We start from the raw sequence: 82,665 nt of genomic DNA, 5'->3' as shown, positions 1-82,665 counted from the left end.
CGAACTCGAGGAGCCGCTCGACGAGGGCAAGCACGACCTCGAGATCGTTGCGTCCGACAAGGCCGGGAACAGCTCCAAGCCGACGGACACCACGGTCGACGTGGACACGAAGGCACCGGAGGCGCCGAAGGTCACGAGCCCCTCGGACCTCGCGGACGGCTCCGGCCCCATCACCGGAACTGCCGAGCCCGGGACCGTCGTCGTCATCCGCGACGAGAACGGGGACGTCATCGGCAGCGACACCGCCGACGAGAACGGCAACTGGACCGTCGAACTCGACGAGCCACTCGACGAGGGCAAGCACGACCTCGAGGTCGTGGCGTCCGACAAGGCCGGCAACGCCTCGGACCCGACGAAGACGACCGTCGACATCGACACCAAGGCGCCCGACTCCCCCAAGGTCACGAGCCCCTCGGACCTCGCGGACGGCTCCGGCCCCATCACCGGGACTGCCGAACCGGGGACCGTCGTCGTCATCCGCGACGAGAACGGCGACGTCATCGGCAGCGACACCGCTGACGAGAACGGCAAGTGGTCCGTCGAACTCGACGCGCCCCTGAAGGACGGGTCCCACGACCTGGAGATCGTCGCGTCCGACAAGGCCGGCAACACCTCCAAGCCGACCGACACCACCGTCGACATCGACACCAAGGCACCCGACTCCCCCAAGGTCACCAGCCCCTCGGACCTGTCCGACGGCAACGGCCCCATCACCGGGACCGCCGAGCCCGGCACCGTCGTCATCATCCGCGACGAGGACGGCAACGAGCTCGGCCGTGACACCGCGAACGAGAACGGCGACTGGACCGTTGAACTCGACGAGCCACTCAAGGACGGGTCCCACGACCTCGAGATCATCGCCGAGGACACTGCCGGCAACACCTCCGACCCGACGAAGACCACGGTCGACGTCGACACCACTGCCCCGGCAGCCCCCAAGCTGGAGCACTTCGACGACATCGTCGACGGAACGGGCATCGTCCGCGGTACCGCTGAGCCAGGCTCGACCGTCATCGTCACCGACGAGGACGGGCGTGAGATCGGCCGCGGCGTGGCCGACGAGGACGGACGCTTCGCGTTCCGCACGACGGTACCGCTCGACCCCGGGGCGCACCTGCTCACCGTGGTCGCCGTCGACGAGACCGGCAACACCTCCGAGGCCAGCAGCATGCTCGTGACCCTGGTCCCCGAGCCTGTCGCCGAGGACGGAGACCACGAGAACGGGCCGGGTCTGGGTGACGGCTCGCAGACGATCCCCGGCTCCACCCCGTCGATCGGTCTGGTCGACGGAGCGCTCCCGAGCGGCGCCGCGACCGTCTCCCCCACGACGAACGCGTCGCGGATCGGCGCGCAGGACCGCGAGCTGGCGTTCACGGGCGCTGAGCTCGGAGGGTGGCTGTCCACCGCCCTCGCTGCGCTCGGACTCGGCTTCGTCCTGCGGCTGCTCGGCCGCCGTCGACGCGATCGCGTCAGCGAGCGCTGAGGCACGCACACGACCGGGAGGCCCGGATCGCGTTCCCCATGTCGGGTCGCGAGCCGGGCCTCCCGTCGTTCCGGAACGACCCGGTGTGTCCTCGAACGCAGCGTCTGGATCGCCCGCCAGCGCCGCGGGCGAGTCCGCTACGATCCCGGACGAGGGGGGACGTGCACACCAGGACCACCAGGATCGCTGCCGTCGCGGCGGCACTCGCACTCACCACGACCGTGAGCGGGTGCTCGCTGCTGCGGGGCGGCGAGGACGCACTGCCGGCACCGTCGCGGTCGACCAGCGCGACGCCCACGCCGACGCCGAGCGTGACCGCCGACACCGATGCGGCTGGTCAGACCGAAGCCGACCTGCTCCGGGAGTCCGCCTCGCCTCGACCGCCGACGGCCGCCCCGACCGAGGAACCGCGACCCGCTCCGACCATGTCGTCGATCGCGCCCGGGACCGTCGTCAGCGAGGGGGACGTCGCATCGCCGAAGGGCAGCGTGCACTTCCACTTCCGGGTGGTGGCCGACCAGGACGACCGGTTCGCCGTGCAGTACTCGGGCTTCACCTCGACGCTGCCCGTCCCGGTGTCGGCGTCGTTCCTCCGCGTCACGCCCGCGGTCGGGGACGGCATGAGCCACACGGGCGACGGCGACCACCAGCTCGGCGGCGCGACGACCATCCCCGGACCGACGGTCTCCGTGCCGATGGCGCAGGCCGGCCACGACCCGTCCTTCCTCGGCGCACTCGTGACGTACTCGTCCGCCACCACGGACGCCGCCGTGCCGGTCGAGATCGGCCCGGGCAAGGTGCTCGCCGTGACGCCGTTGTCGTGGTCGGTCCCGGCGAGGACGACGAACGTGCACCCGACGGACGGCGGCGCCGCGGCGAACGCCACGGGCACGGTGCCGTCGACGACCGACAGCGGGGCGCCGGCGTCCTACGTCGTCGCTCCGGATGACCTCATCGGTGACGTGGCCGCGCGGTTCGGCCTGTCCGTGCAGGACCTCGTCTGGCTGAACCCGTCACTGACGGTGTTCGGCGACCAGCAGTACCTCTACGAGGGCACGACGATGAACCTCGACCCGCTCCGCCGCTGACCCGGACGCGAACCCGGCCACGGGCCGCGGTGAGATCGCACTTCGTGTCGCCTCCGCGCGCCGCGACCCGACACAGAGTGCGATCTCAGCGGGGCGGTGCGCCGCGCACCCCCGCGGGCCGGGGCGGCGGCGCCGGGCGGTCGCGGCATTCCGCTCGCGTCCGCCGAACGGGCGCGACTCGTCGGTCGGGTGCCCCGCGCACGACGGGACGTCGCCTCTCGGCGCACCGCACACGGTGTGTCGCGACCACCCACCGGACGGGAGGCTCGGTGCCGGCCCGCACCGAACCTCCCGTCCGGCGGGACCCGGCCACAGGACCCGGTGAGATCGCAGTCCGTGTCGCGTCCGCGCGCCGCGACCCGACACGAAGTGCGATCTCACCGCGGGAGGATGGGCCATGCAGCCCGGCTGCGCCGGGCGGTCGCGACACCCCGCTCGCGTCGGCCGAGCGGGCGCGACTCGTCGGTCGGGCGCCCCGGACGACGGAAGGTGACCGCTCGGCGCATCGCACGCGGTGTGTCGCGACCACCCACCGGACGGGAGGCTCGGTGCCGGCCCGCACCGAGCCTCCCGTCCGGCACGACCGGCCACGGGACCCGGTGAGATCGCAGTCCGTGTCGCCTCCGCGCGCCGCGACCCGACACGGAGTGCGATCTCAGCGGGGGAACCGCACCGGCGGCGCCGGGCGGTCGCGACATCCCGTTCGCGTCCGCCGAGCGGTCGCGGCTCGTCGCTCGCGCGTCCGGCGCGCGACGGGACGTGGCCTCTCGGCGCACCGCACGCGGTGTGTCGCACCCACCCACCGGACGGGAGGCTCGGTGCCGGCCCGCACCGAGCCTCCCGTCCGGCGGGACCCGGCCGCAGGACCCGGTGAGGTCGCACTTCGTGTCGCGTCCGCGCGCCGGGACCCGACACGGAGTGCGATCTCAGCGCCGATCGGGAGGCGGGAAGCGGGACGGGGCAGGCGCCCGGACACGACGACACCCCGCCGCCAGAGGGCGACGGGGTGTCGAGGTGCGCCGGGTGCTACTTGCGGAGCTCCAGGTACTTGGCGATGAGCGCCTTGGTCGAGGAGTCCTGGGTCTCGAGGACCGACTGGTCGCCGTCGACCGCGGGGGCGATCTGCAGGGCGAGCTGCTTGCCGAGCTCCACACCCCACTGGTCGAAGGAGTCGATGCCCCAGATGGTGCCCTCGGTGAAGACGATGTGCTCGTACAACGCGATGAGCTGGCCGACGACGCTCGGGGTCAGGGCCGGCGCCAGGATCGACGTCGACGGCTTGTTGCCCGTGAAGGTGCGGGCAGCGATGATCGCCTCGTCGGTGGCGCCCTCGGCACGGACCTCGTCAGCGGTCTTGCCGAACGCCAGCGCCTTGGTCTGCGCGAAGAAGTTCGCGAGGAACAGGTTGTGGACGTCCTGGCCGGGCTCGACCGCCTTGCCGTCGCCGGTCTCGTCCTTGAGCGGACGGGCCGGGTTGGCGACGGCGATGAAGTCGGCCGGGATCAGGCGCGTGCCCTGGTGGATGAGCTGGTAGAACGCGTGCTGGCCGTTCGTGCCGGGCTCGCCCCAGAAGACCTCGCCGGTGTCCGTCGTGACGGGGGTGCCGTCCCAGCGGACGCGCTTGCCGTTCGACTCCATGGTGAGCTGCTGCAGGTACGCGGCGAAGCGGTGCAGGTACTGCGTGTACGGCAGCACCGCGTGGCTCTGGGCACCGAGGAAGTTCGAGTACCAGACGTTGAGCAGGCCCATCAGGACGGGGACGTTCGACGCGAGTGGGGTGGTGCGCATGTGCTCGTCGATGGTGTGGAAGCCGGCGAGGAAGTCCTGCCAGTTCTCCTTGCCGATCGCGACGATGACCGAGGTGCCGATGGCGGAGTCGACGGAGTAGCGGCCGCCCACCCAGTCCCAGAAGCCGAACGCGTTCTCGGGGTCGATGCCGAACGCTGCGACCTTGTCGAGCGCGGTGGAGACGGCGACGAAGTGCTTGGCCACCGCGGCGGTCTTGTCGTCGTCCGACGCGTCCGTCAGCTCGAGCCGCTCCCACAGCCACTGGCGGGCCAGGCGGGCGTTCGTCAGGGTCTCGAGGGTGCCGAAGGTCTTCGACGCGACGATGAACAGCGTGGTCTCGGGGTCGAGATCTGCCGTCTTCTCGTAGATGTCGGTCGGGTCGATGTTCGACACGAAGCGGGCTTCGATGCCGGCCTGCACGTAGGGCTTGAGGGCCTCGTACACCATGACCGGGCCGAGGTCCGAGCCACCGATGCCGATGTTCACGACGGTCTCGATGCGCTTGCCGGTGACGCCCTTCCAGGCGCCCGAGCGGACCTGCTCGGCGAACGCGTAGACCTTGTCGAGCGTGGCGTGCACGTCGGCGTCGACGTCCTGGCCGTCGACGACGAAGGGCTTGGCCGGGACGAGCTCGCCCGTGGCCGGACGGCGCAGTGCCGTGTGCAGGACGGCACGGTCCTCGGTCACGTTGATGTGCTCGCCGGAGATCATCGCCTGGTAGCGCTCGGCGACGCCGGTGTCCTCAGCGAGCTGCAGCAGCGCGTCGAGGATCTCCTTGGTCACCAGGCCCTTCGACAGGTCGACGGTGAGGTCACCTGCCTGGAAGGTGTACGACTCGGCACGGCCGGGGTCGGTGTCGAACCACCCTCGCAGGTCCGGGGAGAAGCCGTCGGCGATGCCGGCGAGCGTCTTCCAGCCTTCGGTCGTCGTGGGGTCGACGGGTGTGGATTCGGTCACGGGGTCCTCCTGAACGCCAGAACTGAGTGGTCCGCGGACCACCGCAACGCTGCGACGCGGGCCGCATCCGAGCGTAGTGCGCCGGGCGCGGGCGCGCGCACAGCCCGGTTGGCCTGTGGACAGCCGCTCGCCTGTGCACAGGGCCGGGCAACGGACGGGAGGCTCCGGTCAGGTGACCGGCGCAGGTCACGTGAGCAGGGCCTCCAGGGTGTCCGCCAGCGGACCGTCCGCCGCCGCCCGCCAGGACCGGCCGGCCCACAGGTGCAGGGCGTGCGCGTCGCCCTCGGCGGCGGCTGCGGTGCGGATCGGCCGGGTCAGGTGGTGCAGCGCCGGGTAGCCGAGCGGTGCGTCCTCGTGGTCGCGGACGAAGCGGTTGACGAGTGCGCGTGCCGGTCGTCCGGTGAAGGCGCGGGTGAGTGCCGTGCGGTCGAAGACCGGGTCGACGAGGGCTTCGCGGTGGGTGGTTCCGGTGCCGGCCTCGTCGGTGCGGAGGACGAGCGTGCCGACCATCGCGGCGGAGGCGCCGGCGAGCCGGACGGCCTCGACGTCGTCCGCGCCGCCGATGCCACCGGCGGCGACCACGGGCAGGTCGACCCGGGCCAGGACCGCGCGCACCAGGTCCGGCAGGGGCTCCCACACGGGTGACTGCTCGGGGTCGAGGACCGCGGAGTGTCCGCCGGCTGCCTCGCCCTGCGCGACCAGGACGTCGATCCCCCGGTCGGCTGCGGCTGCGGCGTCGACCGGGTTGGTGACCGACTGCACCGTCACCGTCCCCCGGCTGCGGAGGTCCGCGACGGTCTGGGCCGACGGCAGCCCGAACGTGAAGGACACGACGGGCACCGGGTCGTCGAGGAGGAGCGCGAGCTTGTCGGCCCAGGCGTCGTCGTCCTCGCGCTTGTCGGGCAGGTCGGGGACGCCGAGGGACGTGCGGTAGCGGTCGTAGTCGGCGTCGCTGATCGGGACCGGGTTCGGCACGAAGACGTTGACGCCGAACCGGTCGGTGCGCGTCCGGACCTCGGCGATCTCGGCGGCGAGCTCCTCGGCGGTGCGGTACCCGGCGGCCAGGGACGCGAACTGGCCGGACCGCGCCGCGGCGATCACGAGGGTCGGGGTCGACGGTCCGCCCGCCATCGGTGCGACGTGCAGGGGTGACCGGAGGACCTCGGGGAGTTGGTTCACCCCTCGATCCTGCCCTGGCGGACCGTGCTCCTGCCCTGGCGGACCCGTGCGACACGCCGACGGGTGTGACGGCTCGTCAGGATCGGGCCGTGCCGGACACTTCTGGTGTGAGAGGGGGCAACCGTGGATGACGACACCCAAGCCGACGCAGCACTGACGCGTCGGCTCGCGGACGGGGACCGCACGGCACTCGCCGACGCGTTCGACCGCTTCGCACCCACCCTGACCCGCTACGCATGGGCCCAGGCAGAACGCCGACAAGACGTCGAAGAACTCGTGCAGGACACCTTCCTCACGCTCTGGCAGAAAGCCGCCACCATCGACCTCGCCACCAGCGCACTGCTGCCCTGGCTCCTCGTCGTCTGCCGCAACCACGCCCGCAACCAAGCCCGCCGCCTCGCCAAGGGCGCCGGCGACGAACTCCCCGACGACCTCCCAGCACCCGCCGACGCGGACGAGGCCCGCGAACGCCTCCGCTGGGTCCGCGACGAGATCGCAGCCCTCGCACCCATCGACCGACGGATCTGCGAACTCTGCCTCCTCGAAGGCCACTCCTACGCCGAAGCCGCACAGATCCTCGGCCTCAGCGTCGGCGCCGTCACCCAACGCGTGTCCCGGTCCCGAGCCCGACTGAAGAAGGCGGTGATGCACGATGAACACTGAACCCCCCACCGGAGACGACCTGCACCGCATGCTCGTCACGATGAAACAGTCCGTGCTCGACCGCGCCGACGACCGGACACCCGCACCCCGCCGACGTGGACGTCGCGCCGGGATCGTCATCGGCGTCATCGCGCTGCTCGGCCTCGGCGCCACCGGCGGCGGCGTCGCACTCGGCATGATCCCGCAGCCCTTCGCAGCAGCACCAGCACCGGTCGCCACGCCCAGCCCCACCGAACCAGCAGCACCGAGCACACCCGCCGCGGCACCCGTCGAGGAGACACCAGACCCCACACCGTCCGCCACCGGCACACCCACGAAGGGCGCGTTCGCACTCGACGACCCCTCCACGTGGACCATCTCCGGCAGCGAGATGGGTCCGGTGGCGATCGGCGGGCCGACGGCGGGCGAGACGGACGACCTCGAGACGGCCTGGCGCCGTGCCGCTGATGCTGACGTCTGCTCCGACGAGTTCGGGAGTGGCTGGGCACGAGACGGCGCGCCGGCCCTGCTCGTCTGGTCACAGGGCGGCAAGGTCATCGGCGTGGACCTGAGCGTCCCGAGTGCGAACCCGGCCCTCGAGCCGATCGGTCCGACCACCAGCAAGGGGATCGGCGTCGGATCGACCCTCGACGAACTGCGTGCCGCCTACCCTGGCGCCGCCGAGGACACAGCCCGCAGCAACTACTACGACACTCCCCCAGCGCAGAACGCGGGGACGTCGTGGCAGATCGACACCGGATCCGGTCCGGCGTGGTTGAAGTTGAGTGCCGACGGAGTGCATGTCGAGTCCGTCGAGATCGGGGCCTACGCCCAGGCGTCGTGCGACTGAGACCCTCGGGTCAGCTCTCCGGCAGGTGCTCCTTCGGGAGCTTCCGGAGCTTCGCACGGCGCTTGCGGCGCTCGGGGATCATCGAGCGCATCTCCTCGAGCTTGCCGAAGCAGAGCAGCCGGTCGCCCGGTTCGAGGGTGACCGTGCCGCGGGGGTTCGGGATCACCGTCGAGCCGCGGTGCAGCGTGAGCACGGTGATGTCACGGTCGCCGAGCCCCGACTCGTGGATCGTCTTGCCGACCAGGTCCGCGTTCGTGTGCACGAGGAGCTCAGCGACGCCGTAGCCCGTCGACACCGACAGGCGCTGGCGGACGTCGATCTCGGGGAACGCGACCTGGTTCGCGATGAAGTCGATGACCGCCCCGGCGATGTCCAGACCGGTGGCGCGCTCGATGCCCTCGAGCCCCGGGGACGAGTTGACCTCCATCACCAGGGGGCCGTCGTTGCCCTCGAGCATGTCCACGCCGGCGACGCGGAGCCCCATGATCTGCGCGGAGCGGACCGCTGCCTCCTCGTACTCCGGGGTGAGCGTGACCTGCTCGACGGTCCCGCCGCGGTGCACGTTCGACCGGAACTCGTCGCCGCTCGCGCTCCGGCGCATGGCGGCCACGACCCGGTCGCCGACGACGAGCGCGCGGATGTCCTTCCCGCGGCTCTCCGCGATGAAACGCTGGATCAGCACGTTCTGCTTCGTCGAGTGCAACGTCTCGACGATCGACTCGGCGACCTTGGCCTCCGGCGCCAGGATCACGCCGATGCCCTGGGTGCCCTCGAGCAGCTTGATGACGACGGGCGCTCCCCCGACCCGCTCGATGGCGCCGCGGACGTCGGCCCGACCAGCGACGAACGTCGTCGCGGGCATGCCGATGTCGTGCCGCGAGAGGATCTGGTTCGCCCGGAGCTTGTCGCGCGAGTTCGTGATGCCGTTGGCGGTGTTCGGCGTGTACACGTCCATCTGCTCGAACTGCCGGACCACCGCGGTGCCGTAGTACGTGATCGAGTTGCCGATGCGCGGCAGGACGGCGTCGTAGTCGGACAGCAGCTTGCCGCGGTACTGCAAGTCGGGCGCGTCCCCGGTCAGGTCGATCGCGAAGCGCAGGGTGTTGAGCACCTTGACCTCGTGGCCGCGGTCGAGCGCCGCCGCACGGAGTCGCTGCGTCGAGTACGCCTGCGGGGCACGCGACAGGATGGCGAGTTTCATCGGGAGGCTCCGCGGGTTCGGGGGTGGCGACGGCGACGCTCCATGCTGGCAGACGATCCGCCTCGCGCGCGTGCCCGTCGGCCGCGAGAGACGCACAGCGGGTGTCGTCCTGCCAGGATGGGCGCATGGCCGACGACCCGAAGCCCCGACGGCGCACGCCGATCGTCTCGGGCTGGCGCGAGTGGGCCGCGCTGCCGGACCTCGACATCCAGTGGATCAAGGTCAAGCTCGACACGGGCGCGCGGACCTCGGCACTGCACGCGTTCGACCTCGAGGAGCTGCCGGGCGACCGGGTGCGGTTCTCGGTGCACCCGTGGCAGGACTCCGACGCCGACCAGGCGACCGTCGAGTGCGACGTCCATGACCGCCGCGTCGTCCGGAGCTCGTCCGGTCACGCGCAGGAGCGCATCGTCGTCCTGACCGCGATCGAGCTCGCCGGCCGCACGGTGGAGGCCGAGGTCACGCTCAGCAACCGCGACCAGATGGGCTTCCGGATGCTCGTCGGCCGCGAGGCCCTGCGGCAGGGCTTCGTCGTCGACCCGGCACGGTCGTTCCAGGCCGGCCGGGCGCCGAAGGAGATCCGCCGCCGCAACCGCGGACGCCTCTGACCGGCGACTGCGCACGGATCCGACACGTCGTGTCAGGATCGCGGCGCGCTCGACACTTCTGTAGTGAGAGGGGGCAACCGTGGATGACGACCCAACCGCTGACGCAGCACTGATGCGTCGGCTCGCGGACGGGGACCGTGCGGCACTGGCCGACGCGTTCGACCGCTTCGCACCCACCCTGACCCGCTCCGCGTGGGCACAGGCAGACACCCCTGACGACGCCCGAGCGCTGGTGCAGGACACGTTCCTGACCCTGTGGCAGCAAGCCGCCACGATCGGCCTCGTCACCGGCGCACTGCTGCCGTGGCTGCTGGTCGTGTGCCGGGACCACGCCAGGGGCCAGGCGCGACGAACGGCGGAGCACGAGAGCCTGCCGGGCGCTGACCCCCTGCACTGGGTCCGCGACGAGATCGCGGCCCTGGCGCCCACCGACCGGCAGCTCGTGGACCTGTGCCTGGTCGACGGGCACTCCTACGCCGAAGCCGCCCGCCTGCTCGGCCTGCGCGCACAACCGGTCACGAAGCGCTCGTCCCGAACCCGACAGGAGAAGGCGGTGATGCACGATGAACACTGAACCCCCCACCGGAGACGACCTGCAGCGCATGCTCGTCACGATGAAGCAGTCCGTGCTCGACCGCGCCGAGGAACGCCGTCCGGCGCCTCGTCGACGTGGCCGTCGTGCCGGGATCGTCATCGGCGTCATCGCCCTCCTCGGCCTCGGCGCCACCGGTGGCGGCGTCGCACTCGGGATGATCCCGCAGCCGTTCGCAGCCGCACCAGCACCGGTCTCCACGCCGAGCCCGACGGAGCCGGCCGCGCCGAGCACCCCCGCGGCCGCACCGGTCGAGGAGACCCCCGACCCGACCCGGACACCGACCACGCCCCCGACGCCGGCCCCGGTCGTGGCCAGGATCCCGTCTGACTGCACTGGGCTCGTCGCCCCGTCGGAGGCGGCGCGGCTCTTCGGACGGACTCCGCTGCAGGACCCGTCCGGCACGGCACACCTGCGCACCGCTGCTCCGCTCACGACGAGCCTGTCGTGCGTGTGGCGCGACCCTCGGGCCGACGTGTCCGGCCTGTCGATCGACGTCGGGACCGGGACTGCGGAGCAGGTCAGCGCCTACGAGGCGACCCTCGTCGGCCAGGGCTACGCGTGCACCGACCGCGGTGCAGCGCGCGTCTGCACGCAGACGCGGCGGGCGGACCCGTACCCGGTCGACACCACGGCCACGTGGTACCTCCGCGGCACGACCTGGTTCGAGATCGGCCAGACGAACTTCCCCACGACCAACTTGCTCGGCGCCGTCGAGCAGCAGATCTGGGGATGACCGACGACGGGCGGGAAGCGGCCATTGGGGGGCGCTTCCCGCCCGTCGACGATGCTGTCGCCGGGTTCGACACGCCGTTGGGGGCAGCCGCTCGTCAGGATCGCGCAGTGCCGGACACTTCTGGTGTGAGAGGGGGCAACCGTGGATGACGACACCCAAGCCGACGCAACACTGACGCGTCGGCTCGCGGACGGGGACCGCACGGCACTCGCCGACGCGTTCGACCGCTTCGCACCCACCCTGACCCGCTACGCATGGGCACAGGCAGAACGCCGACAAGACGTCGAAGAACTCGTGCAGGACACCTTCCTCACGCTCTGGCAGAAAGCCGCCACCATCGACCTCGCCACCAGCGCACTCCTGCCCTGGCTCCTCGTCGTCTGCCGCAACCACGCCCGCAACCAAGCCCGACGCCTCGCCAAGGGCGCCGGCGACGAACTCCCCGACGACCTCCCCGCCCGCGCCGACGCCGACGAGGCCCGCGAACGTCTCCGCTGGGTCCGCGACGAGATCGCAGCCCTCGCACCCATCGACCGACGGATCTGCGAACTCTGCCTCCTCGAAGGCCACTCCTACGCCGAAGCCGCACAGATCCTCGGCCTCAGCATCGGCGCCGTCACCCAACGCGTGTCCCGGTCCCGAGCCCGACTGAAGAAGGCGGTGATGCACGATGAACACTGAACCCCCCACCGGAGACGACCTGCACCGCATGCTCGTCACGATGAAACAGTCCGTGCTCGACCGCGCCGAAGACCGGCAGCCGGCACCCCGCCGACGTGGCCGCCGCACCGGGATCGTCATCGGCGTCATCGCGCTCCTCGGCCTCGGCGCCACCAGCGGCGGTGTCGCCCTCGGGATGATCCCGCAGCCCTTCGCCGCCGAACCCGCACCCACCACCTCACCGAGCCCGACCGAACCAGCAGCACCGAGCACACCCGCCGCGGCACCCGTCGAGGAGACACCCGACCCAACCCCGACGCCGTCAGCAACGTCGACGAAGCGCGCGTTCGCGCTGGACGACCCCTCCACGTGGACCATCTCCGGGGCAGAAGTGGGGCCCGTGGCCTTCGGCGGCGACGTCGCTGCCGAGACGGACGACCTCGGACCGCTCTACACCGCCGCCCCGCCGGAGACGTGCCCGAACCCGAACGTGACGTTCTTCGAGGCGCAGGACGAACCGACCATCACGATCAGTCAGGACGCCGGGAAGATCGTCGGCATCACCATCGATGGTCTGGCCGGGGGACGCTCCAGCGAGGACGCCCACGCGGCCTCACCGACGACCGCGGAGGGTGCCGGCATCGGGACCACCATCGACGAGCTGCGCGCGATGTACCCGCAACTCGAGGAGACCGGTACCTACGGCGATCCGGGCGGGACGTTCTCACTCTGGAGCGTCCAGCGCGACGGCCGGTACGTCACGTTCGAGCTCGGCAACGACGGGGTGCACGTCGGCTCCGTGTGGGTCGGTCCGAACGCCATGCCGCCGTACGAGTACTGCGGTTGAGGACGACTGCTCGGCGGCCAGGCCGCCGAGCAGTCACCGCCGACGGACCCTCAGCGCAGCCGCTCGACCATCGGGCACGCGAACGGGTCCGCCGCCGCCAGCCCGACCTCGTTGAGGTAGCGCACGACGATCGCGTACGACTGCACGAGCGTCGTCTCGGTGAACGGCACGCCCTGGGTCTTGCAGTAGTCGCGCACGATGACCCGCGCAGCACGCAGGTTCGGTCGGGCCATGTTCGGGAACAGGTGGTGCTCGACCTGGTGGTTGAGGCCGCCCATGAAGTACTCGACCCAGCGACCCCCGGTGATGTCACGGGAGGTCAGGACCTGGCGCGAGAAGAAGTCGACGCGGCGGCCCGGCTCGATGATCGGCATGCCCTTGTGGTTCGGCGCGAAGGCGATGCCCATGCAGAAGCCGAACACGGCGAGCTGCACGCCGAGGAACGCGAACGCCATGCCGAGCGGCAGGAACCAGAAGACGACGCCGAGGTAGAGCGCGAAGCGGAGCGCGAACACCGAGGCCTCGGACCAGCGGCCCTTGACCGGACCGCGGCTCGTGTAGGTGCGGATCGACTGCCAGTGCAGGTTGACGCCCTCGATGAGCAGCATCGGGAAGAACGCCCAGCCCTGCACCCGCACGAGGACACGCAGGAAGCCGGTGCGGCTGGCGGCGTCCTCGGGGCGGAAGGAGATCGCGTCGAAGGAGATGTCCGGGTCCTTGCCGACCGTGTTCGGGTTGGCGTGGTGCCTGGTGTGCTTGCCTGTCCACCAGGCGTAGCTGATCCCGGTCAGGAGCGTGCCGCCGTAGCGGGCGGCACGGTCGTTCCAGGTGTGTGACGCGAAGACCTGACGGTGGGCGGCCTCGTGTGCCAGGAACGCGAACTGGGTGAAGAGCAGGCCGAGCACGCCGGCGATGACGAGCTGCCACCAGGAGTCGCCGAGCACGGCGAACGCGGCTCCGGCGAGCGCCAGCAGGGCGACGAGGACGACGATGAGACCCCAGTACCAGCCGGTGCGTCGGCCGAGCAGGCCTTCGTCCTTGATCCGGGCGAGCAACGCCGTGTAGCTCGACGTGCCGCTGGTGCCGGGACGTGGTCCGGTCGTGATGATCTCGCTCATGTGGTCCTCCGGTTGGGCTGTCCCGTAGCCGGGGTCCTGGGCCACTGCGGTCGATCGTAGCGGAGCCACATGGCTTCAGGTCAGGACAGCGTCAAGCGGCGTTCGATGACCGCGCGGGCCACGTCGACGAGCGGTTCGCGGGTGGTCCGGGCGTGCTGCCGGAGCATCGTGAACGCCTCTCCCATGTCCACGTGGTGCGTGTGCGCGACGAAGCCCTTGGCCTGCTCGATGACGACGCGGCTGTCCAGCGCGCGCTGCAGCTGCGTCTGGGCGACGCTCGCCTGCTCGAGCGTCCGCTGCTGCAGGATGCTGATCGTCGCCACGTCGGTGAGGGCCTGGGCCGCGAGGGCGTCGTCCGGGCTGAGCGCCCCCTCGTGCTCGCGGAACAGGTTGAGTGAGCCGAGGACGGTGTCGCGCAGCCGCATCGGGACCGCGTGCACGGACGCGAACCCGGACTCCTCGGCAGCCGCGGCGAAGGCCGGCCAGCGGCGTCGCATCTCCGCCGGGTCCTCGGCGGAGACCGGTCGACCGGTCTCGAAGCACTCCACGCAGGGCCCCTCGCCGGCGTTCAGCTGGAGCAGCCCGACGAAGCTCGACTGCTCACTGGTCGACGCGAGCACCTCGAGTTCGTGGTCCTGGTTGAGCAGCAGGATGCCCGCGGCCGAGGCGTCGAAGATCTCCACCGCGCGGTCGACGAGGGTCTGCAGCAGGTCGACGACGTCGTAGTCGTCGACGAGTGTGTCCGTGAGTGCGACGAAGGTGTCGACGAGACGGTGCTCGCGGGTCGTTGTCACGATGCGTGCTCCCTGGCGGTCGGCGACGGACGTTCCATGCTGGACGGTACTCGGTCCCGGTGCCGGACCGACAGCGTGTCCCGTCCGCACCTGCCGGACTGGAGGCTCGGCTCGGCGCCGCCACGGGCCTCCAGTCAGGCAGGCGGTCCGGTCAGGAGCGCGCGCAGCGCGTCGTCCAGTGGGCCGGCGACGGCGTCCTCCGCGGCGGAGGCGAGGGGCTCGACCCGGGTCGCGGTCCGCATCATCGTCATGCCGAGCACGACCGACAGGGCGATCTCGGCGCGGATGAGCAGGTCGTCCGTGACCTGGTCCCCGACCGCCTCGGCCAGACGCTCGGCGTAGCGACGGAGGGTCTCCCGACGGATCGTGTCGACGCCCTCGTCGCCCGAGGTCCGCAGCAGCAGCATGAGCTGCATCGAGTCCTCGTCGGTGGGCGAGCGGAGGACGTGTCCGATGAGCCCGCGGAGCGCGCGGTCGAGGTGCCCGGTGGCGTCCTCCCCCGGGTCGAGGTCGCGCACGGCGCGGTCCAGGCAGGCGCGGAACAGCCCTTCCTTCGACACGAAGTAGCGGTTGATCAGCGCGACGTTGACCCCGGCGTCCGCGGCGATGTCCCGCACGGTCGTGGCGCGGTAGCCGTCGAACGCGAACCGGCGCCTGGCGGCCTGCACGAGGAGCAGCCGGGTGGCGGTGGCGTCCTTGCTCATGCTCGAAGCGTAGCGGTCCGCAGGCGGATGTAAGCGGTTGTTGACTTCGGGCGTGAACCGCGTACCCTCGTCGAGTCAGCAACTGTTTACATCGACCAGACGGAGCACGATGACCGAGACCATGGCGAGCCCCCGCACCGGCTCCCACCCGACCACGGACGGTCGCCGCCCGAACAGCACGGCGATCATCGTCTACCTGTCCCTCGGCGGCCTGTCGTTCGCGGTGCTGCAGTCCCTCGTCGCACCGGCACTGTCGACGATCGGCAAGGACCTCGGCGCCTCGACGAGCGCCACGAGCTGGGTGCTCACGGCGTACCTGCTGTCCGCGTCGGTGCTCACGCCGATCCTCGGTCGGCTCGGGGACATGATCGGCAAGCGCAAGGTGCTCATCGTGGTGCTCACGATCCTGCTCGTCGGCGCCGTGCTCGCCGCGCTCGCGCCGAACCTCGGCACCCTCATCGTCGGCCGGGCACTGCAGGGCGCCGCCGGAGCCGTGATGCCGCTCTCGATCGGCATCGTCCGCGACGAGCTGCCGAAGGAGAAGGTCAGCGTCACCATCGGCCTGCTGTCGGCGATCTTCGGCATCGGCGCTGGCGTAGGCATCGTCGCCGCCGGGCCGATCGTCGAGCACCTGTCGTGGCACTGGCTGTTCTGGCTGCCCGCCGTGCTCGTCGTGATCGCCCTGCTCGGCGCCGTCTTCGGCATGCCGGAGTCCCCGGTGCGCAAGCCCGGCCGGCTCGACATGCTCGGCACGGGCGTGCTCGCCGTGTCCCTCGTCGCGATCCTGCTCGCCGTCAGCGAGGGCGAGACCTGGGGCTGGGGCGACGCCAAGACCATCGGGCTGCTGGCCCTCGGCGCCGTGGCACTCGTGGCGTTCGTGCTCGTCGAGCTCCGCGTCGCCGAACCGCTGATCGACGTCCGGCTCTTCGCCGTGCGCGGGGTGTGGACCGCCCACGTGGTCGCCCTGGTGTTCGGCTTCGCGATGTTCGGCACGTTCGTGCTCGTCCCGACCCTGCTGCAGCTGCCGAGCGCCCTCGGCTACGGCTTCGGCAAGGACGTCACCCAGGCCGGGCTCTTCCTGCTGCCGACCGTCGTCATGATGGTCATCGCCGGACCGATCGCCGGCATCCTGGTGCGGCGTATCGGCCCGAAGCCGCCGATGCTGCTCGGCGGGATCTCGATCGTCGTCGCGTTCCTGCTGCCCGCGATCGCGCACGGCGAGCTCTGGCAGGTCGTCGTCTCCGGCGTCTTCACCGGCATCGGCATCGGTCTGGCCCTGGCCGCGTGCTCGAACGCCATCATCGAGAGCGTCCCCGCGAACCAGACCGGCGAGGCCATCAGCGCCAACACCGTCGTCCGGACGATCGGCTCGAGCGTCGGCACCGCCGTCATCGCCGCGCTCATCACCTCGCACAGCACCGCGCAGGGGCTCCCCACCGACGACGCCTTCACGATCGGCTTCTGGGCGTGCACCGGGGTGGCCGTGCTGGCGGTCCTCGCGGCCGTCGCGGCTCCGTCGCTGCGGGCCCGTCGTGCCGCGGCGGTCGCCGCCGGGGTCGACGACCTCGACGGCGTCACGCGGTAGCGGACGCGCGGCTCGGCGGCCGCTCGGCTCGAGCGCTCGTCCTGGTGCGAGCGGTCACGACACCCCGACGGGGTTCCGCGAACGGGCGGGAGCCGTCAGCTCCGCGTGCTCGGAATGACAGCCGGTGACCGCTCGGCGGATGGAAGCGGGGCGTCGTGACCGGTCGGCGACGCGCACGGGAGGCTCGTGGCGGAGTCGACCCGTGCCTCCCGTCCGGGGCCGGCCGGGGCGGACGTTCGTATGGGGCGATGACGGATGCGGTCGGCGGAACGCGAGTCGAGCCGACCAGATCCGTCAGCGCGCCGACCGGGAACCCGCATACAGAGCGGAGCGGCGACGGGGCGACGCAACCGGAACAGGGCGCTGACGGATCCGGTCCGCGGAACGCGGGGCGAGCCGACCAGATCCGCCAGCGCGCGGATCGGGAAACCGCCTACCGAGCGGAGCCGAGACGGGGCGGCGCAACCGGAACAGGGCGATGACGAATCCGGTCGGTGGAACGCGGGGCGAGCCGACCAGATCCGTCAGCGCGCCGATCGGGAACCCGCCTACCGAGCGGAGCCGAGACGGGGCGGGGCGGGGCGGTCAGGTCAGATCAGGCGCTGCGGCGGTCCCGGCCGAAGACGGTCGCGAGCGCCGTCGTCAGCGCGGCGACGAACCCGCCCGTGCCCTGCGGTCGTGCCGGACGCGTGGGCGCCTGGAACGCGACGTCGTGCAGGTTGTTGCGCTTGGAGCCGTCCCAGTTCGCGAACAGGTAGGCGCCGCCCAGCACGGAGAGGCTGCGGACCGGGGCTCGGCGCCACTCGCCCGCGCGGACGACGTAGCCGGAGTGCCCGGATCTGATGTTGTGGATCACGGTGTCCACGTCGATGACGCCGGTCGTGGTGATGACGGCGGTGATGCCCGTTCGGTCGCGGGCGACGTACTCGATGATGTGTTCTGTCATGTCGCTCGGGTCAGGAGGTTGCGTCTCGCGCCCGGACACGTCGGTTCGGTCCGCGCGAGGCTCGGCCGGAACCGTCGTCGCTTCCGTCGTCAGGATACGTCCGGCGCACCACGGTCGTGTGGCCAGTGTCCGCAGAACGGTGGTCGCTGCCCCTGGAACGGCGGTCGGGGTTCACGCGACCCAGACGACGGTGCCGTTGTAGCCGTGCAGCACTGCGGCGACACCCGCACGGAGTGCCCGGCCGGCCCGCTCCTCGGTGAAGCTGGCGGGGTCGTGGTGGCTCGCGGCGCCGAGTCCCTCACCGCGGTACCCGGCGCCGGTCCAGTCGGCGGCGGTCACGTTGGAGGTGGGCTCGGCGATCTCGGCCCCGAGGACCAGGAACTGCTGGTGCAGCGCGCTCGCGGACATGGCTGCCACGGGGTCGACCATGTCGTTGCCGACGCTGATGACCAGGTCGGGGTGCTTGCCGAGCGCGGTGGCGACGGCGTCGAGCACGTTCTCGCTCCCCCGGGGCTGCACGCGGGTGACGGTGACGCCCTCGGTGTCGGCCCAGGCGTCCACGGCTCCGATCAACGCCTGCGTCGGCGCGGACGCTGCGGTCTCACCGTCGCCGTCCGCGTCGACGTCACCCGCGGACAGCAGGACGACGCGGTAACCCGACGGCGGGTGCACGCCCTTCCACGAGCCGGGCGACGGACTGACGGTGGACTCGGGCGCCGGCGGGTGGCTCGCGTCCCAGAACCCGGCGTCGAGCGTGCCGGCGGTGGCGCTCGCGCGGGACTCGGACGTGCCATCGGACGCGGACGCGCACCCGGCGAGGAGCAGACCCCCGGCGCCGAGCACCGCGACGGCCGCCAGCAGGGACGTCGTGCGGGAAGCGAGGCTGGTCACGAGGGGCTCCAAGGGCGTTCGGCGGGCGGATCGCGACCATGGAACCACGGCCAGGGGACCGCTTCGCCCGCCGTGTGCACCTGTCCGAGCGCTGTCCAGCTGCTGGTCACCTGCCGTTTCCCTGCCGGTCGCCAGGGGTCGAGATCGTCTGGCCGGTGATCCCCGGTACCCCCAGCACGGCGTCCCGACGCCGCTCCCCCCGAACCACCCCGATCCTGGCCCGCGTGGCCGCCACCGTCGTCGGCGCACTCGTCCTGCTCGGCACCGTCCTGGTCGCGCTCGTCGGCGGTGCCGCACCCGCGTCGGCGCACGGCTTCAGCTCGGTCGTGTACGCCCACGTGACCTCGGAGGACAGCGGGGTCGTGCGGGCACGGCTGGGTCTGGAGTACGACCTGATGCTCGTCTCCGTCGGCACCAGCGAGCACGCCGACGCGTTCTACCGACAGGGCCAGGCGGCGTGGGACGACGGGGACTTCCCCGCCATGACCCGGGTCGCCGAACAACACCGGGACACGATGGCCGACTACGTCCTCGACCGGTTCTCCGTGACCTCCGGTGGGCGCGAGTGCCGCGGCACCCTGCAGCAGCCGATGCACGTCGACATGCAGGACGAGGTGCCGTACGCCGAGGTCGTCGCGGACTTCCGCTGCCCGACGTCGTCCCACACGGCGGCCGGGCACGTCGTGACGTCGAAGCTGTTCCCGGACTCCGAGACCTTCGTGAAGGACACGAAGACGATCGTCACCTACGCCGTCGACTCGCAGGAGGGCTCCGCGACGCTCGACGCCGACCGGCCCTCGTTCTCGACCGAGCAGTCCGCCGGTGCACGGTTCTGGGAGTTCTTCACCCTGGGGGCCGAGCACCTGCTGACCGGGATCGACCACATCCTGTTCCTCGTCGCGCTCATCGCGGGGTCGCGGCGCCTGCGCGAGGTGGTCTTCACCGCCTCGGCGTTCACGATCGCCCACTCGATCACGTTCATCCTGGCGGCCCTCGGGGTCGTCAGCCCGCCGTCGATCGTGGTCGAGCCGCTCATCGCCCTGTCGATCGCGGCCGTCGCCGGCTGGTACCTGTGGCGGCTGTTCCGGCGGCGGTCGCACGCGGACGAGCTGATCGTGCCCGACGGGGGCCGGTTCGCCCTCGACCGCGCCGGGTGGACGCGGCTGGCGGTCGTGTTCGCGTTCGGGCTCATCCACGGACTCGGGTTCGCCGGCGCACTCGGCATCCACGAGGCGTTCTCGTGGCAGCTGCTCGTGTCGTTGCTCATCTTCAACGTCGGCATCGAGGCGGTGCAGCTCGCGATCATCGTCATCGTGTTCCCACCGCTGTCGCTCCTGCGCCGCAAGGCCCACCGGGCGTCGCTCTGGGTCACCGGGATCGTGACCGCCGGGGTGTTCGTGATGGGGATGATCTGGTTCGTCGAGCGCCTCGCCGCGGGCTGACCAGCTGAGTCGATTCCAAGCCGGAACGAATGGTCACACAGCGTTCACCAAGGCGTTTCCTGGCGAATGCAGAGTCTTCCGTGAACGACACCCCTGTCCACGAGAACGGACCCTCATGAGTCTCCTGTCTGGCGCCAGCACCCGGCGCAGATCCACCACCCTCCGCGTCGGCGGCGCAGTCCTCGGGGCGGCGCTCCTCGCGGGTGCCTCCTTCATGGGCACCGGCACGGCCACAGCGGCCACGAACACGCCGACCACGAACATCTCGACCGGCGGCCCGATCCACATCCTGCTCGGCGTCGGCGCGACCGAGAGCCAGCGCATCGCGTCCTGGTACTTCCCGACCAACGTCGCCCAGTCGGTCGAGATCCAGAAGACCGACTCGATGACCGGCGGCGTCTTCACCGCCGCGAAGACCACCATCCCGGCGTCGGCGACCGCGAACACCGCGGCCGACAGCAGCACCGTCGACAGCAGCACGCGGTCGATCGCGGGCATCACCAACGAGGCCGGCTACGTCAACGCGCACGCGGTCATCGACGGTCTCGAGCCGAACCAGACGTACACGTACCACGTCGGTGCCGCGGACGGCTCCGCCTGGTCGACGCCGTACACGTTCACCACGAAGAGCTTCACCGGTGACTTCGACTTCCTGTTCTTCGGTGACCCGCAGATCGGGTCGTCGGGCTTCACCGACGACGACGGCGCCGGCTGGGCCGACACCCTGAAGTACGCCACGACCAAGGAGAAGAACGCCGAGCTCCTCGTCTCCGGCGGCGACCAGGTCGAGAACGCCAACAACGAGTACCAGTGGGGTGCGTTCGCCGACAGCAGCGACGTGCTGAAGCGCTACCCGTGGGCCTCGACCATCGGCAACCACGACGTGGGCGGCAAGTCGTACGAGCAGCACAACCAGCTGCCGAACTCGCTCAAGGTGCCGGACTTCTACCCGGGCGGCAACACCGCCGCGAACTCGGGTGGCGACTACTGGTACATGTACAAGGGCGTCCTGTTCATCGACATCAACTCGAACGCCTACGCCGGCGGTTCGGACGCAGCGCACGTCAACTACGTCCGCGACGTGATCACCCGCCACGGTGACGACGCGAAGTGGACCGCGCTGGTCTACCACCACTCGATCTACTCCCCGGCCGACCACGCGAACGACAAGGACAACCAGCAGCGCCGGTTCGACTTCACGCGGGCGTTCTCGGACATGGGCGTCGACATCGTCCTGCAGGGTCACGACCACTCGTACTCGCGCAGCTACGCGATCAAGAACGGCAAGAAGGCCAACCCGGCCGAGCAGCCGGGCGCTGACGAGGTCTTCGCCGGCCCCGGTGGCGTCATCTACCTGACCGCGAACTCGGCGTCGGGCTCGAAGTACTACGACCTGACCACCCCGGACTCGACGCAGGGCGGCTACGGAGCCGACCCGCTCGACCCGACCGGCAAGCGGCACTTCGCCAACTCGGTGGAGAACCAGGAGCACGTCCGCACCTACGTCAAGGTCGGCGTCACGGACGACAACCTCGCCGTCACCACGGTCCGCGCCAGCGACTGCACCACGCTGAACTCGGCCGTCCAGCACGGCAAGGTCGACGACTGCGGCGTCACGCTGAAGCCGACCGCGTCGGCCGACCCGGCACCCATCGGCTCGAACGTGGACCAGTTCACGCTCAAGGCGACCCTGCCGGCGACCACCACCGCGCTCGCCCTCTCCGCGCCGAAGCAGGCGTACGGCACGACCAAGCCGGTCACCGTCACCGCGACGATCGGCGGCGGCGTCGGCGACAAGAGCGGCACCGTGACCTTCTCGGAGGCCGGCAAGGCGCTCGGCACCGCTCCGGTGTCCAAGAGCACGGCGACGTTCGCGCTGCCGAAGACCCTCAAGGTCGGCTCGCACAGCATCACCGCGTCGTTCACCAGCGACTCGACCTACTCCGGCGGCAACTCGGCGACGACCCGTCCCGCCACCGTCACGGTCGACAAGGCCGCGTCGACGACGGCCCTCACCTACTCCGGCACCCGGGCGGACGTGCGGGTCACCTCGCGCGGCATCGTGGTGAACGGTGAGGTGCGGATCTACGACGGCACCAAGCACATCAAGACCGTGCAGGTCAGCCGCAACGTGGCCGCGACCCGGTTCACGCTGACGAAGGGCTCGCACGACCTGCGCGCCGTCTTCAGCGGCAACTCGATCATCGCCGGCAGCACCAGCCCGACCCTGACCGCCAAGGTCAAGTGAGCTGACACGCACACAGGAAGGCCCCGTGACCTCGGTCGCGGGGCCTTCCGCCGTTCCCCCACGCCGTGCGACCCTGGGACCCACCGCCCGAGGAGCCCGCATGGAGCACGTCGACACCATCGTGATCGGGGCCGGTATCGCCGGCCTCACCGCCGCGCGGCTGCTGGTGGGGGCTGGTCGCCGCGTCGTCGTGCTCGAGGCCCGCGACCGCGTCGGCGGCCGCGTGCACACCGACCGCTCGGACGGGCGCGTGACCGACCTCGGCGCGTCCTGGATCCACGGCGTCGAGGACAGCCGCGTCGCCGACGCCGTCACCGCGCTCGGCATGCCCGTCATCGAGTTCACCGTCGGCGGGTACCAGCCCGACGGTCGCCCCATCGCCTACTTCGGCGCCGACGGTCGACGCCTCGACGCGGACGCCACCGCGCGGTTCGTCGCGGACGTCCGCACTGTCGACGCCGCACTCGGACCGGTCGTCGCCGGGTCGGCCCCCGACGCCACCTACCGCGACGTCACCGAGGTCGCACTCGCCGCACAGGGCTGGCCGGACGGACGCACCGCCCGCGTCCGGGAGTACCTGGAGCACCGCAGCGAGGAGCAGTACGGCGTCCGGATCGAGGACCTCGCCGCGCACGGCCTCGACGACGACGTCGTCGCGGGTGACGAGGTCGTGTTCCCCGACGGCTACGACCGCCTGGCCTCGTCCCTGGCCGAGGGGCTCGACGTCCGGCTCGGCCACGTCGTCCGCCGCGTCACGTGGTCACCGGACGGGGTCACCGTGGCCGGGTTCGCCGCCGACCAGGTCGTCGTGACGGTGCCGGTCGGGGTGTTGCAGTCGGACGACTTCGTCATCGAGCCGCCGCTCCCCGACCGGCAGCGCGCGGCGCTCGGCCGGCTGCGCATGAACGCGTTCGAGAAGGTCGTGCTGCGGTTCCCGCACCGGTTCTGGGACGCCGACGTGCACGCCGTCCGGCAGCTCGGTCCCGAGGGAGCCTGGTGGCACTCCTGGTACGACCTCACCCGGCTCGACGGCGTCCCCGCCCTGCTGACGTTCGCCGCGGGTCCGGTCGCCCGGGCGATCCGGGGATGGGCACCGCACCGGGTGGCGGAGTCGGTCACGGCCCAGCTGCGGCGGCTGTACGGCCCGGAGGCCCCCGACCCGACCGACGTCATCGTGACGGCGTGGCAGGACGACCCCTTCGCGCGGGGCTCCTACGCCTACATGACGCCCGGCTCCACGACCCGGGACCACGACGACCTGGCCGAGCCCGTCGGCGGCGTCCTCCACCTGGCCGGCGAGGCGACCTGGACCGACGACCCCGCCACCGTCACCGCGGCCATGCACTCGGGTCACCGGGCGGCCTGCGCGGTGCTCGGCCGAGCCGTCCCGATCGAGTCGGCCTGGTCCTGAACCGGACCAGGTGACGGCCTGGAGGCTCGGTGCCGGCCCGCACCGAGCCTCCCGTCCGGCGCTCCGCCGGTCCCGTGGACCGGCTCCGACGCGAGAAGTTCACACAGGGGCCGCCCGTGTCACGTGCTCGAAACAGCCGGGCAACGGCGACGACACAGCCCCGCACGACACTTGGTCGCACTACCTGTCATCCGACAGGTACTCCGCGAAAGGTCTGCAGCCATGCGCTCTCCAGAAGCCCCGCTCCACGCACCGCGCGCCACCACGTCGACCGGCTCCGCCGCCCCCGGCACCCAGGGCACCGCCCACCTCGGCTACGAGCAGGAACTCCACCGCGGGGTCGGCTCGTTCTCGTCCTTCGCCGCCGGCTTCTCCTTCGTGTCCATCCTGACCACGGTGTTCCAGCTCTTCGGACTCGGCTTCGGACTCGGTGGTGCCGCGTTCTTCTGGGCCTGGCCGCTCGTCTTCGGCGGCCAGCTGCTGGTCGCGCTGAACTTCGCGCAGCTCGCCGCCCGGTGGCCGATCTCGGGGGCGATCTTCCAGTGGTCGAGCCGCCTGGCCGGGTCCCGGTTCGGCTGGTTCACCGGCTGGACGATGATCATCGGCCAGACCCTCACCGTCGCGGTCGCCGCCATCGCCGTGCAGGCCGTGCTGCCCGCGATCTGGAGCGGCTTCCAGATCGTCGGCGGGGCGGGCGCCGACCCCTCGCTCGCGTCAGCGACGGGTGCCGCGAACGCCGTGGTGCTCGGGCTCGTGATGCTCGTCGTGACGACCGTGGTGAACATCACGAGCGTCCGGCTGATGGCCCGCGTGACGAGCTTCGGCGTGCTCGTCGAGATCGTCGGCGTCGTCGTGCTCATCGGCGCGCTGTTCCTGCTCCCCCACCGCAGCGCGACCGTGGTGTTCTCCAGCGTCGGGTCCTCGAGCACCGAGCCGTACGTCTTCGCGTTCCTGGCGTCCTCGCTGATGGCCGCGTACGTGATGGTCGGCTTCGACTCCGCGGGCGAACTCGCCGAGGAGACCCACAACCCGCGCCGGACGACCCCGAAGACGATCGTCCGGGCGCTGACGGTGTCCGGGCTCGGTGGCGGGCTGCTCATCATCGGCGCACTCGTCGCCGCACCGAGCCTGACCGACGGCAAGCTCGCCACGCAGGGCCTGGCGTGGGTGATCACGTCGACGCTCGGCGAGGTGGCCGGTCGGCTCCTGCTCTGCACCGTCGCGGTCGCCGTGTTCGCGTGCACCCTGGCCGTGCAGACCGCCGGCGCCCGGATGGTCTTCTCGATGGCCCGCGAGGGGGCGCTGCCGTTCCACCGCACGCTCGCCAAGGTCTCCCCGCGCACCGGCACCCCGATCGCGGCATCGATCGTGGTCGGTGTCGGCGCCGGGCTGGCCCTCGCGGTCAACATCGGGCAGTCGGCGATCTTCACCGCCCTGTCGAGCCTGTGCATCGCGATGCTCTACCTGGCCTACCTCGGGGTGACCGGGCCCTTGCTGGTGCAGCGCATCCGGCTGCGGCGCGAAGGCTTCCCGACCGGGGTCGACGAGGACGGCAAGCCGCTCTTCACGCTGGGCCGGTGGGGCATCCCGCTGAACGCCCTGGCCGTCGCGTTCCAGATCGGCATGGCGGTCAACCTCATCTGGCCCCGCCCGGAGATCTACGACCTGACCGGGAACTCCTGGTGGCTGCAGTACAGCGCGCTGCTGTTCATCGGCGGCGTCCTGCTCGTCGGCTGGGCCTGGTCGTCCTGGCGGCACCGCGCGCACGGGCCGCTCACGCTCGCACACGTCCCGACCACGGCCGCCGTCGCGGTCACCGCAGAGGCCTGAACCGCCGACACCGTCCCGTCGGCGCCGGTGCCCGCACGGACCGGCGCCACACCGGAACCACCCCGCCCCACCCGCTCCACCACGAAGGACCCCCATGCGTGACCTCCACCAGACCGACAGCGTGACCGCCTCACGCTCCGACGCCCGCGCGCAGGCCGGGTCGCAGTCGGAGTACATGCCCTGGCTGCCGGCGTCGACGTCCCCGTTCGTCCCGGAGGGCGTCGACCCCGCCGACCTGGTCTGGGCCGAGACGGTGGCTCCCGGTGGGTACACGCACCGGGTCCTCGCCCGCGGCTCCCGCATCCGGCTCGACGACCCGACCGGGGACGCCTGCGCGAACCTCGTCGTGTACAACGCGCTCGAGCCGTGGGAACGCCTCAACGTCGCGGACACGCAGAAGATCCCGTGGCAGGCGTACCTCGGCGCCGGGTCGCCGCTGCTGAGCGGGGACGGGCGCGCCCTAGCCACGATCGTGGAGGACACCTCCGGCCGGCACGACGCGTTCTGCGGCACCTCGACCGACGCGTGGAACACCGCGAAGTACGGCGACGCGGCACCCGAGGGACCGTCCCCGAGCGGCCGGTCGCTGCTGGCGAAGGCCGCCGCCAAGCACGGGCTCACCAAGCGCGACCTGCCGCCGAGCATCTCGTTCTTCCAGGGCGTCCGCGTCGACCCCGAGGGCGCGCTGCAGCCGGTCGGGTCGGCGGGGCCCGGGCACCACGTCACGCTCGTCGCCGAGCTCCCGCTGCTGGTCCTCGTCGCGAACGTCGCGCACCCGCTCGACCCGCGACCGGACTACGTCGTGGGACCACTACGCGTGCACGCCTGGCGCGGCGCCCCGACCACGGCGGCGGACGCGCGCTTCACCGCGACGCCGGAGCTGACCCGCGCCTACCTGAACTCGATCGACCACGCGGAAGCACGAGGCTGAGCCATGACCGACACCCTGACCTCCACCGTCCCCGTGGGCGCCGTGCACGCGCCCGACGCCGTCCTCGACTGGAGCGAGTCGCTCGTGCCCGGCACCGTCGTCCGTGACGACCGGGTCGCGCCGCTCGCGCCGTGGTCCGCCGTCGTGCGGGCCGGCGAGGTGCTCACGATCGTCGACGTCGGCGGCAACCAGAGTGCCGACTGCCTGGTCTACGACGCACACGACCCCGACGAGCGGTACAGCGTCCCCGACACCCTCGTCGCGCAGGGCAACGCGTACGTCCGCACCGGCACGGTCCTGATGTCGAACGAGGGCCGACCGCTGATGACCGTCGTCGGCAACGAGATCGACCGCCAGGACACCATCGGCGGCGCGTGCTCGAAGGAGTCGAACACGCTCCGCTACGGGCACCACACCGCGTACCAGCACGGCTGCCGCGAGAACTTCCTCGCCGAGGCGGCCCGACACGGCCTCGGCGTCCGCGACCTCGTCTCGAACCTCAACTGGTTCATGAACGTGCCCGTCGAGCCGGACGGCGCCCTCGGCATCGTCGACGGCATGAGCGCCCCCGGCAAGCGGGTGGCGGTCCGGGCCGAGCGGGACGTGCTGGTGATCGTGTCGAACTGCCCGCAGATGAACAACCCCTGCAACGACTTCTCCTGCACGCCCCTGCGGATGATCGTGGTGCAGCCGTGACCGCCCTCGAGACCGGCGCGATGCCGACCCCGGTGCCCGTCGAGCGCCCCGCGCTCAGCACCGACACCGTCCTCGTCGCCAACCGCGGGGAGATCGCCCGCCGGGTGATCCGGTCCGCCAGGGCCCTTGGCATGCGAACGGTCGCCGTGTACTCGGACGCCGACCGCGCCGCCCCGCACGTCCGCGAGGCCGACGTCGCCGTCCGCCTCGGCCCGGCCCCCGCCCGCGAGTCGTACCTGCGCATCGACGCGGTCGTCCAGGCAGCGCTCGACACCGGCGCCGGCCTGGTGCACCCCGGCTACGGCTTCCTGTCCGAGAACACCGCGTTCGCGCAGGCCTGCGCCGCAGCCGGCATCCGGTTCGTCGGCCCGACCGCCGACCAGATCGTCGCGTTCGGCGCCAAGCACACCGCCCGCGAGCTCGCCGCGGCGGCCGGGGTCCCGATGCTCGCCGGCACCGGACTGCTCGCCTCGGCCGACGACGCCGTCACCGCGGCCGAGCGCATCGGCCTGCCCGTCATGCTCAAGGCCACCGGGGGCGGCGGTGGGATCGGCATGCAGGCCTGCGCCACTCTCGACGAGGTCCGCGAGGCCTACGCGAGCGTCGAACGCACCGCAGCCGCCGCCTTCGGCGCCGCCGGCATCTTCCTCGAACGCCTGGTCCGACCAGCACGGCACGTCGAGGTCCAGCTCTTCGGTGACGGCGAGGGCCGGGTCGCCGTCATCGGCGACCGCGACTGCTCGCTGCAGCGCCGGAACCAGAAGGTCATCGAGGAAGCGCCGGCCCCGGCACTGCCGGAGCACGTCCGGGAGGCTCTGCACGAGTCCGCCCGTCGGCTCGCGGCGAGCATCGGGTACCGCAGCGCGGGCACGGTCGAGTTCGTCTACGACCCGGTGCGCGAGGAAGCGTCGTTCCTCGAGGTGAACACGCGCCTGCAGGTCGAGCACCCGGTGACCGAGGAGGTCTACGGCGTCGACCTGGTCGAACTGATGCTCCGGCTGGCGCGTGACGGCGCCGCCGGCATCCCCGACGACGTCTTCGACCGCCGCTGGACCCCGACCGGACACGCCGTCGAGGCCCGCGTCTACGCCGAGGACCCGGCCAAGGGCTCGCTGCCCTCCAGCGGCCTGGTGACGCAGGCTGTCTTCCCCGCGTCCTCGACCGACGACGGCGCCGCGACCGGCATCCGCGTCGACGGCTGGGTCGAGACCGGCTCCGAGGTGTCGGCGTTCTACGACCCGATGCTCGCCAAGGTGATCGCCACCGGGGAGACCCGTGACGACGCCCTCGACCGGCTCCGGGACGCGCTCGCCACGACGCGCATCGACGGCATCGTCACGAACGCCGGACTGCTCCGCACGCTCACCGACGACCTCGAGCTCCGCACGGCGACGCACTCGACCTCCACGCTCGACACGACCGAGGACCCGGACCCGCGCATCGACGTCGTGGTGCCCGGCACGATGACGACCGTGCAGGACCTGCCCGGTCGGCTCGGGTACTGGCAGGTCGGGGTCCCGCCGAGCGGCCCGTTCGACGCCGCGTCCTTCGCCGAGGCGAACCGTGCGGTCGGCAACCCGGACGGCGCCCCCGCGCTCGAGGTCACCGCGACCGGCCCCACGCTGCAGTTCTCCGCCGCCGCGGTCGTCGCCGTCACCGGGGCGCCCGTGCCGCTGACCCTCGACGGCGAGCCCGTCGCGCTCTGGGCGCCGGTCGAGGTCGCCGCCGGACAGACCCTGTCCGTCGGGACCGCTCCCGGACCCGGCCTGCGGAGCTACCTCGCCGTGCGCGGGGGCTTCGACGTGCCGACCTACCTCGGCTCGGCCGCCACGTTCACGCTGGGCGGGTTCGGCGGCCACGCGGGTCGGGCCCTGCTCGCCGGCGACGTCCTGCGCCCGGGCTCCCCCGACTCCGACGCCCCGCACCCGGCCTTCCCCGTCGGCACCCGGCTCGGGCTCGTCGGCGGCCCGACCCCGGCCGAGCACCGCACGGCACTGACGGACACGTGGGAGATCGCCGTCACCGAGGGCCCGCACGCGGCGCCGGACTTCTTCACCCGCGCCGACCTCGACGTGTTCTACGCGACGGACTACGGCGTGCACCACAACTCCGCCCGCACCGGCGTCCGGCTCATCGGGCCCCGGCCGGGCTGGGCGCGGACGGACGGCGGCGAGGCCGGCCTGCACCCCTCGAACATCCACGACACCCCGTACGCGGTCGGCGCGATCGACTTCACCGGCGACACCCCGATCATCCTCGGACCGGACGGGCCGTCCCTCGGCGGGTTCGTCTGCCCCGCGGTGGTGGCCAGCGGGGACCTGTGGAAGCTGGGCCAGCTGCGCCCGGGCGACACCGTCCGCTTCGTCCCCGTCCGCGAGACCGACGCCGCCGCGCTCATCGCGAACCGAGCCTCCAGGACGGTCCCGCGCACCGGGCGTGACGGACGCACCGGCGGTGACGGCGACGACGGGGTGCTGGCGCGTCTGGACGCGACCCCCACCCGACCGAGCGTGGCGTACCGCCGCGACGGCGACGACAACGTGCTGGTCGAGTACGGCGACATGACGCTCGACATCGCGCTGCGGATGCGCGTGCACGCGCTCATGACGAAGCTGCAGGAGCACACGCCGAAGGGCGTCCTCGACATCACGCCGGGCATCCGCTCGCTGCAGGTGCACACCGACGCCTCCGTGCTCAAGGCGCGCGACGTGGCGGGGCTGCTCCGCGAGCTCGAGGACGAGATCCCGCCGACGGACCAGCTCGTCGTGCCGTCGCGCACCGTCAAGCTGCCGCTGTCGTGGGACGACCCCGCGACCCGGCTGGCGATCGAGCGCTACATGAACGGCGTCCGGAACGACGCCCCGTGGACGCCCTGGAACATCGAGTTCATCCGGCGGATCAACGGGCTCGACTCCGTGGACGACGTCTTCCGCACGGTGTTCGACGCGAGCTACCTGGTGCTCGGCCTCGGCGACGTGTACCTCGGCGCCCCGGTCGCCACCCCGCTCGACCCCCGGCACCGGCTCGTGACCACGAAGTACAACCCGGCGCGCACCTGGACGGCCGAGAACTCGGTCGGCATCGGCGGCGCGTACCTCTGCATCTACGGCATGGAGGGCCCCGGCGGCTACCAGTTCGTCGGCCGCACCGTGCAGATCTGGAACCGCTTCCGCCGCGGCGGGCTGTTCCAGCAGGACCCGTGGGCGCTCCGCTTCTTCGATCGGATCGAGTGGTACCCGGTCGGCGCCGAGGAGCTCCTCGAGCTGCGGGCAGAGACCGACGCGGGCCGCGGGGAGTTCGAGACCGTCGACGGCGAGTTCTCGATCGCGTCGTACAACCGGTTCCTCGGGGACAACGCCGACTCGATCGCGGCGTTCCGGGCGCAGCAGGCCCGGGCGTTCGGCGAGGAGAAGGACCGGTGGCGGGCCTCGGGCGAGTTCGACGTCCGCGACGAACCGGCCGTGGTCGTGCCCGACGCCGTGACCGTGCCCGAGGGGTCGACGGCGGTCACAGCGCCGTTCACCTCGACCGTGTGGCAGGTGGACGTCCGCCCGGGTGACCGGGTCGACGCCGGACAGAAGCTGTTGGCCGTGGAGGCGATGAAGATGGAGTCGATGGTGCACGCACCCGTGGACGGACACGTGCTCGAGGTCTACGTCACCCCGGGCGAGCAGGTCGCACCGGGCCAGGTCCTCGCCGCGATCGGAGCACCGGCATGAGCGCGAGCACCGCGGCCGTCCGCGTCGACGACGCCTTCGACCGCATCGCCACGGTCGACCGACCCGAGGTGTGGATCACCCTGCGCGACCGCGCGGACGTCCTCGCCGAGGTGTCCCGCGTCGACCCGGCCCTGCCCCTCGCCGGGCTGCTGTTCGCGGTGAAGGACAACATCGACGTCGCCGGCCTGCCCACGACCGCCGCCGCCCGGTCCTACACGTACGAGCCGGCGAGCGACGCCACCGCCGTCGCTCGACTGCGGGCCGCCGGCGCGGTCGTCGTCGGCAAGACGAACCTCGACCAGTTCGCCACCGGCCTGGTCGGCACACGATCGCCCTTCGGCGCCGTCCGGAACGCCTGGGACCCGATCAGGATCTCCGGTGGTTCGTCCAGCGGGTCCGCCACGGCCGTCGCGCTCGGGATCGTCGACTTCGCGCTCGGCACCGACACCGCAGGCTCCGGTCGGGTGCCGGCAGCGCTCGGCAACCTGGTCGGGGTCAAGCCGACGAAGGGGCTCGTGCCGAACACCGGCGTCGTGCCGGCCTGCCGGTCCCAGGACTGCGTGACTGTGTTCGCGCGGTCGCTCGGGCTCGCCAGGACCGCCGCCGAGCTGATGACCGGCCCCGACGGCATCGACCCGCTCGCCCGCGAGGACCGCGCCCACGCCGCACTCCCGACCGTTCCGCGCATCGCTGTCCCCCTGCCGTCGCAGCTCGAGGGGCTCGCAGACGGCTGGTCGGCCGCGTTCGCCGCTGCCGTCGACCGGTTCCGCGCACTCGGCCACGAGGTCGTCGAGGTCGACATCGCCCCGCTCCTCGACGCCGCGGCGCTGCTGTACGACGGGGCGTTCGTCGCCGAGCGGCACGCGGCCGTCGGCGCACACATCGAGGCCCACCGGGACCTGGTCGGCGAGGACCTCGACCCGTCCGTCGCCACGATCGTGCTCGGTGGGGCCCGACCCACCGCGTCGGAGCTGTTCGCCGACATGGCCCGGCTCGACGCCCTCGGGGCAGCGGGTCGCGCGGTGCTCGACGGTACGACCGCGCTCCTCACACCGACCACGACGTGGCACCCGACCCTCGCCGAGGTGGCCGCGGACCCCATCGGCGCGAACAGCCGGATGGGGCGGTACACGAACTTCGCGAACCTGCTCGACATGGCCTCGCTCGCGGTGCCCGCGGGCTTCGTCGACGGGCTGCCGTTCGGCGTCATGCTGACCGGTCCCGCCTTCACCGACCGACGGCTCGCGGCGCTCGCCTCCGCGTTCCTCGCACCCACCGTCGACCTGCTGGTCGTCGGAGCGCACCTCCGCGACCAACCGCTGAACGGCCAGCTGGTCGCGGCCGGCGGATCGTTCGTCCGGGAGGCCCGCACCGCCTCCGACTACCGGCTGTACGCCCTCGACACGGTGCCGCCCAAGCCCGGGCTGGTCCGCGCGGGACCGGTCGCGTCCGGCGGCGGTGGGCCGGCCACCGGTCCCGCCACCGGCTCGATCGCTGGTGAGGTCTGGCGCCTGCCCGCCGCCGGCTTCGCGACCTTCGTCGCCGCGCTGCCCGCACCGATGGCGATCGGCACCGTCACGCTCGAGGACGGCTCCGACGTCACGGGCTTCCTCGTCGAGCCCCGCGCGGTCGTCGGCGCCGAGGACATCACCCACCACGGCGGCTGGCGCGCCTACCGGGAGCAGGGGTGACCGCGATGGCCTGGGAGGATGGGGCCATGCCCTCCGACGACCGACCGTCTCGCGTCGGACGTCCCCGCGCCGTGCCGGACACGAGCCCGGAGCTCAGCCCCCGCGACCAGATCCTCGACGCCGCGGCGGCCCTGTTCGTCGAGAACGGGTTCAGCGCGACCTCGACCCGCGCGATCGCCGAGCGCGTCGGGGTCCGACAGGCGTCGCTGTACTACCACTTCGCGGGCAAGGACGACATGCTCGTCGAGCTGCTGACGACGTCCGTCCGTCCCTCGCTCGACGTCGTCCGTGACCTCGAGCAGCGCGTGCCGGGGTCGGCGAGCGCCGCGGGTGCCCTCGCTGCGCTGGTGCTCATCGACGTGGACACCCTCGTGCGCACCCCGCACAACATCGGGACGCTGTACCTGCTCCCCGAGGTGCAGGGCGAGCGCTACGACGGCTTCCGCGTCGAGCGTCAGGAGCTGCAGGACACCTACGGCCGGCTCGGCTCCCGCGCCGCCACCGCCGACGTGTCGCTGACCCCGACGCAGCTCGGCGCCGTGCTCATCCAGCTCGCCGAGACCGTCATCCAGCTCCGCCGTGCCGGTCGGGTCGAGGACGAGGACCGCGACGCCATCGTCACGACCTGTCTGCGCGCCTGCGGCCTCGACGCCGCTGCCGTCGCCGCTGCCCGCCGCGACGCGGAGTCCCTGCTCGCCGCCGCCGCCGTCTGACCCGCGGGCTCGCCGGCGCACCCGCGGGACCCGACTCCGAGTCCCGCAGGCTCGCCGGCGCACCCGCGGGACCCGACCCCGAGCGACACCATCGAGGTCGTACGACAGCGACGATGTCGTCCGGGGTCGAGTCCGTGCCGCTCGTGCCGCCGTGGCCGTTCCGCTCGCGCCGCGTGACGGATCCGGTTCGCGTTCCCCGAGGTCCGCCGACCAGATCCGTCACCGCGCAGATCGAACTCCCGGTTCCCGCGTCCCCGGTCCCCGGTCCGCACCCCCGCGTCCGCGTGTCGGAACATGCGACCGCATCCTTCGACACCGCACGAGTCGATCGACACCCATCACGTCGGAACATGCGGACGCATCCCAGCCGCACGCATGATTCGACACCGCACGAGTCGATCGACGCCCGCCGTGTCGGACCATGCGGACGCATACCCTCCGCGCGCATGGTTCGACACCGCACGAGTCGATCGACACCCGCCGTGTCGGAACATGCAGACGCACCACAGCCGCACGCGTGGAACGACAACCTCGAGGTCGTACGACACCGACGTTGTCGCGTCGTGCCCGCACATCGACGCGGACCACCCCGGGCACGACATCGTCGAGGTCGTACGACAACGATCTTGTCGCCCGGGCATCCCGCGCACGCGCCGCCGCCGCCTCCAGCGCCGAGCACCCGCGTCGCCCCCAGCGCCGAGCACCCGCCGCCCCCCGCCCCCGACCGCCGCCCTCGCACCCGCCGCCGCCAACCCCGCGAGCGACCCGACCTCGCCGACCGACCCGGCCGCGCCCCGGCTGGGACGGAACACCAGCGGGCCGGGCAGGGTTGGAGCGGAAGTGCGTCGTCCGACGTGCGTCCCCGAACAACAGGAACGGTGCAGCATGACCACGACGGTCCTCCTCGAAGTCCAACTCCGGAGCGACGTCTCCGCCGAGACGGTCCAGACGGCGATCCGCGACACGCTCGCACAGACGCGCGAGCGCCAGGGCTGCGAGTCGCTCGAGGTCCTCGTCGACGACGCCGACCCCACGCGACTCGTGGTCGTGGAGCGCTGGACCACCACCGCCGACCACGACGCCTACGCCGCGTGGCGCACCACCCCGGAGGGTGCCTCCGCACTCGGCGCCGTCCTGGCCGCACCCGGGACCAAGCGCATCTTCGGGCGCACGATCGAGCTCTCCTAGCGGGTCGCTGACCCGACCCCACATCGGACGGGAGGCTCCCCACCAGCTGGTGGGGAGCCTCCCGTCCGTTGTTGGGTCACCGGTCGGCGAAGCCGCCGAGCATGCCGGAGATGAACCGCTTCTGCAGGAAGAAGTACAGGACGACGATCGGCAGGGCGACGATCACCCCGGCCGCGGAAAGCAGCGAGTAGTCGGTCAGGTGCGCGCCCTTGAAGAAGGCGAGGCCGAGGGGTGCCGTGCGGTGGTCCTCGCTCGTGATGAGCACCAGGGGCAGCAGGAACTCGTTCCACGTCCACATCGTGATGAGCAGGGACATCGTCATGATCGGGGCGATCGCAGCGGGGACCATCACCTGCCAGAGCAGGCGGACGTCACGGGCGCCGTCGAGGCGGGCTGCCTCGATGACCTCACCGGGGAAGCTCCGGAACTGGCTGCGCATCCAGAAGATGCCGAACGCCAGGGACTGCGCGGTCTGCGGCAGGATCAGGCTCGAGTAGGTGTCGGTGAGGCCGACGGACCGCAGGTTGAAGTACAGCGGGATGATGAAGGCCTCGGCCGGGAGCATCAGGCCCGCGAGCATCACGAAGAACAGGACGTTGGAGCCGAAGAAGTCGAGCCGGCCGAACGCGAAGCCGGCGAACACGGCGAGGATCGTGGTCAGGACGACGACCGACACCGTGACCAGGACGCTGGAGAACATGTACGTGGCGAAGTGGCCCTGCGTCCATGCGGCGCCGAAGTTCCCGAGGTCGATCGTCGTCGGCAGGCTGAACCCGCCCGAGTTCTGCGCCGACGGCGTGACCGAGGACAGCAGCACCCCGACGAGCGGGATGATCGCGAACAGGGCGAAGAGCGACAGGATGACGTAGTTGACGGTCTTCTCGCGGACGGAGATCCTCATGCGACGTCCTTCGGCTGCAGACGGCTGATCAGGGCCGTGACGATCATGATGACGACGGTGAGCGAGACGGCCACGGCCGCGGCCGAGCCGACCTGCCCGGTCTGGAACGCCCGGTTGTAGGCCTCGAACGCCGGCACGGACGTCGAGTTGCCGGGGCCGCCGCTCGTGGTGACGTAGACCAGGTCGAAGGTCTTCAGCGCCGACACGACCGTGAGCGTCAGGGCCGCGGCGATCTGACCACGGAGTGACGGCAGCGTGATCGAGAAGAACTCGCGCGCCGCACCGGCCCCGTCGATGCGGGCGGCCTCGAACAGGCTCGGGTGGATGTTGCCGACGCCGGACAGGAACAGCACCAGGCACAGGCCGACGTTCAGCCACGTGCCGACGAAGCCGATCGCGGGCAGGGCCGTGTCGTACCCGCCGAGCCAGACCTGGGCGAACTGCCCGAGGCCGACCAGGCGCAGGCCGTCGTTGAGCAGCCCGTCGGCGGAGTAGATCGACACCCAGATCGTCCCGACGACGACCGAGGCGATGACCTGCGGCAGGAACAGCACCGTGCGGAAGAACGACATGCCGCGCAGGCCGTTCGCCCGCGAGATCAGCGCCGTGAGGAACAGCGCCACGACCACGGGGATGGCGGCGTAGAACACCATCAGCACGAGCGCGTGCCCGAACGACGCGCGGAGCTGCGGGTCCGTGAACACCCCGGCGTAGTTGGCGAAGCCCGCCCACGTCGCCGCCGACAGGCCGTCCCAGTCGTAGAAGGAGTACTGGATGCTCTGCAGGAACGGCACTCCGAGGAACACCGCGAACACGACGAACGCCGGCAGGACGTAGAGGTACGGCACCAGGCTGCGGCGGCGCCGTCGGGGGGCCGGGCGGGCGCTGCTCGCGGCAGCACCCGCCCGGGCCCCGGTCAACTGGGTCACGAGGCAGTCCTCACTTCTTGACGAAGCCGGTGTAGTCGCTCTGCAGCGTCTTCGTGTACTGCTCCGGCGTCGCCTTCCCCGCGACCAGGTCCTGCATGGCCGCGGTGATGGTGTCGTAGAACGTCGGGGTGGCGTAGTCGAGGTACGGCGTGAGGGCGTTCGCGCTCGAGATCGTCTTGTAGTTGCTCGTGATGTCGCCCGCGATGGTGCCCTCGGCGGGGGTGTCGGAGTCCGGCACCACGGTCGGCAGGTTGCCCTTGTCGACCAAGGTCGTGGCGGCCTTCGCGTTCGTGACGAAGTCGACGTACGCCGCGGCGGCGTCTGCGTTCTTGGACTTCGACGTGATCGCCCAGGCCAGGCCTTCGCCGCCCATCGTCACCGGGGTGGACGCACCCGCGGGGGTCAACGCCGTGAAGCCGATGTCCTTCGCCTTGCTCGCGGCCTCGAGGGTGGCCTGGTACCAGGTGCCCGTGATGAGGAAGGCCGACTTGCCGGAACCGAACGCGCTGACGGCGTCGTCGCGGGAGACACCGTTCGCGCCCTCGGTGACGTAGCCGTCCTTCACCCAGCCGCTGATCGTGCTGGCTGCCTTGACCTCGTCGTCACCGGTCCAGCTGCCGGACTTGCCGGCGACCAGGTCGTTGACGGACTCGCGACCGGCGAGGGCGGAGAGCACCAGGCCGTAGAGGTGGATGCCGGGGCTCTTCTCGACGTCGCCGTAGCTGAGCGGCAGCGTGCCCGCGGCCTTGACCTTCTGCATGTCCTCGGTGAGCTCGGCCACCGTGGTGGGTGGGCTGTCGATCCCGGCGGCCTTCAAGAGTTCCTTGTTGTAGTACAGGCCGACGAGCTCGCCCGTCTGCGAGACGCCGTACAGCTGGTCCCCCTGCCAGGTCGTCCCGTCCGAGGAGAACGAGTTGAGCTTCAGCAGGCTGGACGGGTAGTAGTCGTCCCAGCCGTAGAGCTTCGCGTAGTCGTCGACGGGTCGCAGGAACCCGGCCTTCACGAAGGCGCCCATGTCCGGGTAGCCCTGGTTCGCCTGCACGACGTCCGGCGGGTTGTCCCCGGAGAGCGCGAGCTTCAGCGTGGTCTTCAGGTCGGCGAAGGAGCGCGAGACCCGCTTGACCGTGATGTTCGGGTGGGCCTTCTCGAACGCGTCGTTGAGGACCTGCTGCGCGTCGTTGATGCCGGTGTCGGTGTTCTGGTCCCAGACGGTCAGCGTGGTCTTCGCCGAGCCCACGTCCTTCGACACCGGGCCGAGGCTCTGCGAGGCGGCGGGGGCGGCGGACCCGCCGGGCGTGCAGGCGGTCAGGCCGAGGGCGACCGCCGCTGCGACGCCGATGAGCATCGACGCCTTGCTGATGTGCTTCATGGTGGGTCCAGTTCTGCGAGGGGGTGGGTGGTCGGGTCAGTCGGGTGGTGCAGGTGCAGGTGCAGGTGCAGGTGCAGGTGCAGGTCAGTGGCCGTCGGTGCTGGGCACGTCGGCCAGGAAGGACCAGTCGCCGGGGGCGGCGTGCTGGTCGAGGAAGCTGCGGAGCTCGTCCGGGTGCGGCGCGCTCGCCGCTCCCCCGAGCCCGGTGACGGCGAAGGCCGCGCTGGCGGCAGCGAACCGCAGCCGGGTCTCGAGGTCCCAGCCGTGGTGCACGCCCGCCATGAACGACGCGACGAAGACGTCGCCGGCGCCGGTGGGGTCGACGGCCTCGACCCGGATCGTCTCCGCCGTGACGACCACGCCGTTCGCGGAGTCGACCGCCACGACGCCGTCGGGGCCGCGGGTGACGACCGCGAGCGGCACACGCTCGGCGAGCACCTTCGCCGCGGCGAGCGCCGAGTCCGTCCGCGTGTACCGCATGGCCTCGACGTCGTTCGGCACGAAGACGTCGATCTCGGCCAGGCGGTCGAGCACCCCGCCGGTCCACTCGCCGGTGTGGTCCCATCCGACACCACCGACCACCGTGGTGCCGGCGGCGCGGAGTCGGGCCACCCAGGCGGGCAGCGGCTTGGCGATCCCGACGTGCGTCGCCGCCACCCGGCCGAGGTCATCCGGCACGAGGGTCGGGCCGAGGTGCTCCTCGTAGGTGATGAAGCTGCGGTCGTCGGGCCCGGTCAGTGCCACCGACACGGCGCTCTGGTGGCCGGGCACCAGCTCGAGCAGCGAGGTGTCGAGGAACGGTTCGGCGGTCAGCACGTCGTACACGTGGCGGCCGAGGACGTCGTCGCCGAGGCGGCTCGCGAGCATCGTCGGGGCGCCGGCACGGGCAGCGGCCACCGCGCGGTTCGCGACACCGCCCGGGGTGATGGCGAACGCGTCGGCGAACACCTCGGCGCCCTGCTCGGGTGCCGTGACGCCGGAGAAGACGACGTCGCAGTAGACGTCCCCGGCGAACAGCAGGGTGCCGCGAGTGGTCTCGTCGGCCTGCCCGCCGGTGGTCCCGGTGGGGCGTGGCTCGGCATGCGCCTCGGTCACGGCAGTCTCCTCGTCATCGCGGATCAGTGCTGCGCAGGCTTGCTCGACCTGGGACGGATCCGGTGGTGGTGCTCAAGCCTGCGTGCTTCGTGTTGCGAGGACGTTACCTGGTTGCGCCAGATTTGTTAAGTCTGCTTGAGTCGGCCGATCGCATGCGCGATCTTGCTTGCTTCTGCTCGATCTGCGTTACTGTGGCGCCATGATCCTGCGCGACCGACAGAACCGCATCATCCGGGTGCTCCGGGCTGACGGTGCTGCCTCCGTGCAGGAACTCGCCGACGCCCTGGCGGTCAGCCCGGCGACGATCCGCCGCGACCTCGAGATGCTCGACCGCAACGGCGAGCTCGTCCGCACGTGGGGCGGTGCCGTCCTGCCACCGCGTGCCACCGCGCAGGAGGACACCGACCCGGACGAGGCCGTCGAGACCCCGTTCGAGGAGGCCGGCGACCTCGACCTCAAGCGCCGCATGGCCGAGGCCGCCGCAGCCATGGTCACCGACGGCCAGGTCGTCATCCTCGACATCGGCACGACCACACCGCAGATCGCCGAGCTGCTCCGCGGCCGGGACATCACCGTCATCACCACGAACCTCGCGGTGTTCGACGTGCTCCGCGACGACGAGGCCGTGCGGCTCGTGCTGCTCGGCGGTGTCGTCCGGCGCAACTACCGCACGCTCGTCGGCTCCCTCGCCGAGGCCGCGCTCGAGCAGGTCAGCGCGGACCTGCTGTTCCTGTCCTGCACCGGGGTCCGCGCGAACGGCCACGTCGTGGACAACATGGCGGTCGAGGCCCCCATCAAGCAGTCCATGATCGCGGCCGCCGACCGCGTGGTGCTGCTCGCGTCCGAGACCAAGTTCCCGGGGAGCGGGGCCCTCCGGCTCTGTTCCCTCACCGACGTCGACACGCTGATCACGACGACCGGCGCCCCCGACGAAACACTCGCACACAGCCGGAACGCCGGCGGAGAGGTCGTCATCACATGAAGCTCTGCATCCTCGGAGGCGGCGGGTTCCGCACCCCGTACGTCTACCAGGCACTCCTCCGCGACACCGGCTCCCCCCGGGTCGAGGAGGTCGCGCTGTACGACGTCGACGAGGTCCGTCTGCACGCGATGGTGGCGATCCTCACCGAGCTCGCGGCCGACTTCCCCGACGCCCCGGTCCTGAAGCCGACGACCGACCTGCACCGCGCGGTCGAGGGCAGCGACTACGTCTTCGCCGCACTCCGCGTCGGCGGGCTCGAAGGCCGCCGCTGCGACGAGCACGTGGCGCTCGACCTCGACGTCCTCGGGCAGGAGACCACCGGGCCCGGCGGGCTCGCGTACGCCATCCGCACCGTGCCGGTCATGGTCGAGGCCGCCAAGGTCATCCGCGACCTCGCACCGAACGCCTACGTGATGAACTTCACGAACCCCGCCGGCATCATCACCGAGGCCATGCAGACCGTCCTCGGTGACCGCGTGCTCGGCATCTGCGACACCCCGTCCGGCCTCGGGCGTCGGGTCGCCGGCATGCTCGGCCTCGACCACACCCGGGTCCAGATGGACTACGTCGGCCTGAACCACCTCGGGTGGATGCGCCGCGTGATGTACGACGGCCGCGACGTGCTCCCCGAGCTGATGGCGGACGACGAGCGCCTCGGTGCCATGGAGGAGGGCCACGTCTTCGGGCTCGACTGGATCCGCAGCCTCGGGGCGATCCCGAACGAGTACCTGTACTACTACTACTTCAACCGCGACGCCGTGCGCTCCATCATCGGCTCCGGCAAGACCCGCGGCGACTTCCTCGCGGAGAGCCAGTCGGCCTTCTACGACCGTGCCACCGCCGCGGGCGACGGCGTCGCCGACCTGTGGCGCGAGACCGTCGCCCGGCGCAGCGCGTCCTACATGGCCGAGGCCAAGGGCGGCACGCAGGACGAGCCGGTCGACTCCAAGGAGCGCGAGACCGACCCGTCGCACCAGGGCTACGCGGGCGTCGCGCTCGGGGTCATGGCAGCGATCAGCCGCAACGAGCGCCAGACGATGATCCTCAACGTCCGGAACAACGGCACGATCGCCGGGCTCCCCCGTGACGCCGTGGTCGAGGTCCCGACGATGGTCGACGCGAACGGCGTGCACCCGATGTCGACCGACCAGCCCGACCTGCACCAGATCGGGCTGATGTCCCAGGTCAAGGCCGTCGAACGCCACACGATCGCCGCCGCCATGACCGGGTCGAAGGACGAGGCCCTCAAGGCCTTCGCGCTCCACCCCCTCGTGGACAGCGTCACGATCGCCCGCGACCTGGTGCGCGGCTACATCGACCGCATCCCGGAGGTCGCGGCGGTGCTCACGAAGTAGGCACACACCGGACGGGAGGCTCGGTGCCAGCTGGCACCGAGCCTCCCGTCCGTGCGCGGTGCGGTTCCGGCACGGCGCTTCCGACGTGTTTCGCCCCCGCCCGAGGATGCGTCCGCATGTTTCGACGTCGCGCCAGTCGATCGACTCCTGCCATGTCGAAGCATACGCAGGAACGAGATGCGTCCGCATGGTCCGACACCGCACGCGTTGATTGACTCCTGCCATGTCGAAGCATGCGCACGGATGCGTCCTTCGCGACATCGTCGCTGTCGTACGACCTCGACGTTGTCGTTCCGAGTCCACCACGCGCCAGCATCGAACCGCCCCCACTGGCCTCCCCGCCCCCGCCGGACTAGATTGTTGAACAACCCGGCGACGACAGGGAGCCCCCGTGACGACGATCGACCTCAACAGCGACCTCGGCGAGGGCTACGGCGCCTGGAGCATGGGTGACGACGCCGCGATGCTCGACGTCGTCTCGAGCGCGAACATCGCCTGCGGCTTCCACGCCGGCGACCCGACGATCATGCTCGCCACCTGTCGCGCCGCTGCCGAGCGCGGCGTCGCCGTCGGGGCGCACGTCGCCTACCGCGACCTCGCGGGCTTCGGCCGGCGTCCCGTGCACGTCACGCCGGACGAGCTGTACGCCGACGTCGTGCACCAGCTCGGCGCGATGACGGCCACCGCTCACGTCGCCGGCACCGAGGTCACCTACGTCAAGCCGCACGGCGCGCTCTACAACACCGCCTGCGCCGACCCCGTCCAGGCCGAGGCCGTCGTCCGCGCGATCGCCGACGTCGCCCCCTCCCTCGCCGTGCTCGCCCTGCCTGACTCCGAACTCCTGCGAGCAGCCGAGCGCCACGGACTCCGTGCCGTCAGCGAGGCCTTCGCCGACCGCGCCTACGAACCCGACGGCTCCCTGGTGTCGCGGAGCACGCCGGGGTCCGTCCTGCACGATCCCGAGCAGGTGGCCCAGCGCGTCCTCCGCATGGTGACCGAGGGCGTCGCGACCGCGGTCGACGGCTCCGAGGTCTCCGTCCGCGCGGACTCTGTCTGCGTCCACGGCGACTCCCCCGACGCCGTCGCGATGGCGCAGGCGATCCGGCGGCTGCTGACCGAGCAGGGCATCGCGATCGCACCGTTCACCGGAGCCGCAACCGCGCCCGCGCCCGCCACCGGAGCGGCAACGGACCCGACTCCCGCATGACCCTCGACCTCCGCCCCGCCGGCAACAGCGCCCTGCTCGCCACCTTCGCCACCCTGCACGACACGGTCGCCTTCCGCGCCGGCCTCGCCGACCGACCACCCGGGGTCACCGAGGTCGTCTCCGGCGCTCGCACGCTCCTGTTCCGCTACGACCGCACGCACACCGACGCCACCCGCCTCCGCGCCGACCTGGCCCGCGTCACGCCGACACCGACCGCAGCAGCAGCAGCAACAGCAGCAACCGCCGACACGGCCACTGACGCAGACGCCACCACCGACACCGCACCCGTCGTCATCCCGGTCACCTACGACGGCGACGACCTCACCGCCGTGGCAGATCTCACCGGCAGGACCCCCGCCGACCTCGTCGCCTGGCACACCGGCCAGGTCTGGACGAGCGCCTTCTGCGGCTTCGCCCCCGGCTTCAGCTACCTGACCGGCACGGCGCCCTCGCTCGACCTGCCCCGCCGCAATACCTCGCGCACCGTCGTCCCGAGCGGCGCCGTCGCCCTCGCCGGGGAGTTCAGCGCCGTCTACCCGCGCACCTCCCCAGGCGGCTGGCAGCTCATCGGGCGCACCGACGTCCCGATGTGGTCACTCGACCGCGACCCGCCCGCCCTCGCCCCCGCCGGCACGCGCATCCGCTTCGTAGACACGAGCGGCACATGAGCTCGCTCACCGTCGAACGCATCGGCTTCGGCGTCACGACCCAGGACCTCGGCCGCCCGGGCTTCAGCGACATGGGACTCGGTGCGGCCGGTGCAGCCGACCGCGGATCTGCAGCACTGGCCAACCGGATGGTCGGCAACCGCCCCGGCGCAGCCGTCCTGGAGGCCCTGCTCGGCTCCGTCTCGCTCCGTTCCGACGCGCACGTGGTCGCCGCCGTCACCGGCGCGGCCTGCCCTGTCGAGGTCGAGCGGGCAGACGGCAGCCTCCGCGGCGCGGCCGCGTACGAGGTCCTGCTGCTCGGCCCCGGCGACACCGTGCACCTCGGCGTGCCCGACACCGGCCTGCGCTCGTACGTCGCCGTCCGCGGCGGGTTCGCCGTCGAGCCGGTCCTCGGCAGTCGGTCGTGGGACTCGCTCGCGCAGCTCGGACCGCCCCCACTGCAGACCGGGGATGCACTCCCGGTCGGCGACGAGGCCGACGGGTGGCCCGTGGTCGACGCCGTCGCACCGCCGCACGAGCCCTGGCGCGTGGAGGCCGTCGTGCTCGACGTCGTCCCGGGTCCGCGTGACGACTGGTTCACCCCGGACTGGCGCGAGACCCTCACGGGGCAGGACCACCAGGTGAGCTCGGACAGCGACCGCGTCGGCGTCCGCACGACCGGGGCGGAGCCCCTCGTCCGCGCGGTCACCCACGAGCTCCCGAGCGAGGGCGTCGAGACCGGCTCGCTCCAGGTCCCGCCGGACGGCTTCCCCGTGCTGTTCCTCGCCGACCACCCCGTGACCGGCGGATACCCGGTCGTCGCCGTCCTCACACCTGCGTCGGTGGACCGTGCCGCCCAGCTCAGGCCAGGCGACACGGTCCGCTTCCGGATCGTGTGACCCAGCTCAGCCGACGTAGTCGTACGTGCTGACCCAGTCGATGTCGAGGTGCCCGGAGCCGCCCCAGTTCCCGACCTGGAACATGTACCGGTGCGGGGTCGTCGGGACGTCCACCGTCACGGTCCTGATGGTCTTGCCGTCGACCAGGTAGGTCACGGACCTGCCCGGGATCCACTCGACCGAGTAGGTGTGCCACTGCCGCCAGGACACCCCGGTGCTGATGCTCGTCGCGGTGGCTTCCCGACCCGGCGTCATCGAGTGCTGGTACGCCATCGGCGTGCTCTCGAAGTTGCCCTCCGGGTAGTCGATCTCGCCGTCGGACCAGACGTTCGAGGACGGCCACAGCATGAAGGCCGCGCCGTTGCCCGTCCCGCCCTCGGCCTTCGCCCGCACCGAGAACTTGCCGCCGACGTGCGACCAGGCACCGTTCGGCGTGCCGAAGGTCCCTGCTGCCCCGCGCGCGCCGTCGAGCTTGACGTCCATGTAGCCGTCGCGGGCGCTGACCTGCGTGCTGGAGGAGTAGATCCCCGAGGTGCCGTCCGGGTAGGGCTGCCAGGCGTTCGCGTACGTCCTGGCGAACGCCCCGTTCGCCGCGGCCGCCGTGCTGAAGTCCTCGCGGAACGTCTGCTTGAAGGCGCCGACGTCACCGACGGGTGCCGAGGTCCCGGCCTCCGCGACGGACGCCGACCCGAGCGGCACGGCGACGAGTGCGGCACCGAGGACGACGGCGGCAAGTGTTGCTCTGGTGGTGGTTCGCTTCTGCATGGCTGTCACTCCCTGACGTGACGATCGACACCGGATCCCTGCGGTGTCGTGCCGGCTCTCGGCTGTCCACAGAACGTAGTTGTTCACGACAACTAGCGCAGGGGCTTGACAGCCGGTGTTGTCTCTGCGAACGCCAGAGGAACAGCCGTCACCGCAGGTCGGCGTCGAGCGACAGTGCCCACGCGAGTTGCGGGGACGAGAACGCGTCGCGGTAGCCCGCCCGTTGCCGCTCGTCGAGCCCGAGGCGCGTCGCGACCGTCTCCCAGTTCAACACCGCGACCCCCACGCGGGTGATGACCCGCCGCGCAGCAGCGTCGCTGAACTGGAAGACGCATTCGACTCGGCTTCACGTCGAAGGCCGGCGACAGCCGCCACGGTGGTGACACGAATTCGTGTCAGAAAGCGCTCGGATGGGCATGTTTTCGACCCACTTGGGTGTGGATCACCACCATCACGCTCCAGCGTGTTCGCGGGCCTCCATCGCGTCCCAGGCGAAGCTCGCCAACCAGTGCGTCGAGTAGTACTCCTCGCCGACACTCGCGGCGAGCCCGGACACGAGCAGCCGCTCGGCCGCGTCGTCGAGCAGGTCCGCCAGGCCGTCCGGAGACGAGCCCGCAGCGCGCAGGGCGTCCGCGACCCGACGGGCAGAGCCGGCACGGGACAGGTCGAGCCCGAACAGGTGGACCTGCTGCGGGTCGTTCTCGTCGCGGACCACCGTCGACTGCAGGACCTCGTCGCCAGCGCGCACCTCGGAGCAGAACTCACGGGCCCACGGGGCGAACTCCGCCGGGGGCAGGACCGAGCGCATCAGGTCGGCCTCGGCCAGGCCCGCCGACAGGAAGTCGTGCCCGCTGCGCTCCCACGCGAAGGGCCAGCCGCTGTCCGTGCCGAACCACTCGCGGGCAGCGCGCTCGCACGTCGCGGCGAGGTCGTCGCGCCCGAGCGACCGGGCGGCCTCGAGCACGAGCTGCAAGCCGAACGCCGAGTTCGAGTGCACGCCGTGCCGGACGGGGTGGGCAGCCCCGTCGACCCACCGGGTCACGAGGTCCTCGACGGCGTCGACCACGGGGACGAAGCCCGGCGCGAGCGCGCGGATGGCGGGCACTGGCGACGACGTGACCTCCGCCGCCAGGCGCATGACCCACGCCCAGCCGTAGGGGCGCTCGAAGTGCGCCGCGCTGCGGAGGTAGGCCGCCTCGGTCGCGAGGTGCTCCGCGGTCAGGTGGGCCTGCAGGACCGAGGTGATCGGAGCCTCCTGGCTGGCCGGCAGGCCGAACGCGACCAACCGGGCGGCGAGCCAGTGCATGTGCACCGACGAGTGCCAGTCGTACGAGGTCGCGAAGGCGGGGTGCAGCTCGACGGGCAGGGCGCGGTCATCCGGGCCCACCGTCGTGTGCTGCGATGCGTAGGGGTACTCGCGGGTGATGTTGTCCGCGGCGACGGCGGCGAAGTCCGCGGCCCAGGCGGCCCGGGTGAGCTCAGAAGGCGACAACGTACATGACTCCCATGTTGACGACGAGCAGGATGGCGGCGGTCGGGATCTGCGCCTTGATCGGGCCGTACTTGTCGGTCATCTCGAGCAGGGCCGCCGGGACGAGGTTGAAGTTCGCCGCCATCGGGGTGACGAGCGTGCCACAGAAGCCGGCGAGCATGCCGATCGCGAAGATCGCCGCCGGGTTGCCGTCGAAGCCCTGCACCAGGACCGGCCAGCCGATCGCGGCGGTCATGATCGGGAACGCGGCGAACGCGTTGCCCATGATGACGGTGAACAGCGCCATGCCGAGGCAGTAGACGACGACCGCGGCGAGCAGCGAGCCGCTCGGCAGGATCGTCTTGATGATCGTGCCGACCGCGTCGCCGACGCCGGCCTGGGTGAAGACGATGCCGAGCGTGGAGAGCATCTGCGGGAGCAGCGCTGCCCAGCCGATGGCCTGCAGGAGTCGGCCGCCCTCGCGGATCGGTGTGGCGATCTTCGGCGGGCGCAGCACGAACACGGCGACGACCACGGCCAGCACCGAACCGATGCCGAGCCCGGTGAGGGTCGCGCTGCCCTCGGCGAGCAACGGCTTGCCACCGATCGTGACGAGCGGGCCGAGCGTGGCGACCAGGACGGCGACGACCGGGACGACCAGTGCGGGGATGAAGAGCCGGTTGCCGAAGCGCGTGGCGAAGGACGCACGTTCCTCGGGTGAGGTCGTCGCGAGCACGCTCGTGCTGTCGCTCGACTGCCGGGCCATCGCGCCGGTGGGTTCCGCCGGGCCGGTCTCCGCCCCGACGCCCGCGCCCGGGATGCTCGCGACGCGGGTGCGACTCGGCCGGCCGCCCCTGGCCGTGGTGCCGGTGAAGCCGAGGCCGGCGAGCGCCACCATCACCAGGACCGCGATGCCGAGCACCCACGACGGAGCGGTCTTGGCGGCGACGAACGTGCCGTAGAAGAAGGAGACGCCGAGGATGCCCCAGAACGCCGCGTTGCCGAGGCGCTTGGCGTGCTCCCGGTCGGTGACGATGAGCACCGCGACCGCGATGAAGAACGCGCCGATGAGCCAGTAGAGCCATTCGCTGGTGATCACGCTGCCACCTCCGTGGTGGTCGAGGCGCCGCGCATGTCCGCCGCCATCCGGTCGAGCTTGCGGTCGAACAGCAGCAACCGGGTGCCGTGGACCAGCAGCGCGGCGATGCCCGTCGGGATCGCCCAGAGCGCGAGGTCGATCGGCTCGAGCGCCAGGTCGTACGTGGCGTCGACGAACGTCGTGATGAGCAGGATCGAGCCGACCGCGACGAACACGTCCTCACCGAAGAACACGCCGACGGTGTCGGAGGACGCGGAGAAGCCCTTGATCTTCTCGCGCATCGGGTCGTCCACGCGGCCGTACTTCTTGATGGCGGCGCCCTCGGCCATCGGGTACACGAGCGGGCGCACCGTCTGGGCCGGACCGCCGATGCTCGTCAGGCCCACGGCGGCGGTGACCTGCCGGATCGCGAGGTACCCGGCGAGCAGGCGCCCGGTGGTCAGCTTGTCGAGCTTCGCGATGAGCCGCTTGGCCTGGTCCTGCAGGCCGTAGCGCTCGATCAGGCCGATGACCGGCAGCACGAGCGCGAAGGTCGTGACGCTGCGGCTGGAGGCGAAGCCGTCGCCGAACGCGGTGAGGATGCCGACGGGACCGATCCCGCCGATGGCCGCGGTGACGATCCCCGCGACGGTGACGACGAGCAGCGCGTTGACGCGCAGTGCGAAGCCGACGATGACGACGGCGACGCCGATGAGGACGAACATGCGGGACAGTCTGGACTGCATTGTTCAACAATCACAAGGCCCTCCCGCGACTTGTAACACGTCGGTCACACACGCGGTCTGTGGAGGAGTCGTCCCCCGGCCGTGTCAGGATCGGGGCATGAGCCGAACCGTCAGCGGCGCCGAGTCCTCGGCTACCCGGCTGCGCACGATGATCGCGTCCGGCGACTTCGCCCCGGGGACGCAGCTGTCCGAGGAGCGGTTGAGCGACCAGCTCGGGGTCTCGCGGAACACCCTGCGTGAGGCCTTCCGGCTCCTCGCCCGCGACCGACTCGTCGAGCACGTCTTCAACCGCGGGGTGTTCGTGCGTCGCCTCTCGGCCGCCGACGTCGTCGACCTGTACGCAGCCCGCCGCGTGCTCGAAGCAGCGGCGGTGCACGCGTGCACCCCGTCCTCCCCCGCGCTCGCCGACGCGGCGTCGGCCGTGTCCGAAGCCCGCGCCGCTGCCGCCGCGGGCGACTGGCGGGCGGTGGGCACGGCCGACATCCGCTTCCACGCGGCACTCGTTCGAGCCGTCCCGAGCGAGCGGATCTGGGGCCTGATGGACGGGCTGCTCGCCGAGATGCGGCTCGCGTTCCTGACGACGGACGACCCCGGCTCCTTCCACGCTGCGTTCGTCGAGCGGAACGAGGCGATCGTCGACGCGCTGCGCGCCGACGACCGGTCCACGGCGTCCGTGCTGCTGGCCGACTACCTCGACGACGCCGAGCGGACCCTGCGGTCAGCTGCCGACGGAGCGCGCTGACGGGAGGCTCGCCCTCGGTCCGCCTCGGACCGTGCGCTTGTCACCGGGTCGCGAGACGCTTATGGTAACGATACCAACGCGAAGGAGAGCAACGATGCTCAGTTCGACTCGAAGCGCGACCGTCCGCGGCGCGCAGGTCACCGCGGCCGCGATCGTCCTCGGTGTCGCCGTGGCCGGCGTACCGCAGGCGGCACAGGCAGCGACGACGTCACCCGACGCCGTCTGGCAGCAGCGTGCCAGTGCGACGTACGACGCCATGCAGGACGCCCTGTACACCGGCTCCGCGGGACACGGCCTGTACCGCGAGAACACGGACACGACCACGGGCAACCCGTACTCGTACCTCTGGGAGTACCGCGAGGCGACCCAGGCGGCGCTCGACCTGCAGGGCATCGACGGTGTCGGCCCCGCCTACGCACACGCCGCGGCCGCACGGGTCGACGGCTTCGAGCGGTACCACGCGGTCGCTCCCGGCGGTCGGGCCGGGTACGAGTCGTACCTCCCCGCGCCGCTCGGCACCGGCGGCGACGTCTACTACGACGACAACGCCGTGGTCGGGCTGTCCTTCGTCAGCCAGTACCAGGCGACCGACGACCCGGCGTACCTCGACCACGCCGAGGCCGCGTTCGACGTCGCCGCGCGCAGCTGGAACACCGACACGACCCTGACCTGCCCGGGCGGCTCCGACTGGATCGACCGGCCCGACAACACGGTCCGGGCCGCGAACGTGACCGGGCTCACCGCACAGCTCGCGGCACACCTCTACGAGGAGACCGGCGAGGCGTCCTACCTCCGCACGAGCACGAAGCTCTACAACTGGAACAACCGCTGCCTGCGCGAGTCGGCGGGGCTGTACCGGAACAGCATCGGCGACGACGGCACGATCGACCCGACCCTGTGGACCTACAACTCGGGCGCCATGATCGGCACGGCCACGATCCTCTACCGCGCGACCGAGGACCCGAAGTACCTGCAGCAGGCGACGTCGGCGGCGAAGGCATCTCTGCGGTACTGGACCGCCGAGAACCGCCTGCAGCAGCAGCCCGCCGTGTTCAACGCGTTCTACGTGAAGGACCTCCTGCTGCTCGACTCCGTGCAGCACGACCCGTCGTACCGCGCGGCCGCCGAGCAGTGGGCCACCGCGACCTGGCGGGACGACCGCGACCCGGCCACCGGCCTGTTCCACTTCCAGCCGAGCGGAGGTGGCGACCCCGACTGGGACCGCCCCGCAGCGACGCTCGACCAGGCCGCGATGATCCAGGTCTTCGCCGTGCTCGGCTGGTCACCCGACCGACTCGGGAAGGTCAGTTGACCACCGACCAGACCGAACGGGCTCCCGTCGGCGTCATGGACGTCGGCGGGAGCCACGTCACTGCCGCGCTCGTCGACCCGGCGGCTCCCGGCGACGTGCTGGTCGAACGGGGCGCCGAGATCGACCCGCACGCCCCGCTCGACGTCCTGCTCGACCAGCTCACCGGCCCCGCACGCGCGCTCACGACGGCGCGTCCGGTGCCCGGTTGGACGGTCGCGATGCCCGGCCCGTTCGACTACCGCGCCGGCACCGGCACCTTCGCCGGGGTGGACAAGTTCCAGTCGCTGGCGGGCATCGACCTGCGGGGCGCCCTCGCCGAACGGCTCGCGGTCAGCCCGGACGCCGTGCGGTTCTGCAACGACGCCGTCGCGTACGGCATCGGTGAGTGGGCTGCCGGCGCCGGCACCCACGCACACCGGACGATCTGCATCACGCTCGGCACCGGCGTCGGCTCGGCGTTCCTCGTCGACGGCGTCGAGGTCAGCACCGGCAGCACCGTGCCCGAGGAGGGCGAGGTCCACCGCTTGACGATCGACGGCCGCCCGCTCGAGGACACGTTCTCCTCCCCCGCACTGCGACGCGACCAGCTGCGAAGGTCCGGTCGGACGAGCTCGGTGGAAGAGATCTGCGCGCTCGCCCGAGCCGTGGACGACATCGCCCGCGACGTGCTCGACACGGCGGCGTCCGCGCTCGGGGCAGCACTCCGGCCGTGGGTCGAACGCTTCCGCGCCGACCGCATCGTGGTCGGCGGGTCGATCGCGCGGTCCTGGGACGTCGTCGCTCCGCCGCTCCGCGACGGTCTCGGACGCTCGACCGAGCACGCCCTCGTCGTTCCCGCAGCACTGGGCGCGCGAGCACCGCTGTCGGGTGCCGCCGTCGTGTGGCAGCGGCACCCGGACGTCAGTCGCTGAGGCCGGTCCCCCGGACCGACGCCTTCACAGTGCCGAGCCGCTGCCCGACGCCGGCACCCCAGGGGCGGATCGTGTAGTTCCCGACGCTCGCGGGGACGATGAAGGTCTCGGCGTAGTGCACGACGAAGGGCTCGAAGGCGTCGTCCGGGCTCTCGACGACGGCCTCGGCGCCCTCGACGAGGTTGAGCACGTTGACGGTGCCGTCGGTGTCGTGCGGCACGACGTCGTCGAACCAGTGCCGACGGACCTCGATGAACTCGAGCTCGTGCAGGCCGGTGCGTTCCTCGACCCAGCCGTCGCCCCGTGCCACCTCGGTCACCTGGTTCACGAGTTCGTCGCGGGCGAAGTCGGTGCGGCGGTCCCACTGGATGTTCGCGAACGCGTGGTCGAGGTGGACCGGTCGCGGGACGCCGTCCATGCCGACCCGGCCCCAGTCCCACATCTTGAACGTGAAGATGTACGGCGTCGCCGAGATCTCCAGGACCATCGAGTCGGCACCGGAGCAGTGCACGGTGCCGGCGGGGATGAGGAAGTGGTCGTGCTTCTTCGCCGGGAAGGTGTTCACGAACCGGTCCGCCGGGAAGGGGTCCTGACCGTCGGACGCCGACCGGAGCGCGGCGCGCATCTCCGCGGGGTCGGTGTCGTCGCGGACGCCGAGGTAGACGACGGCGTCATCGGCGGCGTCGAGCATGTAGTAGCTCTCGTCCTGCGTGTACGGCATCCCGAACACGTTCTGCATGTAGTCCGTCAGCGGGTGGACCTGCAGGGAGAGGTTGCCGCCGGACATCGTGTCGAGGAAGTCGAAGCGGATCGGGAACTCGGCGCCGAACCGGGCGAAGGTCCTGGCACCGAGGAGCTCGCGCGGGTGTCGGAACACGAGATCGAGCGCCGGGAGCTCGACGACGGTGTCGTCGATGCGGAAGAGCAGACTGTTCTCCTCTGGCACACAGTCGAAGCACCACGCGTAGTTGTCGGCGTCCCCGACCTCGAGGACCTCCTTCATCCACTGGCCGCCCCACACCCCGGGGTCGAAGAAGGGCACGACGCGGAACGGTCGACGGCTCGCGAGCTCGAGCCCGGCGCGGAACGTGTCGGCCCCGATGAGCTTGGCGTCGGCCATCGACCCGTTGGCGTCGAGGACCAGGTCGATGCGGTCGAAGAGCGTGCGCTTGTGCCGGTCGGCGATCCGCCACTCGACGAAGTACCCGCGCTTGACCTTGCGGAGCTGGTCCTCGTCGCCGTTGTCGGCGCGCCAGTTCGGGGCACCGGCACGCTGTCGGCGCTGGATCTCCCAGCGGGCCAGGTCGGCGAGCACCACCGTGTCGAACCGCGTGGGGACGAGGGTGGCGCCCCAGCCGATGACCACCACGGCACCGCCGGCCGAACGGACCCGCTCGGCGACCTGCTCGAGGCGCTCCTGGTCGTAGAGGTCGCTCAGCACCTGGTGGCCCAGCACACCGAAGACGCGGTCGTCAGTGAGGTTCGCGGCGATGCGGTCCTCGATCACGGCGGTGGGCAGGGCGGCAGCGTCCTCGACGTCGATGACGAGGGCGTCCGGTGCCACCGCGGCGAGTTCCCGGCGGAGCCCGTCGAGGTCGCTGCCGGGGTAGGTGTCGACGGCCATCGTGCGGGAGCCGGGGCCGTCGAGCCGCGACGCGAGCTGCTGCCAGGTGCGCTCGGCGGCCCAGACGTCGTGGCCGGGTGGGAGGTCGATGACCGGGGCCTTGTCGTACTGGCCGGCGGTCACGCCTGCGGGCAGGGAGGTGGTCATGGGACGCCTTTCGCGCTGATAACGTTACCAACACTACCGCCGAACGTGCCTGCGGACGCAAGCCGAGCCTCCAGACCGAGCGTGCCCGGCCCGATGCGGGCCGAGCAGGCCGGACGTCTCAGTGGTGGACGATGTGCACCGGGAGCTCGACGAGCCGCGGCGCCTGGCCGTCGGCGGAACCGTCGAGACGCGACAGCAGCATCCGTGCGGCGACCCGGCCGAGCTCGGCGGGGTCGTGGTCGATCACCGACAGCGGGATCGGCGCCATGTCGGCGAAGTCGAACGAGTCGAAGGCGAACAGCCGGGGCGGCGACGTGACCGATCCGTCGGCCCGGCCCCGCGCGATCGCGCGGATGGCCCCGACGCTGATCCGGTTGTTCGCGGCGAAGACCGCGGTCGGCGGGTCGGGGAGGAGCAGGAGCTCCCGCATCGCCCGCTCGGCCGCGTCGGCGTCCTGCAGCTCGAGCACGACCAAGCGCTCGTCCGGGTCGGTCCCGCTCGCGGCGAAGGCGCTCCGGAACCCGGCCAGGCGACGCTGCCCGGTGGACACCGTGACCTTGTTGCCGAGGAAGGCGATCCGGCGGTGCCCCTCGTCGAGCATGATCGAGGTGGCTTCGCGGGCGCCGTGGACGTCGTCGATGAGGACGGCGTCCGCAGGCGCGTGCTCGACCGTGCGCGAGGCGAGGACCAGCGGGGCGTCGTGCAGCCGTGCCGCGGTGAAGCGCTCGCCGTCCTGCCCCACCGGGACGACGATGAGCCCCTCGACCTGGCGGCCGAGGAAGTCGGAGAGCAGCTGGCGCTCGAGGTCACCGTCCTCGTTCGTGGTGCCGACGAGGATCCGGCGCCCGGTCGCGGCGACCACCTGCTCGATGCCCTGCACGACGCCCGCGTAGTACGGGTTGCCGATGTTCGTGATCATCACGCCCACCAGGCCGGACCGCTGCCCCGGTCGCAGGCTCCGCGCGTTCTCGTTGCGGTGGTACCCGACCTCGGCGATCACGCGTTCGACGTGTTCCCGCAGTGCCGGCCGGACGTTCTTGCCGCCGGAGAGCACCCGCGAGACGGTCATCGGACTGACCTCGGCGACCCGGGCGATGTCCTTCACGGTCATCGCGGGCTTCCGCCCCGGTCCGGACCCCGCGGTTGCCTCCATGGGTCACATGTATACCCGACGCTCCACTTGCGGCCGGACCGCGGCCGTGTATGCTCCCGTTGGTAACGTTATCAATTCACTGTCGAATGGAACGCCCGATGCCTCATCCGTTCTCCAGCGGGCCCGGAGTGACCCGCCGGACCGCCCTCGCCCTCGGCGGCGGCGGTCTCCTCGCCATGGCCCTGGCGTCGTGCGCCCGGGGCTCCGACACGCTCCCCTCGACCCCGGGCACCGTGACCCTGAACAGCGACAACCCGACGTGGGGTCCCGGGTACGCCGCCGCGTCTGCCGTGCTCGCGAAGCGCATCGGGTACGAGATCACGTCCCGGTCGGTGGCCAGCGTCGCCAACTACGGGCAGATCATCCGGATGACGGCGCAGACGAACAGCACGACCGACCTCATCAAGTGGACGAACGGCTACCGGTTGCAGGACATCGCCCGGGCCGACATCCTCACCGACCTCAGCGACGTCTGGGACGACGTCATCGAGCGGGGCTGGGTGGACCCCGCGCAGCGCGAGTCGTTCAGCTACCGCGGGAAGCCCTACGGCGTCCCGCTCTACAAGAGCTACTACGCCGTGTTCTACAGCAAGAAGGCCTTCGCCGAGCACGACATCACCGAGCCGACCACGTTCGACGAGGTCATGGACGCCGCCCAGACGCTCAAGGACGCGGGCATCACGCCGTTCCTCTCCCCCGGTGCCACGACGTGGGAGGCCGAGATCTGGTTCATGCAGCTGCTCGCCTCGACCGATCCCGAGTACTACAAGGCCGTCACGACGAACAAGGCCAGCTACACCGCCGACCAGGCGACCGAGGCCATGGACCTCTGGTCGGGGATGTACGCGGACGGGTTCTTCTCCGCGCCGGACGTCACCTCGAACGACCTGCCCGGGCTCGTCGGGAAGGGGAAGTTCGGCATGATGCTCTACGGCACCTGGTTCGCGAACACGCTGCTCGCCGCCGGCCTGACGGACGACGACATCGGCTTCTTCCGCGTCCCGCCACGTGGGGACGCGAAGCCGGCCGTCGTCGTCGAGAGCGGTTCGCTGTCCGTGCCGGTCAAGGCACACCGGCATGGTGCCGCCGTCGACGTCGCGAAGAACTGGCTCGCCACGGACGTGCAGACCGCGTGGGTCGGGTTCCTCGGCGACACGAGTCCGAACCCGCACGCGCTGCCGAAGTCGGACCTGGTGAAGGACCTCGCGAAGGACGTCGCCCGCGTCCGACCCGTCGAGCTGACCCGCTACTGGGAGGCCTCGCCCACCCCGCTGGTCGAGGGCAACGTGCAGGACCTCGGCGCGTTCATGGTGAACCCGTCGAAGGCGAACGGTGCCGCCACCCTCCGCTCCATGGAGAACCGCGCCCGGACCGAGTGGAAGACCTGGAACGCCGCATGACACTCACACAACCTCCTGTCCCCGAGACGGCTGTCGACCCGCAGGCCCCGGTGGCGCGTCCGCCCCGCGCAGCTCCGGGGCACCGTGTGCCGCTCCGCGTCCGACTCACCGGCGGCGCGTTCCTCGCCCCGTCGGTCGTGCTCGTGCTCGCGCTGCTGGTCGCACCGTTCCTGTTCACGATCTACCGCAGCTTCTTCAACGACAACGGCTTCACGCGGAGCTGGGTCGGGCTGGGGAACTACCGGGCGATGTTCGCCGACCCCGCGTTCGGGCAGTCCGTCCTGAACACGTTCCTCTGGGTGGTCGGCACGCTCCTGCTGCCGGTCGGCATCGGTCTCGCGATCGCGGTCGGTACCTGGAAGCTGAAGCTCGGCGCGCTCGCACGCTTCGCCATCGTCCTGCCGTACGCCATCTCCGGTTCGGCGACCGCCGTGGTCTGGACGTTCATGCTCTCCACGGACGGCGGGCTGGACACGCTCCTCCGCGCCATGGGCCTCGACCCTCTGGTGTCGCAGTGGCTGCTGCAGTGGCCGCTCAACACCGTGATGATGATCATCGCGACGACCTGGCAGGCCACGGGGGCCTGCGTGATCCTGTTCCTGGTCGGGCTGCAGTCCATCCCGCCGAACACGCTCGAGGCCGCCCAGATCGACGGCGCCTCCGGCTGGCGGCTGTTCTGGTCCGTGACCTTCCCGCAGCTGCGCCCGATGACCGTCGTCGTCGTGGGCATCTCGATCGTCGGCAGCCTGAAGGTCTTCGACCAGGTGCTGCTGCTGACGAACGGCGGCCCGGGCACCGCGTCCGAGACCCTCGCGCTCACCATGTACCGCGAGACCTTCACACTCTCGCGGTACGGCTCGGGTGCGGCCGTCGCCGTGTTCCTCACCGTCGTGGTCGTCGTCGCCTCGTGGGCGTACCTCCGCCGGCAACTCCGCCCCACCGACTAGCAGGAGCCCGCAGATGACCAAGACCTCCCGCCGCGTCCTCGCGGCCGTGCTCATCGTCGTGTCCCTGATCTGGCTGATCCCGTCGTACCTGCTCGTCGTCAACGCCTTCACCAAGGGCGCGGACTACTCGGGCACGCCGTCGTGGTGGCCGACCTCGTGGTCCCTCTTCGACAACATCGGGATCGCGTTCCGGAACGCCAACGTCGGCCAGGGCATGCTGAACAGCCTGCTGTACTCCGTGGTCGGTGCCGGGGCCGCGGTGCTCATCGCCGCACTCGCCTCGTTCGCGGTCACGATCATGCCGGTCAAGCGCCCGACCTTCTGGTTCTGGGTGATCTACATCGGCACGATCCTGCCGCTGCAGGCCTTCCTGTCCCCGCTGTTCACCGGCTTCGCGGCCACGTCGCTGTTCGACACGCAGTACGGCATGCTCCTGGTCTACGTCGCGCTGACGATCCCGTTCGCGTTCTTCGTCGTCCGCGGGCACATGTCCGGCCTGCCGAACGAGGTCCGCGAAGCCGCGTCGCTCGACGGCGCCGGATGGGTCCGGATGTTCTTCCAGGTCCACCTGCCGCTCTCGACGAGCGCGCTCCTGGCGGCGTTCGTCTTCCAGTTCACGTGGATCTGGAACGACCTGCTGTTCGGCCTGACGCTCTCGTCCAGCCCGAACATCCGGCCCGTGATGGCCACGCTCGCCGACCTCACCGGCAACTACTCGACCTACGGACCGCCGGTCGCGCTGGCCGGGGCGCTCGTCGCGTCGCTGCCGACCATCATCGTGTTCTTCGCGTTCCAGCGGTTCTTCGCCCGCGGGCTGAACCCGACGGCGTGAGCCCGACCGCCTGACCCCGACCGCCTGAGCCCGGCGGCGGACGGCCGAACGTCCGAGCCCGACCACCCGGATCCCCCTCCCGACCACCGAAGGAACCCCAGCTCCGATGACCGAACCAGCCCTCGTCTCCGCACAGCCCTGGTCCCACCTGGAGGCCCGTGACGGGCTCCTCGACCGGGCCACCGTGGCCGCCGCGACCGTCCACGGCACCCGCGTCCGGGTCATCCCGGAACCGCTGAAGACGGAGCGTGACGGCGTCGCCGTCCAGAGCGTGCGCCTGCTCTTCGACGGGGAGACCGACGGCGAGACCGCGGGCGGACCCGACCGTGCGACCGCCGGCGGACCCGACGACGCGCCCAGCGCCGTGACCGCGACCCTCACCGGCCCGGACGGCGTCGACCGCGTCGTCGGCACGGCCCCGGCGCCGGACACGACCTCCGTCCGGTTGCTGGTCCGCACGGTCGACGAACCGACCGACGTCACCCTGGCCATCCCCGAGACCGGGACCGAGCTCTCCTTCGTGCTCCTCCCCCAGCGCGACTGGTCCGTGCACGTCGTGCACCACTCGCACTTCGACTTCGGGTACACCGACCCGCAGACCACCGTCATCTCCTCCCAGCGGTCGTACCTCGACTCCGCCGTCGAGCTGGCCGCGGCGACGCGGGAGTGGCCAGAGGCATCGCGCTTCCGCTGGAACGTCGAGGCACTCTGGGCCTTCGCCGACTGGGAGCGCCACCGTCCCGCCGCCAAGGTCGCCGAGTTCGTGGAGCTGGTCAAGCACGGCTCGATCGGCCTCAGCGCGATGCCGTACAACCTGCACACCGACACCTGCTCGACCGAGGAACTGCACGAGCTGCTGCGCGAGGCCCGCCGGATCCGCGACCAGTACGGCATCGACTTCACCACCGCCATGCAGACGGACGTCCCCGGGCAGGTCGCCGGGCTGCCGGACGCCCTGCACGACGTCGGCGTGCGGTACCTCGCCGTCGCGCACAACTGGGCCGGCCGGTCGATGCCGCACCAGAACGGCGCTCTCGACCTGCCACGGCTGTTCCGCTGGCGCACGCCCGCCGGCAACTCGATCGTGGTCTGGATGACCGACAGCCCGCACGGTCTGGCGTACATGGAGGGTCCGATGGTCGGCCTCACCGAGTCGTACGAGGTCGCCGAGACCTACCTGCCCGCCTACCTGACCGCGCTCGCGACCCGCGGCTACCCGTTCCCGCCCGGGGTCTTCGGTGCGCATGGTGAACAGGCCGAGGGGCGCCCGGGCTACCCGTGGGACGTGCTGCACCTCCGCACGCAGGGGTTCATGGGCGACAACGGCCCCGCGCGACTGCACCTCTCCGAGGTCGTCCGCCGCTGGAACGACACCTGGAGCTCCCCGACGCTCCGGGTCTCGACGAACGAGGACTTCTTCGCCGAGGCCGAGGCACGCCACGGCGACGAGCTCATCACCGTCGAGGGCGACTGGGGCGACTGGTGGGTGGAGGGCGTCGGATCGGCCGCGGTCCCCCTCGCCCTGGCCCGCGAGGCCCAGGTCACCGTGAGTGACGCCCGCTCCTTCTCCCAGGCTGCCGCGTGGCTCGGCGGCCAGGCCGTCCCCACGGAGCGGGCCGACGCGGACGCCACCTACGACGCGATCTCGATGTTCAACGAGCACACCTGGGGCGCGAGCAACTCGTGGACCCACGGCGACGAGGGCTACGACTCCGGCGAGCGCCAGTGGCAGTGGAAGGTCGCGCAGGCGATCACCGCCCACCAGCGCGGCCGCGACTTCGAGGAACACGCGCTCGTCTACCTCGCCGACACCGTCGCCGCTCCCGACGACGCCCGCACCGCGATCGTCGTGGCGAACGCCTCCGGTGCCGCGAGGACCGGGGCCGTGCGCTTCCTGCTCAAGGAGTCGACGGTCCCCCTCGACGCCCACGTCGTGCTCCGCGACGGCCGCACCGGCGCCGACCTGCCGATCGTGATCGAGGCGCAGTCGAACTCGCTGCACCGGGAGTCCGGCCGCTGGATCACCATGCAGCTGACCGACGTCCCCGCGTTCGGCTTCGTGCGGGTCGACGTGCTGTCGGCGGACTCCGCCCCCGCGCTCCCCCGGACCCACGACGCGCTGACCACCCCGGCCGCCGACCTCTTCACGCTCGAGAACGCCTACCTCCGCGTCGCAGTTGACCCGCAGACGTCGACGATCCGCTCCGTCGTCGAGCTGGCGACCGGACGCGAGATCGTCGAGCAGCACGCGCCGGCCGGCTTCAACGGGTACGTCTACGACGAGTACGGCTCGTCCGGCGCCGGCGTGAACCACCTCGCGAACAAGCTGTGGAGCTCCGACCGGCTCGAGCTCCTCGCGTCGCGGACGACCGGCGGCCCCGCCGTCCTGGTCGAGCGGGTGTCCGACGCCGTCGAGGAGCGCCTGGTCTACCGCTTCGCCGCCGCCGGCGTCGACAGCGTCGAGGTCACCCTGCGCCTGCGCCACGGCGAGCCACGCCTGCGGATCGCGAACCGCCTGGCGAAGCCGGTCACGCGCACCAAGGAGAGCGCCTTCTTCGCGTTCCCCTTCGCCGCCGAGCAGCCCGTCGTCCGGTACGAGGTCTCCGGCGGTGTCACCGGTGACGGCCTGCCGCACATCCCCGGCGCTCCGCAGCACATGCGCGCGATCCGCAACTGGGTCAGCGTCGAGGACCAGGACGCCGCCGTCGTCTGGGTGACGAAGGACGCCCCGCTCGTCCACCCCGGCACGATCTCCCTGCCCTACGCCCCGTTCCCGGCCAGCACGAGTCCCGCCCGCTCCGCGACGGTCTACTCGTGGCTGCACAACAACGTGTGGGACACGAACTTCCCGATCGAGCAGGGGTTCACCGCGACCTTCGAGTACGCGATCGGCGTCCGTGCCGAACCGGGTCAGCGCGTCGAGGCAGTCGCGCTCCAGACCACCGCGGACCTGGTCCGGCCGATGCTGACGGTGCCGGCCTCCGGTTCTGGTGCGTCCGATGCAGCGACCGCCGAGCTGATCACGCTCGACGACGACCGCGTCCGGCTGGTGTCGGTCGTCGCCGGTGAGGACGACCGACAGTCGATCGTCCGCCTGCAGTCGATGTCCGAGCACCCGGTCGACCTCACCATCGGCCTCGGCATCACGGTCGAGTCGGCGGTCCGCAGCACGTACCTCGGTGACGACGCTGCCGGCACCGTCGACCTCCGGGGAGACCGGCTGCACCTGCAGCTCCAGCCGTACGAGTCCGCGGCCGTCCGGCTCACGAGACTGCCGTAGCGATGACGGACGGGAGGCCCCCTGCCAGCTGGTGGGGAGCCTCCAGTCCGTCTCGCCCCGCGTCCGCCGTCACCGACCTGCGCACTCCGGGAGCAGGTCTCGGTAGTCCCCCGCCGCCGCGCGGCGGCGGACCGTGTCGTCGGACGCCGCCCTCGGCACCGCGCCCATCGTGATCCTGGTGCTCCGCGCGATGGTGTCGGCATCAGCGCACACCGCGATCACGACGCCACCCGTCCCGTCGGGCTCCGGGCCGCCGATGAGCGTTCCCGGCTGGTGCAGGACCGCTTGCGACAGGTCGTACCAGGCAGCGGCGGTCCCCGTGGGGACCTGCTCGATGGCCGCGGTGACGGACTCGCCGATCAGCGTGTCCGGCGGCACGCTCGGCGGCGCGGAGCACCCGGACAGCGAGACGACGAGGACGGTGCACACGCACACGACCCCGGCGGTGCCCTGGCGGTCAGAAGCTCCTGATGTCGCAGGAGACACGCGCCGGGCCCGGGTTGAAGGCGTACAGCCATCCGGAGGTCCCGGAGACGTAGTCCTTCCCACCGCCGGTCATGTGCCGCTGGATCTTGTACTTGTAGCGGACCCCGACGGGGAAGGCGACCAGCTGCTTGCCCTTCGGGACGTTCCGCTTGCTGCACGTGACCGAGACGTTCTGCGTCGATGCCGAGCTGATGGAGAGCTGCCCCGCCGCCCAGCTCCGCGTGGCGCCGAAGCTGAGGCCGATGGTGCGGGTCGCGGACGAGCCCTTGTTGAGGGAGCAGCTCATCGCGCTGGTGCGTGATCCGCACGACGCGAGCTTCTGCGTCCCGACGTAGCTCCCCGTCGAGCTCTTGCTGATGACCTTGTTGTAGTACGCCCACGCGGCCCGGCCGTCCTTGCCTGGCTGCGTCGCACTGTCCGTCGCTGCCTCGGTCGCACTCGCGGAGGCTCCTCCGACGGCCACGCTGCCCACGAGCACACAGCTCAGGACGGTTCCCGCCACCACACGTGCCCAGATCCCGGTCTTCTTCATCGTCCACCTCGTTGCATCGCCGGCTCCGTGCCGGATGCCGAGACGGTCGCAGCGTGCGGAGGGACGCGCCAAGCTCCGCGGATGTAAAATGCGAGATGTGTTGGATAAGGCCGGGGTGGCTCAGTCGTCGGCTGCTTCGGCCCACTTCCGGCCGAGTCGGTCGACCACCGGCTCGGCCATCTTGTACAGCGCGATCGAGACGGCCGCTGCGACCGCGGCACCGAGTCCCCGTTCCATGAGCGGCAGGAGCAGCACCCAGAGCAGGAGCACCGAAGCGACCTCCTGCGTGATCCGCCTGAACACAGAGCGCATCGGGACCAGCTGCGCCACCACGCGTTCGAGCACGCCACCGAAGACGACCGCGACACCGACGATCGCCATCAGCCCGAGGACCAGCATCGGCACGGGGACGGACGGCCGAACGCCGCCGACACCGGGTACCAGGTCGGCAGCGATCACCCCGAACACGAGGGGCGCGCTGCTGAGGAAGAAGGCCGACAGGAACCACCAGAGGACGAGGAATCGCTCCCCGAAGGTCGATCGGCGCGGCATCACTCCTCCTGGTTCTCGTTTGCGAATGTCACACGCTACCGGCAGGATGAGTGTGACCGGATGGTGGATCGACGAGGGGCGCGACATGACCAGTCAGCAGACGACGACCAGGGGCCGCAGACTCCCGGTGGTGCTCATGCTCGCCGGGCTCGTGACGCTGGTCGTGGCGTTCGTCATGGCCGGTCCGGGCATCGTGGGCCTGATCGCCCTCGCCGCGCTGTGGATCGCGACGACGGCCGCACACTTCGCGGGGAGCACACCGCCGTCCGACACCGTCGGGACGACGAACGCGATGTCGTCGACGGACACCCGGCGGACCCGATGATCACCGTCGAGATCGCCGCGGCCGTCCTCATCGCGCTGAGCGTCGTTTTTCCCGCCCGTGGTGTCGTCCCGCGCAACCGCTGGCTCGGCATCCGCACCGCGGCGACCCTCCGAGATGCCGAGGCCTGGCAGCGAGCCCACCGCGCAGCCCTCGTCCCGATGTGCACGACCGCCGCGGTGATGGTCGTCGCCGGCATCGTCGGCTGCCTGCTCGGGCAGTGGAACAGCGAGCCGCTCATCCTGGCGATCGCCGGGGCAGCGATGGCCGGGTCACTCGGCAGCACGTGGGTCGCCGTGCGCGCGGTGCGGCGACGACTCGAGTCGGACCGTCCCGAGCCGGACGGGCTCGAGCCGGAGCTCCGCGTCACACAGCCTCCGGCAGCACGATCACCTTCCCGCTGATCCCGCGCTCGGCAGCCTCCACGTGCAGTGCCGGCAGCTCCGCCAGCGAGATGCGCCGCGAGACCTCCACCCGCAGCTCCCCCGCGTCGACCAACCGCACGAGCTCCTCGAGCTGTGCGAGGTCACTCCGCACGAACACGACGACCGACCGCACGCCACGCTCGGCGTCGTCCGGCGCGGGCATCCACGCGGTAGTGCTCACGACGACCCCGCCCGAGCGGACCAGCTCGACCAGGGCGCTGAACTCCTCTGGCTCGATCGGCGCCAGGTTCAGCAGCAGGTCGACCGGCTCGGACACGGCCTCCCGCAGCGACGACGCCGTGTGGTCGACGACCTCGTCCGCACCCGCGGCGCGCACCGCATCAGCGCTCCGCGGGCTCGCCGTGGCGATGACGTACGCACCGGCTCGCTTCGCCAGCTGCACCGCGTACGTGCCGACGACACCTCCCGCGCCGACGATGAACACCCGCTGCCCGACCTGCAGTCCGCCGTCGTCGAACAGCGCCTGGTGTGCCGTCAGTGCGACCGACGGCAGCGCAGCGGCATCGGCCAGCGGGATGCTGGTCGGCGCGTGGACCAGCACGTCAGCCGGGGCCACGACGTACTCGGCCGCGCCGCCGTCCTCGCCCATCGGCAGGAACGCGATGACGGCGTCGCCGACCGCGAAGCCCTCCACCCCGTCGCCGAGTGCATCGACCGTGCCGGACACGTCGTAGTCCGGCACGTGCGGGAGCGTCACCGGGATGGGCAGGAAGCCCGCCCGCATGCCGGTGTCGGCGGAGTTGAACGCGGACGCCGCGACGCGGATCCGCACCTGGCCGGCGGCCGGCTGGGGCTGCTCGACGTCGACGTACTGCAGGACCTCGGGTCCACCGACCTCGAGGAAACGGACTGCCTTCATGATGATGCCCTTCGTCGTGTGCTTCGAATTCGAAGCAACTACGGACGACGGTAGTACTGCTTCGAACTCGAAGCAACGGTAGGATCGGACCATGGTCGAACCCCAACCCGGACTCTCCCCGACGGAGCTCGCCGCGTACTTCGCCTTCACCGAGGTCAGCGCGCTCCTCCGCCCCGCGGTCGAGCAGCAGCTCCGCGACGCCGGAGGCCTGAGCTACGTGCAGTTCCAGCTGCTCGCGCGCCTCGGCGACGACCCGACGGGCAGCCGGAGCATGACCGACCTGGCGGACGGCGTCGTCTACAGCCGCAGCGGCCTGACGTACCAGGCGCAGCTGCTCGACAAGCGCGGACTCGTCACGCGCTCCAGCTCACCAGAGGACGAACGCCGCGTGGTCGTCACGATCACCGAGGCCGGCCGCGCCGTCCTCGCCACCGTCTTCCCCGGCCACATCGCCGTCGTCCGCGGCACGCTCTTCGAGTCCCTGACCACCCAGGAGGTCGACACCCTCGCCACCGTCCTCGGCAAGGTCGGCGACCGTCTCCGCGCAGCCCCGCCTCGGTCCGCCAGTCCGCGACGCCGCAAGGCGTCCTGAGGCGTCACGGGGCCGGCCACCCACCGGACGGGAGGCTCGGCACCAGCCCGGTGGGAGCCTCCCGTCCGTCGGTCAGCACCGTCCCGGACCCGCAGCGGCGCTTGCCGTCGGCCCACGTCGTCACCTACGGTGAGCGCAGAGGGAAAAAGCCCGCGCCACTGCGCCGGGCGCGCGCACGTGACTCGCTCGAGTCGCCACTTCTTCATCTGAAGGAGTGCGCTCATGTCCGCCGTCCCCACCGTCCGTCCACTCGCGCCGGGTTCGCTCCGCGACGCGTGGCTCGCCCTCGCCGGGCTGTCCGCCGTGTTCCTGTTCGAGATGCTCGACAACTCGCTGCTCAACGTGGCGCTGCCGACCATCGGCCGCGAACTCCACGCCACCACCACCGGGCTGCAGTGGGTCACCGGCGCCTACTCCGTCGTCTTCGGCGGGCTGATGCTGCTGTTCGGCGCCGTCGCCGACCGGGTGGGCCGCCGCCGAGTCATGCTCGTCGGCCTCGTGCTGCTCGCAGTGGCGAGCCTGGCGACGGTGTTCGTCACGACGACCCCGGAGCTCATCGCCCTGCGGGCCGTGATGGGCATCGCCGCCGCGATGACCACCCCGGGGTCGATGGCGCTGGCGTTCCGGCTCTTCGACACCGAGGACCTGCGCGTCCGTGCCCTCACCGTCATCTCGACCGCGGGACTCGTCGGCCTGGCGATCGGGCCGACCGTCGGCGGCCTCGTGCTCGCCGTGGCGCCGTGGCAGGTGCTCCTGCTCGCGAACGCCCCCATCGCCCTGGTCGCGTTCGTCGGGATCCGGACCAGCATCGGCGCCGACGAGGCGGAGGGGCTGCACCGCGCACCGATCGACGTCGCCGGTGCCGTCCTCGGGACCGCGAGCATCGCCGGGGCCCTCGTGACGCCGACGCTCGCCGTCGACCTCGGCCCGTCGTGGCAGACGTGGACGGTGGCAGCGACGACCGTGGTGGCAGCCGTCGCGTTCGTGCTGCGCGAGCGGTCGGCCCGGCACCCGCTGCTCGACCTCGCGCTGGTCGCCCGGCCGCTGGTGGCGAGCGGACTCGCGTTCAAGGCCGGCGCCGGGCTCGCCGTCGCGGGGCTGTCGTACCTGGTGACGCTGCAGCTGCAGTTCGGCTGGGGATGGTCACCGGCTGCCGCTGCCGTGGGGATGCTGCCGCAGGTCGTGGTGCTGCTCGCGAGCGGCTGGTTCGTCGGGCCGTTCGTGCAGCGGGTCGGGCTCCGTCGGGCGGCAGCGTCCAGTTCGGCGGCCGTCGTCCTCGGGCTCGGGGTGTTCGCCGTCCTCGGGCACCTCGGCTACGGGTGGGTGGCCGTCGCCCTCGTGCTCGTCGCCGCCGGCATGCGGGTCGTCGGCGTGGTGGCCGGCAACGACGTCCTGCGAGGACTGCCCGCCGACCGGACCTCGATGGGCGCCGCACTGGTAGACACGGCGAGCGAGCTGGCGACCGGGGTCGGGATCGCGGCCTCGGGAGCGGTGCTGGCGGCGATGGTCAGCGGGAGCATCGCCACGACGGCGTGGACGAGCACGCGGCTGGCGCAGTTCGAGTCGGGCGTGCAGGTCGCCGGGGTCGTGCTGACGTTCGTGGCGGCCGCGCTCGTGACGGTCGGGATCGTGCGGTCGCGCGAGGGTCGCGACGCGAGCTGAACACCCGGCGACGCGGGCTGAGCACCCGGCAACGCGGGCTGGAGGCGCAGGACGCGGTCAGCGCCGCACGAGCGCCGCGACCGCGTCCACCACGACCTGCCGCCGCCGCGCCGGCATCACCGCGGTGACCAGGGCGTCGAACTCCGGGCTGGTCTCGCTCCAGAACGCGGCCAGGTGCACGACGAGCCCGAGCAGCACGGCCGGCCGCACGGTCCGCGGCAGCACACCCGCACGCTGTGCCCGTTCGATCTCGGCGACCACCTCGGCGTTGCCCGCGACGACGGCCTCCATCGGGGCTGCGTCGCCGCGCTCCAGGCGGTACCAGGTCACCAGACGCTGTGCCCACGGCCGCTGCACCGCGGCGTCGTGCAGCCGCCCGGCGTACTCGGGCAGGTCCTCGGCGTCGAGGGGCACGATCGCGAGCGTCTCCGCGACGGTCTGGGCGTAGAGCGCGTCGAACAGGCCCTCCTTGCTGCCGAAGTAGTGGAAGATCTGCGCCTTGTTGCTCGACGACGCCGCGGCGATGCGTTCGATCCGGGCGCCGGTGATGCCGACCGCCGCGAACTCCTCGCGTGCTGCGAGCAGGAGCTTCGCACGCATGGCGTCGGCGGGCGGGGGCGTGAAGGTGGCCATGTCGATCACCGTACCGACGGGCGGGGCGCCGCGGTGGTGAGCCGTGCGGCGCACCGGCACCGAGCCTCCCGGCCGCCCCCGCGTAGCGTCGCGACCACCACCCGGTCTCTCGACGAGGAGCACGCACCATGTCCGACACCACACCCACTGACCAGCACCACATCGCCGACCTGATGAACGACGCGAAGGTCGCGATGCTCACCACGATGACCTCGGACGGCAAGCACGTCAGTCGGCCGATGGCCCTGCAGGAAGCCGAGTTCGACGGCGACCTCTGGTTCTTCGCCTACGACGACTCCGCCAAGGCCGAACAGATCGGCGTCCACCCCGAGGTGAACGTGTCGTTCTCGGACACGAAGGGCCACTCGTGGACGTCCCTGGCCGGCCGCGCGAGCGTCGTGCACGACCGCCAGAAGGCCGAGGAGCTGTGGGTCAAGCCGCTGCAGGCCTGGTTCCCGGACGGACTCGACACGGCGGGTCTCGCCCTGATCAAGGTCGAAGCGGACTCCGCTGAGTACTGGGAGGGGCCGAGCAGCACCGTCGCCTACATCGCGAAGACCGCTCGGGCTGCTGTCACCCGGAACCCCGACAAGGACCCGATCGAGAACGGCACCGTCGAGCTCTGACCCACCGGAGTCGCGGCACGATCCACGTCAGGGCAGCAGGACCACCTTGCCGTCGAGCGTCCGCGACTCCGCGAGCTCCATCGCCTGCACGATCTCGGTCAGCGGGAACCGTGCGGCGATCCTCGGCGTGACGACCCCGTCGCGGACCAGCTCCAGCACCCGTCCGAGGTCCTGCTCGAGGTGCGCCCGGAACCGCTTCGGCGTGCGGCTGTGCCCGCTCCACAGGTCGTAGAAGACCGCGCGCTGACCGGGCAGCGCGTTCCAGAACGCGATGCGGCCGACGTGCGACAGGAACGGCGGCCACAGGCTGCCCGTCCCGCTGACCGCGTCGATGATCGCGTACGAGACGAGCACCCCTCCGCGAGCGAGCAGGGAGCGAGCCGTCTGCGTCGTGGCGCCGCCGATGTTGTCGAAGACGGCGTCGACCCCGGCCGGGGCGAGCGCGCGCACCTGCTCCGCCAGGTCGGGGGCGGCGTAGTCCACGGGGTCGACGCCGTCTCGTCGCAGGGCCTCGTGGTGTCGTGGTGATGCAGCGCCGATCACCCGCACGCCGTGGTGCCGGGCGAGCTGGATGAGCACACCGCCCACGCCGCCGTTCGCCCCGAACACCAGGATCGTCTGCCCCGGCCGCACCCGCGCGGCACGGTGGAGCATCTGCCACGCGGTGACCCCGTTGACGGTGACGGCCTCGGCGTCCTCGGACGTGACGCCGTCCGGCACGAGGACCGAGTCCCGCTCGGCGACGACCGCACGTCCGGTCCACGCGCCGGTCTTGGTGAGGCTCGCCACACGCCGACCGATGACCGCTGCGTCACCGCCGGGGCCGACGGCGGTCACCGTGCCGACGAGGTCGTACCCGGGCGTGAAGGGGAACGCCGGCTGCATGAAGTAGCGGCCACGGCGCATCGCCCGTTCGGCGTACGAGATGCCGGTGGCCTCGACGGTGACGAGCAGCTCCCCCGCTCCGGGCGTCGCGACGGGTGTCTCCTCGACCAGGAGGCCGGCCGGCTCGACGATGCCCGGCAGGACGACGTGGGTGGTGGTGTCGTTCATGGTGGTCTCGATTCGTTTGGTTACTGACTGAACAGTCACAACTGTGGACATGAGGGAAAGTGGATGGGAGGGGCGTCTCAGCGGTGCCGGATGCCGGCGGTGATCGACTGCGCCCACGATGCGCCGACAGCCCCGAGGTCCGTCTGCACGATGAGGTGGCACAGCTGCCCGTACGCCACGAAGCGCTGGACGTCGGCGGGCGCGGCACCCGAGGCCCGCTCCACGGCACGGACGACCTCGCCGAGCCCGCTTCGGACGGCGTCGCGGATCTCGGGCACGCTGCTGGCGCTCTGCGCGTGCGCCTGCATCATGATGAGGTCCCGGTCCTCGACGAGCGCGATGTACGCGTTGGTCATGGCTGCCAGTCGAGCGGTCGGGTCCGTGTCCACGATCGACTCACCGGCCTCGGCGAGCGCCTCGGCGACGCGGGCGTAGGTGTCCTCGGCGGCGGCGACGAACACCCCGAGCTTGCCGGGGAAGAGCCGGAAGACGTAGGCCGGCGAGACGCCCGCCTCGGCTGCGACGTCGGCGACCGGGGTGGCGTGGTAGCCCTTCTCCGCGAAGACCCGGACAGCCGCCGCGGTGATGCGGGCGCGCTGGGCCTCGGCAGTGGAGCGGAGGCTGGTTCCGGTGGCGGGCATGTGACTGATCAAACACTTACAAGGTGCATCTGTCAAGGAGGGCTAGGGTTCGGACATGGCGGAGACGGTCCTGCTCGTCGCGAGCGTTGTGATCCTCGTCGTGACGACGTTCGTCATCCTCCGCTGCACCCGGGACCGGGAGTGGGTGCGGGACGCGCACCTGACGATGAACGCGACGCGTCGGACTTCCGTCGCGATGCTCGTCCTGCAGGCGCTCGGCGCCGCGGGCGGCCTGGCGCTCGGCGTGCTCTTCATCGCACTCGGTCATGCCGCCGTCGGGTGGGGCCTCTCGTGCATCGCGCTGATGTTCGCCGTGGTGGTCGGCGTGCACTTCTGGGTGCTGCGGCAGCCGCTGACCGACGACTGACGCCGCGGGTACGGGCTGTGCGCGCTGGTCGCGACCAGAGCCGGACTGGAGGCGCGGTGCCAACTGGCACCGCGCCTCCAGTCCGGCAGGTGGTCAGACCGGCTGCAGCGGGGTCAGCTCACCCTCGGGGAGCTCGACGCGGACCGCGTCCCCGTGCCGGACGACCCCGCCCGACACGACGACGCTCATCACCCCGCCCTTGCGCTCGACGACCCCGTCGTCGCTCTTGCCCAGGACCTCGCGCAGGAGGCCCGGTTCGAAGCCGTTGATCTGCTGGCACGGGTTGCGGAGGCCCGTGACGCGGACGCAGGCGTCGTCGCCGAGGTGCAGCAGGGCCCCTTCCGGCAGGCCGAGCAGGTCGATGCCGCGCGTGGTGACGTTCTCGCCGAGCTCCCCCGGCTCGACCGCGTAGCCGGCGTCGGCCACCTCGTCGAACAGCTCGGCGTGGATCAGGTGCACCTGGCGGAGGTTCGGCTGCGAGGGGTCCCGCGCCACCCGTGAGCGATGCTGCACTGTCGTGCCGGCGTGGGCGTCGCCCTCGACACCCCAGCCCTCGACGAGCGTGAGCTCCTGCACGACCGGCTTGCTGAACCGGTGGTCACTGTCCCTGCTCACCGCGACCACGCGCGGCCTGTCCTCGTGTTCAGCGTCCATGGGGCGATTCTGGCGCACGGCGGCGCGAACGGGTACCCGCAGGCCGACCCCGGATCAACGCGTGTCGGTCGGCTCCGCCAGCAGTGCCGCGAGCCACGGTTCGACGAGGTCGGGGACGTCGGCAGCACGCCGGTCGAGCACCTCGAGCCCGACGAAGTGCCGCGCGATGGTCAGCCCGAGGATGCTCGACACCACGATCGCGGCCCGGAGTTCAGCGTCGTCGCGCGTGCTCGTGCCGGCGAGGACGTCGACGCGTTCCTGCAGGTAGTCGCGCATCACCGCGGCCGCCTCGGGCGAGGTCAGCATCGAGCGGATGAGCGCCCGGGTCGACGCGGGCAGGTCCTGCAGGCGCGCATCGAGCACGTCGCGGAGGTGCTCGGGGACCTCGTCCTCCGCGAGCTCCGACACCGGGCGGACGGCGAGCGCGAAGAGCTCGTCCTTCGAGCCGTAGTGCTGCAGCACGAGCGACGGGTCGACACCGGCGCGACGGGCGATGCCGCGGATGGTGGCCCGGGCGCCGTGTTCGCCGAACTCGACCTGGGCGGCGTCGAGGATCCTGGCGGCACTCGCAGCGCGTCGCTCGGCTCTGGTCAACGGCTCCGGCACCGGTTCACTCTACAGACGACGAGCGACGTGCTACGTTGACTCAACACGCGGTGAGCGAATGACGGAGGAGTGGCCATGTACGATGCGACCGAGGTCCTGATCGGCATCGAGGAACACTGGGTCCACGAGGGCATCGACGCCGCCCAGCGCTCCCTGCCGCCCGATCGCCGCGACGACAGCCTCGTGCTGAACGAGCACGGCGACGTCCGCGCACGCCTGACCGACACCGGTCCGGGGCGGCTGGCCTCGATGGACGAGCAGGGCGTCGCGATGCAGGTGCTCTCGCTCGCCCCACCCGGGACGCAGGGGCTCGACCCCGCGGACGCGGTGGCGCTGAGCCGTGACGCGAACGACCAGGCAGCGGCCACGATCGCCGCTGCGCCGGACCGCTTCCGCGCCATGGCGACGCTGCCGCTGGCCGATCCCGTCGCCGCCGCGGCCGAGCTCGAACGGGCAGCCCGACTCGGGCTCGTCGGGGCGATGGTCCACGGCCGGACCGGTGACGTGCTCCTCGACGATCCGCGCTTCGACGACCTGTGGGCAGTCGCCGCCGAGTCCGGGCACCCGGTGTTCATCCACCCGCAGATCCCTCCGCGCGCCGTCCGGGCGGCGTCGTACTCCGGCCTGGGCGACGGGCCAGACCTCGCCCTCGCCACGTTCTCCTGGGGGTGGCACCTCGAGGCAGGCACGGCGGCGCTCCGGCTCATGACGAGCGGCGTCCTCGACCGCCACCCGGCCCTGCAGCTCGTCCTCGGGCACTGGGGAGAGCTCCTGCTGTTCTGGCACGACCGGGCCGACGGGCTCGCTCGGATGGCCCGCCTCGACCGCACGGTCACGGAGTACCTCCGCGAGAACGTGTGGATCACAGCCTCCGGCATGCTCGACCCGGCGATGCTCCGTCACGCGCTCGAGGTCACGACCGCCGACCGCCTGCTGTTCTCCACCGACCACCCGTTCCAGCAGCCGTCGAGTGCCGCGATCACCTCGTTCCTCGGGGCGTTCCCGGACGACGACGCCCGCCACGCCTTCGCGTCGGGCAACGCTCGGCGACTGTTCCACCTGCCGAGTGCGCAGCCGGACGGCACCGTCTGAGAAGACCCACGCGGGTTCCGTGCCGCCACCGATGCCCGGACCGGCGGCGCCCCGTAGTGTTCGACCGTGCCCACCGACCCACGTCACTGGTTCCTGGCCCGCGACGAGCGCGGCAACACCGCCACCGAGGTGCACGCCGGTGCCGGTGACACCCCCGCGTGGTCGGAGGGCAACCTCGTCCTCCCGCTGGTGCACGGGGCGCCGTACTTCGAGCGCATCCACGCCGAGCTGAGCGCGCTCGAGCCCGGCGACCGCGTGTGGTTCACCGACTGGCGCGGTGACGCCGACGAGCGCCTGCTGCCCGACGGCCCGACGATCGGCGACCTGCTCGCCGACCGGGCACGGGCAGGGGTCGAGGTCCGCGGGCTGATCTGGCGCTCCCACGGCGAGCGGATCTCAGCGTCGCTCAGCGCCCGGGCGAACGAGCTGCTGGGGCGGAAGATCAACGACGCCGGCGGCGAGGTCCTCCTCGACCAGCGCGTCCGCGTGTTCGGCTCCCACCACCAGAAGTTCTTCGTGATCCAGCACCGCGACGACCCTTCGCGGGACGTCGCCTACGTCGGAGGCATCGACCTCTGCCACAGCCGCCGCGACGACGCCGCACACGAGGGCGACCCGCAGCCGGTCTCGATCGACTCCCGCTACGGCAAGCGGCCCGCGTGGCACGACGCCTCGATGGAGCTCCGCGGCCCGGTCGTCGCCGACGTCCTCGCCGTGTTCGCCGAGCGGTGGGACGACCCACACCCGCTCGACCGCAGCCTGCCGTACCGGATGCTCCTGCAGCGACTCGTCCGGATGCCGCGCCGCCCCGAGCCGCTGCCCGAGCGCACACCCGCTCCCCCGCCCGCCGGCGACCACGCGGTGCAGCTCCTCCGGACCTACGGCGTCAAGCGCCCGCCGTTCCCGTTTGCCCCCGAGGGCGAGCGGAGCATCGCCCGCGCCTACGGCAAGGCGTTCCGCACGGCGCGAGACCTCATCACCATCGAGGACCAGTACCTCTGGTCCCGCGAGGTCGCCACCGGCATCGCCGAGGCGCTCGAGCGGAACCCCGACCTGCGCGTCATCATCCTCGTGCCCCGGTACCCGAACTCCGACGGGGTGTTCGGCGGACCACCGAGCCGCCTCGGGCAGATCGACGCGATCACGACCCTCCGTCGCTCGGCCCCCGACCGCGTGGGGGTGTTCGACCTGGAGCACGAGTCCGGCCGCCCGATCTACATCCACGCGAAGGTCTGCATCGTCGACGACGCCTGGTTCACGATCGGGTCGGACAACTTCAACCGGCGTTCGTGGACGTCGGACAGCGAGCTCACCTGCGCCGTGGTCGACACGTCCGAGGCAGACGGGACGCTCGCGCGGGACCTCCGACACGAGCTCTGGGCCGAGCACCTCGCAACCACCCAGGACGACCCGCGGCTGGACGGCTCGGGAGCCGAGCTCCTCGCGCTCTGGCGGTCCCACGCCCGGGCCCTCGACCACTGGTACGAGGACGGCCAGCCCGGCCCCCGTCCCCCTGGGCGCATCCGGCAGCACGAGCCGGAGCCCGTCTCCGCGCTGCAGCGCCTGTGGGCGGCTCCGGCAGCCCGGCTCGCGGTGGACCCGGACGGCCGCCCGCGCGCGCTGCGGGGCACCACGCAGTTCTGACGCGACCCCGGACCGGACGGGAGGCTCGGTGCCAGCTGGCACCGAGCCTCCCGTCCGTCTCGGTTTGGCCCCGGCACCCGCAGGCCGACCGCCGGACCGGACTTCGATCTGCGCCGTGACGGATCCGGTCGGCTCGCCCCGAGATCCGCGAACCAGATCCGTCACGACGCAGAACGAGAACCGCCGTCCCCTGCGCAGACCGTCGACAGCACGCTTCCAGCCGTCAGATGGACCGCTGCAACAGCGTCGAGGTCGCATCCACGGCGCCGATGACCACCGGGTCGTGGGTCGCCATCACGATCGTTGCACCCTGATCGGAGAGCTCGCGGACGAGGTGCACCACGCGATCCGTCAGCTCCGCGTCCAGGGCGGCGGTTGGCTCGTCCATCAGCACCACCGGCGGCTTGCGCACGAGGACCCTGGCGATCGCGACCCGCTGACGCTCCCCACCGCTCAGCTCAGCGGCTCGTCGCCCCAGGAGCGACTGCGGCAGACGGAGGAGGTCTGCCGCTTCGTCCAGGCTCGACGGCTTGCCGACCGGGATGTGTGGCGCTGCCGCAGCGGCCGCCGTGATGTTGCGACGGACCGTCCACCGGTCGACGAGGCCAGCGTCCTGGAACACGAACGCGACACGGTCGCGGAGGTGTCGACGCAGCTCCGCACCCCGCAGTGCCGTGACGTCGTGGTCGAGGACCCGGATCGTGCCGGCGCTCGGGCGCTCGATCCCCCCGATCATCCGGAGCAGTGTCGACTTCCCGGCGCCCGAAGGTGCGACCACCGCGTGCACGTCACCCGCTCGGACGGTCAGATCGAGGGCGTCGAACAGCAGGCGGCCGCCGACCTCGTGACGGATGCCGATCGCCTCGATAGTATGCTCGCTAGTACCCATGGGAGAGCAACTCCTTCGTCGTGGCGGTCCGAGCGGTGGTGATCCCGGTCGTCAGGACGACCAGCACGACGACCCCACCGAAGACGATCCCCACGGTTCGGGGAATGACGTCAGCGCCCGTGAGGCCGCTCTGCATCGCGAGGACGAGGGCAACCGCGGTCCCCGCCAGGAGTGACGAGATCCGGAACCAGGTCCGGAGATGGACGCGGCTCGGTGATCGTCCGTGCGTGCGGTGGAAGACCAGCCGGTCGCGGTTCGCGAGCACGGAGGCCCGGGTGCGGACGACGAGCATGCCCACCGCAGCGAGGACCCCGGCTGCGCCACCGACCAGTGCGGTGGGGAGCCGCGCTCGGGCCGTCGCGATGCCGCGGTCGATCTGGTCGGCGAGCGAGTCGACCACGTACACGGACCGAGGGACGCCAGCGGCATCGAGCGCCCGGTGTGTCGTTGCGGTGCCACCGGTGAACAGGAGGTCCCCGGCGGAACCGGCGGCGAAGTAGGCGTCGTCGTCGAGGAGACCGGCTGACGCCGGGACGACGACGATGACGGGAGACTCCGAGTACGCCCGGTCGCGCAAGTCGGTCTGGCCGTAGTTGAAGACGGCACCGGGTGTGTACATGGCGACGTGCGGACGTTTCGGCGCCGTCCGGTTCGGGACTTCTCCGAGCGGCTCGCGGAAGGACGTCCGCCACTCGGCCGCGATGGCCGCTGCCCGCGCTGCCTGGTCGCTCGGGACCAGGAGCCCCCACTCCCCGGGCCCGTCCGCTCCGTCGAGCGGATCAGGGAGCTGCCCCCGCGAACGCTCGATGAACGTCGGGTTGGCGACGATCACGTTCGACCCTGGGTCGCCCGGGGTGTACTGATCACCACGAGCCGCGCCGGGCGCCCAGCTGAGGAGGACCCCGCCCGAGGCCTCGGTCGCGCGGACCGCCGAGGCGAACGGCTCCACTGCGTCGTCGAGCGCTGTGGAGCCGTCGAAGCCCTGGAAGATCGTCGTCGTGCACCCTGCACATGCCTGCCAGTCAGGACGGCTGTCGCGGACGACGACGAGCGATCCCCATGCCGTCAAGGCCTGGGCGACGAGGAACACGACGAGCGTCAACGTCAGCACCTGCACGGCTGGCATCAGGACGGCTCCTCTCCCCCACGGCAGCCACCCCGAGAAGGCGGCACGGAACCGCAGGCGGCGCGGCAGCGAACCGGGCAGGCGGGACCCACAGACGAACGCGATCACGAGGGAGCACCACATGGCACCGCTCACGGCGAAGTAGGCGGCCAGCCGGTGGCCTCCGTTGTAGCTGTCGAGCACTGCGATCGCGAACCCGCCGACGACGACGAACGCGCCGGCCGCGAGCAGCACGGACATCCCGACGTCGCGCCCTGACGGCCACCGCACACCGAGGGTCCTGGAGACCGCTGTCACGCGTGCACGCGACGCCGCTCGGACGAACCCGAGCAGCCACGCACCGCTCATCGTGACCGCTGCTGCCGTCACCGTCGGTGTGTACCCGACCATGAACCGGAACAGACTGGCCCACCCGAGCGACTGCACCTGTGCCTCGACACCCGCGCGACCCAACGTCGTCGCGACGTCCTGCAGTGCGCGCGGCGGAAGCGTCGAGAGCCAGCTGCCGCGCGGGTCTCCAGTGGCCTCGAGCTCGGTCGTCAGGGAGACGTCGAACCGCGCGTACTCACCCGACGGGAACGCACGGTCGTGTGCGGCACGGTCGCCGATGACCGGGACCAGCGTCCGCGTCGGAGTCCGCCCCGTCGGGTCCATCCGGACGCGGTAGAAGTTGGCGCCGCGGTGCTCGGCCTCCGACCGGAGGACGTCGACGACACGAGCGGCCTCGTGCGCCTCGGTGATGATCAGTGCCGATCTGATCGTCGCCATCGACTGCGTGTCCTGAACGCTGAGCACGGCAAAGCCGATCAGGAACGAGACCACCGCGGCTGCGAGAGCGGTCCCCACGCGGAGGACGTTCGAGGCCACTCGAGTGCCGTTACTTCGTGTCCCAGAAGGCGGTGTTGCCGCCCGCGGTCCGCAGGACCTGTGCGACGGAGCGCGTGCCCTTCGCCACCCACCCAGAACTCCTGCAGCTCGTCCCGAAGCCGGCGCAGGCCGTCGACTTGTGCGTCTTGCCGCTGTGGTCGTAGTACGAGTACGAGTTCCCGCCGCCGATGCCGTAGATCCACACGCCGCCGCCGACTCGCTGCGTGGTCCGCAGACGCCCGTCGCCCGCCGTGTCGTCCACGATGACCCGTGTCCCCTCGCCGCCGATGATCACGGCGGATCCTCCGGACGCTTGTTCGCCGACGAGGCCCACGCCCGACGCCGATGCCGATGCCGATGCCGTAGCGGGCAGCGCGAGCACGCCGACCAGCGCGGCTCCGAGGGCCACCGTGACGTACTTGCCCTGCTTGAATGTGATGTATCGCATGCAGTGAACGTACAACACCGACGGCGAAAGCGCACCCGTCCAGAACGGGTGGCCGTTCGATGGTCCAGTCCCGATCACCACGACCGACGGGAGGCTCGATGCCAGCTGGCACCGAGCCTACCGTCCGTCTCGGTCTGGCCCCGGCACCCGCAAGCCGACCGCCGGACCGGACTTCGATCTGCGCCGTGACGGATCCGGTCGGCTCGCCCCGAGATCCGCGAACCGGATCCGTCACGTCGCGAAACGAGAACCGCCGTCCGGTGCTCAGACCGTCGCTTCGGTCCCTCGCACCTTCCCGACGACCACGTCGACGATCCCTGCGACCAGCGCCGCCGCGACGAAGCCGAGCGAGACGCCGAGCCCGAGCGGCAGGCCCTTCGCGTAGTCACCGTTCGAGTTCGCCAGGATCGAGTAGAAGACGCTGCCGACCGCAGCGATCCCGACCGCTGACCCGACCCGCGCCCCGACCTGGATGAGCCCGCCAGCCGAGCCGCCCTGTTCGACGGGCACCTCGGAGAGCGTGAGCGTCTGGTTCGGGGAGATCGTCAGGCCGGAGCCGACGCCGGCGACCAGCAGCGGCAGGACGAGCCACCAGCCGAGGTCGGACCGGTAGTGGTTCGCGACCACCCAGATGACCGCACCGAGCCCGAGCAGCACGAGGATCGTCCCGATGACGATGAGCTGCCGGCCGAAGCGGTGCACGATCCGGCCGCCGATGGTCGAGGCGATGCCCGAGCCGATCGCGAAGGGCACCGACGACAGCCCGGCCATCAGCGCCGAGTAGTGCAGCCCCGACTGCAGCGCGAGCGTCAGGACGAAGAACAGCGGGGTGAACCCGGCGAAGTAGAGCGTGGCCAGGCCGACGCCGAGCGAGAAGGAGCGACGGCGGAAGAGCCCGAGGTCGATCAGGGGCTCCTTGGTCCGCTCGTAGCGCCGCTCCCACAGGACGAAGAGCGCACCGAGCACGACGGCGACGACCACGAGCCACCACTTCGTGTTCCCCTTCCACTCCGAGGACTGCACGAAGGGCAGGAGCAGGGCGACCACCGCGGCGCCGAGCAGCACGATGCCGACCGGGTCGAAGTCGTGCTTCCGTCCCCGCTCGGTGCTGCTCATGCCCGGCAGGTAGCGGAAGGCCAGGAGGATCGTGACGAGCCCGACGGGCAGGTTCACGAAGAAGACGAAGCGCCAGCCGTTCTCGGTGCCGAACGCGGTGATGAGCAGGCCGCCGATGAGCGGACCGATCGCGGTCGCGATGCCCACCGTCGCACCGAAGAGCCCGAAGGCGGTGCCACGTTCCTTGCCGCGGAACAGCTGCTGGATGAGCGCGGTGACCTGCGGGGTGAGCAGACCGCCCGCGAGCCCCTGCACCAGGCGGGCGATCACCAGGACGATGCCGTTGGGCGCGAACCCGCACAGGGCACTCGCGACGGTGAAGAGCCCGACCCCGATGACGAACATCCGGCGACGGCCCGTGGCGTCACCGAGTCGTCCGCCGGGCACGAGCAGCAGCCCGAAGGACAGGGCGTACCCGGACAGGATCCACTGGACGGCCTCGGGCGAGGTGCCGGGGAGCCCGGTCGAGATCGACTGCAGCGCGACGTTCACGATCGAGACGTCGAGGAGCACGATCCCGCCGCCGAGCAGGCAGATGACGAGGGCTTTCCAGCGGTTCGGATCCGGCTGGTCGGAGGGAGCCACGTCGGACTCAGGAGTTGTGCGATCTTCAGCTGTCATGACGACCCCACGCTAGGCTCGCGCGCCTGCCCGTGGTGCCGGGATCACCACGAACTGGGTTGGTAGTCCTTCAGGAAGACGCCGAACACGTCTTCACCCGCCTCGCCCCGCACGATCGGGTCGTAGACGCGTGCCGCTCCGTCGACCAGGTCGAGCGGAGCGTGGAAGCCCTCCTCCGCCAGCCGCACCTTCGTCGGGTGCGGCCGCTCGTCCGTGATCCACCCGGTGTCGACGCTCGTCATCAGGATCCGGTCCGTCTCGAACATCTCCTGCGCACTCGTCCGCGTCAGCATGTTGACCGCGGCCTTCGCCATGTTCGTGTGCGGATGCCCCGGCCCCTTGTACGCACGGCCGAACACCCCTTCCATGGCGCTCACGTTCACCACGTAGGTCCGGCGGGCAGCACTCGCTGCCATCGCCGCGCGGAGCTTCGAGATCAGGATGAACGGCGCCGTCGTGTTCGCGAGCTGGACTTCGAGCATCTCGAGCGGGTCCACCTCGTCGACCTGCTGCGTCCAGGAGTTCACGTCGTGCAGGTCGGGGACGAGACCGCCGGCGTCGATCGCCGTGCCCCCGGCGAGCCGTTCGAGCGAGCTCGAGCCCGGGGCCAGTGCCTGCTCGGTGAGCTCCTCGGCCCGGGCCGCAGCGGCTGCGAGCACGGGGTGCGCCGTGACCGAGCGTGCGAGGGCCAGCGGGTGCTCGTCGTTCGTGTGCCCGAACGTCACCAGCTCGGGCAGCGGCCCGTCCGGCAGCGGGGCGAGTTCGGCGTCGGCGAGGGGCTGGTACGCACCGGGCGACCGACGGACCGTCTGCGTGGCGTTGTTCACCAGGATGTCGAGGGGGCCGGACGCGGCCACGTCCTCGGCGAGCCCGATGACCTGGGCGGGGTCGCGCAGGTCGATGCCGACGACCTTCAGGCGCGAGATCCAGTCGGCGGAGTCGGGGAGGCTCGTGAACCGGCGCACCGCGTCGCGCGGGAACCGGGTCGTGATGGTGGTGTGGGCGCCGTCGCGCAGCAGGCGGAGCGCGATGTACATCCCGATCTTCGCGCGTCCGCCGGTGAGCAGCGCACGCTTGCCCGTCAGGTCGGTCCGGGCGTCGCGCTTGGCGTGGCTCATCGCCGCGCACGCGGGGCACAGCTGGTGGTAGAACGCGTCGACGACCGTGTACTGCTGCTTGCACATGTAGCAGGGGCGCGCCTTCAGCAGGGTGCCGGCGGTGGCCGCCGCCGTCGAGGTGCTGATGGGGACCCCACGGGTCTCGTCGTCGATCCGGTCCGCGGCGCCCGTCGCGGTCGCGGCGATCACGCGGCGATCAGCGTCAGCGATGACCGCCCGCTTCTCGAGCCGGTGCGCCCGCTTGACGGCCTTGAACATCTTCGCGGTCGCCTGACGCACACGGACGAAGTCGGGGTGCGCCTCGTCGATCTCGGTCAGCTGCTCGAGGACCCGGAGCGTGACGGCGAGGTCCTCGGGAGGGATGCTGCTGGGGTCGAGGGGCTCGGAGGTCACACGAGATTCTACGGTCGAACGGCCGACCGCCGACCGACGGGGGCCTCCCCACTGCCGCACAGCCATGTACCGCGACCCATCGGCACACCCTCGTTCTGGGGGCCGGTGAAGTGGACGAGGCCCGTGTCCGCACTTCGGGGGACCGGTACGTTCAGGGCATTCCGCGAACCCGACCCGAACGGAACCCCATGCTCAAGATCGTCAACGGCACCGTCGCCGGGGCCGCCGGCATCGCCCTGCTCCTCGGTGGAGCGAGCACCTTCGCCCTCTGGAACGCCGACGCCGAGACCCAGCCCTCAACCGTCAGCTCGGGCACGCTCGCCCTGTCCGCGAACTCCGACGGCGTCTGGACGGACATCACGAGCGGCCGCTCCGACGTCGTGGACATCGCGAACGTGCGCATGGTGCCGGGCAACACGTACCAGTTCCACCAGACGCTGAACGTCACCGCGACCGGGGACGACCTCTCCGCCGACCTGTCCTGGACGCCGCAGAGCATCACCGGCGACGCCGACCTCATCGCCGCCTCGACCCAGTCGCTCGGCGTCTCGTCGACGAGCTCGTCGCTGGCCCCTGCTGGCCGGACCACCTGGACCGTCGAGCCCACGGCGGGGACCTCGGTGCTCGACGTGACCTACACGATCGGGCTGTCGTCGGACGTGACCACTGGCAAGGCGCAGACGATCGACCTGAGCGGGCTGACGTTCACGCTGACGCAGAACCCCATCGAGGACTGACCGGAGCGAGGCCGCTCGTCACGCGGCGGGGAGATCCGCGTAGGCCCGTTTGACGCCGTTGTACCAGTCCATCGACTGCTTCGGGTGCCGCCACCGCCCCTTCATCTCGTCGCGCGCCGCGGCGTGCGAGGCGTCACCGGCCTTGACCGCGTCCCTGAGGTGCCGGTCCTGCGCCTTGATGACCTGGTCGGCGGTCGTGCCCTGGTGCTCGAGCGTGCAGGGGCCGCCGAGATCGCGGCACGTCATGGTCTTCATGGTCTCCTCGTTCCCGCTGTCACGTCCGCGACAGCTCTCACCTGTTCGACGGACGAGGGTGCTTGAACGTGACCGTCAGGCCTCATCCGACGTCGAACCGGGCGTGTCGGACTCGTCGGGTCGACGCACCACGGTGGCCAGGACCTCCGGCTGCGCCCGGAAGACGATCGCCTCGACCACCCCACGGTCGACGGTGAAGTCGAACGCGACCATCGCCCGTCCGCGCTGGAACCACGCCGCCCCCGGTCGCCCGTCCACGAGCACCGGCAGGGCCGCGCGCGCACTGCCGTCGAAGAAGCCAGCGACCTGCTCCCGACCCTCGATCCGCTCGGGTGTCCCTGCGGCGATCGCGGCGGCATCAGCACGCACGGTCGCACCGGGAGCGAGGAGCGTCAACAGGCGTGTGAGGTCGCTCCCCCGCGCTGCCGCCATGAAGGCGTCGACCACCTGCCGATCGGACAGCCGGCCACCGGTCTCCGCGCCGGCGGTCTTCGCCCGAGCGCGGGACGCGAGCTTGCGCGCGGCGCTCGACGTCCGCCCGAGGACGTCCCCGATCGTGTCGAAGTCGAACCCGAAGGACTCGTGCAGCACCAGGGCGACGCGTTCGTTCGGCGTCAGACGGTCCACGACCACGTGGAGTGCCTGCCCGATCGCCTCCCGCTGCAGCGCTGAGCCCTCGGGGTCCTGACCGAGCGCCGACGACGGTGCCTGTTCGGTGAGCGTCCCGTCCACGTCCGCTGGCGTTGGGATGCGCGCGCGGAGGCGGTCGAGGCACAGCCGCGTCGTCACCGTGGTGAGCCATGCAGCGGGGTTCTCGATCACGGTGACGGCCTCGTGCCACCTGATCCAGGCGAGCTGGACGACGTCCTCGGCCTCGTGTCGGTCGTCGAGGATCCGAGCGGCGATGCCCGTCAGCCGGCCCCGCTCGCGCTCGAAGTCCTCCGCCTGCGCCACGGCGCCACCATAGCCGCGACGCGACGCGAGGCGGACTGGCGCCGAGGGCCTGTCGATCGGCATCACGGCAGCTGTCCTGCTCCTCATGGTCGGAGCGATCCTGCTCGGCACCAACCGCAACCGGCGGAAGCAGCACTGACCAGTCGGCCCCGGCAGCTCCACTGTTGCCGCGGCTCGGCGCTTGCCGCTCACCTGCGCGACCGACTCACCGCCGTTGCGTGTTCCACGGGTGCCCGGCAGGCTGGGACACATCCCGGCGAGCGGTGCCGGGACGGAAGGAGACGACGATGCACTCCCCCGGCCGGAGAGCGGCACACCTCGTGGGCCGCTGGACGCCCGCAGTCGTGACACTCGGAGGAGTCACGGCAGCACTGATCGCGTACGCATGGTCTGCGCCGACGATCGCGGTGGTCCTGCTGCTCGCGACGCTGCTCGTCAGCGCTCTCTCAAGGCCCGTCATCGGCAACACCCCGGTCACGGAGCCGACGTCGCCCGTCGATCCCGCAGCAGTGCGGCGCTACCGCCAGGAGCATCCGGGCTCGACCATCAGCGAAGCCGTCGCCGCGGTCTCTCGCGGCTGAAGTCCGATCCAGGCACGGTTCTCCAGTCCGTCATCCTCGATCGTCGAAGACGCTCGCCAAGTCATCCGCAGAGCGGACGCCGCCCGACACGCGCCGCCCTATCGTGGACGCGATGCGCCTCGGCGCGAAGACAGGAGAACGACGTGCTTGAGAACCTCGCCGGCGCACATGTACTGGTGATCCTGATCATCCTCGTGCTGGACGCCCTCGCACTGGTACAGGTCTGGCGTGACCGCCGCCGGAGCGACCTCGTCAAGGTGCTCTGGACCGTGGCCATCGTCGCGCTCCCCGTCATCGGCGTGCTCGGCTGGGCCGTCAACTGGCTGGTCGGACGCGCCGCCGACCGCCTCAACCGCCCCGCCGGTCCGACCGCGTAGCGCGGACGCCCAGCTCCGAGCCGACCGCACGCGATCAGCGCGCCCGGAGCCCCCGCAGCACCAGCTCCACCAACCCCCGCGCCTCC

79 protein-coding genes (1 of these 79 cut by a window edge) are annotated in these 82,665 nt (G+C 71.4%); 43 read left to right on the top strand and 36 right to left on the bottom strand.

What is annotated here, in order from left to right; genetic code table 11:
• Both ITJ54_RS11445 and ITJ54_RS11440 read left to right on the top strand, forming a co-directional pair.
• The coding region (locus tag ITJ54_RS11445) for an Ig-like domain-containing protein (protein WP_228509302.1) at positions 1-1,483 on the top strand (1,483 nt) is incomplete at its 5' end.
• A 161-nt stretch (positions 1,484-1,644) separates the two neighbouring features.
• Entirely contained in the window at positions 1,645-2,571 is a 927-nt protein-coding gene (locus ITJ54_RS11440) for a LysM domain-containing protein (protein WP_194628383.1), read from the top strand.
• Positions 2,572-3,597: 1,026 nt separating this feature from the next.
• Here ITJ54_RS11440 and pgi read toward each other — a convergent pair.
• Together pgi and ITJ54_RS11430 are read right to left on the bottom strand one after the other, a co-directional pair.
• Positions 3,598-5,316, bottom strand: coding sequence for a glucose-6-phosphate isomerase (gene pgi / locus ITJ54_RS11435; protein ID WP_194628382.1), 1,719 nt, complete (start codon positions 5,314-5,316; stop codon positions 3,598-3,600).
• A gap of 186 nt (positions 5,317-5,502) precedes the next feature.
• Positions 5,503-6,495: a nitronate monooxygenase gene (locus ITJ54_RS11430; RefSeq protein ID WP_323741694.1), complete on the bottom strand. Its 993-nt coding sequence runs from the start codon at positions 6,493-6,495 to the stop codon at positions 5,503-5,505.
• 123 nt (positions 6,496-6,618) lie between these two features.
• Here ITJ54_RS11430 and ITJ54_RS11425 point away from each other — a divergent pair, with 123 nt between their 5' ends.
• Together ITJ54_RS11425 and ITJ54_RS11420 are read left to right on the top strand one after the other, a co-directional pair.
• The gene (locus ITJ54_RS11425; protein WP_194628381.1) at positions 6,619-7,158 is read left to right on the top strand and encodes an RNA polymerase sigma factor; all 540 of its coding nucleotides are present in this window, start codon (positions 6,619-6,621) and stop codon (positions 7,156-7,158) included.
• Positions 7,148-7,987, top strand: coding sequence for a hypothetical protein (locus tag ITJ54_RS11420; protein WP_194628380.1), 840 nt, complete (start codon positions 7,148-7,150; stop codon positions 7,985-7,987). Before ITJ54_RS11425 ends, ITJ54_RS11420 begins: the two co-directional genes overlap by 11 nt.
• A 10-nt stretch (positions 7,988-7,997) precedes the next feature.
• Here the strand turns inward: ITJ54_RS11420 and rimK are convergent, their stop codons facing one another.
• Positions 7,998-9,188: a 30S ribosomal protein S6--L-glutamate ligase gene (gene rimK, locus ITJ54_RS11415; RefSeq protein WP_194628379.1), complete on the bottom strand. Its 1,191-nt coding sequence runs from the start codon at positions 9,186-9,188 to the stop codon at positions 7,998-8,000.
• A gap of 125 nt (positions 9,189-9,313) precedes the next feature.
• On the opposite strand from rimK, the gene ITJ54_RS11410 reads away from it, so the two are divergent.
• The 5 genes from ITJ54_RS11410 (at position 9,314) to ITJ54_RS11390 (ending at position 12,631) form a co-directional block, all read left to right on the top strand.
• Positions 9,314-9,796 carry an ATP-dependent zinc protease gene (locus ITJ54_RS11410; protein ID WP_194628378.1) on the top strand — a complete coding sequence of 161 codons (483 nt, stop codon included), beginning with the start codon at positions 9,314-9,316 and terminating at the stop codon, positions 9,794-9,796.
• Positions 9,797-9,875: 79 nt separating this feature from the next.
• Entirely contained in the window at positions 9,876-10,370 is a 495-nt protein-coding gene (locus ITJ54_RS11405) for an RNA polymerase sigma factor (protein WP_194628377.1), read from the top strand.
• Entirely contained in the window at positions 10,360-11,124 is a 765-nt protein-coding gene (locus tag ITJ54_RS11400; protein ID WP_194628376.1) for a hypothetical protein, read from the top strand. The genes ITJ54_RS11405 and ITJ54_RS11400 overlap by 11 nt, the downstream gene beginning before the upstream one ends.
• A gap of 141 nt (positions 11,125-11,265) precedes the next feature.
• Complete coding sequence (locus ITJ54_RS11395; protein ID WP_194628375.1) at positions 11,266-11,805, top strand: RNA polymerase sigma factor; 540 nt, start codon at positions 11,266-11,268, stop codon at positions 11,803-11,805.
• The gene (locus tag ITJ54_RS11390) at positions 11,795-12,631 is read left to right on the top strand and encodes a hypothetical protein (protein WP_194628374.1); all 837 of its coding nucleotides are present in this window, start codon (positions 11,795-11,797) and stop codon (positions 12,629-12,631) included. The genes ITJ54_RS11395 and ITJ54_RS11390 overlap by 11 nt, the downstream gene beginning before the upstream one ends.
• A 50-nt stretch (positions 12,632-12,681) precedes the next feature.
• Here the strand turns inward: ITJ54_RS11390 and ITJ54_RS11385 are convergent, their stop codons facing one another.
• The 3 genes from ITJ54_RS11385 to ITJ54_RS11375 all read right to left on the bottom strand — a co-directional run bounded on the left by ITJ54_RS11385 (position 12,682) and on the right by ITJ54_RS11375 (position 15,247).
• On the bottom strand, positions 12,682-13,749 hold the full coding sequence (locus tag ITJ54_RS11385) for a fatty acid desaturase family protein (RefSeq protein ID WP_194628373.1): 1,068 nt from the start codon (positions 13,747-13,749) through the stop codon (positions 12,682-12,684).
• Positions 13,750-13,829: 80 nt separating this feature from the next.
• Positions 13,830-14,543, bottom strand: coding sequence for a GAF domain-containing protein (locus ITJ54_RS11380; protein ID WP_194628372.1), 714 nt, complete (start codon positions 14,541-14,543; stop codon positions 13,830-13,832).
• A gap of 134 nt (positions 14,544-14,677) precedes the next feature.
• Complete coding sequence (locus tag ITJ54_RS11375) at positions 14,678-15,247, bottom strand: TetR/AcrR family transcriptional regulator (RefSeq protein ID WP_194628371.1); 570 nt, start codon at positions 15,245-15,247, stop codon at positions 14,678-14,680.
• A gap of 109 nt (positions 15,248-15,356) precedes the next feature.
• On the opposite strand from ITJ54_RS11375, the gene ITJ54_RS11370 reads away from it, so the two are divergent.
• Positions 15,357-16,832 (top strand): MFS transporter, encoded by a 1,476-nt coding sequence (locus ITJ54_RS11370; protein WP_194628370.1) that lies wholly within the window; start codon positions 15,357-15,359, stop codon positions 16,830-16,832.
• Between the two features lie 595 nt (positions 16,833-17,427).
• Here the strand turns inward: ITJ54_RS11370 and ITJ54_RS11365 are convergent.
• Entirely contained in the window at positions 17,428-17,778 is a 351-nt protein-coding gene (locus ITJ54_RS11365) for a hypothetical protein (protein ID WP_194628369.1), read from the bottom strand.
• A 171-nt stretch (positions 17,779-17,949) separates the two neighbouring features.
• Complete coding sequence (locus ITJ54_RS11360) at positions 17,950-18,669, bottom strand: hypothetical protein (RefSeq protein ID WP_323741693.1); 720 nt, start codon at positions 18,667-18,669, stop codon at positions 17,950-17,952.
• Positions 18,670-18,893: 224 nt separating this feature from the next.
• On the opposite strand from ITJ54_RS11360, the gene ITJ54_RS11355 reads away from it, so the two are divergent.
• From ITJ54_RS11355 to ITJ54_RS11310, 10 genes are all read left to right on the top strand, one after another.
• A complete protein-coding gene (locus ITJ54_RS11355; protein WP_194628368.1) occupies positions 18,894-20,111 on the top strand; it encodes a HupE/UreJ family protein in 1,218 nt (405 codons plus the stop codon).
• Positions 20,112-20,226: 115 nt separating this feature from the next.
• Positions 20,227-22,359 (top strand): Ig-like domain repeat protein, encoded by a 2,133-nt coding sequence (locus ITJ54_RS11350; RefSeq protein WP_194628367.1) that lies wholly within the window; start codon positions 20,227-20,229, stop codon positions 22,357-22,359.
• Between the two features lie 100 nt (positions 22,360-22,459).
• Entirely contained in the window at positions 22,460-23,770 is a 1,311-nt protein-coding gene (locus ITJ54_RS11345) for a flavin monoamine oxidase family protein (RefSeq protein WP_194628365.1), read from the top strand.
• Positions 23,771-23,992: 222 nt separating this feature from the next.
• Entirely contained in the window at positions 23,993-25,600 is a 1,608-nt protein-coding gene (locus ITJ54_RS11340; protein ID WP_194628363.1) for an APC family permease, read from the top strand.
• 94 nt (positions 25,601-25,694) lie between these two features.
• Positions 25,695-26,531 carry an urea amidolyase associated protein UAAP1 gene (locus tag ITJ54_RS11335; RefSeq protein ID WP_194628361.1) on the top strand — a complete coding sequence of 279 codons (837 nt, stop codon included), beginning with the start codon at positions 25,695-25,697 and terminating at the stop codon, positions 26,529-26,531.
• Between the two features lie 3 nt (positions 26,532-26,534).
• Positions 26,535-27,227, top strand: a complete 693-nt coding sequence (locus tag ITJ54_RS11330) for an urea amidolyase associated protein UAAP2 (protein ID WP_194628359.1) — start codon at positions 26,535-26,537, stop codon at positions 27,225-27,227.
• 20 nt (positions 27,228-27,247) lie between these two features.
• Positions 27,248-30,946 (top strand): urea carboxylase, encoded by a 3,699-nt coding sequence (gene uca / locus ITJ54_RS11325; protein ID WP_194628770.1) that lies wholly within the window; start codon positions 27,248-27,250, stop codon positions 30,944-30,946.
• Positions 30,943-32,637 (top strand): allophanate hydrolase, encoded by a 1,695-nt coding sequence (atzF, locus tag ITJ54_RS11320; protein ID WP_194628357.1) that lies wholly within the window; start codon positions 30,943-30,945, stop codon positions 32,635-32,637. The genes uca and atzF overlap by 4 nt, the downstream gene beginning before the upstream one ends.
• Positions 32,638-32,663: 26 nt before the next feature.
• On the top strand, positions 32,664-33,350 hold the full coding sequence (locus tag ITJ54_RS11315) for a TetR/AcrR family transcriptional regulator (RefSeq protein WP_194628355.1): 687 nt from the start codon (positions 32,664-32,666) through the stop codon (positions 33,348-33,350).
• A gap of 885 nt (positions 33,351-34,235) precedes the next feature.
• Positions 34,236-34,538: a putative quinol monooxygenase gene (locus ITJ54_RS11310; protein WP_194628353.1), complete on the top strand. Its 303-nt coding sequence runs from the start codon at positions 34,236-34,238 to the stop codon at positions 34,536-34,538.
• A 76-nt stretch (positions 34,539-34,614) separates the two neighbouring features.
• Here ITJ54_RS11310 and ITJ54_RS11305 read toward each other — a convergent pair whose 3' ends face one another.
• From ITJ54_RS11305 to ITJ54_RS11290, 4 genes are all read right to left on the bottom strand, one after another.
• Complete coding sequence (locus ITJ54_RS11305) at positions 34,615-35,439, bottom strand: carbohydrate ABC transporter permease (RefSeq protein ID WP_194628351.1); 825 nt, start codon at positions 35,437-35,439, stop codon at positions 34,615-34,617.
• The gene (locus ITJ54_RS11300; RefSeq protein ID WP_323741692.1) at positions 35,436-36,368 is read right to left on the bottom strand and encodes a sugar ABC transporter permease; all 933 of its coding nucleotides are present in this window, start codon (positions 36,366-36,368) and stop codon (positions 35,436-35,438) included. Before ITJ54_RS11300 ends, ITJ54_RS11305 begins: the two co-directional genes overlap by 4 nt.
• Positions 36,369-36,378: 10 nt before the next feature.
• Complete coding sequence (locus tag ITJ54_RS11295) at positions 36,379-37,737, bottom strand: extracellular solute-binding protein (RefSeq protein WP_194628349.1); 1,359 nt, start codon at positions 37,735-37,737, stop codon at positions 36,379-36,381.
• Between the two features lie 84 nt (positions 37,738-37,821).
• On the bottom strand, positions 37,822-38,832 hold the full coding sequence (locus ITJ54_RS11290; RefSeq protein WP_194628346.1) for a carbohydrate kinase family protein: 1,011 nt from the start codon (positions 38,830-38,832) through the stop codon (positions 37,822-37,824).
• Between the two features lie 199 nt (positions 38,833-39,031).
• Here ITJ54_RS11290 and ITJ54_RS11285 point away from each other — a divergent pair, with 199 nt between their 5' ends.
• The 5 genes from ITJ54_RS11285 (at position 39,032) to ITJ54_RS11265 (ending at position 43,922) form a co-directional block, all read left to right on the top strand.
• Positions 39,032-39,814, top strand: coding sequence for a DeoR/GlpR family DNA-binding transcription regulator (locus ITJ54_RS11285; protein ID WP_194628345.1), 783 nt, complete (start codon positions 39,032-39,034; stop codon positions 39,812-39,814).
• Complete coding sequence (locus ITJ54_RS11280; RefSeq protein ID WP_194628342.1) at positions 39,811-41,169, top strand: 6-phospho-beta-glucosidase; 1,359 nt, start codon at positions 39,811-39,813, stop codon at positions 41,167-41,169. Before ITJ54_RS11285 ends, ITJ54_RS11280 begins: the two co-directional genes overlap by 4 nt.
• A gap of 391 nt (positions 41,170-41,560) precedes the next feature.
• On the top strand, positions 41,561-42,376 hold the full coding sequence (locus ITJ54_RS11275; RefSeq protein ID WP_194628340.1) for a LamB/YcsF family protein: 816 nt from the start codon (positions 41,561-41,563) through the stop codon (positions 42,374-42,376).
• The gene (locus tag ITJ54_RS11270; RefSeq protein WP_194628338.1) at positions 42,373-43,044 is read left to right on the top strand and encodes a 5-oxoprolinase subunit B family protein; all 672 of its coding nucleotides are present in this window, start codon (positions 42,373-42,375) and stop codon (positions 43,042-43,044) included. The genes ITJ54_RS11275 and ITJ54_RS11270 overlap by 4 nt, the downstream gene beginning before the upstream one ends.
• Positions 43,041-43,922, top strand: a complete 882-nt coding sequence (locus ITJ54_RS11265; RefSeq protein WP_194628336.1) for a biotin-dependent carboxyltransferase family protein — start codon at positions 43,041-43,043, stop codon at positions 43,920-43,922. The genes ITJ54_RS11270 and ITJ54_RS11265 overlap by 4 nt, the downstream gene beginning before the upstream one ends.
• A gap of 6 nt (positions 43,923-43,928) precedes the next feature.
• Here ITJ54_RS11265 and ITJ54_RS11260 read toward each other — a convergent pair whose 3' ends face one another.
• From ITJ54_RS11260 to ITJ54_RS11245, 5 genes are all read right to left on the bottom strand, one after another.
• On the bottom strand, positions 43,929-44,687 hold the full coding sequence (locus ITJ54_RS11260) for a glycoside hydrolase family 16 protein (RefSeq protein ID WP_194628334.1): 759 nt from the start codon (positions 44,685-44,687) through the stop codon (positions 43,929-43,931).
• A 148-nt stretch (positions 44,688-44,835) separates the two neighbouring features.
• Positions 44,836-44,958 (bottom strand): hypothetical protein, encoded by a 123-nt coding sequence (locus ITJ54_RS18130; protein WP_267238007.1) that lies wholly within the window; start codon positions 44,956-44,958, stop codon positions 44,836-44,838.
• 180 nt (positions 44,959-45,138) lie between these two features.
• Complete coding sequence (locus ITJ54_RS11255) at positions 45,139-46,179, bottom strand: DUF2891 family protein (protein WP_194628332.1); 1,041 nt, start codon at positions 46,177-46,179, stop codon at positions 45,139-45,141.
• Positions 46,166-47,257 (bottom strand): DUF979 domain-containing protein, encoded by a 1,092-nt coding sequence (locus ITJ54_RS11250; RefSeq protein WP_194628330.1) that lies wholly within the window; start codon positions 47,255-47,257, stop codon positions 46,166-46,168. Before ITJ54_RS11250 ends, ITJ54_RS11255 begins: the two co-directional genes overlap by 14 nt.
• Entirely contained in the window at positions 47,254-47,961 is a 708-nt protein-coding gene (locus ITJ54_RS11245; RefSeq protein WP_194628328.1) for a DUF969 domain-containing protein, read from the bottom strand. The genes ITJ54_RS11250 and ITJ54_RS11245 overlap by 4 nt, the downstream gene beginning before the upstream one ends.
• A gap of 118 nt (positions 47,962-48,079) precedes the next feature.
• Here ITJ54_RS11245 and ITJ54_RS11240 point away from each other — a divergent pair, with 118 nt between their 5' ends.
• The 3 genes from ITJ54_RS11240 to ITJ54_RS11230 all read left to right on the top strand — a co-directional run bounded on the left by ITJ54_RS11240 (position 48,080) and on the right by ITJ54_RS11230 (position 50,947).
• Positions 48,080-48,724, top strand: a complete 645-nt coding sequence (locus tag ITJ54_RS11240; protein WP_194628326.1) for a GntR family transcriptional regulator — start codon at positions 48,080-48,082, stop codon at positions 48,722-48,724.
• Between the two features lie 94 nt (positions 48,725-48,818).
• Positions 48,819-50,036: a glycoside hydrolase family 76 protein gene (locus ITJ54_RS11235; protein ID WP_194628324.1), complete on the top strand. Its 1,218-nt coding sequence runs from the start codon at positions 48,819-48,821 to the stop codon at positions 50,034-50,036.
• Positions 50,033-50,947 carry an ROK family protein gene (locus tag ITJ54_RS11230; protein WP_194628321.1) on the top strand — a complete coding sequence of 305 codons (915 nt, stop codon included), beginning with the start codon at positions 50,033-50,035 and terminating at the stop codon, positions 50,945-50,947. The genes ITJ54_RS11235 and ITJ54_RS11230 overlap by 4 nt, the downstream gene beginning before the upstream one ends.
• On the opposite strand, the gene ITJ54_RS11225 is transcribed toward ITJ54_RS11230, so the two are convergent.
• Both ITJ54_RS11225 and ITJ54_RS11220 read right to left on the bottom strand, forming a co-directional pair.
• A complete protein-coding gene (locus tag ITJ54_RS11225) occupies positions 50,937-52,718 on the bottom strand; it encodes a class I mannose-6-phosphate isomerase (protein WP_194628319.1) in 1,782 nt (593 codons plus the stop codon). The genes ITJ54_RS11230 and ITJ54_RS11225 overlap by 11 nt on opposite strands.
• 118 nt (positions 52,719-52,836) lie before the next feature.
• Positions 52,837-53,871: a LacI family DNA-binding transcriptional regulator gene (locus ITJ54_RS11220; protein WP_194628317.1), complete on the bottom strand. Its 1,035-nt coding sequence runs from the start codon at positions 53,869-53,871 to the stop codon at positions 52,837-52,839.
• A 98-nt stretch (positions 53,872-53,969) separates the two neighbouring features.
• Here ITJ54_RS11220 and ITJ54_RS11215 point away from each other — a divergent pair, with 98 nt between their 5' ends.
• From ITJ54_RS11215 to ITJ54_RS11200, 4 genes are all read left to right on the top strand, one after another.
• Positions 53,970-55,271 (top strand): ABC transporter substrate-binding protein, encoded by a 1,302-nt coding sequence (locus ITJ54_RS11215; protein ID WP_194628315.1) that lies wholly within the window; start codon positions 53,970-53,972, stop codon positions 55,269-55,271.
• Positions 55,268-56,218 carry a carbohydrate ABC transporter permease gene (locus ITJ54_RS11210; RefSeq protein ID WP_194628313.1) on the top strand — a complete coding sequence of 317 codons (951 nt, stop codon included), beginning with the start codon at positions 55,268-55,270 and terminating at the stop codon, positions 56,216-56,218. The genes ITJ54_RS11215 and ITJ54_RS11210 overlap by 4 nt, the downstream gene beginning before the upstream one ends.
• 13 nt (positions 56,219-56,231) lie before the next feature.
• A complete protein-coding gene (locus ITJ54_RS11205; protein ID WP_194628311.1) occupies positions 56,232-57,050 on the top strand; it encodes a carbohydrate ABC transporter permease in 819 nt (272 codons plus the stop codon).
• Positions 57,051-57,156: 106 nt separating this feature from the next.
• Complete coding sequence (locus ITJ54_RS11200; RefSeq protein ID WP_194628309.1) at positions 57,157-60,330, top strand: glycoside hydrolase family 38 C-terminal domain-containing protein; 3,174 nt, start codon at positions 57,157-57,159, stop codon at positions 60,328-60,330.
• A gap of 69 nt (positions 60,331-60,399) precedes the next feature.
• Here the strand turns inward: ITJ54_RS11200 and ITJ54_RS11195 are convergent, their stop codons facing one another.
• The 3 genes from ITJ54_RS11195 to ITJ54_RS11185 all read right to left on the bottom strand — a co-directional run bounded on the left by ITJ54_RS11195 (position 60,400) and on the right by ITJ54_RS11185 (position 61,900).
• Entirely contained in the window at positions 60,400-60,759 is a 360-nt protein-coding gene (locus ITJ54_RS11195; RefSeq protein WP_194628307.1) for a hypothetical protein, read from the bottom strand.
• 28 nt (positions 60,760-60,787) lie between these two features.
• On the bottom strand, positions 60,788-61,348 hold the full coding sequence (locus ITJ54_RS11190; protein WP_194628305.1) for a hypothetical protein: 561 nt from the start codon (positions 61,346-61,348) through the stop codon (positions 60,788-60,790).
• Positions 61,349-61,468: 120 nt separating this feature from the next.
• Entirely contained in the window at positions 61,469-61,900 is a 432-nt protein-coding gene (locus tag ITJ54_RS11185; RefSeq protein ID WP_194628303.1) for a hypothetical protein, read from the bottom strand.
• 85 nt (positions 61,901-61,985) lie between these two features.
• Between ITJ54_RS11185 and ITJ54_RS11180 the strand changes: the two genes are divergently transcribed.
• Together ITJ54_RS11180 and ITJ54_RS11175 are read left to right on the top strand one after the other, a co-directional pair.
• Entirely contained in the window at positions 61,986-62,225 is a 240-nt protein-coding gene (locus ITJ54_RS11180; RefSeq protein WP_194628301.1) for a hypothetical protein, read from the top strand.
• Positions 62,222-62,626 carry an SdpI family protein gene (locus ITJ54_RS11175; RefSeq protein WP_194628300.1) on the top strand — a complete coding sequence of 135 codons (405 nt, stop codon included), beginning with the start codon at positions 62,222-62,224 and terminating at the stop codon, positions 62,624-62,626. The genes ITJ54_RS11180 and ITJ54_RS11175 overlap by 4 nt, the downstream gene beginning before the upstream one ends.
• Here ITJ54_RS11175 and ITJ54_RS11170 read toward each other — a convergent pair.
• Positions 62,589-63,527 (bottom strand): NADP-dependent oxidoreductase, encoded by a 939-nt coding sequence (locus ITJ54_RS11170; protein WP_194628298.1) that lies wholly within the window; start codon positions 63,525-63,527, stop codon positions 62,589-62,591. The two genes, ITJ54_RS11175 and ITJ54_RS11170, sit on opposite strands and share 38 nt — an antisense overlap.
• 91 nt (positions 63,528-63,618) lie before the next feature.
• On the opposite strand from ITJ54_RS11170, the gene ITJ54_RS11165 reads away from it, so the two are divergent.
• The gene (locus ITJ54_RS11165) at positions 63,619-64,119 is read left to right on the top strand and encodes a MarR family winged helix-turn-helix transcriptional regulator (RefSeq protein ID WP_194628296.1); all 501 of its coding nucleotides are present in this window, start codon (positions 63,619-63,621) and stop codon (positions 64,117-64,119) included.
• Between the two features lie 222 nt (positions 64,120-64,341).
• Positions 64,342-65,781: an MFS transporter gene (locus ITJ54_RS11160; RefSeq protein ID WP_194628294.1), complete on the top strand. Its 1,440-nt coding sequence runs from the start codon at positions 64,342-64,344 to the stop codon at positions 65,779-65,781.
• 57 nt (positions 65,782-65,838) lie between these two features.
• Here ITJ54_RS11160 and ITJ54_RS11155 read toward each other — a convergent pair whose 3' ends face one another.
• Positions 65,839-66,414 carry a TetR family transcriptional regulator gene (locus tag ITJ54_RS11155; protein WP_194628292.1) on the bottom strand — a complete coding sequence of 192 codons (576 nt, stop codon included), beginning with the start codon at positions 66,412-66,414 and terminating at the stop codon, positions 65,839-65,841.
• A 128-nt stretch (positions 66,415-66,542) separates the two neighbouring features.
• Between ITJ54_RS11155 and ITJ54_RS11150 the strand changes: the two genes are divergently transcribed.
• Positions 66,543-67,040, top strand: coding sequence for a pyridoxamine 5'-phosphate oxidase family protein (locus ITJ54_RS11150; RefSeq protein ID WP_194628290.1), 498 nt, complete (start codon positions 66,543-66,545; stop codon positions 67,038-67,040).
• 27 nt (positions 67,041-67,067) lie between these two features.
• On the opposite strand, the gene ITJ54_RS11145 is transcribed toward ITJ54_RS11150, so the two are convergent.
• Both ITJ54_RS11145 and ITJ54_RS11140 read right to left on the bottom strand, forming a co-directional pair.
• On the bottom strand, positions 67,068-68,093 hold the full coding sequence (locus ITJ54_RS11145; RefSeq protein ID WP_194628289.1) for a medium chain dehydrogenase/reductase family protein: 1,026 nt from the start codon (positions 68,091-68,093) through the stop codon (positions 67,068-67,070).
• 77 nt (positions 68,094-68,170) lie between these two features.
• Positions 68,171-68,734, bottom strand: coding sequence for a TetR/AcrR family transcriptional regulator (locus ITJ54_RS11140; RefSeq protein ID WP_194628288.1), 564 nt, complete (start codon positions 68,732-68,734; stop codon positions 68,171-68,173).
• 55 nt (positions 68,735-68,789) lie between these two features.
• Here ITJ54_RS11140 and ITJ54_RS11135 point away from each other — a divergent pair, with 55 nt between their 5' ends.
• Positions 68,790-69,101: a hypothetical protein gene (locus ITJ54_RS11135; RefSeq protein WP_194628287.1), complete on the top strand. Its 312-nt coding sequence runs from the start codon at positions 68,790-68,792 to the stop codon at positions 69,099-69,101.
• A gap of 93 nt (positions 69,102-69,194) precedes the next feature.
• On the opposite strand, the gene ITJ54_RS11130 is transcribed toward ITJ54_RS11135, so the two are convergent.
• Together ITJ54_RS11130 and ITJ54_RS11125 are read right to left on the bottom strand one after the other, a co-directional pair.
• Entirely contained in the window at positions 69,195-69,755 is a 561-nt protein-coding gene (locus tag ITJ54_RS11130) for an MOSC domain-containing protein (protein WP_194628286.1), read from the bottom strand.
• 54 nt (positions 69,756-69,809) lie between these two features.
• The gene (locus tag ITJ54_RS11125; protein ID WP_194628285.1) at positions 69,810-70,361 is read right to left on the bottom strand and encodes a TetR/AcrR family transcriptional regulator; all 552 of its coding nucleotides are present in this window, start codon (positions 70,359-70,361) and stop codon (positions 69,810-69,812) included.
• 75 nt (positions 70,362-70,436) lie between these two features.
• Between ITJ54_RS11125 and ITJ54_RS11120 the strand changes: the two genes are divergently transcribed.
• Together ITJ54_RS11120 and ITJ54_RS11115 are read left to right on the top strand one after the other, a co-directional pair.
• Complete coding sequence (locus tag ITJ54_RS11120) at positions 70,437-71,453, top strand: amidohydrolase family protein (RefSeq protein WP_194628284.1); 1,017 nt, start codon at positions 70,437-70,439, stop codon at positions 71,451-71,453.
• 66 nt (positions 71,454-71,519) lie between these two features.
• On the top strand, positions 71,520-73,097 hold the full coding sequence (locus ITJ54_RS11115) for a phospholipase D family protein (protein WP_194628282.1): 1,578 nt from the start codon (positions 71,520-71,522) through the stop codon (positions 73,095-73,097).
• Positions 73,098-73,320: 223 nt separating this feature from the next.
• Here ITJ54_RS11115 and ITJ54_RS11110 read toward each other — a convergent pair whose 3' ends face one another.
• The 5 genes from ITJ54_RS11110 to ITJ54_RS11090 all read right to left on the bottom strand — a co-directional run bounded on the left by ITJ54_RS11110 (position 73,321) and on the right by ITJ54_RS11090 (position 79,741).
• Positions 73,321-73,986 (bottom strand): ABC transporter ATP-binding protein, encoded by a 666-nt coding sequence (locus ITJ54_RS11110; protein WP_194628280.1) that lies wholly within the window; start codon positions 73,984-73,986, stop codon positions 73,321-73,323.
• Positions 73,976-75,958, bottom strand: coding sequence for a hypothetical protein (locus ITJ54_RS11105; protein ID WP_194628278.1), 1,983 nt, complete (start codon positions 75,956-75,958; stop codon positions 73,976-73,978). The genes ITJ54_RS11110 and ITJ54_RS11105 overlap by 11 nt, the downstream gene beginning before the upstream one ends.
• 31 nt (positions 75,959-75,989) lie before the next feature.
• Positions 75,990-76,427: a lactococcin 972 family bacteriocin gene (locus ITJ54_RS11100; RefSeq protein ID WP_194628276.1), complete on the bottom strand. Its 438-nt coding sequence runs from the start codon at positions 76,425-76,427 to the stop codon at positions 75,990-75,992.
• A gap of 264 nt (positions 76,428-76,691) precedes the next feature.
• Entirely contained in the window at positions 76,692-78,164 is a 1,473-nt protein-coding gene (locus ITJ54_RS11095; protein ID WP_194628274.1) for an MFS transporter, read from the bottom strand.
• A gap of 44 nt (positions 78,165-78,208) precedes the next feature.
• Positions 78,209-79,741, bottom strand: a complete 1,533-nt coding sequence (locus ITJ54_RS11090; protein WP_416354903.1) for an SDR family NAD(P)-dependent oxidoreductase — start codon at positions 79,739-79,741, stop codon at positions 78,209-78,211.
• A 122-nt stretch (positions 79,742-79,863) separates the two neighbouring features.
• On the opposite strand from ITJ54_RS11090, the gene ITJ54_RS11085 reads away from it, so the two are divergent.
• Positions 79,864-80,412: an alternate-type signal peptide domain-containing protein gene (locus ITJ54_RS11085; RefSeq protein ID WP_194628270.1), complete on the top strand. Its 549-nt coding sequence runs from the start codon at positions 79,864-79,866 to the stop codon at positions 80,410-80,412.
• Between the two features lie 18 nt (positions 80,413-80,430).
• Here ITJ54_RS11085 and ITJ54_RS11080 read toward each other — a convergent pair whose 3' ends face one another.
• Positions 80,431-80,667, bottom strand: coding sequence for a DUF1059 domain-containing protein (locus ITJ54_RS11080; RefSeq protein ID WP_194628268.1), 237 nt, complete (start codon positions 80,665-80,667; stop codon positions 80,431-80,433).
• A 75-nt stretch (positions 80,668-80,742) separates the two neighbouring features.
• On the bottom strand, positions 80,743-81,621 hold the full coding sequence (locus ITJ54_RS11075; protein WP_323741691.1) for a sigma-70 family RNA polymerase sigma factor: 879 nt from the start codon (positions 81,619-81,621) through the stop codon (positions 80,743-80,745).
• A 407-nt stretch (positions 81,622-82,028) separates the two neighbouring features.
• On the opposite strand from ITJ54_RS11075, the gene ITJ54_RS11070 reads away from it, so the two are divergent.
• Positions 82,029-82,202, top strand: coding sequence for a hypothetical protein (locus ITJ54_RS11070; RefSeq protein ID WP_194628266.1), 174 nt, complete (start codon positions 82,029-82,031; stop codon positions 82,200-82,202).
• Positions 82,203-82,345: 143 nt separating this feature from the next.
• Positions 82,346-82,579 (top strand): PLDc N-terminal domain-containing protein, encoded by a 234-nt coding sequence (locus tag ITJ54_RS18325; RefSeq protein WP_194628264.1) that lies wholly within the window; start codon positions 82,346-82,348, stop codon positions 82,577-82,579.
• Positions 82,580-82,613: 34 nt separating this feature from the next.
• Here ITJ54_RS18325 and ITJ54_RS11060 read toward each other — a convergent pair whose 3' ends face one another.
• Positions 82,614-82,665, bottom strand: partial view of a helix-turn-helix domain-containing protein gene (locus tag ITJ54_RS11060; protein ID WP_323741690.1) — the 3' portion only. 479 nt of this gene lie beyond the right edge of the window; 52 of the gene's 531 nt are visible here — the last part of the coding sequence; the start codon falls outside the window, past its right edge — the gene reads right to left on this strand; its stop codon occupies positions 82,614-82,616.

Origin of the sequence: Curtobacterium sp. VKM Ac-2865, assembly GCF_015350905.1 — a bacterium.
In the GTDB taxonomy this organism is placed as follows: Bacteria; Actinomycetota; Actinomycetes; order Actinomycetales; family Microbacteriaceae; genus Curtobacterium.
Note: the sequence above shows the minus strand (reverse complement) of the source record. Positions and strands in the feature narration are given on the sequence as shown.

Coding starts and splice junctions, on each gene's coding strand:
- ITJ54_RS11420 (WP_194628380.1), top strand. CDS start 7,148: ATGAACACTGAACCCCCCACCGGAGACGACCTGCACCGCATGCTCGTC.
- rimK (WP_194628379.1), bottom strand. CDS start 9,188: ATGAAACTCGCCATCCTGTCGCGTGCCCCGCAGGCGTACTCGACGCAG.
- ITJ54_RS11410 (WP_194628378.1), top strand. CDS start 9,314: ATGGCCGACGACCCGAAGCCCCGACGGCGCACGCCGATCGTCTCGGGC.
- ITJ54_RS11400 (WP_194628376.1), top strand. CDS start 10,360: ATGAACACTGAACCCCCCACCGGAGACGACCTGCAGCGCATGCTCGTC.
- ITJ54_RS11390 (WP_194628374.1), top strand. CDS start 11,795: ATGAACACTGAACCCCCCACCGGAGACGACCTGCACCGCATGCTCGTC.
- ITJ54_RS11385 (WP_194628373.1), bottom strand. CDS start 13,749: ATGAGCGAGATCATCACGACCGGACCACGTCCCGGCACCAGCGGCACG.
- ITJ54_RS11375 (WP_194628371.1), bottom strand. CDS start 15,247: ATGAGCAAGGACGCCACCGCCACCCGGCTGCTCCTCGTGCAGGCCGCC.
- ITJ54_RS11370 (WP_194628370.1), top strand. CDS start 15,357: ATGACCGAGACCATGGCGAGCCCCCGCACCGGCTCCCACCCGACCACG.
- ITJ54_RS11365 (WP_194628369.1), bottom strand. CDS start 17,778: ATGACAGAACACATCATCGAGTACGTCGCCCGCGACCGAACGGGCATC.
- ITJ54_RS11350 (WP_194628367.1), top strand. CDS start 20,227: ATGAGTCTCCTGTCTGGCGCCAGCACCCGGCGCAGATCCACCACCCTC.
- ITJ54_RS11345 (WP_194628365.1), top strand. CDS start 22,460: ATGGAGCACGTCGACACCATCGTGATCGGGGCCGGTATCGCCGGCCTC.
- ITJ54_RS11340 (WP_194628363.1), top strand. CDS start 23,993: ATGCGCTCTCCAGAAGCCCCGCTCCACGCACCGCGCGCCACCACGTCG.
- ITJ54_RS11335 (WP_194628361.1), top strand. CDS start 25,695: ATGCGTGACCTCCACCAGACCGACAGCGTGACCGCCTCACGCTCCGAC.
- ITJ54_RS11330 (WP_194628359.1), top strand. CDS start 26,535: ATGACCGACACCCTGACCTCCACCGTCCCCGTGGGCGCCGTGCACGCG.
- uca (WP_194628770.1), top strand. CDS start 27,248: ATGCCGACCCCGGTGCCCGTCGAGCGCCCCGCGCTCAGCACCGACACC.
- atzF (WP_194628357.1), top strand. CDS start 30,943: ATGAGCGCGAGCACCGCGGCCGTCCGCGTCGACGACGCCTTCGACCGC.
- ITJ54_RS11315 (WP_194628355.1), top strand. CDS start 32,664: ATGCCCTCCGACGACCGACCGTCTCGCGTCGGACGTCCCCGCGCCGTG.
- ITJ54_RS11310 (WP_194628353.1), top strand. CDS start 34,236: ATGACCACGACGGTCCTCCTCGAAGTCCAACTCCGGAGCGACGTCTCC.
- ITJ54_RS11305 (WP_194628351.1), bottom strand. CDS start 35,439: ATGAGGATCTCCGTCCGCGAGAAGACCGTCAACTACGTCATCCTGTCG.
- ITJ54_RS11295 (WP_194628349.1), bottom strand. CDS start 37,737: ATGAAGCACATCAGCAAGGCGTCGATGCTCATCGGCGTCGCAGCGGCG.
- ITJ54_RS11285 (WP_194628345.1), top strand. CDS start 39,032: ATGATCCTGCGCGACCGACAGAACCGCATCATCCGGGTGCTCCGGGCT.
- ITJ54_RS11280 (WP_194628342.1), top strand. CDS start 39,811: ATGAAGCTCTGCATCCTCGGAGGCGGCGGGTTCCGCACCCCGTACGTC.
- ITJ54_RS11270 (WP_194628338.1), top strand. CDS start 42,373: ATGACCCTCGACCTCCGCCCCGCCGGCAACAGCGCCCTGCTCGCCACC.
- ITJ54_RS11265 (WP_194628336.1), top strand. CDS start 43,041: ATGAGCTCGCTCACCGTCGAACGCATCGGCTTCGGCGTCACGACCCAG.
- ITJ54_RS11260 (WP_194628334.1), bottom strand. CDS start 44,687: ATGCAGAAGCGAACCACCACCAGAGCAACACTTGCCGCCGTCGTCCTC.
- ITJ54_RS11245 (WP_194628328.1), bottom strand. CDS start 47,961: ATGTTCGTCCTCATCGGCGTCGCCGTCGTCATCGTCGGCTTCGCACTG.
- ITJ54_RS11240 (WP_194628326.1), top strand. CDS start 48,080: ATGAGCCGAACCGTCAGCGGCGCCGAGTCCTCGGCTACCCGGCTGCGC.
- ITJ54_RS11235 (WP_194628324.1), top strand. CDS start 48,819: ATGCTCAGTTCGACTCGAAGCGCGACCGTCCGCGGCGCGCAGGTCACC.
- ITJ54_RS11225 (WP_194628319.1), bottom strand. CDS start 52,718: ATGACCACCTCCCTGCCCGCAGGCGTGACCGCCGGCCAGTACGACAAG.
- ITJ54_RS11220 (WP_194628317.1), bottom strand. CDS start 53,871: ATGGAGGCAACCGCGGGGTCCGGACCGGGGCGGAAGCCCGCGATGACC.
- ITJ54_RS11215 (WP_194628315.1), top strand. CDS start 53,970: ATGCCTCATCCGTTCTCCAGCGGGCCCGGAGTGACCCGCCGGACCGCC.
- ITJ54_RS11210 (WP_194628313.1), top strand. CDS start 55,268: ATGACACTCACACAACCTCCTGTCCCCGAGACGGCTGTCGACCCGCAG.
- ITJ54_RS11205 (WP_194628311.1), top strand. CDS start 56,232: ATGACCAAGACCTCCCGCCGCGTCCTCGCGGCCGTGCTCATCGTCGTG.
- ITJ54_RS11200 (WP_194628309.1), top strand. CDS start 57,157: ATGACCGAACCAGCCCTCGTCTCCGCACAGCCCTGGTCCCACCTGGAG.
- ITJ54_RS11190 (WP_194628305.1), bottom strand. CDS start 61,348: ATGAAGAAGACCGGGATCTGGGCACGTGTGGTGGCGGGAACCGTCCTG.
- ITJ54_RS11185 (WP_194628303.1), bottom strand. CDS start 61,900: ATGCCGCGCCGATCGACCTTCGGGGAGCGATTCCTCGTCCTCTGGTGG.
- ITJ54_RS11180 (WP_194628301.1), top strand. CDS start 61,986: ATGACCAGTCAGCAGACGACGACCAGGGGCCGCAGACTCCCGGTGGTG.
- ITJ54_RS11175 (WP_194628300.1), top strand. CDS start 62,222: ATGATCACCGTCGAGATCGCCGCGGCCGTCCTCATCGCGCTGAGCGTC.
- ITJ54_RS11170 (WP_194628298.1), bottom strand. CDS start 63,527: ATGAAGGCAGTCCGTTTCCTCGAGGTCGGTGGACCCGAGGTCCTGCAG.
- ITJ54_RS11165 (WP_194628296.1), top strand. CDS start 63,619: ATGGTCGAACCCCAACCCGGACTCTCCCCGACGGAGCTCGCCGCGTAC.
- ITJ54_RS11160 (WP_194628294.1), top strand. CDS start 64,342: ATGTCCGCCGTCCCCACCGTCCGTCCACTCGCGCCGGGTTCGCTCCGC.
- ITJ54_RS11155 (WP_194628292.1), bottom strand. CDS start 66,414: ATGGCCACCTTCACGCCCCCGCCCGCCGACGCCATGCGTGCGAAGCTC.
- ITJ54_RS11150 (WP_194628290.1), top strand. CDS start 66,543: ATGTCCGACACCACACCCACTGACCAGCACCACATCGCCGACCTGATG.
- ITJ54_RS11145 (WP_194628289.1), bottom strand. CDS start 68,093: ATGAACGACACCACCACCCACGTCGTCCTGCCGGGCATCGTCGAGCCG.
- ITJ54_RS11140 (WP_194628288.1), bottom strand. CDS start 68,734: ATGCCCGCCACCGGAACCAGCCTCCGCTCCACTGCCGAGGCCCAGCGC.
- ITJ54_RS11135 (WP_194628287.1), top strand. CDS start 68,790: ATGGCGGAGACGGTCCTGCTCGTCGCGAGCGTTGTGATCCTCGTCGTG.
- ITJ54_RS11130 (WP_194628286.1), bottom strand. CDS start 69,755: ATGGACGCTGAACACGAGGACAGGCCGCGCGTGGTCGCGGTGAGCAGG.
- ITJ54_RS11120 (WP_194628284.1), top strand. CDS start 70,437: ATGTACGATGCGACCGAGGTCCTGATCGGCATCGAGGAACACTGGGTC.
- ITJ54_RS11110 (WP_194628280.1), bottom strand. CDS start 73,986: ATGGGTACTAGCGAGCATACTATCGAGGCGATCGGCATCCGTCACGAG.
- ITJ54_RS11100 (WP_194628276.1), bottom strand. CDS start 76,427: ATGCGATACATCACATTCAAGCAGGGCAAGTACGTCACGGTGGCCCTC.
- ITJ54_RS11095 (WP_194628274.1), bottom strand. CDS start 78,164: ATGACAGCTGAAGATCGCACAACTCCTGAGTCCGACGTGGCTCCCTCC.
- ITJ54_RS11090 (WP_416354903.1), bottom strand. CDS start 79,741: ATGGCTGTGCGGCAGTGGGGAGGCCCCCGTCGGTCGGCGGTCGGCCGT.
- ITJ54_RS11085 (WP_194628270.1), top strand. CDS start 79,864: ATGCTCAAGATCGTCAACGGCACCGTCGCCGGGGCCGCCGGCATCGCC.
- ITJ54_RS11080 (WP_194628268.1), bottom strand. CDS start 80,667: ATGAAGACCATGACGTGCCGCGATCTCGGCGGCCCCTGCACGCTCGAG.